Source organism: Chromobacterium sp. W521 (assembly GCF_052805975.1).
Map to the genome: position 1 here is coordinate 1 of NZ_JBRBAF010000002.1, position 111,051 is coordinate 111,051.

Below are 111,051 nucleotides of genomic sequence, written 5' to 3' on the forward strand. Positions count from 1 at the left end.
AACCGCGCAAGCGGTCAGCGCCAGCGCCACCAATGAGGGAATCAGGGCGCGTTTAAGCATCGGCCTTGTCTCCTGCCTCGGCCGCGGGCTGAGGCTGTTTCGGTTTGCTGAACTTCATGATGAGCATGAAGAACATCGGGATGAAGAAGGTGGCGATGAAGGTGGCGGCCAACATGCCGCCCACCACGCCGGTGCCGATCGAGTGGCGGCTGGCGGAGCCGGCGCCGCTGGAGATGGCCAGAGGCATACAACCCAGCACGAAGGCCAGCGAAGTCATCACGATTGGACGGAAACGCAGCTTGGCAGCGGCGATGGCGGCGTCTACCACGCTCAGTCCTTCTTCTTCCATTTGCTGGACGGCGAACTCCACGATCAGGATCGCGTTCTTGGCCGATAGGCCGATCAGCGTCACCAGCGCCACTTGGAAGTAGACGTCGTTGGCGAGACCGCGCAGCCAGTTGGCCATCAGCGCGCCGAACATGGCGAAGGGCACCGCCATCAGCACGCTGATAGGCAGGCTCCAGCGCTCATACTGCGCCGCCAGGATCAGGAACACCATGATCATACCAAAGCCGAACACGACGGCGGACGAGCCGCTGGTGGATTTTTCCTGGAAGGCGGAACCGGTCCACGCCAGGGTGTAGCCGTCCGGCAGGGTTTCCTTGGCCACGGCCTCCAGCACGTTCAGCGCCTCGCCGGAACTGAAACCTGGCGCGGGGCCGCCCACCAGCTTGGCCGCCGGGAAGATGTTGAAGCGTTCCAAGCTTTCCGGGCCGGTGGTGTGCTTGATGGTGACCAGCGCAGTCAGCGGGATCATATTGCCGTCCTGCGAACGCACGTAGATGTTGCGCAGGTCTTCAACCCGGGTGCGGAAATCCGCCTCCGATTGCAGCTGCACGCGGAAGGTGCGGCCGAATTTGTTGAAGTCGTTGACGTACAGTGCGCCGAAGGTGCTCTGCATGGTGTCGAACACGGTGTTGACCGGCACGCCCAGAGACTTGGCCTTGGCCCGGTCCAGCTTGACGTAGATCTGCGGCACGCTGGCGGAGAAGGTGGTTTGCACCCCTTTCAGCTCCGGACGTTTGGCGGCCGCTGCCACCAGTTTCTTGGTGACCTCGCCCAGTTCCACGGAACTGGCGCCGCCGCGGCTTTGCACATAGGCCTCGAAACCGCCGGTGTTGGACATGCCGGAGATCGGCGGCGGGTTGAAGGCCAGCACGATGCCGTCGGTAATGCCCATCATGCCTTTGGCGAAGGTGTCGCCCACCACCGCCTGCGACGACAGGTTGGGCGCTTTGCGCTCACCCCACGGCTTCAGGGTGATGAAGGACACGCCGGCGTTGGTCTTGTTGCCGCCGGTGAGGATGTCGAAGCCGGCGAAGCTCATTACGTCCTTGACCGCCGGGTTCTTGCTGGTCATTGCGTCCAGCTTGGTCATGGTGGCCGAGGTGCGCTGCATCGACGCGCCATCCGGGAGGAAGGCGGCGGCGATGATGTAGCCCTGATCCTCGTCCGGCGCCAGGCTGGACGGGATCATGCGGAACAGGCCAACGCAGATGGCGATCAGGCCGGCGAACAGCAGGATGCCCACCGCGCTGCGCTTGATCAGGAACACCACGCCGCGGGAATAACCTTGGGTCAGGCGGTCGAACCAGTTGTTGAACCAGACGAAGAAGCGGGCCGGATGCTGATGGCCTTCTTTCAACAGCAGCGCGCACAGCGCCGGGGTCAGGGTCAGGGCCACCAGGCCGGAAATCGACACCGACACCGCGATGGTGATGGCGAACTGTTTGTACATCTGGCCTGCGATGCCGCCGAGGAAGGCGACCGGGATGAATACCGAGCACAGCACCAATACGATGGCCACCAGCGCGCCGGATACCTCATCCATCGCCTTGAAGCTGGCTTGCAGCGGCGACAGTTTTTCCTGCGTCATCAGGCGTTCGACGTTTTCCAGCACCACGATGGCGTCGTCCACCACGATGCCGATGGCCAGTACCAGGCCGAACAGCGTCAGGGTATTGATGGTGAAGCCGAAGGCGTACATGCCGGCGAAAGTGCCGATGATGGAGACGGGCACCGCCAGGCAGGGAATCAAGGTTGCGCGCCAGTTCTGCAAGAACAGGAACACCACCAGGAATACCAGCACCATGGCTTCGGCCAGTGTGGAGTACACCTCCTTGATCGACACTTCCACGAACTTGGTGGTGTCGTAGGGGATGGCGTAGTTCAGACCTTTGGGGAAGCTCACAGCCAGCTTCTGCATGGTCTGTTCCACGGCTTGCGCGGTAGCCAACTGGTTGGCGCCCGGCGCCAGGAAGATGCCGATCGGGATGGTGGGCCGGCCGTTGTGCGTGCCGGTGAAGTCATAGGACAAGGCGCCCAATTCCACGCGCGCCACGTCCTTCAGCCGCACGGCGGAGCCATCCGAGTTGGAGCGCAAGATGATGTTCTCGAACTCTTCCGGCTCGGACAGGCGGCCCTGGGTGGTCACGGTGTAGGTGAAGTCTTGCTTGCCCTTGACCGGCTCTGCGCCCACCTTGCCGGCGGCGAACTGTGCGTTCTGCTCGCGGATGGCGGCGGCCACGTCGCTGGGCGTCAGCTTGAGCTGGGCCAGGCGATCGGGTTTCAGCCAGACGCGCATCGAGTAGTCCTGGCCGGCGAAGTTGATCACGTCGCCCACGCCCGGAACCCGCTTCAGCTCGTCCACCACGTTCAACAGCGCATAGTTGCTGATGAACAGGGTGTCGTAGGTCTTGTCCGGAGAGAACAGCGAAATCACCTGCAGGAAGGCCGAGGATTTCTTGGTCACGTTGACGCCCTGCCGGCGCACTTCTTCCGGCAGTTGCGACAGCACCGACTGCACGCGGTTGTTGACGTTGATGGTGGCTTGGTCGGCGTCGGTGCCGATCTTGAAGGTCACGCTCAACGACAGCTTGCCGCTGGAGGAACTGGTGGACTGCACGTAGAGCATGTCGTCCACGCCGTTGATCGCCTGTTCCAGCGGCGAAGCGACGGTGTTGGCGATCACCTCGGCGGAGGCGCCCGGGTAGCTCGCGCTCACCGAGATCATCGGCGGCACGATTTCCGGGTACTGCTCAATGGGCAATGCCTTGAGGGCGGCCAAGCCGGCCAGTGTGATCACGATGGAGATCACGCTGGCGAAGATGGGCCGCCTGATGAAAAAGGCGGAAAACATGGATGGTTACCCCTTTGCCTTATTGTTTGGGCGCGGCGGCGGGCGCGCTGGCGTCGGCCTTGAACGGATGCGGTTTCACGTCCGCGCCCGGGCGCAGTTTGATGATGTTGTCCACCACCACCTTGTCGCCGGCTTTCAGGCCGCTTTCCACCAGCACGTTGAGGCCCACATCCTGGGACACGGTGATGGGGCGCGGCTGCACCTTGTTGTCGGCGCCGACGACCCACACCATCTTGCCCTGCTGCGAGGTCAGCACCGCGCGCTGCGGCACGGCGATGGCGTTGCTGCGCTTGGCGCCTTGCAGGATCACGCGCACGAACTGGCCGGGCAGGATGCCGCCGTCCGGATTGGCGAAAGTGGCGCGCGAGCGGATGGTGCCGGTGCTGGCGTCAACCAAGCTGTCGGTAAAGTTCAAGCGGCCGCTTTTGCCATAGGTGGAGCCGTCGGTCAGCTTCAGCTGCACGTTGAAGTGGCCGTTGGCGGCCAGCTTCAATTGGCCGGAATCCTGCATCTTGCGCAGATTCATCATGTCGTTGTCGGACATGCTGAAGTTGACGTAGATCGGGTCCAGCTGGGACACCTTGGTCAGCAGGCTGCCTTCGGCGGTGGTGGACACCAGGCTGCCTTCGGAGCGGGTTTCCTGGCTGGTCATGCCGGAAATCGGCGCGGTGACGCGGGCGTAGCCAAGATTGATCTTGGCCTGCTGCACCTGGGCCTGGGCGGCTGCGACGGACGCCTTGGCGGCCTCGTAAGCGCTGACCGCGTCATCGCGGTCCTTCTGGCTGACCGCGTTCTCCTTGAACAGCGGGGTGATGCGGTCGTAATCCTGTTTGGTGCGCACCAACTGAGCCTGTTGCACTTGCAGATTGCCCTGGGCTTGGTCCAGCGCCGCCTTCAACGGCTCCGGATCAATCTGGAACAGCAAGTCGCCTTGTTTCACCGGCTTGCCTTCGGTGTAGGCGCGCTTGAGCAGAATGCCGCCCACACGGGCGCGCACTTCCACTTCGCGCGAACCGGCGGCCTGGCCGACGAATTCGAAGGAGACGGGCACATCGCTAGGCGCGATCTCGAGCACGCCCACCGGCATCGGCGGCATGGCGCCGGCATGCTTGTCGTTTTTTTGACCGCAGGCCATCAGGCTGGCGGCCAAGGCAGTGAGCAACAGCCATTGCCCGCCTTTCTGGGCGAAGGTGTTTCCTTGCATCTTCATGGGATGTCCTCAGGAATGTGGAGATATGAGTGTTATAAGTAAAAGGTACTGCAATTTTTCTTTGATAGTGGAAATTGATCGATATTGGATCGCGACATTTTACATACATGCGTGTACGTATGTAAAATGCTTCCAGCGACGCATTGTGTTATGGTGCGGGCTTCCGACAGACTCCTTGATCAGCGATACGTTCAACATGGCACGCAAAACCCGGGAAGAAGCCGAACAAACGCGGCATTTGCTGCTGGATACGGCGGAGCAGCTCTTTAGCGAGAAGGGTGTCTCCAAAACGACACTGGCCGACATCGCCAGCGCGGCAGGATTGACGCGCGGCGCTGTGTATTGGCATTTCCAGAACAAGCTGGACTTGTACCGGGCAATGCTGGACAGGATGAGCGGACAGTTTGATGACATCTGTGAGCACTTGTTGAGAACGGCACACTCGAGTCCGGCACTGGCCTTGTGGAACCATAGCCACCGGCTGCTGACCATGATTGGGGATAACCCACAGGTTCGTCGTATTTTACTCATTCTGTTTATGCGGAGCGAGCATGTCGGCGAGCTGGCCCCCATTCACGACGAGTGTGTTGCGCATATGCAAGAAACCCGCGAGCAGTTGACCCTGGTGGTGCAAATGGCGGTGGATGCCGGCCAGACCTTGCCGTACGTGAATCCGGAAACGGTGGCCGAGGTGTTGCAATCGATGCACCACGGCCTGATCAACCGTTGGCTGGCGGACGGCAGCCAGACCAATTTGGGCGAGAATGCCACGCAACTGTTGCAGTATGTCTATCGCGGCATTTTCTTGCCGGAAGTGATGGAAGAACTCTCCCCTCAAACGTAGCCCAGCGCTATAATTGACCTTTTTTGTCAAACCATTAGCGTCGTTGGCGGCTTACGCCGCGCGGCGTTGTCGGTGTTACCTCTCTCATGCCCCAGGCTATTGAAATTCAGGCGGTGAGCAAGCGCTATGGCCAGCTGCAGGCGCTGGACCAGGTGGGCTTCACCGTCGCCCCCGGCGAATTCTTCGCCCTGCTCGGTCCCAACGGCGCCGGCAAGACCACATTGATTTCCGCGATGGCCGGCTTGTCGCGGCCGGACAGCGGTTCCATCCGCATCATGGGGCACGATGTGGTCGGCGATTTCCGCGCCGCGCGCAAGGCGCTTGGCGTGGTGCCGCAGGAACTGGTGTTCGATCCCTTCTTGTCGGTGCGCGAAACATTGCGTTTTCAGTCCGGCTACTTCGGCTTGGGCCGCAACGACGACTGGATAGACGAACTGCTGTTCAAGCTGGGCCTGGCGGACAAGGCGCACAGCAATATGCGCGCGCTGTCCGGCGGCATGAAGCGCCGGGTGATGGTGGCCCAGGCCTTGGTGCACCGCCCGCCGGTCATTGTGCTGGACGAACCCACCGCCGGCGTGGACGTTGAACTGCGCCAGAGCCTATGGGTGTTTGTGCAGGAACTGAACCGCGCCGGCCACACCATCGTGCTGACCACCCATTACTTGGAAGAAGCCGAGGCTTTGTGCTCGCGCATCGCCATGTTGAAGAAAGGCCGGCTGGTGGCGCTGGAGAGCAAGGACAAGCTGCTGGCGCACAGCGCGCGTCGCGAAGTGGCGCTGCTGTTGTCCGGCGAGTTGCCGACGGCGCTGTTGCCTCTGAAGTTGCGCGACGAAGACCGCCGCGTGGTGTTGCAGCTGGAGCATCTGGGCCAGCTGGAGTCCGTGCTGGCCGCGCTACGCGAAGCGGCGGTGGAAGTGCGCGAACTGAACGTGGTGGAGACGGATCTGGAAAGCGTGTTCGTCAAGATGATGAATGGAGGGCCGCAGCCATGACCGGCTTCATGACCCTCTTCAAAAAAGAACTGGTCCGCTTCTGGAAAGTGGCGTTCCAGACCGTGGCCGCGCCGGTGTTGACCGCGCTGATGTATCAGTTGATCTTCGCCCATGTGCTGTCGCGTCATGTCGAGGCTTACCCTGGCATCAGCTACACCGCCTTTCTGATTCCGGGCCTGGCGATGATGTCGATGGCGCAAAACGCCTTCGCCAACAGCTCCAGCAGCCTGATCCAGTCCAAGATCACCGGCAATATTGTGTTTCTGCTGCTGCCGCCGCTGACCGCGGTGGAGTTTTTCGGCGCCTATCTGCTGGCCTCCGTCGTGCGCGGCCTGGCCGTGGGCGCCGGGGTCTTGCTGATCACCGGTTGGTTCGGCCTGCCGTTGCCGGCACAGCCGTTGTGGGCCTTGGTCTTCGCTGTGCTGGGCTGCGGCGTGCTGGGCGCGCTGGGCATCCTGGCCGGCATCTGGGCGGAAAAATTCGATCAGCTGGCCGCTTTCCAGAACTTTCTGATCATGCCGCTGACTTTCCTATCGGGCGTGTTCTATTCGATCAACAGCCTGCCGCCGTTCTGGTACGCCGCGTCTCATCTGAACCCGGTGTTCTACATGATAGACGGCTTCCGCTACGGCTTCTTCGGCCAGGCCGACGTCAGCCCCTGGCTATCGGCCGGGGTGGTGGGCGGCAGCTTCGCCGTCTTGTCGGGCCTGACGCTGTGGCTGATCAAATCTGGCTATAAACTGCGCCATTAAGGCGTATCCACGGGATTTCTCATGATTACTCCGCAACAAGTCAAAGAATACATCGAGGCCGGTTTGGCCTGTACCCATCTGGAAGTGGAGGGCGATGGCCACCACTTCTACGCCACCATCGTGTCGGCGGCTTTCGAGGGCAAGCGCCTGATCGATCGCCACCGCCTGGTCAAGGAGGTGATCGCCACCCGCCTGGCCAGCAATGAAATTCACGCTCTGTCCATCGTCAAGGCCGCCACGCCGGACGAATGGCAAAAACTGCAAGGCTGATCCGTCATGGATAAACTGAAAATCATCGGCAACGGTCCGCTTAACGGCGAGATCCGCGTTTCCGGCGCCAAGAACGCCGCCCTGCCCATCCTGTGCGCCAGCCTGCTGACCGGCGACACCATGCGTTTCACCAATGTGCCGATGTTGCGCGATATCGCCACCACCCAGAAGCTGTTGCAGGGCATGGGGGTGCGGGTGATGACCGATAATGTGCACGAGATGGAAATCACCGCCGGTCATCTGGACAGCCTGGTGGCGCCGTACGATCTGGTGAAGACCATGCGCGCGTCCATTTTGGTGCTGGGCCCGACGCTGGCGCGCTTCGGCGAGGCCACGGTGTCCCTGCCGGGCGGCTGCGCCATTGGCAGCCGGCCGGTGGACCAGCACATCAAGGGTCTGGTGGCGATGGGCGCCGAGGTCAGCATCGAGCACGGCTACGTCAAGGCCAAGGCCCGCCGCCTGCGCGGCGCCCGCATCATCATGGACATGGTGACCGTGGGCGGTACCGAGAACCTGCTGATGGCGGCGACGCTGGCCGAAGGCACCACGGTGCTGGAAAACGCCGCGCGCGAGCCGGAAGTGACCGATCTGGCCAACTGTCTGGTGGCGATGGGCGCCAAGATCAGCGGCATCGGCACCGACCGGCTGGTGATCGAGGGCGTGGAGCGTTTGCACGGCGCAGATTACGCTGTGATGCCGGACCGGATCGAGGCGGGCACTTTCCTGGTGGCCGGCGCGATGACGCGCGGCCACATTGTGCTGCGCAACGCCGCGCCCAAGAGCATGGAAGCGGTGCTGGACAAGCTGGCGGAAACCGGCGCGGTGGTGGAGTGCGGCGACGACTGGATCTCGCTGGACATGAAGCGCCGTCCGCAGGCGGTGAACTTCCGCACCTTGCCTTACCCGGCTTTCCCCACCGACATGCAGGCGCAGTTGATGACGCTGAATTGCGTGGCCGAGGGCGCAGGCGTGGTGACCGAAACCATTTTCGAGAACCGCTTCATGCACGTGCCGGAGCTGAACCGCATGGGCGCCAACATTGAGGTGGAAGGCAATACCGCCATCATCAAAGGCGTGGAGAAGCTGTCCGGCGCCACGGTGATGGCCACGGATCTGCGCGCGTCGGCCAGCCTGGTGATCGCCGGCCTGGTGGCCGAGGGCGAAACCATTGTTGACCGCATCTACCACCTGGATCGCGGCTACGAGTACATCGAGAAGAAGCTGGGTGCGGTAGGCGCGCTGATCGAACGCATCAGCTAAGCACCTGTTTACGATCTGCTGCGCGTCGTCGAGCGTTGCAGGGTGAGTACGCCTTTGAAATGCTCATGTACCGTATGTACATTCCGCCTTCTCAGCCGTTTTCGCCTTGCTCCGCTCTAGCTCGCGGGATCGTAGACAGGCTCTAAGCGATAAGTTTGCTTTTGCAATGAAAAACGCCACGGCTGGAGCCGTGGCGTTTTGCTTTGCGGAGTGGGCGTTACGCTTTCTTGACGAATTCGGACTTGAGGCTCATCGCGCCGATGCCGTCGATTTTGCAATCGATGTCGTGATCGCCGTCGACCAGGCGGATGTTCTTCACCTTGGTGCCTACTTTCACCACCAGCGAGGAGCCTTTGACTTTCAGGTCCTTGATCACGGTGACGCTGTCACCGTCTTGCAGCACATTGCCGTTGGCGTCCTTGATCACGCGGGTTTCTTCGGCGGGGGCGGCTTGCTCGTTCCATTCGTGCGCGCACTCCGGGCAGACATACATCGCGCCATCCTGATAGGTGTATTCGGAGTTGCATTGCGGACAGGCTGGCAGATTGCTCATGGCGTTTCCTGTTGAGAAGTGAAAAAGAACGCTGCCGGCTCGTTGAGACGGCCGGCAGCGGAGGGTGCGGATTTACTGCGCGGCGGAGGCCGCGGCCTTGGCGTTGGGAGTGGCCGTAGCCGGCGCCGAGCTGTCCTGCTTGCCGGCCGGGGAGTCAACCAGCTCGTCAAGGTTGAAATTGTCGGTGGCCTGGGTCGGGTTGGGCAGGCCCAGCTGCTGTGCGCGCAGCTGCATATAAGCGTCGCGGGTATACGTGTACGGGTCCAGCGCCGCGGTGTTGAGCATGGCTTCCACGCCCAGATAGCGGGCGCGGGTATTCACGCCGTACAGGCCGTAAAAGCCCACCGCTTGCCAAGTGGTGTCGTAAAACATCTTTTCTGGACCGGGGCCGGCCAGCGAGACGGTCAGGCCGGTGCCGTCGCGCACGGTGGACGGGCCGAAGAAGGGCAGCACCAGATAGTTGCTGTCGTGCCATCCCCAGGCGGCGAAGGTGTCGCCCAGCGTGGTCTTGTTGTTCTTCAGGCCGGCCTGGCTGGCGATGTCGATCAGGCCGAACAGGCCGAAGCCGGTGTTCATCGCCACCCGCATCACGTCGTTCAGCGCTTTTTCCGGCTCGGCGCGCAAGGCATTGGACAGCGCGCTGTAGACATCCTTGAGGTTGTCGAAGAAATTGCTGACGCCAGTGCGCACCGGCGACGGCGTGATGGCCTTGTAGCCTTCGGCCACGGGCTTGATCACGTAGCGGTCTGCGGTATCGTTGACCTGGTACATGGCGCGGTTGTACGGCTCGAAGCGGTCGTAAGGCACCGTTGGGTTGCTGGCGCAGCCGGCTAGCAGCAGCGATAGCGCCAGGCCGGTCAGCGCGGGTTTAAGGGACGACATAAATCCTCTCCGCATATCATTCCGCCGCTGGGGCGGACAGCAATTCCGCCAGCGAGTAAAGGTCGAGCAGGGCGCTGAGCCCGCTTGGCCAGTTTTCCAGGGACAGGGCGTGACCGGCGGCATCGGCGGCGCGACGCGCGCCGAGCAGCAGAGCCAAGGCGGCGGAGTCGGCTCCGGCTATGCCGGACAAGTCCAGGCACAACGGCGCTTCTCCGGCGAGTTTGGCCAGCGGCGCGGCCAGCGGGCCGCAGCTATCCATGTTCAGCCGGCCGCTGAGCCGCGCCTGACCGGGGGCGGTGCGCTCCAACATCAGCCGTTGCCCTTATTTGCGGGCGCCGCGGCCACCGGAGCGGCGTTCTTGTTCTGCAGCAGCTTGATCAGACCGTCCACGCCGTTTTTGCGCACTTCTTCATTGAAGGAATTGCGATAGACGGTGACCAGGCTGGCGCCTTCCACGCTCACGTTATAGATCTTCCAGCCTTGCGGGCCCTTGTTCAGTGAGTAGTCCACCGCTACTGGGTTGGCGTTGCCCGGCAGGCTGACCGTGGTTTTCACCGTGGCGTCGCGGTCGCCGTTGCTCATCAACGGATTGGGCTTGACGTCGACCTGGGCGGTTTTGAAACGGGTCATGGTGGCGGAATAGGTGCGCACCAGCAGGGTCTGGAACTGCTGAGTCAGTTGGGCGCGCTGTTCGGCGCTGGCCTGACGCCAGCCCAGGCCCACGGCCAGCGCGGTCATGCGCGGGAAGTCGAACATCGGCACCGCTACCGCTTCCGCCTGCTGGCGGATTTGCTTGGTGTTCTTGCCGTTGTCCTGTTTCAGCACTTCCAGCACCTGGCGGGATGCGTCTTTGATTACATCGGTGGGGGCGTCGCCGGCGGCTTGGGCCACAGCGGACAGGCCGAACAGCAGACAGCAGAATGCGAGCAGTTTTTTCATCGTTTTTCCAATCGATTGCGAGTAAGCCGGCGGCGCGGACGGCTCGCCGGCCGGCAGTTTGTTGCGGGGTGCCCCGTCTTTGTGCCGCGCTATTTGTCAGCGCTCTTGTTGCTATCGGTAAAGCCCGTCATGAACTTACCGATCAATTGTTCCAGCACCATGGCGGAGGAGGTGATGGTGATGGTGCCGCCCGGGGCCAGATTGGTTTCCGAACCGCCCTGCAGCATGCCGATATATTGTTCGCCCAGCAGGCCGGCGGTCAGAATGGACGCGCTGGCGTCGTCGCTGATCTGATAGGCCTTGTCAATATTCAGAGTCACGCGGGCGCGATAAGTTTTCGGGTTGAGCCGGATGTCGGCCACGCGTCCGATCACCACACCGGCTTCCTTGACCGGCGCTTTGACCTTCAGTCCGCCGACATTGTCGAAGTCGGCGTACAGCACATAGGTCTGGTTGGCGCTTTGCGGGACCAGGTTGGCCACTTTCAGCGACAGGAAGGTGACGGCGGCAATGCCCAGCGCCACGAAAATGCCTACCCACAAGTCAATAGTAGAGCGTTTCATTCGGGTTTTTCCTAGAACATGAAGGCGGTCAGGATGAAATCCAGCGCCAGGATGACCAATGCGGAGGTGACGACAGTCCGGGTGGTGGCGGCGGACACGCCGCTGGCCGTCGGAGTGGCGTCGTAGCCTTCGAACACGGCGATCAGGGTGACGGCGACGCCGAAGCACAGGCTCTTGATCAGTCCGTTGACCACGTCGAAATGCAGGTCGACATTGGCCTGCATCTGCGACCAGAACGTGCCGACATCCAGGCCTATCATCACCACGCCCACCAGGTAGCCGCCAAAAATGCCGACCACGTTGAACAGCGCGGCCAGGATGGGCATGGAGATGACGCCGGCCCAGAAGCGGGGCGCCACCACGCGAGCGATGGGATCGACCGCCATCACGCTCATCGCGTCCAGTTGCTCGGTGGTTTTCATCAGGCCGATTTCGGCCGTCATCGCGCTGCCGGCGCGGCTGGCGAACAATAGCGCGGCCAGCACCGGGCCCAGCTCGCGCAGCAGCGCCAGCGCCACCACCGCGCCCAGCGCGTCGGCGGAGCCGAACTTGGCGAGGGTGCTGTAGCCTTGCAGGCCCAGCACCATGCCGACGAAGAGACCGGACACCAGGATGATGATCAAGGACATCACGCCGGCGAAATAGACCTCGCGTATGGTCAGCTGCGGCCGCAGCAGGCTCTGGCCGCTGCCCCGCAGGATGGCCACGAGGAAGCGGCAGGCGAAGCCCAGCCGCCAGACGGCGTTGATGGTGAGGTGGCCGAGCTTGCGCAGGGGCGAGGCGATCAAATCAAGCATGGCGGCCTCCGTTGAGTCCCAGATCTTCGGCGAGAGAGCGCTCCGCCGGGTAGGCGTAATGCACCGGACCGTCGGCCTCGCCCCAGATGAACTGGTGAACCCATGGCGAATCCGAGTTGCGCACTTGGTCCGGCGTGCCTTGGGCGACGATCTCGCCGCCGGCGACGAAGAGCACGTGATCCACGATCTCCAGCGATTTGTGCACGTCGTGGGTGACCATCACCGCGGTGGTGCCCAGCGCGTTGTTGAGTTTTTTGATCAGGTGGGCGATCACGCCCAGCGAGATCGGATCCAGTCCGGTGAAAGGCTCGTCGTACAGCATCAGCTGGGGATCCAGCGCGATGGCGCGGGCCAGCGCCACCCGGCGCGCCATGCCGCCGGACAGCTCGGCCGGCATCAGCTGCTGGGTGCCGCGCAAGCCAACGGCTTCCAGCTTCATGGTCACCAGGTCGCGGATCATGCTGTCCGGCAGCTTGGTGTGCTCGCGAATGGGGAAGGCGACGTTGTCGAACACCGACAGATCGGTGAAGAGCGCGCCGAACTGGAACAGCATGCCCATGCGGCGGCGGTGTTGATAAAGCTCGGCGGAGCTCATCTTGGCGACGCTCTTGCCGTCAACCAGCACTTCGCCGCTTTGCGGACGGTTCTGGCCCGAGATCAGCCGCAGCAGCGTGGTCTTGCCGCTGCCGCTGCCGCCCATGACGGCCACCAGCTTTCCGCGCGGAATAGCAAGGTTGAGGTTTTTCAGAATGGGCCGCTCGCCATAGGCGAAGCTGACGTTTCTGAATTCAATGAAATTGTCAGAAGACACAAAGTTTCCAGATAGCATGCGTGAAGCCGCGGACGGCTTCGGTTGAAACGGCGGACCCGGAGCGGTGCGATGGCGGGCCGTTCAGGCAAAGCGGCTCTTGAAGCCCGTCATTCCCGCGCCGACCTTGCATTGCGCCTTGGAGTGAGAGGTGCTTGGAGAGCGGCCGCTTTTTTGCCGATTCTTTTCGAACTGGAGATTTTATAGACTTGTCGTGGACTAGCCAAATTTCAACAGCATTTAAGATGCAAATATGCTGCATTGCAATGCGGCTGGCGGCGCGATGGAGGGAAAAGGAGCGGGCAGCGGACGAGCCGACTGCCCGCCCGCGCCGGCGGATGGAGGGGGCTTACACGCCGCGCAGCAGCTCGTTGATGCTGGTTTTGCTGCGAGTCTGAGCGTCCACTTTCTTAACGATCACCGCGCAGTAAAGGCTGTGGCTGCCATCCTTGCTGGGCAGGTTGCCGGATACCACCACCGAGCCCGGCGGCACGCGGCCGTAGCTGACCTCACCGGTTTCGCGGTCGTAGATCTTGGTGGACTGGCCGATGTAGACGCCCATGGAGATCACCGAGCCTTCGCCGACGATCACGCCTTCGACGATTTCCGAACGCGCGCCGATGAAGCAGTTGTCCTCGATGATGGTGGGGTTGGCCTGTAGCGGCTCCAGCACGCCGCCGATGCCGACGCCGCCGGACAGGTGCACGTTCTTGCCGATCTGGGCGCAGGAGCCGACGGTGGCCCAGGTGTCTACCATCGCGCCTTCGTCGACGTAGGCGCCGATGTTGACGTAGGAGGGCATCAGTACGGTGTTCTTGGCGATGAAGCTGCCCTTGCGCGCCACCGCGCCCGGCACCACGCGGAAACCGGCTTCCTGGAAGCGGGCCGGCGTCCAGTCGGCGAACTTGGTGTCGACTTTGTCGAAGTAGCGGTTGACGCCATCGTCGGAGAGTTCATTGTCGCGAATGCGGAAGGACAGCAGCACCGCCTTCTTCACCCACTGGTTCACCACCCAGTCGGCCCCCTGTTTTTCCGCCACGCGCAGGCGGCCCGCGTCCAGTTCGGCGATCACCTGGCCGATGGCGGCCTTGAGTTCGGCGGAGACGGTGGCGGGTGTGATCTCGGCGCGCTTCTCAAACGCTTCTTCGATCAGGGTCTGGATCGGATGCATGGTGTTCAGTCCTTTGGCAATGTGGATGGAAGTCGTCATTCAATTCGCTTTCAAGCGGCCGCGCCGGTGGCGGGCCGCGTAGATTCAGGGGGTCTGGCGCTGTTTGCGTTCGGCGAAGGCGACGATGCGCTCGACGCCGGCCACGCACTCTTCCAGCGTGGCCACCAGCGCGACGCGGACATAGCCGGCGCCGGGGTTGACGCCGTGGGCCTCGCGCGCCAGGTAGCTGCCCGGCAGCACGGTGACGTGTTCTTCGGCGAACAGCGCCTTGGCGAAGTCTACATCATTCCCGTCCGGCACCTTGGCCCACAGGTAGAAGCTGGCGTCCGGGCGGCGCACCTCCAGCCCCATCGCCAGCCGCGGGGTGACCGCGTCGAACTTGGCGATGTATTGAGCCCGGTTGGACTCCACGTGATCCTCGTCGTTCCAGGCCGCCACGCTGGCCGCCTGTATCGCCAGGCTCATCGCGCTGCCGTGGTAGGTGCGGTAGAGCAGGAATTTCGCCAGGAGCGCCGCGTCGCCGGCGACGAAGCCGGAGCGCATGCCGGGGACGTTGGAGCGCTTGGACAGGCTGGTGAACATGACCAGCCGTTCAAAGCCGCGGCCCAGCTTGCGCGCCGCTTCCAGCCCTCCCAGCGGCGGGCGGCCGAAGTGGATTTCGGAATAGCACTCGTCGCTGGCGATGACGAAGCCGTAGCGATCCGACAACTGGAACAAGGTTTCCCAATCGGCCAGCGACATCACCGCGCCGGTGGGATTGCCCGGGCTGCACACGACCACCAGCTGGGTACGCCGCCACACTGTTTCCGGCACCTGGCTCCAGTCCGGCTGGAAGCGCTGTTCGGCCAGGCAGTTGACATAGTAGGGTTCGGCCCCGGCCAACAGTGCCGCGCCTTCGTAAATCTGGTAAAAAGGATTCGGGGATATCACTACCGGCGTCGGCTCAACGCTTGCGTCGATCACTGTCTGCACAAAAGCAAACAAGGCTTCACGGCTGCCGTTGACCGGCAGTATCTCGCTTTGCGCATCCAGGTTCAGATCGTAACGTCGCCGCATCCAGGCCGCGCAGGCCTGGCGCAGCGCTTCGCTGCCCAGCGTGGCCGGGTATTGCGACAAGCCGCCCAGATTGTCGATCAGCGCCTGTTCCACCAGCGCCGGCGTCGGGTGCTTGGGCTCGCCTATCGACAAGTTGATGTGCGCCTTGTCCGCGGGCGGCGTTGCGCCTGCGAGCAGCGCGCGCAGGCGTTGAAACGGGTAGGGCTGCAATTGGGCCAGGCGAGGGTTCACGGGTATCTCCAGAAAAGCGGGCGCAAGCAAACGAACAGCGAACATCTTAAGAACAGCAATGACACCTGTAAAACAAAAGTTTCTGGCCACCACCGGCATTCTGACCACTGCGCTGGTGTGGGGGCTGATGTGGTATCCGTTCCGTAGCCTCAATCAAAGCGGCGTCAGCGTGGCGATGACCTCGCTGGTGGTGTACCTGGTGGCGATCTCCTTGGGCGTGATCACCTTTTTCGACGTCTATCGCCGCCAGTTCCGGCTACAGCCGGTGTTGCTGGTGCTGACCGCGGTGTTCGGCTGGTGCAACTACAGCTATACCTGGGCGGTGTCCGAGGGGCAGGTGATGCGGGTCTTGCTCTTGTTCTACCTGTCGCCGCTGTGGACGGTATTCCTGTCGCGGCTGATCCTGAAGGAGCGTTTGACCCGCAGCGGCTGGCTGGTGGTGGCCTTGTCGCTGCTTGGTTGCTTCATCTTCATTTATCGGCCCGGCTTGTTCGCCGGCGAACTGCCGCTCAGCCATCGCTATGAATGGCTGGCTCTGTCCGGCGGCATGGCCTTTGCGCTGGGCAATGTGATCAGCCGAGGCGCCCAGTCCATCCCGGTGCCGGTCAAGTCGGCGTCGATCTGGTTTGGCGTGGCGTCCATCGGCGCGATCAAACTGGCGCTGGCCGGGCAGTTGGGCGGCATTCTGCAGATACCGCCGCAAAGTTGGCTGGTATTGGGCATTCTGGGCGTGACCCTGTTGTGCACCAGCGTGATATCGCAGCACGGGGTGTCCATCCTGCCGGCAACGCAGACGATGACGCTGATGCTGATGGAGCTGTTGTTCGCGGCGGCGTCGGCCTATCTGCTGGCCGGAGAGGCGATGACGCCGCGCGAATGGGCGGGCGGCGCCTTGATCGCCAGCGCCAGCTTGTTGTCTGGACGCATGACTAGAAAGCCGGGGACGGCGCAACTGAAACAGGAGACGGCATGATTACGATCCGACCGATGAACGACGGTGATTTCGAGCGTTTCTGGCCCGTGTTCCACGCGGTGGTGGCGGCTAGGGAGACCTATGCCTTCGATCCTGAGATGACGTGGGAGCAGGCGCGAGAGTTGTGGCTGCGGCTGCCCTTGCACACACTGGTGGCGGAGGAGGACGGTGCGCTGTTGGGCTCGTATTTCCTCAAGCCCAACGCCGCCGGCCCGGGCGGCCATGTCTGCAACTGCGGTTATATGGTGGCCGAGGAGGCGCGCGGCAAAGGCGTGGCGCGGCTGATGTGCGAGCATTCTCAGAAATTGGCGCGGGACAGCGGCTTTCTGGCGATGCAGTTCAATTCGGTCGTGGCCAGCAACGAAGTGGCGGTGGCTCTGTGGCGCAAGCTGGGTTTTGAGCCGGTGGGCCGTTTGCCGCGCGCTTATCGTCACGCGCGGCTGGGGCTGGTGGACTGTCTGGTCATGTACAAGTGGCTGGGAGACGCCGCGCCGGAGATGCCGGAGCCGGCGCCGTTGATTGGCCGCAAGAACATTGAGGCGACCGTGTCGCGGCGCAAGGCCGGCCGCTAGAACCTGTTCAAAGCCTGCTTCGCGTTGGCGGTACGGCGTTGAAACCGTTTTCGCCTTGTCTTGCTCGCGGATCGTAAACAGGTTCTAAACCGCCGTCGGTTCAATAATGCGGCGGAATCTCGTCGCGCAAGCTGAGGCCGGACGCGCTATCGTCCGGCTGAGCTTGGCGGAATTGCTGGTAGAGCAGGCGCATTTGCTGTTGCAGCAGTTCCATGTCTTTTTGCTGACGCGCCACGGTGGCGTTCAGCGCGTCCAATAGTTCGTCCTGGAAGGCGAGCTTCACTTCCATTTCGGCCAGGCGGGCATCGATTTGATCATCCATGCCGGCCATTCTACAACACCATCGCCGCAATCCAGCCGGCTGCCAGCACCGGCAGGTTGTAGTGCAGGAAGGTGGGCAGCACGGTGTCGCGGATATGGTCGTGCTGGCCGTCCACGTTCAGGCCTGAAGTCGGTCCCAGCGTGGAGTCCGAAGCCGGCGAGCCGGCATCGCCCAACGCGCCGGCGGTGCCGATGATGGCCACCGTGGCCAGCGGCGAGAAGCCCAAGTGCATGCACAGCGGAACATAGATGGCGGTGAGAATGGGCACGGTGGAAAAGGAAGAGCCTATGCCCAGGGTCACCACCAGGCCAACCAGCAGCATGGCGAAGGCGGCCACGCCCTGATTGCCGGCGAACAGGCCGGCGCTGGCGGTCACCAGCGCGCTTACCTGGCCGGTGGCCTTCAGCACCTCGGCGAAGCCTTGGGCGGTGATCATGGTGAAACCTATCATCGCCATCATCTTCATGCCTTCGTTGAACAGACCGTCCGCGTCCTTCCATTTCACCACGCCGGTGGCGAGGAATAGCAGAAAGCCCGCCAGCGCGCCCATGATCATCGAATCAGTGTACAGCTGCACCGCGAAGGCCAGCATGATCGCCAGCAAGGCGGTGGCCAGCGACTTGCGGCTGACCTTGGCGCGGGTGCGTTCGACGTTTTCTATCTTGCCCAGGGCGTACTGGCGCGGCTTGCGGTAGCTGACCAGCACTGCCCACAGCAGGCCGGCCACCATGCCCAGCGCCGGAATCGCCATCGCGTGCATCACATTGAGGCCGCGCACGTCCATGCCGGATTTGGCGATGTTGCCGAGCAGGATCTGCTTCAGAAAGATGTCGCCGAAGCCCACGGGAAACACCATGTAGGGCGTGACCAGGCCGAAGGTGATCACGCAGGCGACCAGGCGGCGGTCCAGATGCAGCCGCGCCATCACATAGAGCAGCGGCGGCACTAGCAAGGGAATGAAGGCGATGTGGATGGGCACCAGGTTCTGGCTGGCGACGCTGACCAGTGCCAGCAACAGGATCAGCGCCCATTTCAAGCGGCTCTGGCCGCTATCGCGCTCCAGCCGCTTGACCGCCAGATCCGCCATGGCGTGCGGCAGGCCGGATTTGGCGATGGCCAGCGCGAAGGCGCCCAGCAGGGCGTAGGACAAGGCTACCGAGGCGCCGCCGGTGATGCCGTTATTGAAGGCTTCCAGGGTGCGGGACAGGGACAGGCCGCCGCTGAGGCCGCCGATCAAGGCGCCGAGCAGCAGGCTGATGACGACGTGGGTGCGCAACAGCGCCAGCCCGAGCATGACGATGACGGCCAGAAGAACTGCGTTCATTTGTATATACAGATCAATAGGTTGGGCGGGAGGTGCCGAGGGCGCGGAGCGTAGCGGGTTTCGGTTTTTCTGTCGATAGTCTTGCTTGAAACTAAGGACGGGGCGACAGGGTTGGGCGCCGGCCGCCGCTGTAACGAGAGAGTCTTGCTTTGCGCCGAAATTTCAAAGACTTGCCGGTTTATCGCCCAAGGAAGATGCGTGGCAGGGGCGTTGCGGCATTTATATACTTTTTGGAAATAAAAAACTAATTTTATATATCTTTACTGCGCTATTACGCCAGCTTAGAGTGGGGCATGTCAAGGCGCGTCCCGCGCCGCGCTGAGAGGAGGTGGCCGATGAACGCCCTGTTGATAGGCGCGGACAGCCTGGGGAACATTCCGGCGGTTCTGCAAAGCTATGATATCCGGATCGCTCGCCATATTTGCGGGCGCAACGTCGCGCATCAGCGCAAGGCGCCGTTGCCGGGCAAGCCGGATCTATTGATCCTGCTCACCGATTTTCTGGGGCACAATGTGATGCGCAATTACCGGGACAGCGCTTACGCGCTGGGCATCCCGGTGGTGGCCTGCCGACGTTCCGCCACCGCGGTTGAGCGGCGTTTGCAACATGAGGGCTGGAGGAAGCTGTCATGATTTTCTCAGGCAATGAAAACTGGCTGGCCAGCTTGGCGCGCGCAGAGGACTCTGCGCTGCCTTTGCGCGACGATACGGTGACGGTGGAGTGGGCCGGGCTAACGCCGCCGCCCTTGCCGCCGACGGCGGCGCAACCGTCGCAGCCGGCTTGATCCGGCTGTGAGCCGGTTCTTATTCGCGGTGGTAGGGGTGGTTGTTGAGAATGGAGTAGGCGCGATATATCTGCTCGGCCAGCATCACCCGCACCATCCCGTGCGGCAGCGTCATCGCCGATAGTTGCAGCAGCACGTCGGCGCGCTGCTTCAATTCCGCCGCCAGGCCGTCGGCGCCGCCGATGATGAAGGCCACGTCGTCGCCGCCGGCCATCCATTCCTTCAGGCCTTCGGCCAACCGCACCGATGTCCAGTTCTTGCCGCGCTCGTCCATCACCACCAGCCTTGCGCGCGGAGGAATGGCGGCGAGCAAGCGTTCGTGCTCGGCGGCGATGCCTTTTTCGGCGGTCACGCCGCCGCCCCGTTTCTCCGGTTTGATTTCCTTCAGTTCCAGCGTGATGTCGCGGCCAAAGCGCTTGGCGTAATCGCCGTAAGCCTCGTCGACCCAACGCGGCATCTTGGTGCCGACGGCGAGAATAGTGATTTTCATCGTGAGTGAGCCAGGGGAGTAAACGCAAACGGGGACTTGCGTCCCCGTTTCGATGAGCGGCTTGGAACCTGTTTACGATCTGCCACGCGTCGGCGGTACGGCGTTGAAACCGCCCTCGAAATGTTCATGTACCACTTGACCATTCCGCTTTCTCAGCCGTTTTCACCTTGTCTCGCTCTTGCTCGCGAGATCGTAAACACGTTCTTAGCGCAGCCGGATCAGGTGGCCGACCACGGACGGCCGCCGGCCGGCAGGAAGCTGGGCTTCTGGCCGCCCCACAACGCTTCGATGTCGTAGTAGTCGCGCACGGCGGGCAGCATCACGTGCACGACCACGTCGCCGGCGTCCACCAGCACCCATTCGCCGCTTTCATGGCCTTCGCTGCCGACGATGTCCACGCCGGCTTCCTTCAGCTTGACGTGCACGCTGTTGGCCAGCGCCTTGACCTGGCGGTTGGAGTCGCCGGTGGCCACGATCATGCATTGGAACAGCGAGGTCAGCTTGCTGGTGTCCAGTTCGATGATGTCCTTGCCCTTGACGTCTTCCAGGGCTTCGATCGCCAGCTTGGCAATGTCTTGCACTTCCATAATGTCCTTTTCCTATGCGGGGTTCGCGTTGACCGGGGCCGGCGCGAAGCTGCCGCAAAATGACGGGCGGGGCCGGCGCGCGAAGCGCGGCCGGCAGGCCTGCCGTATTGCTTTATTAAAGTGAATCGCAGCCGGCCGTCTGCTGACGGCCTGGCGGAAAGTGGCCGGACACGGCGGCTACACTGTCTGGTATAGCCGGTGTTGGCGGATATAGGCCAGCACCGCGGGCGGCAGCACATCGTCCACCGCGTCGCCGCGCGCCAGGCGCTGGCGGATGTCGGTGGCCGCGATGTCCACCGGCGGCAAGGCCAAGGGGCGGATTGTACCGGATGCGGTTCGATTTGAAAAATCAGAGACTTGCCGGGCGCGCCACAAGGCTTGCACCGGCGTGGACAGCCCGGCCGGATCGAAGCCGGGGCGCAGGGCCACGGCCAGGTTGGCGAAACGCAACAGTTCGTCCCAGCGCTTCCAGGTGTGCAGCGTGGCAAGCGAGTCGCCGCCGATCAAAAACCATAGTTCGGCGTTCGGACCCAGTTCGGCGCGCAGCTCTTCCAGCGTGTCTATGGTGTAGGCGGCTCCGGGGCGACGCACTTCGCGCTCGTCCACCGTCAGTCTCGGGTGGTTCGCCACCGCCAGCTCTGTCATGGCGAGGCGCTGCGCCGGCGCGGCGCACGGCCCCTGACTGCGATGATAAGGCCGGCCGGCCGGAATCAGCCGGACCTGGTCCAGCGCCAGCTCCGCGGCGAAGGCGTCGGCCATGCGCAGATGGGCGTTGTGGATGGGATCGAAGGTGCCGCCGAACAGGCCCAGGCGCACAGGTTTACTCCTGCGCGTCGTCGTTCTGGTAGCCGTCGACGATGACTTCCAGCCGGCCGGTGGATGGGTGGATCACCATGCCGTGCACCGGTACGTCCTTCGGCATCAAGGGATGGTTGCGGATGGTCTGCACGGTGTGACGCACGCTGTCGGACACGTTGTCGAAGCCTTTCAGCCAACCGTCCAGGTCAATGCCGGCCGCGCGCAGCGTGGCGATGGTGTCTTCCGATACGCCGCGTTCCAGCGCGTGGTCCAGCACGCGCTGCGGGTCGACCGCGCGCATGCCGCAGTCGCGGTGGGCGACCACGCAAATCTCGTCGGCGCGCAGTTCGTACACCGCCATGATCAGGCTGCGCATCACCGATCCCCACGGATGGGTGATCAGCGCGCCGGCGTTCTTGATCAGCTTGGCGTCGCCGTTCTTCAGGCCCATGGCCTTGGGCAGCAGTTCCACCATCCGCGCGTCCATACAGGCCAGGATGGCGAGACCCTTGCCGGGAAACTTGTCGGTCTTGAATTGCTCGTATTCGCGGTTTTCCACGAACTGGCGATTGTGTTCGAGCAGAGCGCTTAATCTATTCATGATGGCAATCTTCTACTGAGAGTCTGTTCATGAGCGTTCTGGAGCACGGACGCAAAAGGATCATGGACAGGCTCTGAAGGTTTGTTTGGTTTGGCGGTTTAGAGAGAATACTCGGTTGCGGGCGCATCCTACCACTGTTGTTCCAGCTGGTCTTGTGTTTTTGCAAACTAGGGATTTCCCTGGTTACGGCAGAGAATTGCGATGAACTCCAGTTAATGGCGGCGAAAGGCGGTAGGCGTGCCGCATCGAGCGGGCTACGCTCACCAACGCGACAGATGGTCCTCGGTCACGCCCAGCAAGTCGCTTACCACATGGACGGCGCCGCTGTCCGGATCCTGGATCTGGCCGTTGAAGCGGCCGATGGGCTGCACATAGCGGCTGGCGGCGATCAGCAGGTTCTTGTCTTCGCGCCGCGCGCCCTCCGGGGCGAAGTTCAGGTCCAGCAAGCCGTTGTCGCTGCGTATGCGCCAGCCTTGCAGCGGGTCGTCCGGTTGGAAGTCGAAGTTTACGGGTCCCAGCCGGATCAGCTTGCCTCGCAACCAGGCGGCGTTCTCGGTGTCGCCCATATAGCCTTGCTGCAGATTGAAACCCAGTTCCAGAGAATGCGCACTGGCCCAGCGCCAGCGGGTTTCCCGCGCCAGCAAGCCGTTGGAGTAGTCCAGCGACGCTACCGCGCCGTCCAGGGAATAGCGCCGGTCTTGGCAGTCGGCGAAGCCGCTGATTCTGAGGCCGCCGCTTTTATGGGTGGAATGGGCCAGCCAGTTGGCCGGCGCAATCACCGCCAGCACCGGCGGCATGTCGGCCAATTGGATATGCGCGGCCACTTTCAACTGAGGGGAGTCCACCGCCAGCTCCAGCCGTTCGCCGTCGCGGCGAAAACTCAGGCGGCAGCGGCCGGCCTGGAAGGCGGCGTCGCCGAAGGCGCGGTCTTCTATTTGCGTGGAGAAACCCGGCAGGCCGTTGGCGCTAGCGGCGGCGATGACCTCGCCGCTCTTGCGGTCGAACAGATAGGCGAAGGCGGTGCCGGTCCAGCCGACGTCGACGATGGCGACGCCGATGAAAAAGGCCGGATGGGCGATGGCCGCGTATTGCCAGCGTTTGTGGTGCAGCCGGCGTGTCAGCCGTTGATAGGGCGTGGTTTTCAGCGCGCGCCAGTCCAGCCGGTCAATGATGCCCTGATATACGCCGAAGGCGGGAATACCGCGTTCGTGCACCAGTTGCCTGGGGGCGGGCGGGAGTCGAGTCGAGGGCATGGCGTTGGATGGCCGGGCCGGCGCCGCGGCTGGAAATAGGTTCATGGCCTTGAGTCTACAACAGTTTTTCCCGGCGCGATGGTGACTGATAGGCCATGTGGCGACGCGTGGGCCGTGTGGCGCGGCGGTAACAGTTCGTTGATTTACATTATATTATAAAACATAATGTTTGCGACGCCGGATGCCGGCGGCGGGAGAACGAATATGGATTTGAACATGCTGCGCGCCAATGCCGGCCGCGCCGCCTTGTTGTTGAAGGGCCTGGCCAACGAGGACAGGCTGCTGTTGCTGTGCCAACTGGTGGACGGGGAAAAGTCGGTGTCGGAACTGGAGCGTTTGACCGGCATCCGACAGCCCTCCTTGTCGCAGCAGTTGGGTGTGTTGCGCAATGAAGGCCTGGTGGCGACCCGGCGCGAAGGCAAATGGGTTTATTACAGCGTGGCCAGCGCTGACGCCTTGGCTTTGCTGAACGCCTTGCACGCGCTGTTTTGCTCCGACCGGCCCGAGGGAGAGGCGCGATGACGGTGGATTGGGCGGCCTTCACGCCGTGGCCTGCTTTATTGGGCGGGGTATTGATCGGAGGGGCGGCAGGCTGGCTGGTCTTGCTGCATGGCCGCATCGCCGGCATCAGCGGCATGGTGGCCGGCCTGTTGGATGGGCGTGCGGACTGGCGCGCGCGGCTGGTTTTTCTCTTGGGCTTGATGGCGGCGCCGGCCTTGTGGCGTCTGGGCGTTGGGGAATGGCCCGCGGTCAGGGTGGAAGCCGGCGGCGTGCGCTTGTTGGTTGCCGGCTTGTTGGTGGGCATCGGCGCGCGCTTAGGCTCCGGCTGCACCAGCGGCCACGGCGTTTGCGGTCTGGCGCGGCAGTCGCCTCGTTCGCTGGCGGCGACGGCGGCTTTCATGCTTGCCGGTTTCGTTACGGCGGCGGTGCTCGGACATTGGGGTGCATGAAGATGACGGCGGAGTGGAAACGCTTATTGTCTATGGCGGGCGCGGGGCTGTTGTTCGGCCTGGGCTTGTTGTTGTCCGGCATGGGTAATCCAGCCAAGGTATTGGCTTTTCTGGATCTGGGCGGCGCCTGGGATCCCAGCTTGGCGCTGGTGATGGCCGGAGCCGTCGCCATGGCCTGGCCGGCGTTCCGTCTGGCCGAGCGCCGCCCGCGCGCCTTGCTGGGCGAGCCGACGCAATTGCCGGCCAAGACGCCGCTGACGCGCCGCTTAATCGGCGGCAGCCTCTTGTTTGGCGTTGGTTGGGGATTGGCCGGCATCTGTCCGGGACCGGCCTTGCTGTTGGGCGGCATGGCGTTGCCGCAGAGCGCTTGGTTTTTGCCGGCGATGGCGGCCGGCCTGTGGCTGGCCGGACGATGGGAGCGGCGCGGATGAGGTTTGGGCTGCCGGATTGGCTGCGCGGCTATCGGCGCGCCTATTTGCCGGGGGACTTGGGCGCGGGCCTGGTGGTGACCTTGTTGCTGGCGCCGCAAGGTCTGGCTTACGCGCTGGTGGCCGGCTTGCCGGCGCAGGCGGGCCTGTACGCCAGCATCGCCCCCTTGCTGATTTACGCATTGGCCGGGCGCAGCCACGCGCAGTCGGTGGGGCCGATGGCGATGACTTCCTTATTGGTGGCGGCTACGCTGACGCGGTTGGCCGAACCGGGCTCGGGCGATTATCTGGCGCTGGCCATCGGTCTGGCGCTGTTGTCCGGGGCGATGTTGGCGGCGCTTGGCCTGCTGCGGCTGGGTTTTATCGCCGATCTATTGTCCGAGCCGGTGCTGGCGGCCTTCACTTCGGCGTCGGCCTTGCTGATTGTGCTGTCGCAATTGGGCCCCTTGCTGGGCGTGCAGGCCGGCGGCGCATCCTTGCCGCAACTGTTGGCCGGGCTGTGGAAGGCGGTGGACGGGCTTAACCCGTTGGCGCTGCTGTTTGGCGCTGCGGCGCTGGCCATGCTGTTGTTGGCGCGTTGGTTGGGTGAGCCGTTGTTGCGCCGCTGCGGCCTGGGCGGGCCGGCGCGGCAGCTTTGGCTGCGTTTGGCGCCGCTGCTGGCGGTGTTGTTGGGCATGGCGCTGGTGGCAGGCCTGGGTCTGCGGTCCGCCTTGCCGGTGGTGGGCGAGATTCCGCCGGGTCTGCCGGCCCCGACTTGGCCGGGTTTGAGTTTGGATCAGTGGTCGCAGTTGGCGCTGCCGGCCTTTTTCATCGCTTTGATCAATTACGTGCAGAGCCTGGCGGTGGCCCAGGCGCTGGCGCAGCGCCGCGGAGATGAAGTGGATCCGGACCGGGAGCTGCTGGCGCTGGGTCTGTGCAATATCGGCGCCGGGCTGTCCGGCGGTTTTCCGGTCACCGGCGGACTCACGCGTTCCATGGTCAACGCGGAGGCCGGCGCCCAGACTCAACTGGCCTCGGTGGTGGCCGCCCTGGGCATCATGCTCTTGGCCAGCTTCGCCGCCGGCGCGCTGGCCATGCTGCCGCTGGCGGTGCTGGCGGCGATGATCATCGCATCGGTCAGCGCCATGATACGTTTCGACAGCCTGAGGCTGGCCTGGCGAATCGACCGCGCCGACGCGGCGGCCTTCGCGCTGACTTTCATTCTGGTGCTGTGGCTGGGAGTGGACTCCGGCATTGTCGCCGGCGTGCTGATGTCGCTGGCCGCCATGTTGTGGCGCAGCAGCCGGCCGCATATCGCCGAGCTGGGCCGGCTGCCGGGCAGCCATCATTTTCGCAACCGGCTGCGCTTTGCCGTCGAGAGCCTGCCCGGCGCGCTGTTTTTGCGCGTGGACGAGAGCCTGTTTTTCGGCAACGCCCGCCAGGTGCGGGGCGAGGTGTTGCGTCGGCTGGCCGCCCAGGCGGGGGCGACACGGCTGGTGTTGATCATGAGCGCGGTCAATCGCGTGGATACCAGCGCCTTGCTGATGCTGGCGCGGCTGGACGCCGAGCTGGCGGCGCGCGGCGTGACGCTGCATCTGGCCGAGATCAAGGGGCCGGTGACGCAGCGCATGGAGAGCGGCGGCCTGCTGGCCGGCTTTGCCGGCCGCGTGCATTTGAGCGCGCAAGCGGCCTGGGAAGCGCTGGCCGCGCCGCGGCGGGGAGGCGGGGAAGCTCATACTCTTTGACAGTTGATGTTGCGTCGCCTCATGCAACTTGGGGCGGATCATGGCTATCATAGCCGGATGACCAAACAGACCTTGCTGGCCGGCGTGCTGGCGCTGAGCTTGTTGCACCCGTCCGTCAGTTATGCCGATTTGCCCGATCTGGGCGAGGTGTCGGACGCCTCGCTAACGCTGGCGGATGAAAGCCGCATTGGCCGGCAGGCCTGGCGCGCGATGTTGGAGGCGGGAGACATCGTCGACGATCAGGAAGTCAACGATTACCTCAACGACATCGGCGGCCGGCTCTCCAGCGGCGTCAAGCTGCCCGGCGTCAGTTTCACCTATTTCTGTGTCAACGACAGCGGCATCAACGCCTTCGCCATGCCCGGCGGCTATATCGGCATCAATATCGGCCTGTTGCTGGCGACCCAGAGCGAAGGCGAACTCGCCTCGGTGCTGGGGCATGAAACCGCCCACGTCGCCCAGCGCCACATTGCGCGGATGAAGGCGGCCAGCAGCGCCACCAGCCCCTTGCTATTGTTGGGCACCATCATCGCCGCGGCGCTGGCGGCCAAGGCCGGCAGCGGCCAGGGCGCGATGGGCGTGGTTTCCGCCGGCATGGGCCTGTCGATTTCCAATCAGCTGGCGTTTTCGCGAGATTTCGAACGCGAAGCCGACCGTGTCGGCATGCAGTATATGAGCCAGGCCGGTTTCGACGTGCGCAGCATGCCGGCCTTTTTCCAGCGGCTGCAGCAGAACGAGCGTTACAGCGACAACGCGGCGCTGGCCTTTCTGCGAACCCACCCGGTGACGCTGGAGCGCATCAGCGAAGCGGAAAACCGCGCCTTGGATTACCCGGTGAAGATGCGCGCGGACAGCATTGACTACCTGCTGGTGCGGGAGAAGCTGCGCGCCGCGACGCTGACGCCGGACGAGGGGCTGCGCCACTACGAGGCGTCGTTGGACCGCGGCCTGTATCTGAACGAGGGCGCGCAGTGGTATGGCTTGGCTCAGGTCAAGCTGCGCCAGCGCGATATCGCCGGCGCGCGTCAGGCGCTGGCCAAGGCGCGGACCAAGCTGCCGGATCACCCGATGCTGAGGGGGCTGGAGGTAGCGATAGAGCGCGAACGCAAGGACTGGCCCGCCGCCCGCAACGCCGTGCGCGCCGCTTTGGCCCGTTTCCCGCAGAGCTTGTCGCTGCAACTGCTGGACATCGACGTCGCCGTCGCCAGCGGGGACAGCCAGGGGGCGCTGAGTCTGATCAAGACTCAGTTGAGCCGTCATCCGGACAACGCGGGCCTGTATCGGCGCCAGGCCAGTTTGTACGCCGACCGCGATCCGTTGCGTTATCACGCGGCGCTGGGCAACGCCTTCTATTATGAACAGCGTTACCAGCCGGCGATGGAGCAATTCCAACTGGCCAGCAAGGCCAAGGGAGGCGACTTTTACCTGCGCTCCTCAATCGAAGCGCGCATCCGCGAACTGGATAGGCTGGTCAGGGACGAGAGGAAGAAGTAAGCGCGCAACTGAAACGAATGTTTCAATTTACGACAGAAAATCGCAAAAAAACAACATGGTGCGGCGCAATAACCGCTGTTTTACGCCCCTAAACAAGCGTTAGTACGCTTGACCTATTCCTTTGTGAAAGCGGGAAGACGTACACTTGCTCAAGACACGGCGCTCATTTTCGTAAATGAACATTTTTATTTGCGATTGCGTTCGTTTATAATCTGAAGCTAATAAATTGGTTCGAATCCGAGCCAATTGCAATAACGCGGGGCCGCGCAGTGCTACATACGGCCCCCGATCCACCTTGCTGTGAGGACCAGAGATGGCTGCAACTTTCCCTGACGATATCGATCCGTTGGAAACCCAGGAATGGACTGAAGCGCTGGAGTCGGTGCTGGACGCCGAAGGCCCGGAGCGCGCGCATTACCTGTTGGAGAAACTGGTCGAGCGCACCCGCCGCCGCGGCGCCCATCTGCCGTTTGACGCCACCACCGCATACCAGAACAGCATTCCGCTCGGCAAAGAAGCCAAGTCGCCGGGCAACCACGAGCTGGAACACCGCATTCGCTCGATCAATCGCTGGAACGCCGCCGCTTTGGTGCTGCGCGCCGGCAAGAAGGACTTGGAGCTGGGCGGCCACATCGCCTCCTTCCAATCCTCCGCCACTCTGTACGATGTGGGTTTCAACCACTTCTGGCGCGCTCAGAACGATGAGCAAGACGGCGATCTGATCTACTTCCAGGGCCATATTTCCCCGGGGGTGTACGCACGCGCCTTCATGGAAGGCCGCCTGTCCGCGGAGCAGCTGGACAGCTTCCGTCAGGAAGTGGACGGCAACGGTCTGTCCTCCTACCCGCACCCGTGGCTGATGAAGGACTTCTGGCAGTTCCCGACCGTCTCGATGGGCCTGGGCCCCTTGATGGCCATCTACCAGGCCCGCTTCCTCAAGTATCTGGAAAGCCGCGGTCTGGCCAAGACTCCGGGGCGCAAAGTGTGGTGTTTCTGCGGCGACGGCGAGATGGACGAGCCGGAATCCCTGGGCGCGATTTCGATGGCGTCCCGCGAAGGCCTGGACAACCTGATCTTCGTGATCAACTGCAACCTGCAGCGTCTGGACGGCCCGGTGCGCGGCAACGGCAAGATCATCCAGGAACTGGAAGGCGATTTCCGCGGTTCCGGCTGGAACGTCCTGAAAGTGATCTGGGGCTCGCGTTGGGATCCGCTGCTGGCGATGGACACCAAGGGCTTGCTGAAGAAGCGCATGGACGAGTGCGTGGACGGCGATTACCAGACCTTCAAATCCAAGGACGGCGCTTACGTTCGCGAACACTTCTTCGGCAAATACCCGGAGCTGCGCGAAATGGTCGCCAATATGTCCGACGACGAGATCTGGGCGCTGAACCGCGGCGGCCATGATCCGCACAAGGTGTACGCCGCTTACCACGAGGCGTCCAACAACGCCAACGGCCGTCCGACCGTGATTCTGGCCAAGACCATCAAGGGTTACGGCATGGGCGCGTCCGGCGAAGCCAAGAACATCGCGCACCAGGCCAAGAAAATGGATCTGGATTCGCTGCGCAAATTCCGCGATCGCTTCGGCATTCCGGTGTCCGACGAAGAGCTGCCGAACGTGCCGTACTATCTGCCGGCCGAAGACAGCCCGGAAATGAAGTACATGCGTGAACGCCGCGCAGCGCTGGGCGGCTACCTGCCGGCGCGCAAGCCGGTGACCACCCCGCTGCAAACGCCGGAACTGTCCGTGTTCGACGCGCAGCTGCAAGCGTCCGGCGATCGCGAGTTCTCCACCACGATGGCCTTCGTCCGCATGCTGGGCACCATCATGAAGGACAAGAACATTGGTCAGCGCGTGGTTCCGATCGTACCGGACGAATCCCGTACCTTCGGCATGGAAGGCATGTTCCGCCAGTACGGCATCTGGTCCACCCAGGGTCAGAACTATGTGCCGCAGGATCATGACCAGCTGATGTTCTACAAGGAATCCAAGGACGGCCAGATTCTGCAGGAAGGCATCAACGAGCCGGGCGCGATGGCCGACTGGATCGCCGCGGCGACCAGCTACGCCAACAGCAGCCAGCCGATGATTCCGTTCTACATCTACTACTCGATGTTCGGCTTCCAGCGCATCGGCGATCTGGCCTGGGCCGCCGGCGACATGCGCGCCCGCGGTTTCCTGCTGGGCGGCACCGCCGGCCGCACCACGTTGAACGGCGAGGGCCTGCAGCACGAAGACGGTCACAGCCACATCCAGGCCGGCTTGATTCCGAACTGCATCAGCTACGACCCGACCTTCGCTTATGAGCTGGCGGTGATTGTGCAGGACGGCCTGCGCCGCATGTACGCCGAGCAGGAAGACGTCTTCTACTACCTGACCCTGATGAACGAAAACTACGTTCATCCGGCCATGCCGGCGGGCGCGGAAGAGGGCATCCTGAAGGGCATGTACCTGCTGCAGGACGGCGGCGACGCCAAGGTCAAAGTGCAGCTGATGGGCTCCGGCACCATCCTGCGCGAAGTGATGGCCGCGGCCGACTTGCTGAAGGCTGATTTCGGCATCGGCGCCGACATCTGGAGCGTGACCTCCTTCAACCAGCTGCGCCGCGACGGCATGGAAGCCGAGCGTCACAACCTGCTGAACCCGACCGCCGAAGCGCGCGCCTCCTACGTGGCGCAGCAACTGTCCGGCCGTCAAGGTCCGGTCGTGGCCGCAACCGACTACATCCGCAACTACGCCGATCAGATCCGCGAATACGTTCCGGGCCGTTACGTGGTGCTGGGCACCGACGGCTTCGGTCGCTCCGACAGCCGCGCCAACCTGCGCTCCTTCTTCGAGGTGGATCGCTACCACGTGGCTCTTGCGGCGCTGTCCGCTCTGGCGCGCGACGGCAAGATCGAAGCGTCCAAGGTGGCCGAGGCGATCGCCAAGTACGGCATCAAGACCGACAAGCTGCCTAGCTGGAAAGTGTAATCGCAAAGCGGAAGCCCCGGTTCAGGCCGGGGCCTTCCGCCTTTGCATGGCAAGCGAATCTGTAGCGGATATCCGGCGGCAGGCCCCGAAAGGGGCTTCCGCCTTACGAATGGAAAGCTCATGAGCAATCTGATCGAATTGAAAGTGCCCGACATCGGCGGTCACAGCAATGTAGACATCATCGAAGTATTCATCGTCCCGGGCCAGACCGTGTCCGTGGACGACAGCCTGATCACGCTGGAAACCGACAAGGCCACCATGGAAGTGCCGGCGGAAACCGCAGGTGTGATCAAGGAAGTCAAAGCCGTCGTCGGCGGCAAAATTTCCGAAGGCGACGTGATCGCCATCCTGGAAGTGGGCGCCGCCGCGTCCGCACCGGCCCCGGCGGCCGCAGCCCCGGCTCCCGCAGCCGCGCCTGCAGCGGCTCCGGCTCCGGCTCCAGCGGCCGCAGCGCCCGCGGCCTCCGGCCGCAGTGAAATCCGCGTGCCGGACATTGGCGGTCACAATGGCGTCGACGTGATTGAAGTCACCGTCAAGGTCGGCGATGACATCGCCGTCGACGACAGCCTGATCACGCTGGAAACCGACAAGGCCACCATGGAAGTGCCGGCCTCCGCCGCTGGCCGCGTGGTGGAAGTCAAAGTGAAAGTGGGCGACAAGGTCAGCGAAGGCGATCTGATCGTGGTGGTGGAAGGCGCTGTCGCAGCGGCCTCCGCCCCGGCAGCCGCCGCGCCGGCTCCGGCAGCAGCCCCGGCCGCACCGGCCCCGGCAGCCGCCGCACCCGCCGTGGCACCGGTCGCCGCGGCCGTGGCCGCCGCCATCGACGAAATCGCCTTCTCCAAGGCCCACGCTGGTCCGTCCGTGCGCCGTCTGGCGCGCGAACTGGGCGTGGATCTGGGCAAGGTCAAGGGCAATGGCCGCAAGGGCCGCATCACGGAAGACGACGTCAAAGCCTTCGTCAAGGGCGTGATGCAGAACCCGGCCTCGCTGGCCCCGGCCGCCGCGACGGCGGGCTCCGGCGCGGGTCTGGATCTGTTGCCGTGGCCGAAAGTCGATTTCGCCAAGTTCGGCCCGATCGAAACCAAGCCGCTGTCCCGCATCCAGAAGATTTCCGGCGCCAATCTGTCGCGCAACTGGGTGATGATCCCGCACGTAACCTTCAACGATGAGTGCGACATCACCGAGCTGGAAGACTTCCGCAAGACCGTGGGCAAGGAGTGGGAAAAGTCCGGCCTGAAGATCAGTCCGCTGGCCTTCATCATCAAGGCGGCCGCCGAAGCGCTGAAGGCCTTCCCGACCTTCAACAGCTCGCTGGACGGCGACAACCTGGTGCTGAAGCAGTATTACCACATCGGCTTCGCCGCCGACACGCCTAACGGCCTGGTAGTGCCGGTGATCAAGGACGCGGACAAGAAGGGCCTGCGCCAGATCGCTCAGGAACTGACCGACCTGTCCAAGCTGGCCCGCGAAGGCAAGCTCAAGCCCACCGACATGCAGGGCGCGACCTTCACCATCTCCAGCCTGGGCGGCATTGGCGGCACCAGCTTCACGCCTATCGTGAACGCGCCGGAAGTGGCCATCCTCGGCGTCTGCAAGTCGCAGATCAAGCCGGTGTGGAACGGTAAGGAATTCGCGCCGCGCCTGATGTGCCCGCTGTCGCTGTCCTTCGATCACCGCGTGATCGACGGCGCCGCCGCCGCGCGCTTCACCGTGCATCTGGGCAAGCTGCTGTCCGACGTGCGCCGCCTGATTCTGTAATCGCCAGCAGAACGGCCGCTCCGGTCTAGCCGGAGCGCGCCGCTCAAGCGAACGATTCTGCTGAATATCGGCGGAGGCTTCCGGGCTTCCGCCTTACGTTGCGGATGGAAAACCATGAGCAATCTGATTGAACTGAAAGTCCCGGACATCGGCGGCCACAACAACGTGGACGTGATCGAAGTCTTCGTCAAGCCGGGCGACGTGATCGCGAAAGAAGCCAGCCTGATCACGCTGGAAACCGACAAGGCCACGATGGAAGTGCCGGCCGAAGCCGCCGGCACCGTCAAGGAAGTGCGCGTCGCCGTGGGTGGCAAAGTCTCCGAAGGCGATGTGATCGTGATCGTAGAAGCCGCCGGCGCAGCCGCCGCGGCTCCGGCTGAAGTGAAGCCGGTGGAAACCACCGGCGTCGCCTCCGCCACCACCCAAGCCGGCTTCGCGCCGCAGGCCGCTCCGGTCGCCGCCAGCCATAGCGGCGGCGCCGACATCGAATGCGACGTGATGGTGTTGGGCGGCGGTCCCGGCGGTTATTCCGCCGCCTTCCGCGCGGCCGACCTGGGCCTGAAAGTGGTCATCGTCGAGCGCTATTCCACCCTGGGCGGCGTCTGCCTGAACGTGGGCTGCATCCCGTCCAAGGCCCTGCTGCACAATGCGGCGGTGATCGACGAGGTCAGCCATCTGGCCGCCAACGGCATCAAGTTCGGCAAGCCGGAAGTGGACATCGACATGCTGCGCGGCTACAAGGAAAAGGTCATCGCCAAGCTGACCGGCGGCCTCGCCGGCATGGCCAAGGCGCGCAAGGTGGAGATCGTGCGCGGTAACGGCCGTTTCATCGACCCGCACCACATCGAAGTGTCCGCCACCACCGGCAAGGGCCGCGAAGAGAGCGGCGAGAAGAAAATCGTCAAATTCAAGAACGCCATCATCGCCGCCGGTTCCCGCGTGGTGAAGCTGCCGTTCATTCCGGACGATCCGCGCGTGGTGGACTCCACCGGCGCGCTGGAGCTGAAGGGCGTGGCCAACCGCATGTTGATCATCGGCGGTGGCATCATCGGCCTGGAAATGGGCACCGTCTACTCCACGCTGGGCGCGCGCCTGGACGTGGTGGAAATGATGGACGGCCTGATGCAGGGCGCGGACCGCGACCTGGTCAAGGTTTGGCAGAAGTGGAACGCCCATCGTTTCGACAACATCATGCTGAACACCAAGACCGTGGCCGTGGAACCCAAGGACGACGGCGTGTGGGTGACTTTCGAAGGCGATCAAGCCCCGAAAGAACCGCAACGCTACGACCTGGTGCTGTACGCCACCGGCCGCGCGCCCAACGGCAAGCTGATCGGCGCGGAAAACGCCGGCATCGCGGTGACCGATCGCGGCTTCATCCCGGTGGACAAACAGCAGCGCACCAATGTGCCGCACATCTTCGCCATCGGCGACATCGTCGGCCAGCCGATGCTGGCGCACAAGGGCGTGCATGAAGGCCATGTGGCGGCGGAAAACTGCGCCGGCCAGAAGTCCTACTTCGACGCGCGCGTGATCCCGGGCGTGGCTTACACCGATCCGGAAGTGGCTTGGGTCGGCGTCACCGAGGACGAAGCCAAGAAGCAAGGCCTGAAGATCGAGAAGGGCGTGTTTCCGTGGGCCGCCTCCGGCCGCGCCATCGCCAATGGCCGCGACGAGGGCTTCACCAAGCTGATCTTCGACGCGGAAAGCCACCAGATCATCGGCGGCGGCATCGTCGGTCCGCATGCCGGCGACATGATAGGCGAAGTGTGCCTGGCCATTGAAATGGGCTGCGACGCCACCGATATCGGCAAGACCATCCACCCGCATCCCACCATGGGCGAGTCCATCGGCATGGCGGCGGAAGTGGCGCACGGCACTTGCACGGATTTGCCGCCGCAGCGCAAGAAGTAAGCGCGGCTCGGAAAGGAAAAGGGCGAACCTCCGGGTTTGCCCTTTTTTTATGCGCCCGACCATATTGAGCCGGCGCTATAAAAACCGCTGAGGGTAAAACTATTGCCGGTGCGGCCAGTCATACCTCATTGCGCCTAAATGGCGCGTGTGGCCGGCTTGCGATGAGCAAAACGAAAGCCTACGCGCCGTTTTCTAAATTTAAATTGAATATAAATTAAGCTTTTGGTTTAAGAAAACACCGGCCTGTCCGCGCGATTTTGAAGCCGCCCAGCCGCTTCTCGCCAGCCGCCGCAAGTTTCGTTACCATGGCCTCGACACTAAACGAATCGGACCATGCCAAGCTCCCGCCTGCTCATTTCATTGATCTTATTGCTGTCGGCGACGCCCGCCTGGGCCAAGCTGGATTACAGCGTGCGCGTCGACGCGCCTTCCGGCCTGGCCGGCTTGCTGCAAGACAATCTGGAATTGGTCACCAGCCGTCTGGAAGAAGAAATGGACGAAACGCTGCTGGCCGAACTGGTGCGGAGCACCCCGGAGGATGCGCGCAAGCTGCTGGAGACCGAGGGTTACTTCGACGCGCGCGTCAATGTGCGCGAAGAAAGCCCCCGGCAGTACGTGATCGAGGTCAAGCCCGGCCAACCCACGCTGATCGACGACGTCACCATCCGCCTGAACGGGCCGATACGCGACGAAGGCGATTTCCAGCAACGCTTCGCCGCGGTGCTCGAGGCCTGGTCTCTGCCGATGGGCGCGCCTTATCGGCAATCCGACTGGGACGGCAGCAAGCGCGCGGTGATGCGTCTGATCACCGCCGACCGCTTCCCCAGAGCGCAGATCAGCAAAAGCGTGGCGGAAATCGATCCGGCCACCCGCCGCGCGCAACTGGTGGTGGACATCGACAGCGGGCCGGTGATCCTGTTCGGCGACATCACCGTCAAAGGCATGAAGCGTTATCCGGAAAAGATCGCCACCGGCTTGGCGGATTTCTCCCCCGGCACCGCATACCGGCTGCAGAAAATTTTTGATTACCAGTCGGCGCTGGAGCAGGCGCCGCATTTCTCCAATGTGGTGGTCAGCGCCGACATGGCCCGTATCGACCCGGAGACCCACCGGGTGCCGGTGGAAGTGGACGTCACCGAAATGCCGCGCCAGAAGCTGGAGCTGGGCTTGATCTACGACTCCGGCGACGGCCCCGGCGTGCGCGTCGGTTACGACCATTACAATATCTTCCGCCGCGGCTACACCGGCTCGCTGGTGACCAACTGGAAGAAAAACCAGCAATCGCTATCGTTGGGTCTGGGCTTTCCGCGCCAGTCCGACGGCTATTCCCACTCCATCACCAGCGCTTTCAAGACCGACGACGTGCAGGGCCTGAAAACCCGCAGCAGCGATGTGGGCGGCTGGCGCACCCGTACTCGCGGCAATATCGAGGCGCGCCTCGGCCTGCAGTACCTGATGGAAAGCGAGGAGGCCGGCGGCGTGTCCAACAAGGATACCCGCGCCTTGCAGCTGGTCTACGGCTGGACCCAGCGCGCGGTGGACGATCTGATGCGGCCGCGCTCCGGCGTCTTGCTGGACTTTCAGCTTTCCGGCACGGTCGGCAGCGCGCTGTCCTCAACCTCCTATGTGCGCGGCTACGCCCGCACCGTTGCTTACTGGTCGCCGTTTCCCAAGTACGGCACCTTCGTCGGCCGGCTGGAATTGGGTCAAGTGTGGGCCAACGACAAGGATGCGGTGCCGTCCTCCATCCTGTTCCGCGCCGGCGGCGCCAACAGCGTGCGCGGCTACGATTACCAGAGCCTGGGCCTGCCGGGCCCCAACGGCTCGGTGCTGGGCGGCCGCGTGGTGGCCACCGGCAGCCTGGAGTATCAAATCCCGATCAAGCCGGACTGGTATCTGGCCCTGTTCACCGACGCCGGCAACGCCAGCCAGAGCTGGAAGGGCTTCCAGGTGGAGCGCGCCAACGGCGTGGGGGTGCGCTGGATGAGCCCGGTGGCCCCGCTGGCCTTTGACTTCGCCAAGGCGGAGCGCGACGGCAAAATCCGCTGGAACCTCAGCCTGGGCCTGGCCTTCTGACCTGAATGCATTCATGAGCGAAACCGACACCTCCCCCACTCCCGACACCGCCCCGCCGCCGCCGGCCAAGCCCAAGCGCCGTCGTTGGCGCTGGCTGCTGTGGCTGCCCTTATTGCTGGTCGCGCTGCTGCTGGCAGCCAGCGCCTGGTTGACCGGCAGCCGCGCCGGTTTCGCCTGGCTGATGCAGTCGCTGGGCGGCCTCAGCGGCAACACCGTCAGCGTCAAGCACGCCGAAGGCACGCTGTGGGACGGCTTCAAATTGAGCGAGGTGCGCGTGCGCAGCGCTGGCAGCGACGTGGACATCGAGTCCGTGCAGCTGGACTGGCGGCCTGGCGCCTTGTGGCAGCGCCAATTGTGGGTGCGGCAATTGGCCGTGGGCCACGTCAAGGTGGCGGTGAAACCGACGCCGGCCACCCCGCCCAGCGGTGCGCCGGAGTCTCTAGCCTTGCCGCTGGAGATCCGTCTGGACCGGTTGAGTGTGGCCAGCGTGACGCTGGAGCCGGCTAAGCTGCGGCTTTACGGCCTGGAAGCCGGCTACGTCTACGATGGCCGGCGCCACGATCTCAAGCTCAAGCGCCTGGGTTCGCCCTGGGGCGAGGCCGCGGCGGCGCTGCAATTGGCCGATGCCAAGCCCTTCGCGCTGCAGGGCAAGCTCAGCGCCGACGGCGAACTGGACAAGATTCCCTATCAGGCGCGGCTGGCGCTGGGCGGCAATCTGCTGCACCTGAGCTTTGACGGCGAGTTATCCGGCAAAGACTTGGTGGCCGACGTCAAGGGCGGCCTGCTGCCCTTCGCCAGCAATCCCTTCAATAGCTTTACCCGGCTGGACGCACGCATGGCCGGCATCAATCCGCAAGCCATCCTGCCGGAATGGCCGCGCGCCAAACTCAGTTTGGCGGTGTTTGCGGAGCCGGACGCCGGCCAGCGCGTCAAAGGCGGGCTGACCCTCCTCAACGAGCAGGCCGGCCCCTTGTCCGATCAGCGCTTGCCGCTATCCTTGCTGGTAAGCGAGTTCCGCGCCGACGACAAGGCGCTGGAGCTGTTCAACACCCACGCCCGGATCGCCGGCGGCGAAATCGGCCTGGCCGGCCAGGTGCGGCCGGACCGGCTCAAGCTGGCGTTGGATATTTCCAAGCTGGGCCTGCGGCAATTGCACGCCGACGCGCCGGACGACAGTCTGGACGGCCGAGTGACGCTGGACGGCCCTCTGAGCGGTCCGAACATCCTGGCCCAGCTCAAGGGCAAAACCCTGCAGGCCAAGGCCAATGTCGGTTTTGCGCCGGCGCCGCACCCGGCGCTGCTGATCCGGCAGGCGGAATTGACCGCCGGCGTGGGCAGCCTGGCTCTATCCGGCCAATTGGGGCTGGATGGCAAGCAGTTGTTCGATTTCAACGGCAAGCTCAATCGCGCAGACCCGTCCAAGCTCAAGCCCGGCTTGCCCAGCGGCGACCTCAACGCCAGTCTGCAGGCCAAGGGCCAACTGGCCAGCCCGCTGAATGTGGCGGCCAAGCTGCAATTCTCCCCCAGCAAGCTGTCCGGCGCGCCGCTAAGCGGCGCCGCCGACCTGCAACTGCAGGGCGAACGTCTGAAATCGCTCAGCGCCGACCTGAGGCTGGCGCAGAACCGGCTGCAGGCCAACGGCGCTTACGGCGTGGCCGGCGACAAGCTAAAACTCTTGATCGACGCGCCCAACCTCGGTCTGATCGGCCCCGGCTTCTCCGGTGTGGTCAAGGGGCAGGGAGAACTGGCTGGCACGCCCAAGGCGCCGTTGATCAGCGCCAACCTGCAAGCCGACCGTCTGAAGCTGCCGGGCAATATCGCCGTGCAGAGCATGCAATTCAGCGGCAACGTCAAAGCCGACCAGAACAGTCCGTTCCAGCTCAAACTGGATGTGGCCGCGCTGCAGGCCGGCGGTTTCCGCGCCGAGCAATTGCGCGCCAGCGCCAACGGCACCCGTGCGCGCCACGCCCTGCAGTTGGACGGACGTTTCCGTCTGGCCGATCACCCCTACGCGCTGCAACTGGCGGCTAGCGGCGGCTTGCGCGGCGAGGCCGGGCCTTGGGCCGGCACCTTGAGCAAGCTGGAGTTGAGTGGTCGTCCCGGCCTCAGCCTGCTGGCGCCGGTGGCGCTGGAGCTGGGCGAGCAGATCAAGGTGGGCAACGCCCGCTTGGCCGCGCTGGGCGGCAGCATTACCCTGGCGGAACTCAACCGCGGGGCCAACGGAGCGCTCAGCACCCGCGGCTCCGCGCGCGGCTTGAGGCTGGCGGAGCTGGGCCCCTTGCTCAGCCTGCCGGTGAAGCAGGATCTGAGCTTCGACTCCGACTGGAATCTGAATTTGGCGGCCAACGCCAAGGGCCAATTCGCGCTGCGCCGCGCCGGCGGCGATGTGCAATTGCCGGGAGACAAGGGCAAGGACGTGGCGCTGGGCTTGAAGACCGCGGTCGCCACCCTGACGTTGGACGGCGGCCGCGCCTTGTTCGATCTGAATTTGGATAGCCGCTACGCCCAGCTGCAAGGCAAGGGTTCCGTACCGTGGAACGGCGGCGCCATCGACGCCAAAACCCCGCTCAACGCCACCGTCAGCGCCAGCGTGCCCTCGCTGGCGACGCTGGCTAGCTTCGCCGGCCCGTCTTTGGAACTGGGCGGTCAGATCGGCGCCAATCTGGCGCTGACCGGCGCACTGAGCCTGCCGATGGCGCAAGGGACGATACGCGGCGACAAATTATTGCTGGCCGACCGCCGCACTGGCATCCGCCTGGGCGACGGCAGCCTGCTGGCGCGGCTGGACGGCCGCAAGCTGGTGTTGGAGCGCTTGCGTTTCGCCGGCGGCGAAGGCGAGGTGGCGGCTAGCGGAGCGCTGGATCTCAGCGGCGACACCCCGGATGCGCGGGTGGCGGTGGAGTTGCGCAAGTTCGGCGTGTTCGACCGTCCCAACCGCCGCCTGGTGGTGTCCGGCCGTACGGAACTGGCGATGGTGGCCGGCAAATTGTCGCTGACCGGCCATATCCGCGCGGATCAGGGCCGCATCGGCCTGCCCAAGTTCGGCGCGCCCAGCCTGAGCGATGACGTGATGGTCAAGGGCCGGCCCGGGCCGGAGCCGTCGGCCTTCGCCAGCATGCCGCTGACAGTGGCGCTGGATCTGGACCTGGGAGATCACTTCCGCTTCTCCGGCCAGGGCTTGAACGTGGACTTGACCGGCTCGGTGCGCGTGAGCGCCAATCCGGGCGAAGCGCCGGGCGCCAAGGGCCAAGTGCGTGTGGTCAAGGGCCGTTACAAGGCTTACGGACAGGACTTGGACATCGAGTACGGCGCGATCACCTTCAACGGCCCTCTGGATAATCCGCTGCTCAATGTGCGCGCCAAGCGCCGCCTGTCGCCGGTGGGAGCCGGCGTGGAAGTCAGCGGTTCGGTGTCGGTGCCCAAGGTGCGTCTGATCGCGGACGAGCCGATGTCGGAAAAGGACAAGCTGGCCTGGCTGGTGTTGGGCCGGGCGGCGAGCGGCGAGCGCGACGACAACGATCTGGCGGCCTCCGCCGGCATGATGTTGGCCGGTTCGCTCAACGACCAGATCGGCCTGTTCGATGACTTGGGCGTGTCCAGCCGCAAGGAAAAAACCTTGGCCAACGGCACGGTGAGCCCGGCGGAGCAGGTGGTGACGGTGGGCCGTCAGCTGACCCGCGAACTGTATTTGGGCTACGAGTACGGCGTAACCAGCGCGAACCAGGCGGTGAAGCTGGCCTATCAACTGAGCAAGGGTTGGTCGATGGTGCTGCGGGCGGGTACCGACGCCTCGGTAGAGTCGCGCTACACCTTGCGCTTTGATTGAGCGAGGCAATCGCCGGTCAACGCCGTACCGACGAATCTTCGCGGCTTTGAACGGGTTCTAAAACCGCAGCGTCAGCATGCGCGCCAGCGCCCGGTCCTCTGGCCGGGCCGAGCCCATGCGTTGGCGCAGCGTCTGCCGCAGACAGTCGATGAAGCCGCGCGCGGCATAACCGTGAGCCTGCCCTTGCAGGCTGATCACGCCGATGACGATCTCTTCCATGTCTTCCCGCAGCGACAAGGCCTGGACCTTGCCGGCGAACTCCGGACACAGCAACAAGGGTTCCGGCCCATAGCTGAGCATGCCGGCCTGAACCAGGCCGGCCAGCAGCGCCATCGACTGCGCGCAGATCAGCCGTTCCGGCGCGATAGCCAGGCCGTGGCGGGTGAACAACTGGTCCAGCACGTGGCGGTAGCTGGCCGGGCTGTAATTGACCACCCAATCCTGCTCCAGCAGCGCGGACAAGGATTGTGCGCGCAGCGCAGGATGCCCGTTGCGGGCGAACACTCGGCCGCCGTGACTGAACAGCGGCTGGCAATGGAATTCCTGCGCCAGCGGCTCGAACAGCGGGCCGATGGCGAAATCCATCTGGCCGTCGCGCAAGCGCGGCAGCGCCACCGCCAGCAAGCCTTCGAATAGTTCCAGCCGGATTTCCGGCAGACGTTGGCGAAAGCGCAACACCACTTCCGGCAATAGCGTGGGCACCAGCCAGGGCGTGACGCCTATGCAGAGCCGGGCGTCGCGTTGGCCGCGTAGCGCTTCCATTTCGCCGTGGGCGCGTTCCAGTTGCATCGCCACCTGGCGGGCATGGATCAGCAGCGCCTGACCCGCCTCGGTTAGCCGCGCGCCGCTGGCGTGACGCTGCAACAGGGGCAGCCGCTGTTCTTGTTCCAGCTCGCGCAGCGTCTTGCTGACCGCGGCCTGGGACAGGTCCAACATGCGCGCGGCGGCGCGAATGCCGCCGCCGTCGGCCAGCGCGATCAGCGCTTGCAGTTGCTGCAGTTTCATCTTTTCTCCAAGTGGACAACCAGAAGTGTTCTCGATCACTTTCTCAAGTCTATTCACCTGTTAACTATTGCCGCTAGTCTGTGATCGCTGTTTCGGCGTCGTGTCCAACGCCGCCAAGACAGTGTGCGACAAGAGGCTCATAGACACCATAAGGAGACAAGGCCATGAACGCTCACATTCTGCCCGGTATCCGCGATATCGCTCCGGCGATGACAGAACTGCGCCACAAGATACATGCCCACCCGGAGTTGGGTTTCGAGGAGGTGGAAACCCGCCGCCACGTGATCCGCTGTCTGCGCGAATGGGGCTACGAGATCCACGAAGGATTGGGCGTCACCGGCGTGGTCGGCACCTTGCGCCGCGGCGAGGGGCCGCGCATAGGCCTGCGCGCAGACATGGACGCGCTGCCGATTCAGGAAAGCACCGGTTTACCCTGGGCCAGCCGCGTGGAGGGAAAAATGCACGCCTGCGGCCATGACGGTCATACCGCGATGCTGCTGGCCGCCGCTTGCGAGCTGGCGCGGCGCGACAGTTTTAGCGGCACCGTGCATCTCTTTTTCCAGCCCGCGGAGGAGGGGCATGGTGGCTCCGGCGCCAAGCGCATGCTGGACGACGGCCTGTTTCGCTTGTTCCCCTGCGATGCCATCTTCGCCATGCACAATATGCCGGGCTTTCCAGTGGGACAATTAGGTTTCCGGTCCGGTCCGTTCATGGCCTCCACCGACACCGCGGTGATTCGCATCCACGCCACCGGCGGCCACGGCGCGATGCCGCACACGGCGGTGGACCCCATCGTGGTGGCGGCTTCGCTGGTGATGGCCTTGCAAAGCGTGGTGGCGCGCAATGTGCCGCCGCTGGACATGGCCGTGGTGACGGTGGGGGCCATCTTGGCTGGGGAGGCGCCGAACGTGATTCCTGAGCGCGCGGAAATGCGTTTGAGCATCCGCGCCTTGCGGCCGGAGGTGCGCGCTTTGCTGCGCCAGCGGATCGAAGCGTTGGCCGAAGCGCAGGCCGCCGGTTTCGGCGCGCGCGCCGAAGTGGATTATCAATACGGCTATCCGGTGTTGATCAACGACGAGGCGGCCACCGCGCTGGCGCGGCAGGTGGCGTTGGACTGGCTGGGCGAGGACGGGGTGGCGGCGGAGATGCCGCCGCTGACCGGCAGCGAGGATTTCGCCTTCTGGCTGGAACGGGTGCCGGGCTGTTATCTGATCATCGGCAACGGCGATGGAGAGGGCGGCTGCATGGTGCATAACCCCGGCTACGACTTCAACGACCAGGCTTTGCCGGTGGGCGCCAGCTACTGGGTCAAGCTGGTGGAGCGTTATCTGGGCGGCGAGGCCGGGGGCGGGCAATGACGGCGGCGCAATGGGCGGCAGCGCGGCCGGCCGCGCCCAGCCGCCGCGCGATCATCGCCATCACCGTGGGCAATGCGTTGGAGTTCTACGATTTCATCGTCTACAGCGCGCTGGCCACCTTGATGGGGCGCTTGTTTTTTCCGTTCAGCGACGAGCCGCTGCTGCAACTCATGCTGTCGTTCGCCGTGTTCGGCACCGGCTTCGTCAGCCGGCCGATAGGCGGCATCGTCATCGGCCTGTACGCGGACCGCAAGGGGCGCAAGCCGGCCTTGCGGCTCAGCCTGTGGTTGATGGCGATAGGCTCGCTGTTGTTCGTGGTGGCGCCCACCTATGCGCAGGCCGGCTTGCTTGGGCCGGCGTTAGTGGTGCTGGGGCGGCTGGTGCAGGGCTTCGCCGTCGGCGGCCAGGTGGGCGCGGCCACCTCCATGTTGATGGAGTACGCCGATGATAAGTCGCGCGGCTATTACTGTAGCTGGCAGTTGTTCAGCCAGGGGCTGGGGGTGTTGGCCGGCACGCTGACGGTGAGCTTGCTTAGCGGGATGTTGTCCGCGGCGGCGATGGATGCCTGGGGTTGGCGTCTGGTTTTCGCCATCGGCGTGCTGGCGATCCCGGTAGGCGAGTACATTCGCCACCAACTGGACGAGACTGCGTCGTCGGCGATCGCGCCCCGGGCGACGGTGGAGCCGGCCGGCCCTTTGTTGCGACGGCATTGGCGGCAGCTGCTGGCCGGGGTGTTGTTGACCATAGGCGGCACGGCGCCTACCTTCATCGTCGGCCATTATCTGGCCAACCACGCGGTGACGGTGCTGGGCATGCCCTTGGCGGTGGCGATCTGGGCCGCGTCGACCGCGGCATTGCTGCAAGTGCTGTTGTCGGTGCCGGCAGGGCGGTGGAGCGACCGCATCGGCCGGCGCAAGTCCATTCTGTGGCCGCGCTTGCTGCTGTTGCTGTTGATCTATCCGGGTTTCATGTTGGTCAACGCGGCCTCGAGCTGGCCGGTGCTGCTCTTGGTGGTGGCGATATTGACCTTGCCGCTGGTGTATACCTCGGTGCCCAGTATTGCCTTGCTGCCGGAACTGTTTCCACGTCGCATCCGCGCCAGCGGCATGTCCATTGTTTATTGCGTGGGGGTGATGATCTTCGGCGGTTTTGCGCAGTTCTTCGCCGCCGGTCTGATCAAGTTGACAGGAGATCCTAATGCGCCGGCCTTGTACGCGGGGCTATGCATGTTGGTATCGCTGATTGGGCTGGCGATGGTGCCGGAAACGGCGAATCGGCCGCTGGATTGAGAGGCGGAGCGTCCGGTCCGGCGCGCGCCGGGCCGGACTCATAACCGGTTCAAAGTCTGCTGCGCTTCGTGAAGCGTTGCACGGTGAGTACAAGCTCAACATGCTCATGTACCCCTCGACCATCCCGCTTTTTCGTTCGTTTTCGCCTTGTCTCGCCCTTGCTCGCGAGGCTTTGAACAGGTTCTCAGACCGATAGCCGCTGCCGCAAGGCGTCCATGCGCTGTTCCATCGCTTCGGCGGACAGCGGCGCGCCCAGCAGATAGCCCTGCATCGCCGAGCAGCCGAGTTTGCCCAGGTAGATTTGCTGCTGCGGGTGTTCGACGCCCTCGGCCAGCGTGTCCATGCCCAGGGCGTTGGCCAGGTGAACGATGGCGGAGACGATGGCCGCGTTTTCTTCATCCTGCGGCAGATCGATGATGAAGGAGCGGTCTATTTTGATGGTGTCCGGCGCGAAGCGCTTCAGATAGGCCAGGCTGGAGTAGCCGGTGCCGAAATCGTCTATCGACAAGCGCACGCCCATTGCTTTGATCACCGCCAATTGGCGCGCGGCGAAGTCCGCGTCCTCCATCAGCGTGCTTTCGGTGACTTCGATTTCAAGGCAGTAGCCGGGCAGGCCGCTGCTTTGCAGCGCATCGCGCACGTCGTCGACGAAGTCCGGCCGCGTCAGTTGCCGCGCCGAGACGTTCACCGCCATGCGCACCGGGCGCAAGCCGCTGTCGTACCATTGCGCCGCCTGGCGGCAAGCTTCGCCCAGCACCCAGCGTCCCAGCGGCACCACCAGGCCGGTGTCCTCTGCGATGGGAATGAAGCGAGAGGGCATGATCAAGCCGTGTTCAGGGTCGCGCCAGCGCACCAGCGCCTCGCAGCCGAGCAGGCGCTCGCCGCTCATATTGAACTGCGGCTGATAAACCAGATAGAGCTCACCATGTTCGATGGCGCGGCGCAGCCGGGTTTCCAGATGCAGCCGTTCGGCCACTTCCACGTTCATTTCCCGGGTGTAGAAGCGGAAGGTGCTGCGGCCGTGCGCCTTGGCGTGATACATGGCGAGATCGGCGTTCATCAGCAGATTCTGCAGGTCGCGGCCGTCGTCCGGCATCAGGCTGATGCCTATGCTGCAACTGACGTTGAGCTGGTGGGCGCCGATGTCGAAGGGGCGTTGCATCGCGGCCAGCACGCGCTCGGCCACTTGAGCGGCCTCGCCGGGCTGATCGATGGACGGCAGGATGAGCACGAACTCGTCGCCGCCGGTGCGGCCAACGGTGTCCAGCGCGCCCACCGCGGCGCTTAGGCGGCCGGCCGCCTGTTTCAACAGCTCGTCGCCCAAGCCGTGGCCCAGGGTGTCGTTGATGTTCTTGAAGTGATCCAGATCGACGAACAGCACCGCCAGCTGGCCCTGACGCAACTCTGCCTGGCGGATCGCCTGCTGCAGCCGGTCGTTGATCAGCACGCGGTTGGGCAGGTCGGTCAGCGCGTCGTACTCGGCCAGGTGCTGGACCCGCGCCTCTTGCTCCTTGCGTTCGGAGATGTCGGTGAACAGCGCCACGTAATGGCTGATTTCGCCCTGTTCGTTTTGCAGCACGCTGATGTTCAGCCATTCCGGGAAGATGTCGCCGTTCTTGCGGCGGTTCCAGATCTCGCCGGACCATTGGCCGCGCTGGGTCAGTTGCTGCCACATGTTTTCGAAGAAGGCCGGTTCGTGGCGTCCGGAGGCGAGCAGGGCCGGAGTCTGACCCAGGGCCTCGCTCTCTTCGTAGCCGGTGATCGCGCAGAAGGCGCGGTTGACCGCCAGGATGCGGTTGTCCGGGTCGGTGACCAGGATGGCCTCGTTGCTGGATTCGAACACCTTGGCGGCCAGCCGCAGTTGGCGGTCGGTCTGGCGGCGAGCGGTGATGTCGCGGCCGGTGGCGCACAGATAGTCTTCGCCTTGGTAGTTGAGCGGGCTGACGGTGACTTCCAGCCATTGCTCTTCGCCGCAGCATTGCAGGCGGGTGTCGAAGGTGTGAGGCAGGGCGTCCGTGGCCGGGCGGAACAGCGCGCGAGTCAGCGTCGCGGCGTCGCAACCGCAATCCAGCCGTTGACGCGCCGCTTGGTTGCAGTAAACGATGTCGCCGGCGGCGTTGCGCAGCGCGATCAGATCGGTGGCGTTGTCCACCATGAAGTGGCTGAGGCGCAGGTCGCGCGAGCGCTGCTCCAGCGAGAGGTGGCTTTGCTGCAGGTCCTGGCGGTAGCGCTGCACCAGCGCGTTGAGCCAGCGCAGGAAGCACCAGCAGAAGGCCGCGGCGACCAACAGGGCGGCCAGGGTCAGCAGCAAGGTGGCGACGATGCGTTCGCGCAGGCTGAGCTCGAGTTCCTGTCGCGCCCGCTGGCTGCTGTCCTCGATGGACTGCACGCGCAGACTGGTGACCAGGGTCCAGTCCCAGCCGGGCAGCTGGCGCGCATAGGACAGATAGCGCTCGCCCTGCGGCGCGTCCAGGCTGCTGATCAGGTATTCCATGAAGCCGCCTTGCTTGCCGCGGCGGATCAGTTCGGCAATGCGGCCGCGGTCGGCGCCGGGCAGAGCGGAGTAGTGCTTGCCGTTCATCGTCGGATTGGACGGGTCCAGCAGGATCACGCCGTGGCGGTCTATGATCATGAAGTCGCCGCTGTCGTGGCCGAAGCGCATCCGCGCCAGCATCTCCAAGCCTTGCTTCTGCATATCGGTTTCGACGTTGTTCAGATACTCGCCGCTGCCTATCAGCCAGTTGTAGGGTCCGAAACGGCGGGCGTAGGCGACTTTCTCGCTCATCTCGCCGCGGCCCGGCTGGTACCAGCGGTAAGAGCTGAAGCCGCGCTGTTGGGGGTTGTCCACGGACTCGATCAGCGCGCGCATGATGTAGCGGCCTTGATCGTCGCGGTTGGCCAGCAGCGAGCCGCCTTCCAACTGCGGCGCGGTGGGCAGCAGCACGCAGCGCCCGTCCAGGCCGTCGATGAAGAAGTAGCCGCGGCCATCGAAATAGCGCAGCGGCCGCAGCGCTTCCGCGATCAGCCGCTGCACTTGATGCGGGGGCCGGCGCAGGCGCTCCTGGCGCCAGACGGCGTCGGCCAGGTTCCACGCCTGGTCCACTTGTTCGCGCAGTCTTTGCTTCAGGGTGTCGTTGGTGCGTTCGCGCAGCGCGGACAAGGTTTGCGCGGCGTGATCGGCATAGGATCGCAGGTAGTCGCGCGCGCGCGCGTAAGCGTCCTGACGTATGGTGTGCTGGCGAGTCTGGAAGTCATTCCAACTGCTCAGCAGGAAGTAGCTGGACAAGGTCAGCGCCAGCATGAACACAATAGCGAGCGTGCCAAACAATTGCAGACGGGACAGCTTGGCCTGATTCAGCTCCATGTTTTTGTCGTTATCGCTCGGTGGACCCGCCAGTATAAGGGATTATCGCGTTTGTCATGGCAAAATGTCGGGCCGGCCGGGGCGGAATCGGGTAGAATGGCGGCCGGAAGTTGGCCAGACAGTCGCCGCGCGAATTCGCAAGAAGGAGCGGGGAGGAAAGTCCGGGCTCCATAGAGCAGGATGCCGGTTAACGGCCGGACGCCGTGAGGCGATGGAAAGTGGCGCAGAGAGCTGAACCGCCGATGGCCGGAAGAAGCGCCCGCAAGGGCGTGGATTCTTTATTTCGCCGCGCAAGCGGCGGGACGGATCAGGCAAGGGTGAAAAGGTGTACTGGCCGGGCGAGAGCCCGGTTGGACAGGTAGGGTGTGGTGCCCTATTCTGCGGTAAGAGCGCACCGCGGACGTGGTAACACGGACGGCAGGCAAAACCCCATCCGGAGCAAGACCAAATAGGGGGAATTGACGTTGCTCGCGTATATCCCCGGGTAGGTCGCTTGAGCCTGTCGGTAACGGCAGGCCTAGAGGAATGACTGTCCAACGACAAGACCCGGCTTATCGGCCAACTTCCACCTCATCCCCGCGATCCCATGGCTTGCCGCTATGGGGTTTGCTCAAAAAATAAGCAAAAAAAATCCACGTCCCTGGGAAAAAGCTTTACAATACCGGCCCTTCAGTCAGTTATCCCAGAGTTTCGCACGCATGCGCATTGGTTCGTACACATTGAAGAACCGGCTGATCGTGGCGCCCATGGCCGGAGTGACGGATAGACCGTTCCGCATGCTGTGCAAGCAGTTGGGCGCCGGCATGGCGGTATCGGAAATGATCACCTCCAACAAGGCGCTGTGGACCACGGCCAAGACCTTGCGCCGCGCGGATCACACCGGCGAGGTGGAGCCGATCTCGGTGCAGATCGCGGGTTCCGATCCGGCGCAAATGGCCGAGGCGGCGCGGCTCAACGTGGAGCGCGGCGCGCAGATCATCGACATCAATATGGGCTGTCCGGCCAAAAAAGTGTGCAATGTGGCCGCTGGTTCGGCGCTGCTGCGCGACGAGGCGCTGGTGGGACGCATCCTGGAGGCGGTGGTCAAGGCGGTGGATGTGCCGGTGACGCTAAAGACGCGGACCGGCTGGAGCCCCGAGCACCGCAACGCCTTGAGAGTGGCCAGGCTGGCGGAGGATTGCGGCATTGCCGCGCTGGCCTTGCACGGCCGCACCCGCGAGGACATGTATCGCGGCGCGGCCGAGTACGACACGATACGCGAGGTGAAGCGGCAGATCCGGATTCCGTTGATCGCCAACGGCGACATCGATACCCCGCAGAAAGCACAGTGGGTGCTGGAACATACCGGCGCCGATGCCATCATGATAGGACGGGCGGCCCAGGGGCGCCCGTGGATTTTCCGCGAAATTCAGCATTTTCTGGAGAGCGGCGAATGCCTGCCGCCGCCGAAGGTGAGCGAGATCCGTCAGCTCTTGCTGGGGCATCTGGATGAGCTATACCAGTTTTACGGCGAATACTCGGGCTGCCGCATCGCCCGCAAGCACATCGCCTGGTACACCAAGGGGCTGCAGGGCGGAAATGCGTTCCGCCAGCAGATGTACCAACTCGAGTCCACGGCGGAACAGCGCTTGGCCGTGGCGGCTTATTTCGACCGTTTGGCGGGGGACTCCGAACGGCTGGTGTATTTGGATGGCGCTGGGGAAGCGTTGGACCACGACTCGGAGACGGTGGTGGATGGCTAATTCCAATCAGACTTGGACAGAATAATAACCATGCAGAACAATGACCATATCTCGCAGTCGGTGCGGCTGGCGATGGAACAGTATTTCAGAGACCTGGATGGCGAGAACCCCTCCGCCATCTACGACATGGTGTTGGCTTGCGTGGAAAAGCCATTGCTCGAGGTGGTGCTGATACACACCCAGGGTAATCAGACCCGGGCGGCGGAGTTGCTGGGATTGAACCGCAACACCCTGCGCAAAAAGATGAAGTCTTATGATTTGATATGAAGACAAACCGGCCATACCGAACAGGGTGGCCGGTTTTTTTTGTGTTTCTTTTTAGTTAACGCGGTAGAGAACCATGAGCAAAATCGAACGCGCGCTGATCAGCGTCTCCGACAAGAGCGGCATTCTGGAATTCGCCCAGGCCCTGGCCTCCCAAGGCGTGCACATCCTGTCCACCGGCGGCACCGCCAAACTGCTGGCCGACGCAGGCGTGCCGGTGACCGAGGTGTCCGACTACACCGGCTTCCCGGAAATGCTGGACGGCCGGGTCAAGACCTTGCATCCGAAAGTGCACGGCGGCATTCTGGGCCGCCGCGATCTGCCGGAACACGTGGCCAAGATGGCCGAGCACGATATCGGCAACATCGATCTGGTTTGCGTCAACCTCTACCCGTTTGAAGCCACCATCGCCAATCCGGACTGCGAGTTGGAAGACGCGATCGAGAACATCGACATCGGCGGGCCGACCATGGTGCGTTCCGCCGCCAAGAACTGGGCGCACGTGGCCATCGTTACCGACGCCGCCGACTATGCGGCATTGGCCGAGGAAATGCGCGCCAACGGCGGCGCGCTGTCCAAGGCCACTCGCTTTGAGTTGGCCAAGAAGGCCTTCACTCACACCGCAGCCTACGACGGCGCCATTTCCAACTATCTGACCAGCCTGGCCGACGGCGCGCTGGCGGGCAAGCCGGAACGCGTGGCCTTCCCCAAACGCCTCAACGCTCAGTTCATCAAAGTTCAGGACATGCGTTACGGAGAGAACCCGCACCAGGCGGCCGCTTTCTACCGTGACCTGGACCCGGCCGCCGGCTCCATCGCCAATTATCGCCAGCTGCAAGGCAAGGAACTGTCCTACAACAATATCGCCGACGCCGACGCCGCCTGGGAGGCGGTGAAGACCTTCGACGATACCGCCTGCGTCATCGTCAAGCATGCCAACCCCTGCGGCGTGGCGGTGGCGGGCGACACGCTGAGCGCTTACCGGCTGGCCTTCGCCACCGATACCACCAGCGCTTTCGGCGGCATCATCGCCTTCAACCGCCCGGTGGACGCCGCCACGGTGGAAGCGGTGACCGGCCAGTTCCTGGAGGTGTTGATCGCGCCGGCCTTCACAGAGGAAGCCAAGGCCGTCATCGCCGCCAAGAAGAATGTGCGCGTGCTGGAAATTCCGCTGGAAGCCGGCTCCAACCGCTTCGAGCTGAAGCGGGTGGGCGGCGGCGTGCTGGTGCAAACGCCGGACATCCGCAATGTGGGCCTGGACGAGTTGCGTGTGGTGACCCAACGTCAACCGACGCCGCAGGAACTGTCCGACCTGCTATTCGCCTGGCGCGTGGCGAAATATGTGAAGTCGAATGCAATTGTTTTCTGTAAAAATGGTCAGACTGCCGGTATCGGCGCTGGTCAGATGAGCCGCGTGGACTCCACCCGCATCGCGGCGCGCAAGGCGGCAGACGCCGGCTTGAGCCTGCAGGGCGCGGTGGCGTCGTCCGACGCCTTCTTCCCGTTCCGCGACGGTATCGACGTCATCGCCGAACAGGGGATCAAGGCCATCATCCAGCCGGGCGGTTCGATGCGCGACGAGGAGGTCTTCGCCGCCGCCGACGAGCACGGCATCGCGATGGTGCTGACGGGAGTGCGCCACTTCCGCCACTGAGTTTTTCCGATTAACCGGAGGAGGCCGGCATGCCGGCTTCTTTGCATGGATTTGTTGTTTTTCTGATGAGAGCAATTGCCTGTTGGCTGGGGGCCGGCTTGTTGGCGTCCTGCAGCCTGGCGGCGCGGGCCGAAGAGCCGGCCGCCGAATCGCAAGGTTTCTGGCAGCGGAGCCGCGCCAATATCGAGGCGGCCTGGCGTTCCGACCAGTACGAGCTGTACGTGCCGGCGGTGACGTGGCACAACCGCGCCTTCTACGATAGAGAGAAGATCAAGCAGTTTAACGAACGGCCGTGGGGTTTGGGCCTGGGGCGTTATCGCTACGACGCCGACGGCGATTGGCACGCGGTGTACGCGATGGCCTTCCTTGATTCGCATAAGGATGTGGAGCCCTTTGTGGGCTACGCCTTCCAGAAAGTGTGGCGTCCGCTGGAAGGCTGGCGCTTGGGCGCGGGCTTTACCGCCGGCGTCACCGCGCGCTCGGACTACAGTTACGCGCCGTTGCCGGCGGTGCTGCCGCTGGTGTCGGTGGAATACCGCCGGCTGGCCTTGCAGGCCACTTATATTCCCGGCGGGCACAACAACGGCAATGTCCTGTTTGCCTGGTTGCGTTGGCAATTGTGATCGAATGAGAAATTCGGCGCGCTGAGGCGCGCCGCAAAAACGAGTGGAGCATCGCACATGAAAGTACTGGTAATCGGCTCCGGCGGGCGCGAGCACGCGCTGGCCTGGCGCATCGCCAAGTCGCGCCGGGTGTCCAAGGTCTTTGTCGCGCCCGGCAACGCCGGCACCGCACTGGACCCCAATCTGACCAACGTCGATCTTGGCAGCGTGGCGGAGTGGGTGGCTTTCGCCAAACAGGAGAAAATCGAGCTGACCGTGGTGGGCCCGGAAGCGCCGCTGGCGGCCGGCGTGGTGGATGCCTTCCGCGCCGAGGGGCTGCGGATATTCGGCCCCACTCAATACTGCGCGCAGTTGGAGAGCTCCAAGGATTTCGCCAAGGCCTTCATGAAGCGCCACGGCATCCCCACTGCCGCTTATGAAACCTTCAGCGACGCCGCCGCCGCCCATGCTTATGTCGATTCCAAGGGCGCGCCCATCGTGATCAAGGCCGACGGCCTGGCCGCAGGCAAGGGGGTGGTGGTGGCGTTGACGCTGGACGAGGCGCATGCCGCCATCGACGACATGCTGGTGGGCAACAAGATGGGCAGCGCCGGGGCGCGGGTGGTGATAGAGGACTTCCTGCAAGGCGAGGAGGCCAGCTTCATCGTGATGGTGGACGGCGACCACGTGCTGCCCATGGCCACCAGCCAGGACCACAAGCGGCTGCTGGACAACGATCAGGGCCCGAATACCGGCGGCATGGGCGCGTACAGCCCGGCGCCGGTGGTGACGCCGGCGGTGCACAACCGGGTGATGCGCGAAATCATCCTGCCCACAGTGCTGGGCATGAAGAAGGACGGCCACAGCTATACCGGTTTTCTCTATGCAGGCCTGATGATAGACGCCCAAGGCAATCCTTATACCATCGAGTTCAATTGCCGCTTCGGCGATCCTGAAACTCAACCCATCATGGCGCGGCTGAAGTCGGACTTCACCGTGCTGCTGGAAGCCGGCGTCAACGGCCGTCTGAACCAGGTAGAAGCGGAATGGGACCGGCGCGTGGCGCTGGGCGTGGTGCTGGCGGCCGAAGGCTATCCGGAAGCGCCGCGCAAGGGCGATCTGATCAGCGGCCTTCCGCCGGAGAGCGAGGACGGCATGGTGTTCCACGCCGGCGTCAGCCTGGATGCGGACAAGCAACTGCGCAGCAACGGCGGCCGCGTGCTGTGCGCGGTGGGCCTGGGCGACAGCGTCAAGATGGCGCAGGGCAAGGCTTACGCGTTGGCTGACCAGATTCAGTTCGCAGGCAAGCAGTTGCGCCGGGACATAGGCGCGCGCGCGATTGGCCGCAAGCACTGAGAGCCTGTTCAAAGTCTCGCTCTAGCTCGCGAGATCGTGAACAGATTCTGAGCCCCGTCGTTTGAAGCAAAAACAGCGCCGTTCGCGGCGCTGTTTGCATTTCCGGGCTTGGGTCCGGCTCAGCCTAATTCGGCCAGGCGCAGGCCAGGCGCCGCGCCGTCCTTAGGCGATAGTTGGGGCTCTTCGTCCAGCGGCCAGGCGATGTTCAGCTCCGGGTCGTTCCAGGCGATGGCGCGCTCCAGGTCCTTGAACCAGTAATCCGTGGTCTTGTACAGGAATTCGGCGTTGTCCGACAGAGTGAGGAATCCGTGGGCGAAGCCCGGCGGCACCCATAGCTGACGCTTGTTGGCGGCGGACAGGCGTACGCCCACCCATTGACCGAAGCTGGCCGAGTCGCGGCGGATGTCGACGGCGACATCGAAGACCTCGCCTTCAACCACCCGGACCAGCTTGCCTTGAGCGTGCGGCGCCAATTGGTAGTGCAGGCCTCGCAGCACGCCTTTGGCCGAACGGCTGTGATTGTCCTGAACGAAGCGGACTGAGCGGCCGACGGCGGCTTCGAAGCACTGCTGATTGAAGCTTTCGAAGAAGAAGCCGCGCTCGTCGCCGAACACGGCGGGCTCGATGATTTTGACGTCGGGAATAGTGGTGTCGATGATGTTCATGCGCTGCTCGTCGGTATCAATAGACTGGCTGATCCAGCATCGCCAGCAGATAACGGCCGTAGCCGGTTTTCTGCAGCGGCTTGGCTAGTTGGCGCACCTGTTCGTCGCCTATCCAGCCGGAGCGGTAAGCCACCTCTTCCGGGCAGGCCACTTTCAGGCCCTGACGGCTTTCAATGGTGGCGATGAATTGGCTGGCTTCCAGCATCGATTCATGGGTGCCGGTGTCCAGCCAGGCGTAGCCGCGGCCCATGGTTTGCACCGATAGCTGTCCCTGTTGCAAATAGACGTTGTTGACGTCGGTGATCTCCAGCTCGCCGCGAGGGGAGGGGTTGATGGACTTGGCGATGTCGACTACCTGCTCGTCGTAGAAGTACAGGCCGGTCACCGCGTAATTGGATTTGGGCTGCGTCGGCTTTTCCTCAATGGACAACGCCTTGCCGTCGGCGTCGAAGGCCACCACGCCGTAGCGCTCCGGGTCGTTGACGCGGTAGGCGAACACGCTGGCGCCGCTGCGTTTGGCGTTGGCTTCTTGCAGCAAGGCGGAAAAGTCGTGACCGTAATAGATGTTGTCGCCCAGCACCAAGGCGGACGGCGCGCCGGCCAGGAAATCCTCGCCGATGATGAAGGCCTGGGCCAGGCCGTCCGGGCTGGGCTGCACCGCGTATTGCAGTCGGATGCCCCATTGGCTGCCGTCGCCCAGCAACTGCTCGAAGCGCGGCGTGTCCTGCGGAGTGGAGATGATCAGGATCTCGTCGATGCCGGCCAGCATCAGCGTGGTCAGCGGATAGTAGATCATCGGTTTGTCGTAGATGGGCAGCAATTGCTTGCTGACCGAAATGGTGGCCGGATAGAGCCGGGTGCCGGAGCCGCCGGCCAGGATGATGCCTTTGCGTGCCAGAGTCATTGGATGTCTTTCTGTTGCGGTTGGGCGGCCAGTTCGGCCAGCACTTGCTCGACGCCGCTTTCCCAGCGCGGCAGCGTGAGGCCGAAGGTCCGCTGCAGCTTGGCGCAGTCGAGCCGGGAGTTGGCGGGGCGGGGCGCCGGCAATGGGTAGTCGGCGGTGGCGATGGGCGTGATGTCGGCGGGCGACAGCCGCAGCGGGAAGCCGAGTTTTTCCGCCTCGGCGACCAGGAAGCGGGCGTAGCCGTGCCAGCTGGTTTCACCCTGCGCCGCCAGATGGTAGCTGCCGTAGGCGAAATCGGCCGGCTTGCGCAGATAGTCGCGCAGCAGCGCCGCGGTCACGTTGGCGATCAGCGCGGTGGAGGTGGGCGCGCCGATCTGATCGGCGACCACCCGCAAGTTGTCGCGCTCCTGGGCCAGCCGCAGAATGGTTTTGAGGAAATTGCCGCCGTGGGCGCCGAACACCCAACTGGTGCGGAGGATCAAATGCCGAGGCGCGGCGGCGCGCACCGCCTCCTCGCCCTCCCATTTGCTTTGGCCGTAGACCGAGCGCGGCCGTGCCGGGTCATCCTCGCGCCAAGGCCGTTCGCCGGCGCCGTCGAACACGTAGTCGGTGGAGTAATGCAGCAGCAGCGCTTGTCGCCTCGCCGCCCATTGCGCCAGCAACGCCGGCGCGGCGGCGTTGACCGAGCGGGCCTGCTCCACTTCGCTTTCTGCGCGGTCCACGGCGGTGTAAGCGGCGGGGTTGACGATGATGTTGGGCTGGTGGCGCTCCAGTGCCTGGAGGATGTTGTCGGTCTGGCTCAGGTCCAGTTCGGTCCGGTTCAACGCGACGATATTGCCCAGCGACGCCAGCGCGGTCCGCAGCTGATGACCAAGCTGGCCGTTGACTCCGGTCAGCAATATGGTGGGTTCGCGCTCAGCCATAGTGCCGGTTCACCCAGTCGCGATAGGCGCCGCTGCTGACGTTGGCCACCCAGTCTTGATGTTGCAGATACCAGGCCACGGTTTTGCGGATGCCGCTATCGAAGGTTTCCTGTGGTTTCCAGCCCAAGTCGCGCTCCAGCTTGCGCGCGTCTATCGCGTAGCGGCGGTCATGGCCGGGCCGGTCGGCGACAAAGGCGATCTGATCGGCATAGCGGCGAGCCGGGTCGGCGTGCGGCGCCAGTTCGTCCAACAGCGCGCAGATGGTCTTCACCACGTCCAGATTGGTTTTTTCGTTCCAGCCGCCGACGTTATAGGTTTCGCCGGGCACGCCGGCTTCCAGTACGCGGCGGATGGCGGAGCAATGGTCTTTGACGTAGAGCCAGTCGCGCACCTGACTGCCGTCGCCATAGATGGGCAGCGGCTTGCCGGCCAGTGCGTTGAGAATGACCAGAGGAATCAACTTTTCCGGGAAATGATAAGGGCCGTAATTATTGCTGCAATTGGTGGTCAGCACCGGCAGGCCGTAGGTGTGGTGCCACGCGCGGATCAGGTGGTCGGACGCGGCCTTGGAAGCTGAGTAGGGGCTGTTGGGCTCATAACGGTGGCGTTCGGAGAATGGCGCGTCGTCGGGCCCCAGCGTGCCGTAGACCTCGTCGGTGGATACGTGCAGCAGGCGGAAGCCCCGTTGCTCCTCGGCGGGCAGCTGATTCCAGTAACCGCGCACGCTTTCCAGCAGATTGAAGGTGCCCACCACATTGGTCTGGATGAAGTCGCCCGGCCCGTGGATGGAGCGGTCGACGTGGCTTTCCGCGGCGAAATTGATCACTGCTCGCGGCTGGTGCTCGGCCAGCAGGGCGCTGACCAGAGCGTGGTCGCCGATGTCTCCGCGCACGAAAACGTGGCGCGTGTCCTGTTCAAGCGTTTTCAGCGTGTCGAGATTGCCGGCGTAGGTCAGCGCGTCGAGGTTGATGATGCGCTCATCGCTCTGCGCCAGCCAGTCCAGCACGAAATTGCCGCCGATGAAGCCGGCGCCGCCGGTTACCAAAATGCTCATAACGTTCGTTCTTTCAATGGCCTGAATCAAGAAATGGGGTCATTGCCGCCTCAGGAAGGTAGGACGGCAAGAGGGTGGCAAAAATATTCAATACGCTGCTTATGGACTTCAATGAATGATATCGACAGCTTGGCTAGGTTCCAACTGCTTAAAAATATCGGTGCAGACCGGGGGAGGGGAAGATGCGGATTTATAGCATTTTTGCAGCCGTCGTCGAAAATTCGACATTGGCTTAATGCGGCTTCTCCTAGATTTGGAAGCGACAGATGAAGGCCGGCCTGCTGCTGGCCGGAGACTGAGTCTGATGTCGAGGAGAATAGATGATGACCGACAATCACATCGCGCCGGCGGCAGCGCTGGAAGCAGGAAGCTGGCGGCGCAGGATGATGCATTTCCTGCGTCATGAGCGCCGCTGTTGGTGCCGGCTGGCGTACTGGTTGAAGCAGTTCGGCGAGGAACAGCCGTCCTGGCGCTGCTACGCCTGGCGGCCGGCGCCGGAGGATATCGACGACCGGGCATCGAAGCGCTAGGTCGCCGCCGCGGACAGCGGTACAATGCGGCTTTACTTTCGCATCGCCGTCCATCATGAAGTTCACGCCAGGCCGGGTGCGGCCCTTGCCCCGTCTGCCCGGCCGCGCCCTGCAACAGCAGGCCCGCGCGGCCTTGAAGCAAGGCGAGGTCATCGCCTATTCCACTGAGTCCTGCTACGGCTTAGGCTGCAATCCGTTGGATGTGCGCGCCATCCGCAAAATTCTGGCGATCAAGGCCAGGCCCAATCACAAAGGGCTGATCGTGATCGCGGCCGACGTGTCCCAGATCCGCCACCTGATCCGTCCTTTGACCGCCGCCCAATACGCGGAACTGGCGCGCTATTGGCCCGGTCCATATACTTTTTTGCTGCCGGCTTCGCGTCGAGTGCCGCCGGCCTTGCGCGGCAAACACGACAAGATCGCCGTGCGCGTCACAGCGCATGGGGAGGCTGCGGCCTTGTGTCGCACCTTGGGTTCCGCGCTGGTGTCCACTTCGGCCAACCGCGCCGGCCAGCAATCGTTGAAGAGCGCGCGCGCCTGTCGCGAGGCGTTCCGCCAACGGGTGTTGACCCTGCCGGGGCGTATCGGCAAGCGGCGCAAACCGTCCACCATCATTGATTTGGAAACAGGCCGCGTATTGCGCTGAGCCTGGCGATTACAAGAGGAGTTGCCGTGCAACAGATTTCCTTCCTGAGCCTGATCCTGGACGCCAGCCTGATGGTGCAACTGGTGATGGCCGGCCTGGCCTTGATGTCGGTGCTGTCCTGGGCCCTGATCTTCAACAAGATCTCGGTGCTGCGCGCGGCGCGGCGCAATAGCGACGAGTTCGAGCGCAATTTCTGGAGCGGCGCGGACCTGAACCGACTGTACGAAGACGCCAGCCGCCGCAGCGACACGGTGGGCATGGAGCGCATCTTTCAGTCCGGCTTCGCCGAGTTTTTGAAGCTTCGCGGCCGCAACGGCACCGAGCTGTCGGACATCATGGCCGGCTCGCGCCGCGCGATGAAGGCGGCGGCGCAGCGCGAGCTGGACGCCCTGGACAGCCATACCTCCTTCCTCGCCACAGTGGGCTCGGTTAGCCCCTATATCGGCCTGTTCGGCACGGTGTGGGGCATAATGCATGCCTTCATCGGCCTGGGCAACGCTGGTCAGGCCACCTTGTCCACCGTGGCGCCGGGCATCGCCGAGGCGCTGGTGGCCACGGCTATCGGCCTGTTCGCGGCCATTCCGGCGGTGGTGGCCTACAACCGCTTCGCCACCGACGTTGATCGGCTGGCCACCCGTTTCGACAGCTATATGGAAGAGTTTTCCAACATCCTGCAGCGCCTGGCCACACGCTAAGTCAGGCCGCGTCCGCGGCAAAATTGGGCTTGCCACGGACATTCCCATACGGCATGGTATTCGGTTCCACTTTCTTGAGCCGCACCATGCCGTTTTCGCGCATTCCCCCGCTGACCCTAGCCGCTTTCTTCGCCCTGTACGTGATCTGGGGCTCCACTTACCTGGGCATACGCATAGGAGTGGAATCCTGGCCGCCGATGATGATGGCCGGCTTGCGCTTTTCCTTGGCCGGTTGGCTGATGCTGGCTTATTTGTGCGTGCGCAAATACCCGATGCCTAACGCGCGCGAACTGGGCGGCGCCGCCTTGCTGGGCGTATTGATGCCGGCAGTGGGCAACGGCCTGGTCACGGTGGCGGAGAAAGATGTGTCCTCCGGCGTGGCCGCATTGGTGATCGCCACCGTTCCCCTGTTCACCTTGCTGTTCGCGCGCATGTTCGGCCAGAAGGCGCGCAAGGTGGAGTGGGCCGGCATCGGCCTGGGGGTGTGCGGCATGGTGCTGTTGAACATGGGGGCCAATCTGAAGGCCAGCCCCAGCGGCGCGGCCTTGCTGTTGCTGGCTTCCGCCGGCTGGGCGCTGGGTTCGGCCTGGAGCCGCCATTTGGCTCAGCCAAAGGGACCAATGGGCAGCGCCTGGATGATGATCTTCGGTGGTGCGGCTTTGCTGCTGGCCAGCCAGATCTACGGCGAGAAACTGCTGGCGACGCCGTCACTGTCCGGCTGGCTGGCTCTGCTCTACCTGGCGGTATTTGGCTCCATCATCGCTTACAGCGCCTATCTGCACCTGCTGAAGACCGTGTCGCCGGCCGCCGCCACCAGCTACGCCTACGTCAACCCGGTGATCGCGGTTCTGCTGGGGGTGGTCTTTCTTGGCGAGCACATTGGCCTGCACGAGATGTTGGCGATGAGCGTGATTGTGGCGGCTGTGGTGTTGATCAGCTGGCGGCGCTAGCAGCGCTTGCATGTCCGCCGCGCTTCGTGAGACGTGGCGTGGCGAGCACCGCTTCGACTGCATGCACCGCCGGCACATTGCGCTTTCTCAGCGGTTTTCGCCTTGTCTCGCTCTTGCTCGCGAGATCGTGAACACGTTCTTAGCCAGCCAGCAGCGACATGCGCCGTAACAGGCGGCGTCCGTTGCGCTGATGCTGGATTACCGCGCCGATATGGGCGCTCAGCAGCAGGGCCAGCAGAACATTGCTGACGAAGTGCAGCTTGGCCAGCGCGCACGTGGCCGCGCCTGGTTCCAGGCTGGGTTGCAGAGTGAGCAGGCCGAACAAATCGACCGGCCGTTCCATCATCAGCCAGCCGCTGGCCAGCGACAGGCTGCTCAGCAGATAGAGCAGCGCGTGGGCGCGGCTCGCCAGCCGGTGTTTGGCCGGCGGGATGCCGGTGGGCGGCGGCATGCGGAAGCTGGCGCGGTAGACAATGCGCAGCAGGAAGACGGGTATTAGCAGGGTGGTCAGCGCGACGTTGAACGGCGGAATCGCCGCGGCGACGGCGGGCGGCAGCGCGCCGGAGGCGAGAGCGAAGCCGCTGATCATCGCCCACAGGATCATGACGGCGCAAATCCAGTGCAGCCAGGCTGCGAGGGGCGGGTAGGTCTGGGTCGAGGTTTCCATCGGAACCGGCTTTCTAGCGAATCCCGGCAGGCGACGCGCGGCAGCTATCCTGCCTGCGTTGCGGGCATGGGATGGCCGCCATCCAAAGAATGGCCTGCGACAGGAGTGGTGGGGGAAGCCGGCCTGCCCAGAGGGGGAAGGCCGGCGGTTCAGCGCGTCACGCTCTTAGAACCTGTTTACGATCTGCTGCGCGTTGGCGGGACTGTTAGACAAGGGCGTTGGAAACGTCTTCGAAATGTTCATGTACCACTTGACCATTCCGCTTTCTCAACGACTTTCGCCTTGTCTCGCCTTAGCTCGCGAGATCGTAAACACGTTCTTAGCCCGCGCGCCGAGCGGTACGGCTTAAGCCGGCGCCCACAAGGCGGGTTGGGTGGACGGGGTCCAGCCCGCGCCGGCCCAGGCGGTGTGCGGCTGCAGGCAGCGGTACTTCTTGCCCTGATAGCTTACGATCTGGCCAGCGGTGTAGGACAGGCCTTCTTTCCAGGTGTCGCCCACCGGCGGCGGGTTGATGCCGCCGTCGCCCTTCTTCAGGTCGATCTGGTAGGTGTAGCCCTTGTAGTTGTCGTTCAGATACACGCGGTTGGCGGTGGCGCTATGTTCCGGGGTGATGCCTACCGTGCGTTGCTTCTGATTCATCACGCCGATGCGAATCGCCTTGGAAGTTGCGTTCACTTTCACGCCCAGCTCATACGGCCAGTTGGTCATTTGCCCGCTGACGGCGTCCAGTTTGACCGGGATGGTTTCGGCGTCGCGGCCGCTGGCGTCGAACACGCGCAAGGTGGCGGTGCTGTTGTTCGGCAGGTTTTCATAAGCGGTCACCTTGCCGATTTCCTTCCACGGATTGGTCACCGGCGGCGGTTCCGGCGGGTTGGTGCCGTCGCCGAAGATCACGTCGGAGCACGAGTAGAAGGCTTCTTCGCTGTCCGCGCGCTTCCAGACATTGAAAATGATGTGCGGGCCGCTCTTGCCGGCCGGCAGCTTGGCCACCATGTGGTAGCGCTTGTTGGCGTCCAGCGGCGGATTGCCGGTCACGGTGTGGAAGGGCTGCGGATCCAGGTCAGACCACTTCAGCGGCTTGGTTTGATCCCAGCCGTTCTTGGTGACGTAGAACTTGAAGTACTTGGTCGAGTGCGGCGCGGTGGCGTGATAAACGAACTCGTAGTTGCCGCTGGCGTCCGGCACCAGCTTGGTTTTCGGCCAGTCGGTGCGGCCCAGGTTGAAGCCCTTGAACTTGTCTTGGCCGCCGGCGCAGAGTTTGCCGTCCGGCACCACTGCGGCGTGGTTGTCGCCCTGAGGATTTTGGTTGATGCCGTTCCAGTCGTACATGGCCTGGGTGCCGCCTACGAGTTTGGCCTGCTGGCAAGCGGCGGATTTCGGCGATTCCGCGCCCTCCTTGAAGCAGTTGTAGGTGCGGTTGATCGGCACTTCCATGGTGCCGTGGGCCCATAGCGGCGCACTGAGGCAAGCCAGGGCGAGGGCGGCGGGAAGGCGCAGTTGTGGTTTCATTCTGACTCCTTTGAGCTACGAGTGGTATGCAAGAGCCCAGCAGTTCGCCGGGCAGTCCAATCATCATATGAATGACATATGATTTAAAATAAGACGACTATTTTTAATCTAAGTTTGGCAAAAGGTACTATTGCCATGCTTACTGTGTGGTCTTGCATCTGCTTGATTCTTGCAAAAAACGCTCATTCCCTGACCTGTCCCGCGGGTCAATGCGCAGTGATCCTGCAATTTTCCCAGCCAAATCATTTGTTTGTCGTTTTGCTGCCATGCAGCAAGCGCACAAGAATGCGAACAAATAAAATGGTATTGACGTGGTATTAATGTGGTATTAACGTTCGCGGTAAGCCGTAAGGCCGGAATCGACACGCGCCAGCGCGGAAGATGCCAGCCGGGGAGACAGGTTATACACTGGGGTTTTCAGACCACTTGCAGACAACCCATGGAAAATCGCTGGCTTGCATTGAAACCGGATGAAACCCTGACCACGCCGCTGTATCTGCAGCTGTCGCGGAAACTGGCCGACGCCATCAACGCCGGTTGGTGGCAGGCGGACGAAGCGCTGCCGTCGGAGCGCACGTTTTCGGAAGAACTGGGCATTTCGCGCGTCACCGCGCGCAAGGCGATGGATGTGCTGCTGGAGCAGGGCCTGATTCGCCGGCGCCAGGGCTCGGGCACCTTCATCACGCCAAGACTGGAGCAGCCCTTGTCGAGGCTGACCGGCTTTACCGAACAATTGCGCCAACGCGGCTTCGTGCCGTCGTCGGTGTGGCTGGAGCGCGGCGTGTTCGCGCCCAGCAATGAAGAAGTGATCAAGCTGGGACTGTCGCCCACCTCGCAGGTGTCGCGGCTGAAGCGTCAGCGCCTGGCCGACGGGGTGGTGATGGCGATAGAGATGACGACGCTGCCGGTGGCTTATCTGCCGGAGCCGCAGCAAGTGGGCACCTCGCTGTACGCCCACCTGGACGCCAGCGGCCACTCGGTGGTGCGCGCGTTGCAGCATATCCGCGCGGTGAACGCCTCCGGCGACATCGCCACGTTGGCCGGCATCCGCCCCGGAGAGGCGATGCTGTTGATTACCCGCATCGGCTTCAACGCTGAGAACATCGCGATTGAATTGACCGATACCTATTGCCGTAACGACTACTACGATTTTGTTGCCGAACTGAGACGATGACCCAACACCGAGTGCTGCAAGGACGCATCCTGACCGAATCCGGCTGGATGGACGGCGAATTGAAACTGGCTGCCGATGGCCGCATCGAGTCTATAGACGCGCGCTTGGCCTCCGGGCGCGCGGTGGAGCGCTATCTGCTGCCGGGCTTCATCGATCTTCACGTCCACGGCGGCGGCGGCGTCGACATCATGGAGGGCGGCCGCGCCGCCGAGCGCGTGGCCAGGCTGCACGCCCGCTTCGGCACCACCTCCTTGCTGGCCACCACCATGACCGCGCCGCCGATCGACATTGAGCAGGTGCTGCGCGCGCTCGGTTCCTCCTGTCGCGAACGCCAGCCCGGCGGCGCCCGCATTCTGGGCGTGCATCTGGAAGGCCCTTACATCAACCCCGGCAAACTGGGCGCTCAGCCAGACGACGCCTGCCGCGCGGTGATGGAGCAGGTGGACTGGTATCGTTCGCTGGCGCCGGTGTCGCTGATCACGCTGGCGCCGGAAATCGCGGGCCACATGGACATCATCCGCCAACTGGCGGAGCAGGGCGTCAAGGTGCAACTGGGCCACACTCTGGGAAGTTACGAAGACGGCGTGCAGGCCCTGGAGCAGGGCGCGTCCGGCTTCACCCATCTGTTCAACGCGATGAGCGGGCTGCACCACCGCGAGCCCGGCATGGTGGGCGCGGCGCTGGCCCACGCCGAATACGCGGAACTGATCCCGGATCTGCTCCACGTCCATCCGGGCGCGATCCGCGCCGCTCTGCGCTCGATTCCGCGCCTGTACTGCGTCACGGATTCCACCGCCGCCGCCGGCATGCCGGACGGCGAATACAAGTTGGGTTCGCACTCGGTGACCAAATGCATGGGCGGCGTGCGTCTGGCCGACGGCACTCTGGCAGGCAGCACGCTGACCATGGACCAGGCGCTGCGCAACCTGGTGTCCATCGGCCTGCCGCTGGCGGACGCTTCGCACAGGCTGTCGCTTTACCCGGCCGACTATCTGGGCCTGGCCGACCGCGGCCGGCTCGCCGCCGGCGCCTGGGCCGACATTGTGGCGATGGATGCGGATTTGAATTTGCAGCAAGTCTACGTAGAGGGAGAACAAATTGGCCTCGTTGATGCTTGAAGAAGCGCTGTACGCCGCCGAGGCGGTGGCCGCGCAACACATGTACGCCGATGAAGCGCTGGCCGCGCTGGGGCGCGCGCTGGCGGTGGAGCGCCCCAGCCTGGCGCTGACCGTTGCACGCGGCAGTTCCGATCACGCCGCCAATTACTTCGCCTATCTGGCGATGCAACGGCTGGGCGTGCCGGTGGTGTCCCTGCCGATGTCGCTGGTGACGCTGCACCGCGCGCCGCTGGCGGTGAAAGGCCAACTGGCGGTGGCTTTGTCCCAGTCCGGCCAGAGCCCGGACCTGATCGACACTATGAAGGCGCTGGGCGCCGCCGGGGCGCGCACCGCGGCCTTGGTCAACAAGCATCAATCGCCGCTGGCCGCCGCCTGCGAATGGGTAGTGCCCTTGTGCGCCGGCGACGAAAAAAGCGTGGCCGCCACCAAGAGTTACATCACCTCCTTGTCCGCGGTGGCGCGCCTGGTGGCCCACTGGCAGGCGGACGACGCCCTGTTGGCCGCGCTGGCCAACCTGCCGCAGCGTTTGACCGAAGCCACGCGCCAGGACTGGACGCCGGCGGTGGACGCTTTGCGCGACGCCGAACGCATCATGGTGGTGGGCCGCGGGTTGGGCTTCGCCGTGGCGTTGGAAGCCGCGCTCAAATTCAAGGAAACCTGCGCGATTCAGGCCGAGGCCTTCTCCGGGGCCGAGATCAAGCACGGTCCGATGGCTTTGATCGACGACGGCTATCCCTTGCTGATCTTCGCGCCGCGCGGGCCGGAGCAACAAGGCTTGATCGATCTGGCCGAGGAAATGCGCGGCCGCGGCGCCAAGGTGTTGCTGGCCGCGCCGGAAAATATCGTCAGCCGGGATCTGACCCTGGCGTTGGCCGACGACGAAGCGTTGGATCCTTTGCTGGCGATTCAGAGCTTCTATCTGATGGCGGCGCGCTTGTCCGAGGCGCGCGGCCTGAATCCGGACGTGCCGCGTCATCTGTCCAAGGTGACTTGCACGCGCTGAGTCCGGCAACGCTTGAAACCGCGCCCTGATCGGCCATCGAATCGGGGCGCGTCGCGAACGGCGCCCAGCGGAACCGGCGCCGGCCGCGGAGACGATACATAAGTAAGAATGGAGACGCCCCCCATGTCCGCTACGCTCGAACTCCTGGCCCCGTTTGACGGGCCGTCCGTGCCGCTGAGCCGTGCGCCCGATCCGGTATTCGCCGGTTTGATGATGGGCGACGGCCTGGCGATCGAGCCGATGTCCGGTACCCTGCTGGCGCCCTGCGACGGCGTGGTGGCGCAATTGGCGCGCATCGGCCACGCCTTGACCTTGCGCGCGGCCAACGGCGCTGAAGTGCTGATCCACATCGGCATCGATACCGTCAAGCTGGAGGGCGAGGGCTTTAAGCCGTTGATCAAGGCCGGCGACTCAGTCAGTCAGGGCCAGCCCCTGATCGAAGTGGACCTGGACGCAGTGGCGCGGCGCGCGCCGTCCTTGCTGACCATGGTGGTGATCGCCAACGGCGAGGCTTACGCATTGGAAAGCCGGGCCGAGGGCTGGCAGCAGGCCGGGCAAAGCGTGTTTCTGACACTGTCCGGCGGCGAGGCCGTAGACGATCTTCCCAGCGCCAGTGGCGCGGAAAGCCGCGGTCAGGCCACGGTGCGCCACGCCGGCGGCCTGCACGCGCGGCCGGCGGCGCTGGTGCAGAACGCGGCGCGTCAATACCGTTCCAGCGTACGGGTGGAATTCAATGGTCAGGCCGCCAATGCCCGCAGCGTAGTGGCGCTGATGGGGCTGGGGGTGGCCGAGGACGACGATGTGGCGGTGTTGGCGCAGGGCGAGGACGCCGCTGCGGCCGCGGCGGCGGTGATCGCCGCGCTGCAAACCCGCACAGAGTCCGGCCATGGCGCGCCCGCGCCCTTGGCCAGCGCCTCGGCGCGTTCGCTGCCGGCCGGCTGGATAGGCGGCGTTTGCGCGGCGCCGGGCCTGGCCATCGGCCAGGTGGTGCGCCTCGACGCCTTCGAGCCGCAAGTGGCGGAGTTCGCGGTCAATGCGGACAGCGAGCGCGATCAGCTGAACCGCGCGCTGACCGAGGTCAGCGCCGGCATCGCCGCCGCCATCGACGACGCGCTGCGGCGCGGCCAAACCTCGCAGAGCGACATTTTCTCCGCCCATCTGGCGCTGGTGGACGATCCGGAATTACGGGGCGCGGCGGAACGAGACATCGCCGCCGGCCACAGCGCCGGCTACGCCTTCCGCCAAGCGGTGCGGGCGCAGTGCCGGGTGTTGTCCAGCCTGGGCAGCCCCTTGCTGGCCGAACGGGTGGCCGATCTTAAAGACATTGAACGTCAGGTGCTGAAAGCCTTGTTGGGCGATGCGCAGAGCGAGCCTGAATTGTATCCGGCCTCCATCCTGGTGGCCGAAGATCTGGCGCCCTCCGAACTGACCCGGCTGCCGCGAGAGCGGGTGGCCGGCATACTGTCCGCCGCCGGCGGCGCCACCGGTCATGTGGCCATTCTGGCGCGCGCGCTAGGCATTCCGGCCCTGGTGGCTTGCGGGCCGCAGGTGTTGCGTCTGGACGCCGGCAGCGAAGTGCTGCTGGATGCGAGCCAAGGCGGCTGTGATCCGGCGCCGGCCGCCGCCTCGCTGGCTGCCGCCAGGCAGGCGATGGCGGAGCGAGAGCGCCGCCGCGCCGATATGCGGGCCGACGCCGACGGCGCCGCGGTGACACTGGATGGCGTGCGCGTTGAAGTCGCCGCCAATATCGCCAACGAAGAGGACGCGCGCGAAGCGGTGCGCTACGGCGCCGACAGCGTGGGTCTGTTGCGCACCGAGTTCCTGTTCATTGATCGTCGGGACGCGCCGGACCGCTACGAGCAGGCCAACGCCTATCAGGCGGTGCTGGACGAATTGCAGGGCCGCGTCGCCATTATCCGCACGCTGGACGTCGGCGGAGACAAGGAAGTGCCCTATCTGACCTTGCCGCCGGAACCTAACCCGGCGCTGGGCCTGCGCGGCATCCGTACCGGCTTCGCCCATCCGGAGATGCTGGATGAACAACTGCGCGCGCTGCTGATGTTGCGCCCGTTATCCCTGCTGCGCATCTTGGTGCCGATGATCGCCGACGTTGGCGAACTGCGGCGTTTGCGTCGGCGCATCGACTCGCTGGCCGAGGAAATGGGGCTGAGCGAACGGCCGCAGCTGGGCGTGATGGTGGAAGTGCCGTCCGCCGCCCTGCTGGCCGACCAACTCGCCGCCGAGGCGGACTTCTTGTCCATCGGCACCAATGATCTGACTCAATACACGCTGGCGATGGACCGTTGCAACGCTTCGCTGGCGGCCAGCCTGGACGCAATGCATCCGGCGCTGCTGCGGCTGATAGAACGCACGGTGGCTGGCGCCAGCCTGCACGGAAAATGGGTGGGCGTGTGCGGCGCCTTGGCGTCGGACCCGCTGGCCACGCCGGTGCTGATCGGCCTCGGCGTGGCCGAACTATCGGTCAGCCCTGGCCTGGTGCCGGAGATCAAGGCCAGGGTGAGGGCGCTGGATCAGCAGGCTTGCCTCAAGCGCGTCGAGCAGCTTTTGAGGCTGGATTCCGCCGCCGAAGTGCGCGCGCAGGCCGCCGAATGGTGGCCGGAGGCCTGACCGGTCCGGCGCGCAAGGCCGTTCAAGGTTTTTGAGGTGATTTTGAAGTAATCGCATGCCGCGGGGACACGCGGCAGCGAGCGGCACAGACACACAAGAAGGTAGCAGCCTGGAGCGCCATGCCCCCATCGGCGTCCATACACTGGGAGACGAGACGTGAGTACCTCTGACAATAAATTCGCTGGCATTCAGCAGCTGGGCCGAGCCCTGATGCTGCCGATCGCCGTTTTGCCCGTGGCCGGCCTGCTGCTGCGCCTGGGCCAGCCGGACCTGCTCAACATCAAGATGATGGCTCAGGCAGGCGACGCCATCTTCGGCAATCTGGCGTTGATCTTCGCCATCGGCGTGGCCGTGGGCTTCGCCAAAGACAACAACGGCACCTCCGGCCTGGCCGGCGCCATTGGCTATCTGGTGATCACCGCGGTACTCAAGGTGATAGACGAGAAGCTCAATATGGGCGTCCTGTCCGGCATTCTGTCCGGCCTGGTGGCCGGCGCGCTGTACAACCGTTACAAGGACATCAAGCTGCCCAGCTACCTGGCCTTCTTTGGCGGCAAGCGTTTTGTGCCCATTGTCACCGGCTTCTCCATGCTGCTGCTGGGCGCGGTGCTGGGCTATGTCTGGATGCCGGTGCAGGTCGGCATCGATAGCGTTGGGCGCTGGCTGATCGGCGCCGGCGAGATCGGCGTCTTCGTCTACGGCGTGCTCAACCGCGTGCTCATCGTCACCGGCCTGCACCACATTCTCAACACCATCGTCTGGTTCCAGGTGGGCGATTTCGCCGCCGCCGCCGGCAAGGTGGTGCACGGGGACCTGACCCGCTTCTTCGCCGGCGACAAGACGGCCGGCATGTTCATGTCCGGCTTCTTCCCGGTGATGATGTTCGGCCTGCCGGCCGCCTGCCTGGCGATGTACCGCACCGCCAAGCCGGAGAACAAGCAAGCCGTCGGCGGTCTGCTGTTCTCGATGGCGCTGACCGCGATGCTGACCGGCGTCACCGAGCCGGTGGAGTTCGCCTTCATGTTCCTGGCGCCGGCGCTGTACGCCATCCACGCGGTGTTGACCGGCCTAGCCATGGCCTTGATGCACGCGCTCAACATCAAGCTGGGTTTCGGCTTCTCCGCCGGTCTGTTCGACTACATGCTGAACTTCGGCTTGTCCACCAACCCCTTGCTGTTGGTCCCGGTGGGCATCGGCTACTTCGCGCTCTACTACGTGTTGTTCGTGTTCTTCATCAAGAAATTCGATCTGAAGACCCCTGGCCGCGAAGACGCGATGGTGACTGTGGCGGCGGTGGCGGCCGGCAGTGAACGCGCGCGCGCCTTTATCGCCGCGCTGGGCGGCGCCGCCAACCTGAAATCGGTGGATGCCTGCACCACCCGTTTGCGCTTGCAAGTGGCCAGCAACGACAAAGTGAGCGAGGCCGCGCTGAAGGCGTTGGGCTCGCGCGGCCTGATCAAGCCGGCGGCCGGCAGCGTGCAAGTCGTGCTGGGGCCGGAGGCGGATCTGATTGCCGACGAAATCCGCGTTGCGTTGGGCGCCGCTGAAACCGCGGCCGCCGTTCAAACGAGCGGGGCGGCGCCGGCGCGGGCCTTGGGCGAAGTGGTGGGCATTGATCGCGAACGCTGGCTGACGGCGCTGGGCGGGGCGGACAATGTGCGCAAGGTGGAAGCCGTGGCCGGCAGCCGCTTGCGGGTGGAAGTGGCCGACGCGGCCCTGGTTGATCAGGCGGCCTTGCAGCTGTTGGGCGCCAGCGGCGTTACCGCCTTTTCCGGCACGCTATTGCATATAGTATTGAATAGCGACGCCGGCGATTACGCCGCCGTATTGCAGGGCTGAGGCGCTGTTCGATGCCGGGCGACGGCCGGTGGAATTTGACGCACGGCAAGTTTGGTCGGAATTTCCGCACTGGCGATGTTGGTAATTCGCCCACTACTTATGTAGCGAGTTGATTACAAGCCGAATCAGGCGGACAGTGGTGGCGCAGGGCACGGGAAGATGACCTTGCGCCATTTCAACTTGGAGGATGCATCATGACGTTGCGAGTTGCTATCAATGGTTACGGCCGCATCGGCCGCATGATTGTGCGTGCATGGCAAGAGCGCTATGCCGATCAGGACATCGAGATTGTCGCCATCAACGATCTGGCCTCGCCGGAGCTGCATGAACACCTGACCCGCTACGACAGCGTGCACGGCCCGTTCGCCGCGTCCGTGGCGTTGGACGGCGACCACCTGGTGGTTAACGGCAAGAAGATCAAGCTGCTGGCCATCCGCAACCCGGCCGAGCTGCCGTGGAAAGAATTGAACGTGGATGTGGTGATGGAATGCACCGGTTTGTTCACCACTCGCGAAAAAGCCGGCGCCCACCTGCAGGCGGGCGCTAAAAAGGTGCTGATCTCCGCCCCAGGCGGCGAAGGCGTGGACGCCACCGTGGTGTACGGCGTCAACCATCAGCAGTTGAGCAGCGCGATGACCATCGTGTCCAACGCCTCCTGCACCACCAACTGTCTGGCTCCGATGGTGCAGCCCTTGATCGACACCATCGGCATCGAGCGCGGCCTGATGACCACGGTGCACGCCTACACCAACGACCAAGTGTTGCTGGACACCGATCACAAGGATTTGCGTCGCGCCCGTTCCGCCGCCGTGTCCATGATCCCGACCAAAACCGGCGCCGCTGCCGCGGTGGGCCTGGTGTTGCCTCAGCTGAAAGGCAAGCTGGACGGTTTCGCCGTGCGCGTGCCGGTGAGCAATGTCTCGTTGGTGGATCTGACCTTCACCGCCGGCCGAGACACCACCAAGGAAGAAGTGAACCAGCTGATCAGCGACGCCGCCAAGGGGCCGCTCAAGGGCGTGCTTGGCGTGAACACGCTGCCGCTGGTGTCCTGCGACTTCCTGCACAACCCGGCGTCCAGCACCTTCGACGCCACGCTGACCCGCGTCATCGGCGGTCGCGAAGTCAAAGTGCTGGCCTGGTACGACAATGAGTGGGGCTTCTCCAACCGCATGATCGATACGGCAGTGGCCTGGCAGGCCGCCAAGTAAGCGCCGACAGGCGTTCCGCTCTTTCAAACGGACAGGCTCGCCTGTCCGTTTTTCATTGTCAGGCCCAAAGCCGCGCCGGATTATTCGTCCTGTTGCAAATCCGGCAGCCGCGGCGGCACTGGAACCTCGATCACGATCGAAGTCTTGGTATCGCCAAACTGCATCAGCCGCGCGATCAGCGCCTGCAGGGTGGGCATATTGTCCACTACCACCTTCATCATCAGTCCGCTGGTGCCGGTCACCGACATGCATTCGATGATCTCCGGCATGGTGCGGATTTCCTCTATCACCGCGAAGTACTCCAGGTGTTTGACCGTCAGCTCTATCATGCAGCAGATGGGCATGCCCACCTTGTTGGGATCGATGGTGGCGCGGTAGCCGGTGATCACGCCGCCGCGCTCCAATTTGTTCACCCGATCCGCCACCGCCGGCGGCGACAGATTCACCCTTCGGGCCAGCTCCGCGAAGCTGATGCGGGCGTTTTCGTGCAGCGCGGCGATGATTTTTCTATCAAATTTATCCATGTTTCGATTATAAGGAAATATGACGAAACAAACATATAAAATAAGGTGAAATGGCTGAAAATCCAATCAACCATCTAATCAAAACGCCTGTTTGCTACGTAAAATGCTGGCCGTATCAGGGTTGGCCGCACTGTCCCGCGGCTCGCCTGTCCAGATCCGTTGCGGATGAGAATTGTCCCAAAACGCTCTCATTTGAAACTGTCCTGGTGATCTCTTTGTCCCTGGTCTCTAGTCAGATCAAATCTGTATTGACGACGACCATTCCGGGCCTGTTCACAGCAACAGGCCCGTTTTTTTTGGTTTCAGCGGCGTCTACGGCTGGCGCGTTAAAATAATCTGCGCCAAAGTGGGAAAGTTTGACGAAATGTCATATTTTTGTAATCACCCGTTTTTATCCTTGCCACACACTCAAACGGGAATGGATCAACCATGCCAGCCAATATCTTGCTTGTTGAAGACGAACCGGCAATCCAGGAGCTGATTGCCTTCAACCTGGCGCAGGCCGGACACCATGTGCTGCGAGCCAGCACCGCCGAAGCGGCGCTGACGCTGGTGCGCAACGCGCTGCCGGATCTGGTGTTGCTGGACTGGATGCTGCCGGGCGTCAGCGGGGTGGACATCGCCAAGCGCTTGCGCGCGGACGAGCGTACCCGCCACGTGCCCATCATCATGTTGACCGCTCGCTCGGACGAGCAGGACAAGATCACCGGCCTGGAAACCGGCGCGGACGACTACATCACCAAGCCGTTCTCGCCGCGAGAATTGCTGGCGCGCATCAAAGCGGTGCTGCGCCGTCGCGCGCCGCAGATGACCGACGACGCGGTGGACGTGCAAGGCCTGCGGCTGGATCCGGTCACCCACCGCGTCACCGGCAACGGCGGCGTCATCGATCTGGGCCCCACCGAATTCCGCCTGCTGCACTTCTTCATGACCCATCCCGAGCGCGTGCATTCGCGCTCCCAGCTATTGGACCAGGTGTGGGGAGACCATGTATTCGTGGAAGAGCGCACCGTGGACGTGCACATCCGTCGGCTGCGCAGCGCGTTGGAGGGCACCGGCCACGATGCGCTGATCCAGACTGTGCGCGGCACTGGTTACCGCTTCTCCACCCAGCAGTGAGGCCTGATGCCTGAATTTCTGAAACGCACGCTGGCCTCGCTGCTGGCGACCGCCGTCATTGGCCTGGGCTTCTGGCTGGGATCGTCGGCGGAAGACGGACTGATCGCGGTGGCCATCTGCCTGGGCGGCTGGCTGGCCTTCAATCTCTACCATGTCGCGTTGTTGTTGCGTTGGCTGCAGCGGCCGACCCCGGAGCGGGTGCCGGACGGTTTCGGCGTCTGGCACACCATCTTCATGACCCTGTACCGCACCACCCGCACCCAGAGCCAGAGCCAGAAAAAGCTCACCCACGCGCTGGAGCGTTTCATCAACGCCGGCGAGGCGATGCCGGACGGGGTAGTGGTGCTGGACGAGCATGACCGCATCGAATGGATCAACCCGATGGCGGTGGAGCATCTGGGTCTGGACCGCAAGCGGGATGTCGGCAATCAGATCCTCAACCTGATTCGCCAGCCTGCCTTTCACGCCTATATGAACGAGGCGCGCTTCAGCCAACCGCTGGTGCTCAATTTCGTGCAGCCGCGCGAACTGGTGATCTCGCTGCAGATGGTCCCTTTCGATTCCACCCGCAAATTGCTGCTGACCCGCGACATCACCCAGCTGGAACGGGTGCAAACCGTGCACAAGGATTTCGTCGCCAACGTCTCGCACGAGCTGCGCACGCCGCTGACCGTGGTGGGCGGCTTTCTGGAGACGCTGGGCGATCTGCCGCAGGTGGACGACGCCACCTTCCGCCAGTTTCTGCCGATGATGCTGGAGCAATCGCGGCGCATGCAAAGCCTGGTTGAAGACCTGTTGACCCTGTCCAAGCTGGAGAACAGCCCCAAGGCGACGGTATCGGAAAAAGTGGACATGCAGGACATGTTGGACACGCTGATGGTGGAAGCCGAAGGCCTGTCCCACGGCCGCCATCAGGTCAAGCTGGACCGGCACAGCGACGCCTGGCTGTGGGGCAGTCCGCAAGAGCTGCATTCGGCCTTTGGCAATCTGGTATCCAATGCGGTGCGCTACACGCCGGAAGGCGGCTGCATCACGCTGAGCTGGAGGGAAGAGGGCGAGCAGCTGCGCTTCTCCGTGGCGGATACCGGCATCGGTATTCCGCGCGAGCATATTCCGCGGTTGACGGAGCGCTTCTACCGGGTGGACCGCGGCCGTTCGCGCGGCAGCGGCGGCACTGGTCTTGGGCTCGCCATCGTCAAGCATGTGCTGGCCCGCCATCACGCCCGGCTGGAGATCAAAAGCGAGCCGGACAAGGGCAGCGTGTTCTCCGCGGTGTTCCCGCGCGACCGCCGCAGCGGCTCGCAAGCGGCCTGAGCGCCGCGCCGCTGGGGCCGCATGCGGCGTATTCTTGCAAGCTTGGGCCGGCGCTCTTGGCGCGCCGCTCCAAGCGGGTTAGGATGTCCTTTTCAGCCCGCCGATTTTAGAACCTGTTCAAAGTCTGCCGCGCTTCGGCGATACGACGTTGAAATCCGCTTCGAAATGCTCATGTACCGTATGTGCATTTCGCTTCCTCGGCTGTTTTCGTCTTGTCTCGCCCCTGTGCGCGAGACTCTGAACAGGCTCTATGGCGCGGCGGCCACCGGCCGGCTCGGCGATGCCGGGCCCGTCCCGACTTTATTCTGGATCGTTCCACCATGAATCGACTGCAATCCATCCGTCCGTTCGGCCAGCGCGTCTGGCTGGACAATTTGTCCCGCGAATTGATCGCCTCCGGCGAACTGGCGCGCCTGCTGGCCGACGACGGCATCGCCGGCGTGACGTCCAATCCGGCGATCTTCTACAAGGCGATCAGCGGCGACGCCAGCTATCAGGCCGATCTGGCCCGCCTGAAGGCGGACGCCGGCCTATCCGCCGAGGCGCGCTACGAAGCGCTGGTGGTGCCGGACATCCAGGCCGCCTGCGACTTGCTGCGCGGCCAATACGACGCCAGCCAGGGCAACGACGGCTATGTCAGCCTGGAAGTGTCGCCGGAGTTGTCCAACGACGAGGCCGGGACTCTCGCCGCGGCGCGGCGCTTGTGGGCGGAAATCGCCCGGCCCAACGCCATGATCAAGATTCCGGCCACCGCCGCCGGCATCCGCGCCTTTCAGGCGCTGACCCGCGAAGGAGTCAACGTCAACATCACCCTGCTGTTCTCGTTGCCGCAAGTGGAAGCGGTGTGGGACGCCTACATCGCCGGCTTGTCCGCCCGTCACGCCGACGGCAAGGACGTGTCCGGCGTCAAGGCGGTGGCCAGCTTCTTCCTGTCCCGCGTCGACAGCCTGCTGGACCCGCAAGTGGCGGAGGCCCACAAGGGCAAAGTGGCCATCGCGCTGTCCAAGGCTGCTTACGCTCGCTATCTCGAGCGCTTCCACGGCGCCGAGTTCGCCGCGTTGAAAGCCGCCGGCGCCCGTCCGCAATACCTGCTGTGGGCGTCCACAGGCACCAAGAACGCCGCCTACTCAGACGTGCTTTACGTGGAGAGCCTGATTGGCGATGAAACCGTCAACACCGTGCCGGACGGCACGCTGGCGGCCTTCCGCGACCACGGCCAGGCGGCGTTGACGTTGCCGGAAGGCATGGACGAGGCGCAGACCCTGTTGCACGCGGTGGGCGCTGCTGGCGTGGATCTGGCCGCCGCCGGCGAGAAGCTGCAGCAGGATGGCTTGAAGCTGTTCGAGGACGCGTTCGAGCAGTTGCTGAAGCTGACCGCCTGAGATCGTAAACAGGCTCTGAGAACCGGATTACGATCTGCTGCGCGTCGGCGATACAGCGTTGAAAGCGGCTTCAAAATGCTCATGTACCGTGTGTACACTCCGCTTTTTCAGCCGTTTTCGCCTTGTCTCGCTCTTGCTCGCGAGATCGTAAACAGGTTCTGAGTGCGCAAAGATAAAAAGGCTGACCGTGCTGGTCAGCCTTTTTTTTGCGTTTGCGGCCGGGCGGCGGCAGCCGTTCAGGCGGCTTGCTGCATCCGGCGCGCCGCCATGCGCTGTCCGGCGGCGCTCATCTCCTCGGCGCTGATGGCGGAGGCGGCGGTGGGAAACAGCCAGCTTTCCTCGGCGGCGGCGTGTTCGCGGTACTGGCGAGCGAACTCCTCCAACTCGTTGCGGCTGATGCTGTGAATCTTGCCGTCGCGCAGCGCCAGAAGATCGTCGCGAATGGCGTTCCAGCAGGAATGCAGATAGCCGTGTTCTGCGCTCAGTTGCTCCAGCCGGGAGGCGGCGGTGGGCACCCGCTCCAGAATCAGCGGGAACAATTCGTCCTCCTCGTCGCTGTGATGAGCGGGGCCGGCCAGATCGAAGTAGCGGACCAAGCCGTCTATCGTGTTGCGCGCGGCCTCGTCGACGCCGTGTTGCTCAATGTAAGAAGGCAGTTGATCCAGTTGGTCGCAGAAGCGGCGAATCTTGTCGTGGCAGGCCTGCAGCATTTCCAGCGGCTGCTCGAAGCTGGGCGCGGCGGCGCTGCTCAAGGTGTCCAGGGTCAGCATCGGCGTTCTCCTGTAGTGGGTGACGGGCTGCATTCTGCGGCATGGCGCGGGCGGCGGCCATGATCCGGCTCAAGGCAACGCGCGCCGGCGGCTCCGCGGGAGCGGTAGAATGCCGAGGTTTGGTTGCCCCGGTTGTTCTTGATACCCCGCTGCCGGGCAGAAAACAAGAGAGATATTGGACTGTTCCGATGACTAGAATGTTGCGCGCGCCAGCGCAGCGCCGCAGGAGGTTGGATGCAAGCCCCGTTTGAAGTGAAACGCCTGGATTTGAGCGACGCGGCGTTGGCCGCTCGCGCCTTGAGCCTGCAGTTGGCCGCCCACCGTTTGGAGGCGGAATGGCTGTCTTATCCGCATCTGCCGGTGATGTGGACCGACCTTGCCGCTGCGCAGGCCTGCGCCGACGCGGTTTGGGGCGCGTTCGAGGGCGAGAGCCTGCGCGGGGTGCTGGTGGCCTCGCGCCGCGAGGATGGCGGGCTGCATATCGAAAGAGTCGTGGTGGATCCGCAACAGTTGCGTGCCGGCTGGGGCTACCGCTTGCTGAACCGGGCGCTGGTGGGCGAGAGAGAGGTCAGCGTCGATACCGCCGAGGTCAATATCGCCGCGTTATCTTTGTATCGCAAGGCCGGCTTCGTCGCCGAGCAGCGCTGGTCCACGCCGGACGGCTTGATGCTGTGGCGTCTGAATTATCAGCCGGCCCCGCCGCCGGCTTTCCAGCTATTGGAGGACGGCTGGCTGGACGGCGCGCGCTGGATACCGTCGCCCAATCACGACGAACGCGGCGAGGACATGGCGCCGGAACTGCTGGTGATCCACAACATCAGCCTCCCTCCGTATCGCTACGGCGGGTTGGGCGTGGAGCAGTTGTTCCAGAATAGGCTGAATCCGGACGAGCACCCGTTCTACGCCGAAATCCAGCATTTGCGCGTGTCTTCCCATTTCTTCATCCGCCGTTCCGGCGAGCTGCAGCAGTTTGTGCCTGTGACGCGGCGCGCTTGGCATGCCGGCGTGTCCAATTGGCGAGGGCGTGAACGCTGCAACGATTTTTCCATTGGAGTGGAGCTGGAAGGCTGCGATTTCGAGCCGTTCAGCGAGGCGCAATACCAGACGCTGCAAGCCTTGGCGCTGGAATTGAGGCGCAGGCTGCCGCTTAGCGCCATCATCGGTCACGAGCACATCGCGCCGGGGCGCAAGACGGATCCCGGACCGTTTTTCGATTGGGCGAGGGCGGAGGCCGACAGCGGTCTGTCGCGTTAGAGTCAAGCCAGCCGCGAAAAAGCCGGACGGGCAAGGCCGGTCCGGCTTGAGAGCGAGGCGAGGAGGCTTCGCGTCTGTTCAAAGTCTGGCGAGCTAGAGCTCGACTTGCGCGCCCAACTCCACCACCCGGTTGGTGGGCACCTGGAAGAAGTCGGTGGCGCGCATCGCGTTCTTGCTCATCCACACAAACAGCTTTTCGCGCAGGCGCGACATGCCCGGACGCTCGGTGGACACGATGGTCTCGCGCGACAGGAAGAAGGAGGTGTCCATCAGCTCGAAAGCCAGACCCTGGGCAGTGCAATCTTCCAGCACCTGCAGTACGTTTGGATCTTCCTTGAAGCCGTAGCGAGCCACCACGCGCCAGAACGAGGCCGACATCTGCACGATTTCCAGCCGTTCCTCCGCCGCTACATAGGGCACGTCCTCGGTGCGCACCGTCATCAACACCACTCGCTCATGCAGCACCTTGTTGTGCTTGAGGTTGTGCAGCAGCGCGTGCGGCACGCCGTGCAGGGTGCTGGTCAGGAACACCGCGGTGCCCTGCACCCGCGTCGGCGGGTAGGCTTCCAGATTTTCGATGAAGCTGTCCAGCGGCAGCGCCTGGTCGCGCAGGCGGGTGAACAGCAGCTCGCGGCCCTGCTTCCAGGTGCTCATCAGCGTGAAGATCACCATGCCCAGCACCAGCGGCAACCAGCCGCCGTCGGCCACTTTGTGGATGTTGGCGCTAAAGAAGCCCAGATCTATGGTGGCGAACATCAGGGTAACGCCCAGCGCCAGCGGCAGGGGCCAGCGCCAGTTGACCCTGGCCACCACGAAGAACAGGCAAGTGGTGATCAGCATGGTGCCGGTGACGGCGATGCCGTAGGCGGCGGCCAGGCTGGACGAGGTCTTGAAGGTCAGCACCACCACCATCACCGCGATCAGCAAAGCCCAGTTGATGAAGGGCATGTAGATCTGGCCGATCTCTTTTTCCGAGGTATGTTGCACCTCCAGCCGCGGGCAGTAGCCCAGCTGGATGGCTTGGCGGGTCAGCGAGTAGGCGCCGGAAATCACCGCTTGCGACGCGATCACCGTGGCCAGCGTCGCCATGACGATCAAGGGCAGCAGCGCCCAATCCGGCGCCAGCAGGAAGAAGGGGTTTTTGATGGCGGCCGGGTTTTGCATTAGCAGCGCGCCCTGGCCGAAATAATTCAGCGCCAGGCCAGGCAGCACCAGGCTGAACCAGGCGCGGCGGATCGGCGAGCTGCCGAAATGGCCCATGTCGGCGTATAGCGCCTCGGCGCCGGTCAGCGCCAGCACCACCGAGCCCAGGGTCAGGAAGGAGCCCCAGCCGTTGTGGCCGATGAAGTGCAGCGCGTGATAGGGATTGAGCGCCTGCAGCACCTGCGGAGCTTGCACGATCTGATGCAGGCCCAGCAGGCCCAGAACGGAAAACCAGATCAGCATGATGGGGCCGAACAGCAGGCCGACGCTGGCGGTGCCGAAGCGCTGAAGCAGGAAGAGGCCGGTCAGCACGCCGATGGCCATCGGCAGCACATAGCTTTCCATCGCCGGCGAAATCAGCTCCATGCCTTCCGCCGCGGACAAGACCGACACCGCCGGGGTGATGATGGCGTCGCCGTAGAACAGCGCCGCGCCGAACAAGCCCAGCAGAACGATCTTCCAACGCGCGGCGTGGGTGGTGTAATGGCGGGCCAGCGCCATCAGCGCCATGATGCCGCCTTCGCCGCGGTTGTCGGCGCGAAGCACGAAAGCCACGTATTTGATGGAAACCACGAAAATCAGCGACCAGAAGATCAGCGACAAAATGCCGAAGATGTTTTCAGGCGTGGTGGGGATGCCCTGGCCGGTGAAGCATTCGCGCAGGGTATACAGCGGGCTGGTGCCGATGTCGCCGTATACCACGCCCAAGGCGGCCAGGGTCAGGCCTGCCATGGCCTGTTTGTTGTGATCCTGCATATGCATCCAATGGAATTGTTCGTCACCGTATATTGCTGCACAGCAATATCGATGGTTCTTGAGCGCGCAGATTACTCCAGAGGTCAGGGTAAGCCAAGCAAAGGCCGCGCAAGAGCCGAGATGTGTTCTCGTAAAACGACAGAATCCGGGCTGTCCGCTTGCGCGGCGGCCGCATCTGGAGTAGCCGACGGGTGGCGGGGCACGCATCTTTATAGCGCAAAACGGCGATGCCGGCGCAAGGCTTGGCCGCGAGGCGCGGCAAACGCTACAATCAAGCCCTCATTACACCGTATTACCAAGGACGCATCATGCGCGCATCGCAGTTTTTCATTTCCACCCTGAAGGAAGCCCCCGCCGACGCGGACATCGCCAGCCAGAAGCTGATGATGCGCGCCGGCTTCATCCGCAAAGTGGCCGCCGGCATTTACTCCTGGATGCCGATGGGCCTGCGCAGCGTGCGCAAGGTGGAAAACATCGTGCGCGAAGAGATGAACCGCGCGGGCGCGATTGAAGTCAGCCTGCCGGTGGTGCAGCCGGCCGGCTTGTGGCAGGAAACCGGCCGCTGGGACAAAATGGGCGAGGAGCTGCTGCGCTTCAAGGACCGTCACGAGCGCGACTTCGCCTTGCAGCCCACCGCGGAGGAGTTGATCACCGACATCGCCCGCAACGAGCTGCGCAGCTACCGCGCGCTGCCCAAGAATTTCTTCCAGATCCAAACCAAGTTCCGCGACGAGCGCCGCCCGCGCTTCGGCGTGATGCGCGGCCGCGAGTTCACCATGAAGGACGCTTACTCCTTCGATCGCAGCGCGGAAGCCGCCGGCGTCAGCTACGACAATATGTATGCCGCTTACTGCCGCATCTTCGACCGCTTGGGCCTGAGCTACCGCGCCGTTGCCGCCGACACCGGCGCGATCGGCGGCGACCGTTCGCATGAATTCCAGGTGATCGCCGACACCGGCGAGGACGCCATCGTCTATTGTCCGGACTCCGACTACGCCGCCAACATCGAACTGGCCGAAGCCGTGGCGCCGGCCGGCGAGCGCGCGGCCGCCGGCGCGGCCATGACCAAGGTGCATACGCCCAAGGTCAAGACCATCGCCGACTTGGTGGACTTCCTGAAGGTCGACATCAAGCAAACCGTCAAAGCGGTTGTGGTGGACGGCGACGACGATCAGCCTGTGCTGCTGCTGGTGCGCGGCGATCATGAGCTGAACGAGGTCAAGGCCGAGAAAATCGCCGGCATCAAGGCGCCGCTGACCTTCGCCGCCCCCGGCGCGATCAAGGCCGCCTTCGGCGCCAATCCGGGTTCGCTGGGTCCGGTGGGCTTCAAGGGCCGCGTCATAGCCGACCGCACCGTCGCCAAGATGGCCGACATGATTACCGGCGCCAACGAGGACGACCAGCACTATATCGGCGTCAACTTCGGCCGCGATTGCGCGGAGCCGGAAGTGATGGATATCCGCAATGTGGTGGCCGGCGACGCCTCGCCGGACGGCAAGGGCGAGCTGGCGATCCAGCGCGGCATCGAAGTGGGCCATGTCTTCTATTTGGGCACCAAGTATTCGGAAGCGATGAACGCCACCTTCCTGGACGAGGACGGCAAACCCAAGCCGTTCGAAATGGGCTGCTACGGCATCGGCGTCACCCGCATCCTGGGCGCGGCCATCGAGCAGAACTTCGACGACAAGGGCATGATCTGGCCGGACGCCATCGCGCCGTTCACCGTGGTGATCTGCCCGGTGGGCTATGACCGCTCCGCCGAGGTGAAGGCCGCCGCCGACGCTTTGTACCAAGGCCTGCTGGCCAAGGGCGTGGACGTGATTCTGGACGACCGCGGCGAACGTCCGGGCGCGATGTTCGCCGATTGGGAGCTGATCGGCGCGCCGCATCGCGTCACCATTGGCGACCGCGGCCTGAAGGAAGGCAAGGTCGAGTACCAGCACCGTCGCGACACGGAGGCCAGCGCCCTGGCCGCGGATGCTATGCTGGAACAAGTGCTAGCCAAACTGGGGCTGTGACCGTCTTATGATCCGATCCGGCATCGTCGTATTGTTGGCCGCGCTGGCAGCGATGCCGGCGTGGGCCGGCGCGCAGAAGGAAGAGGCATTGGCCGCCAACGTCGCTTCCACCATGCGCCGTTCGGTGTCCGACGCCAACGCGCCGCGGCTGGTGTTCGACGACCAGCGCGAAGCCGACGCCTGGCTGGGTGAAATGTCCAGCCGGCTGGCCAAGCGGATTCCGGATAAATGGACGCGGGAGCGCCTGCTCACTGCCATCCATTACGAGGCCACCCGGGCCGGCCTGGACCCGCAACTGGTGCTGGGCCTGATCCAGGTGGAAAGCGGCTTCAACAAGTACGCGATCTCCGGCGCCGGCGCGCGCGGGCTGATGCAGGTGATGCCGTTCTGGGTGCGCAGCATAGGAAACGCGCAGCACAACCTGTTCGATCTCACCACCAATCTGCGCTATGGCTGCACCATTCTGCGTTACTACCTGGATATCGAGCGCGGCAATCTGTTTCGCGCGCTGGGCCGTTACAACGGCAGTCTGGGCCGGGCTGAATATCCCAACCTGGTGATGGGGGCCTGGAAAGGCCGCTGGCATTGGGTGGCGCCGCTGCCGGTGAAAACGGCGGCAGCGGGCGCGGCACCGCCACTGGTGCGCTGAAGCGCGGTTGTAAAAAAACCGGCTCTGGAATCCAGGCCGGTTTTTTTTTGTCCGCTCAGCGCGGCAAGCTACAGGAGGGCGCGTGCATCTCAATCCTCCTGGGTCTGCAGCATTTTCTTCAGCAAGCGCGCCAGCGTGGCGCGTTCTTCCGCATCCAGCATCTCGATCAGTTCGGCCTCGGCCGACAGATGATTGCCGACGGCGTCCTCGATCACCTCGAAGCCCTTGGGCGTTAGCGTCACGATCACGCCGCGGCGGTCGGCCGGATCCGGCGAACGGGTCACCAAGCCGGCTTCTTCCAGCCGGTTGATGCGGTTGGTCAGCGCGCCGGAGGAGATCAGCACCATGCCCTGCAGTTGGTTGGGGGACAGCTGGAACGGTTCGCCGCCGCGGCGCAGCGCGGCGAGCACGTCGAACTCGCCGACATTCAGATTGTGGCGCGCCAAATCGTGCAGCACGCGGCGGGTGACGAAGTACTCCATCCGCACAATGCGGCCGACCACTTCGGTGGAGGACGGGTCCAAGTCCGGGCGAACCTCGCGCCACAGGGCGACGATACGGTCAATCTGGTCTGGTGCTTGTTGCATCACTGACGGTTCCTGATGTGTGGGTGACAACTGGATGACTACCGGGCGCAGAGATTAGCACGGCTTGAAGTTAGTTTATCTTCATGTGAAAGAATAGTCCTCAGTCATCACTCGCACCAGCGGGAATCGCGCTTACTGACGCATGCTGACCGCCAGCCGGTTGAAGGCGTTCATCAGGGCGATGGCGAAGCTCAGATCCGCCACTTGCTCCGGACTGAAGTGTTCCTGCAAGGGCAGGTAATGCTGGTCCGGAGCCTGAGTGGCGGCGATGTCGGTCAACGATTCCGCCCATTCCAGCGCCGCGCGCTCGCGGGCGCTGTACAGCTCGCTGACGCGCCAGCCGGCCAGGGAGTCGATGCGCTCATCGCTTTCCCCCCTGGCGCGCAGGGCCGACGCATGCATTTTCAGGCAAAAGGCGCAGCCGTTGATCTGGGAGACGCGCAGATAAACCAGCTCAATCAAAGGTAGGCCCAGGCTGCTGTGTTGCAGACTGGACTTGACGCTGGCCAGCCCCTGGTAGGCGGCGGGAGACAGTTGGGTGTAGGGCAGGCGCAGAGACATGGCAATTCCTTTCAAGAGAGAGATCATCGCAGCGGATAGCTGCAAGGCCAGTCTAGGCAAGAATCATTTATGTAAATAGACTTAAAATATCGAACTCAAATTCCAAAAATGAAATCATGCTGGATGATCTGCAGTTATTCGTGAGCATTGTCGATGCCGGCAGCTTGAATGCCGCCGCTCGGCGGCTGGGCGTGCCCACCGCCACCCTATCGCGTCGCTTGCAGGCGCTGGAGCGTGAGCTGGGCTGTCGTCTATTGCACCGCAGCGCGCGGAGGATGGAGCTGACGGCGGAAGGCGGGCAGTACTACGAACAATGCCGGCCCTTACTGCAATGCCTGAGCCAGGCCGCCGCGTCGCTGGCGGACTCGCTGCATCAGGTTAAGGGTGTGCTGCGGGTGCTGTCGCCGCTGAGCCTGGGCAACGATGTCCTGGTGCCGGTATGGCGGCGGATGCTGAAGGATTACCCGGACTTGCGCCTGGAACTGCATCTGAACAACGCTATCGACGATTTGCTCAGCGGCATGGCGGATATGGCTTTGAGGGTGGGGGAGCAGCCGGACTCCAGTTTGAACCAGCGGAGACTAGGTTGGGTGCGCACCCTGCTGGTGGCCGCGCCCGCCTATCTGGCGACGCAAGGCGAACCGCGGACGCCGGAGGATCTGGCGCGTCACGCTTTGCTGGTGGCTGAGCCGTTTGAGCGCTGGCATTTGCGGCGGCGGGACGACGGCGCGGCCTGGGAGTTGCCGCCGCCGCGGCTGCGGGTCAACGATATGCTGCTGCCGCGTCGCTTGGCGGAGGCTGGAATGGGCATTGCCGTCTGCCCTCATAGCCTATGTCATCGCCAGTTGGCGGAAGGCGGTTTGCGGCAGGTTTTGGCCGGCTGGGAAATGCCGGCTAAACCGGTTTACGCGGTGTGGCCGCAACGGCGCTATCCTCCGGTGCGGGTGCGCGTCTTGCTGGATGTTTTGGCGGAGTTTGCCGAGACAGAGCCCTTGCTGTCCCGGCCCGCCGGGATTTAGGGATCAGCTCGGCGTGGGTTCGCCGCGCCGCTTCTTGCCCGGGTGGGGCGGCTTGGGCAGCACGACCTGGCGGGTGCCCGCCAGCCTGTCGTGCAGGAATAGCTTGTCGCGGTCGTAGAACTTCGCCAGGAAGGGAATCAGGCACCAGCTCAGCGCTAGCCACAGAGCCTGCGGCTGGTGGCCGTAGGCCTTGGCCCAGCCGAGATAGGATACCGCCGGCATGCCGACGAACAAGACCAGGCCGATCACGTAGCGCGCCGCCGCCTGTTTCCAGACGATGCCGCCGCCATGAGCGTTGACCAGTTTGATGCGCCAGGTTTTCATTGCCACGGTTTGACCGCCGCGCACCCAGCAGTAGCCGAAATAAGCAAACAGGGCAAGGACCAGGACCGTTTTGAGCAGAGTCTTGAACAGCGTGCCTTGGCCTATCAGCATCTGCAGCGGCGTCAGCACCGCGGTAACGGTGAGCAAGAGCGCGGCGACCAGGAGCAATTCATAGAACAAGCTGGCCAGGCTGCGTTTCAGTGTGGGCGGGGTCAGGGCGGTGGCGTCAGCGGGAGGCATCTTGGGCTTCATGTTGTTGCCGCAGGCGCTGGATGGCCTGCCGGCGTTGTTCGGGCGGCATCTGTTGCAACGCCTTCCAGTTGGCGCGGATCTCGTCCCGCTGCTGCTGGCTCAGTTCGGACCAGGCTTTCAGCTTTTGCTGCACGCGTTGGCGTTGCGCCTCCGGCAACTGTTGGAATTGCGGCACGATGGCCAGCAGGTTTTGTTTTTTATATGGAGCGTAGCGGTCCCACTCCGTGGCCAGCGGCGCCAGAACCTGCTGCTGTTCCGCGCTCAATTGCGCCCAGCGGGGGTTGGCAGGCGGGCTGGCCTTGGTCGCCGGCGCCAGCAGTCCGCTTAGGCACAGGGCGAGCAAGAGGCGGCGGCCGCTATTCATGCAAGCCTCGGCTGAAGTGGGGCTCCAGCAGGGCTTCGAACGGCAGATCCTGCGCCAGCACCGCGGCGTCCACCGCTTCTTCTTCCAGCTGCAAATCTTCCGCCAGCATCATGCCGGCGCCGGTCAACAGCGCGAAGCCCAAAGCCAAGCCGCCGCGGCGGAGCGCCAGCACGTGACGCTGCCCCCATAGGCCCAGCCGCTCGCGTTGCGTAACGGCTCCTGGAGAACTGGCCTCGAAGCGGACCAGCGCGCGCTCGCGCGCCTGGCGCAGCCTGCGTTCCAGCGCGGGGTCGAGATCGGCGCTGGCGTGGTCCAGCACGCGCGATACATGGCCGGGCAGGGGATTGGAAGGTTTCATAGCGTCACTCCCTTTTGCGCGAGGATGGCGGCCAGCGTGTGATTGGCGCGCGAGCAATGGGTTTTCACGCTGCCTTCCGAGCAGCCCATCACGCGCGCGGTGGCGGCAACATCCAGACCTTCCCAATAACGCAGCAGAAACGCCTCGCGTTGACGGGCCGGCAACAGTTGCAGCGAGGACTCGATCAGCACGGCGGTTTCCTTGCGCGCGCACCATTGTTCGGGATTGCTGTGCGCCTCGTCCGCGGCGACGTCCAGCGTTTCAAGCGGATCGAGGCTATCGTCTTCCTCCCGGGTGGGGATCAACGAGGACAGCAGCGTGCTGACGAAACGGCGAGCCTTGCTGCGGCGGTAGAAGTCGCGGATGGTGTTTTGCAGGATGCGCTGGAAGATCAGCGGCAGTTCCGCCGCCGGGGCGTGCGGATAGCGATCCGCCAGTTTCATCATCGAGTCCTGCACGATATCCAATGCGCTGTCTTCATTCTGGACCGCATACCACGCCTGCTTGAAAGCGCGTTTCTCCGCCGACTCCAGAAAGTCGGCCATTTCCTCGCGGCTAGCCATCGGATGAGAGTTTGAGTAGATGCCAACAGAAGATGGTAGCAGAGCGCCGCCGATTCGGCCAAGCCTGATTTTTTTCCTGAATTTACCGAGGCTTAGGGGCATATTGCACCTGCACAAAAGCACTTGACCGGTTTCAAAGCAATACGATAAGGTCGTCCGATACGGGATGAAACTAACGCAAAGACAAAGAGGCGATATGCAGATATCGGGCGCGGAAGCGGTTGTCCGCTGCCTGCAGGAAGAAGGTGTCGAGTTTGTTTTCGGCTACCCCGGCGGCGCGGTGCTGGAAATTTACGATGCCATTTTCCGGCAGGACAAATTCAAACATGTGCTGGTGAGGCATGAGCAGGCGGCGGTGCATGCCGCCGACGCCTACTCCCGTTCCAGCGACAAGGTGGGCGTGGCCCTGGTCACTTCCGGCCCCGGCGCGACCAATGCCGTGACCGGCATTGCCACCGCCTATATGGACTCCATCCCCATGGTGGTGCTGTCCGGCCAGGTGCCGTCCCCGGCCATCGGCCTGGACGCATTTCAGGAAGTGGACATGGTGGGCATTACCCGCCCGTGCGTGAAGCACAACTTCCTGGTCAAGGATGTGAACGAGATCGCCGCCACCATCAAGAAGGCGTTCTACATCGCCAAGAGCGGCCGTCCCGGCCCGGTGGTGGTGGACATCCCCAAGGACATCACTCAGCACCGCACGGATTTCCAATACCCGGAAAGCGTGCATATCCGCTCCTATGTGCCGGCTACTCGCGGCCACCCGGGGCAGATCAAGAAAGCGGTGAACCTGCTGTTGGAAGCCAAACGCCCCTTTGTTTACGTGGGCGGCGGCGCGGTGCAGGGCAATGCCGCCGGCGAAGTCACCGAACTGGTCAAATCGCTGGGTCTGCCGTGTACCAACACCCTGATGGGCCTGGGCGCCTATCCGGGGTCAGATCCGCAGTTCCTCGGCATGCTGGGCATGCACGGCACCTATGAAGCCAATATGGCGATGCAGTACTGCGACGTGTTGGTGGCCATAGGCGCGCGTTTTGACGACCGCGTGATCAGCGTGCCGTCGCATTTCCTCAGCCAGCCCAAGAAGATCATCCACATCGACGTGGATCCGTCCTCCATCTCCAAGCGGGTGAAGGCGGACATCCCCATCGTCGGCGACGTCAAGCATGTGCTGAAAGACATGCTGGACCTCCTTAAGCAATCCGGCCAGAAGCCGGACGCTCAAGCCCTGGCCGGCTGGTGGAAGCAGATCGGAGAATGGCGCAGCCACAACAGTTTGCTGTACACACCGTCCAGCGAGCTGATCAAGCCGCAGTTCGTGGTGGAGAAGCTGTACGAAATCACCGGCGGCAAGGCTATCGTCACTTCCGATGTGGGCCAGCACCAGATGTGGGCGGCGCAGTACTACAAGTTCGACAATCCCAAACAGTGGCTGAACTCCGGCGGCCTCGGCACCATGGGCTTCGGCCTGCCGGCCGCGATGGGCGCGCAACTGGCCAATCCGGACGCCACCGTCGCCTGCATCACCGGCGAAGGCTCGATCCAGATGAATATTCAGGAACTGTCCACCTGCAAGCAATACCATACCCCGGTGAAGGTAGTGGCCTTGAATAACCGCTACCTGGGCATGGTGCGCCAGTGGCAGCAGTTCTTCTACGGCACGCGCTATTCCGAATCCTATATGGACGCGCTGCCGGACTTCGTCAAAATCGCCGAGGCTTACGGTCATATCGGCTTCAAGGTGGAAGACCCCGCCGACGTGGAGCCGGTATTGAAGGAGGCGTTCAGCCAGAAGCTGAAGGAGCGCCTGGTATTCCTGGATTTCCGTACCGACCAGTCCGAGAACGTGTTCCCGATGGTGCAGAACGGCAAGGGTCTGGACCAGATGGACCTGCCCGCGCACATGAGCGAGGTGCAGAGCGTGCCTTTCGAGAACAACCGTGACTACGGCAATATGTGTTGAGGCCAGCCGGTATGCGACATATCCTATCCATTCTTCTGGAAAACGAAGCGGGCGCATTGTCCCGCGTGGTGGGCCTGTTTTCGGCCCGTGCCTACAACATTGATTCGCTGACAGTGTCCACGACCGAGGACCCGACGCTGTCGCGCATGACTATCGTCACTCACGGTTCCGACGAAGTCATCGAGCAGATCACCAAGCAGCTCAACAAGCTGATCGAGGTGGTCAAGGTGATAGACCTCAATGAATCCGAACACATCGAGCGCGAGCTGATGCTGATCAAGGTCCGCGCCACTGGCAAGGACCGCGAGGAGATGAAGCGCATGGCCGACATCTTCCGCGGACGCATCATCGACGTGACGGAAAAGACTTACACCATCGAGCTGACCGGTACGAGCGAAAAGCTCGGCGCCTTCATCGAGGCGGTGGACCGCACAGTGATCCTGGAAACGGTCCGTACCGGCGCATCCGGCATTGGTCGGGGTGAGCGGGTTCTGAAAATCTGAAGCAGGCGGGCGCCGGCCGGAGGCCGGACCGCCCAAACAAACGATATCAAGGATTGCAAATGAAAGTTTTCTACGACAAAGACGCTGACCTCTCCATCATCAAGGGCAAGAAAGTTGCCATCATCGGCTACGGTTCCCAGGGCCACGCCCATGCGCAGAACCTGAAAGACTCCGGCGTGGACGTCGTGGTGGGCCTGCGCAAGGACGGCGCTTCCTGGAAGAAGGCGGAAGCGGCCGGCCACAAGGTCAAGGAAGTGGCCGAGGCGGTGAAGAAAGCCGACGTGGTGATGATTCTGCTGCCGGACGAGTCGCAGCCGGACGTCTACAGCAAGGACATCGCGCCCAACCTGAAGAAGGGCGCGGCGCTGGCCTTCGCTCACGGTTTCAATATCCATTACAACCAGATCGTGCCGCCGGCTGACGTCGACGTGATCATGGTGGCGCCGAAAGGCCCGGGTCACACCGTGCGCTCCGAATACCTGAAGGGCGGCGGCGTGCCGACCCTGATCGCGGTTTATCAGGACAAATCCGGCAAGGCCCGCGATGTGGCGTTGTCCTATGCGGCGGCCAACGGCGGCACCAAGGGCGGCGTGATCGAGACCAATTTCCGCGAGGAAACCGAGACCGACCTGTTTGGCGAGCAGGCCGTGCTGTGTGGTGGCGCGGTGGAACTGGTCAAGGCCGGTTTCGAAACGCTGGTGGAAGCCGGCTACGCGCCGGAAATGGCCTACTTCGAGTGCTTGCACGAGCTGAAGCTGATTGTCGACCTGATGTACGAGGGCGGCATCGCCAATATGAACTACTCGATCTCCAATAATGCGGAGTACGGCGAGTATGTGACCGGCCCGGAAGTGGTGACTTCCGCCACCAAGGACGCGATGAAGAAGGCGCTGTACCGCATCCAGTCCGGCGAATACGCCAAGATGTTCATCCTGGAAGGGAAGACCAACTATCCGAGCATGACCGCGCGTCGCCGTTTGACCGCCGATCACCCGATCGAGAAAGTCGGCGCCGAACTGCGCGCGATGATGCCGTGGATCGCCAAGAACAAGCTGGTGGACCAGTCCAAGAACTGATCTGGCAGTTTTAGCGGTATGAGACAAAGCCGGGCGTTGCCCGGCTTTTTTACGACGTGTTCAGCTGCGCGCAGTTGACGATATGGAGGACAGCGGCTTCTTGATCTGCCTGGCCGCGATCAAGGCGCAAGTGAGCAACATGACGGCACCTAGGCTGCCGATGCTGTACAGAACGCCTGCCCGGTCAGCGATGGCGGTGGATAGCAGCGCCAAGGAAATCGCCAGCGCCAAGGCGATCATTTCGTAAAAACCGGAAACCGATCCCAGTATGCCCTTCTCCGTGAGCAGCATCAGTTGGTAGTTTCGCTGTACCCGGATCGACGCATGGCAGAACGCAAAACTGAAAATACACGCGTAAAGGACGGCGTGGTGCCTGGTTATCGCGAATACAGCCAGCGAGATGGCGAATGCTCCGGTTAGTCTTATCGCATGGGCTGCTAGATTAAATCTTTCCTGCCTGGGCTTGAGGGCGCTTCCGATGATGGCGCCTAAACCGTAAGGAATGACGAGAGCAGAATAGTAGACAGGATTATGGCTGAGGCTGGTGAAAATTTTGGGGTACAGCGAATTCAAGGCTAAGACCATGGCGTAGGGTAGCAGCGTCAGCAGCATCAGTACTCGGTTTTCGTTGTGGAGAACATGTTTTTGGATAATGTGACGCAAGCTGATCTTTTGTTGCTGAGTGCTTTGATGATTGGTCTCTGGTCCATCCAGCCTGAATGAGCAGGCGATGCTCACCAGCAAACAGGCGATGCAAAACAGGCAGGCCCAATAGACGCTGTCGTTTCGAATCACAAGCATGGCGATGCAGCCGGACAGGAAGGTAATGCCTTGCCGGACCAACTCTAGGTAGCGTGTGGCATCCAGATATTTCTCCTCATGCAAGCGCACATGCAAAATGGCGCCGCGGGTCGACTGATCCAGAATGCGTATCAGTGTCATGGTCGAAGCCGTGACGATTAGCGCATATAGGAAAAGCTGATTGCCGATTCTGAAATACGAAAGCAGTGCGGCGGAGGCTGCCGTGGCAATTCCAATGGCGTAGGCGATGCGCAGGTAATGCGTATTCCTGCACGAGTCGGCCAATCTGCCAAGATGAGAGGCCAGTGCCAGTGACAACACCTGGCCGACGATTGAGCAAACGGCTACCAGCTTGGCTTGGTGAAAGCTTTCTTGAATGGAGAGAAAGATGGCTGAGAGAATCACCGCTATGCCGGTGCCGGAACATAAAGCTATGGCAAGTGTACCGACTACGACTCTATCCCACATGGCATGACTCCTTGCCAACCCTGGCGATGAAACTCTCGTTCGGCTTAAACCCCGAAATAATCCACCTTCTGTCTGGGCACATAATTGCCAAGATGGGTGTAGTAATCGAGGATTTCGAGCTTTTGCAAGTCAAAAGCATGCTTGATGTCGTGAATGCGGTTGAAGACGAAATGAACATCGTCTTTGTTATCAAACACGATGAATTTTTATGCGTTTCAATCAGATCCGCATGGCCCATGCTGTAATCTATCGCCATATGGGTGATCAGGCCATCCAGAGCATCCCGGGCAACATTGAAATGTTGTTCCAATGCTGTGCGATCAACTGCACCGTATGACCGAAGCTGGCCAGCTTGCGTGCCAGCCAATGCACGCCGTAGCAGGCCTTCATTACGATACGGCAGACCGGGTGGCGGGCGAGAAAGTCAATCAGGGAGTGGCGGCCAAACTGGCGCTTGAGCAAGGTATGGCCGTGGACATCGTGTCTCACTAGGTGGAAGCTGTGTTTGCCGATATCGATGCCGATGAGGGTATGACCTCCTACGCAGAAAAGTAAACAGCCCTGCTAACTTACGCCGGCAGGGCTGCTGATTCGGGCAGACCATCACATTAACGGCGCTTTCGCGCCGTTGCTTATTTGGTTCAGTCCGCCATTGCCTCACCCATGCGCACCGCGCCAGCGGCTTGCCAGGCGGGGTTGAAGCTCAGCGGGCCTTGAGGGAACAGCAAGACCACGGTGGAACCCAGCAGGAAGCGACCCATCTCCTCCCCCTTGGCCAGGCGGATGTCTTGATCGCTGTAATCCCAGTGGCGGATTTGCCCCGGCCGCGGAGGGTTGATCACGCCGTGCCAGACGGTGGCCATGCTGCCGACGATGGTGGCGCCCACCAGCACCAGAGCGAAGGGCTGGCCGTTTTGTCCCTCGAACAGGCAGACCACGCGCTCATTGCGAGCGAACAAGCGGTCCACGCCGCGGGCGGTGGCCGGGCTGACCGAATACAGCTCGCCCGGCACATAGCTCATCCGCAACAGGCGTCCGGCGCAAGGCATATGGATGCGATGGTAATCGCGCGGGCTCAGGTAGATGGTGGCGAAATGGCCGTCGTCGAAACGGCGCGCCCACTCGGCGTCGCCGGCCAGCAGCGCTTGGGCCGAGTAGCTGCGGCCCTTGGCCTGGAAGATCTGTCCCTGTTCTACGCGGCCGAACTGGCTGATAGCGCCGTCCACCGGGCAGACCAGCCGTTCGCTCGCCAGCGGGCGGGCGTCGGCGCGCAAGGCGCGAGTGAAGAAGGCGTTGAAACTGGCGTAGGCCGCGGGGTCGCTGGCGGCGGCTTCGCTCATGTCCACTTTATAGCGGGCAATGAAGCGACGGATGATCCATTGCGTCAGGCTGCCGCCTTCCCAGTTGGCGATGCAGCCCGCGAGCCGGGTCATGGCCAGCTTGGGCATCAGATGTTGCAACAGCACGAACAGGCGTTCGGACACTGGTTTGTCCTCGATCAATCAGACTAAACCCAAGATTATAACCGATCTATCGGTGTCTGATCGCCTGTGCATCGCTTAAACAATAATCAGCTTTCAAATGAAAATGGACATAATGTCCGATTTTCGGCGCTTGGACATGGCTTGTGACGTTTTAATCACAGATTTCAACATGCAGATTTGACTTTATGTCTTGGTTGCCGGTAGGCTGAATCAAAATTTGCTGCGGGAGCACATGATGCAATTGGACATTGAACGCTTGATTGCGGATTTCGGCGGGCCGGGACAGCTGGCCGAAGATCTGAATCGCTTGTTCGCCGATGAGCCGGTGACTCGGGCGGCGATATACAAATGGAGAGAACGCGGCAGCCTGCCATTGGCCCAGCTCAATAAGCTGGCGGTGATGGCGGCCAGCCAGGGTAAACGCTTCGATTTCAACGATTATCTGATCGGCGTCGGGACAGGCGCGGAAATTGCAATGCAGGGACCAGGGAGAAACAGCCAGATGGGCAATCGTCTGTATATATTCGACACCACCTTGCGCGACGGCGAGCAATCGCCGGGCGCATCGATGACCAAGGAAGAAAAGATCCGGATTGCCCGCCAGCTGGAACGTCTGGGCGTGGATATCATCGAGGCGGGTTTCGCCGCCGCCAGCCCGGGCGACGCCGACGCCATCCACGCCATCGCGGAAGTGATCAAGGATTCCACCGTCTGTAGCCTGGCCCGCGCCAACGAGCGCGACGTCCGCGCCGCGGGCGAAGCGATCAAGCCGGCGGCGCGCGGCCGCATCCACACCTTCATCGCCACCAGCCCCATCCATATGGAGAAGAAGCTGCGCATGAGTCCGGACGAAGTGGTGGCGGCGGCGGTGGCGGCGGTGAAGATCGCCCGCGAATACACCGACGACGTGGAATTTTCCGCCGAAGACGCGCTGCGCTCGGACATCAATTTCCTGGCGCGCATCTTCGGCGAAGTGATCAAGGCCGGCGCCACCACGTTGAACGTGCCGGACACCGTCGGCTATGCGGTGCCCTTCATCACCGAAGCCTTCTTCCGCGAACTGATCGCTAAAACGCCGGGCGGCGACACGGTGATCTGGTCCGCCCATTGCCATAACGATCTGGGCATGGCGGTGGCCAATAGCCTGGCCGCGGTGCTGGGCGGCGCGCGTCAGGTTGAGTGCACCATCAACGGCCTGGGCGAGCGCGCCGGCAATGCCAGCCTGGAAGAGGTGGTGATGGCGGTGCGCACACGCAAGGATATCTTCGCGCTGGAAACCGGCATCGACGCCACCCAGATCGTGCCGGCATCCAAGCTGGTGTCCACGGTGACCGGCTACCCTGTACAGCCCAACAAGGCCATTGTCGGCGCCAACGCCTTCGCCCACGAGTCCGGCATCCATCAGGACGGCGTGCTCAAACATCGCGAAACTTACGAGATCATGTCCGCCGAATCGGTGGGCTGGAGCACCAACCGCCTGACTCTGGGCAAGTTGTCCGGCCGCAACGCCTTCAAGACCAAGTTGATCGAACTGGGCATTGTGCTGGACAGCGAGGAAGCGCTGAACGCCGCCTTCGCGCGTTTTAAAGAGCTGGCGGACCGCAAGCGCGAGATTTTCGACGAAGACCTGCACGCGCTGGTGTCGGATGAATTCAGCACCGGCCGCGAAGAGGATTACAAGCTGGTGTCCTTGAAAATCGCCACCGAAACCGGCGAAGCGCCGGTGGCCTCCATCGTGTTTCTGGCCCACGGCGAAGAGCGTCGCGCCCAGTCCAGCGGTTCCGGCCCGGTGGATGCCGCCTTCAAGGCGATTGAAAGCGTGGCCGCCAGCGGCGCGGAGTTGGAGCTGTACTCGGTGAACGCCATCACCAAGGGCACTGAATCCCAGGGCGAGGTGACGGTACGCCTGGCGCGCGACGGCCGCATCGTCAGCGGCCAGGGCGCGGACACCGACATTATCGTGTCTTCGGCCAAGGCCTACCTGTCCGCATTGAACAAATTGATGAACCAGGAGCAAAAGCTGAACGCGCAAGCGCTGGTATGAGGTTTTCCGGCCGAGGCGGTCAGCGCGACGCGTCGTCGACAAGGTTTTCCATCCCGTCCTTGTCGGCGCGCAGTCAGCGCTAGACCGCCCGGCCCAGGGAGTTCACTTTATCGAGTGTGAAGTCCATAAGGCCCACAAGGCCGCCCCATTTGGCCCCGGCTCACAAGGCCGCGCGGCGGACTGCCGACCCATGAGGTCGGCGTCGTTGCGCGGCAGAGCCGGGGTTTTTTGCGTTTTACGAGTGGACGGGCCGGCGCTAGACTGCCAACTCTCTACTATCCACTACGGAAAGCGTCCATGTCCGCAGCCTACTTCATCACCGGCACCGACACCGAAATCGGCAAGACCCACGTCGCCGTGCAATTGATCCGTCAATGGCAGGCCGAAGGCAAGCGCGTGCTGGCGATGAAGCCGGTGGCCTCCGGCTGCGAACTGCTGGCCGACGGCAGCTGGTGGAACGATGATGTGGCGAGGCTGACCACGGCCACCGGGCAGTCTGATCTGGATCTGATGAATCCTTATCGATTCTTGCCGCCGGTGTCGCCGCATATCGCCGCGAGCGAGGCCGGCGTCGAGATCCGGCTGGACGTGATCGTCGACCATTACCAGCAATTGGCCGCCTGCGCCGACGTGGTGGTGGTGGAGGCGGCGGGCGGCTGGCTGGCCCCGCTGTCGGACCGACTGTTCATGGCCGATATGGCCAAAGCCCTTCAATTGCCGGTGATTCTGGTGGTGGGGATGCGGCTGGGCTGCATCAACCACGCCCTGCTGACCGCGCGCGCGGTACTGGACGCCGGCCTGCCGCTAGCCGGCTGGGTGGCCAATCGAGTGGTGCCGCAACAACAGGCTTACGAGCAGAACCTGGAAACCCTACAAAGGCACATGCCGGCGCCGTTATTGCTGGAAGTGCCCTATCTGGCGGGCGAATCCAACTGAGCCGCCGCGCTCGGAGCGGGGCGGATCGGGGGTTGCATACGTAATATTTTATTGCGTTGCCGCAAGACATTTTCTTGTTTTCCTTGACCTTTTTTTCTAGCATGCCATTAACCGGTCATGAAAATAGACCGGACCAGTCAGCACCACTTCATGTCAGTTGAGGATTTCTAGGGGGGCTCCATGTCCTGTATGCGCATCCTTTGCTGTTGGCTGCCGATATCCTGCGCGTCAGCGGCCGAGTTGAATCTGCAAGCCCCCGTCACTCCCATTGCCCGCCAGCAATATGATCTGCACACCATGCTGCTGGTGATTACCTGCGTTATTTTCGCTCTGGTGTTCCTGGTGATGATGTACGCCATCGTTCGCCATCGCAAAGCCGCCGGCCACCAGGCCAAGCACTTCCATGAAAACACCACGGTGGAAATCATCTGGACGGTGATCCCGCTGCTGATCCTGATTGGCATGGCCTGGCCGGCGACCAAGGCGGTGCTATCGCAGAAGAGCACGCGCGGCGAGGACATGACGGTCAAGGTCACCGGCTACCAATGGAAGTGGCGTTACGACTATCTGGACGATAATTTTGGCTTCATGAGCCATTTGTCCACGCCGCGCGAGGCCATCGCCAACACGGCGGCCAAACCCGTCAACTACCTGCTGGAAGTGGACGAGCCGCTGGTGGTGCCTACCGGAAAGAAAGTGCGGCTGCTATTGACCGCCAACGACGTGATCCACTCCTGGTGGGTGCCGCAATTGGGCGTCAAGCAGGATGCGATCCCCGGTTTTCTGCGCGATAGCTGGTTCCGCATAGACAAACCCGGCACGTATCGCGGCCAATGTTCCGAGTTGTGCGGCAAGGACCACGGCTACATGCCCATCGTGGTGGAGGCCAAGACGCCGGATGACTACGCCAAGTGGCTTGAAGCCAAGAAAAAGCAGATGGCGGCGGCGGCGGACGATCCCAACAAAGTGTGGACGCTGGCCGATCTGAAAGCCCGCGGCGAAAAAGTCTATGCCCAAAACTGCGTCGCCTGTCACCAGGCCAACGGCAAGGGTTTGCCTGGCGCTTTCCCGGCGCTGGACGGTTCCAGGATAGCCACCGCCGACAAGCCGGCGCACATCCACATCGTCTTGTTCGGCAGCCAGAAAAACCCGGCGATGCAAGCCTGGGGCAAGCAGCTGTCCGATACCGACATAGCCGCGGTGATCACCTATGAGCGCAACGCCTGGGGCAATCACACCGGCGAATTGGTGCAGCCCAAAGAGATCAAGGCGGCCCGCGGCGCCACCGGCTGAGCCCGGGACCGGCGGCGAACCCATGCAAGGAGAGCGATATGGCAATTGTCGATGACGCCGGCCATGCCGGGCACGCGCCGGGGCATCATGAGCGCCCGAGTGGGATCATGCGCTGGCTGGCCGCCACCAACCACAAGGACATCGGCTCGATGTATCTGTGGTTCTCCTTCATCATGTTTCTGTCCGGCGGAGTGATGGCGCTGTGCATCCGCGCAGAGCTGTTTCAGCCCGGCCTGCAGTTTTTCCAGCCTGAGCTGTTCAATCAGTTCACAACCTTGCACGGCCTGATCATGGTGTTCGGCGCCATCATGCCGGCCTTCACCGGCCTGGCCAACTGGATGCTGCCGCTGATGATTGGGGCGCCGGACATGGCCTTCGCCCGGATGAACAACTGGAGCTTCTGGCTGCTGCCGCCGGCGGCGCTGCTGCTTTTGCTCTCGTTTATTGTGCCCGGCGGGGCGGCGGCGGCCGGCTGGACGCTGTACGCGCCCTTGTCCACCCAGATGGGCATGGGCATGGATATGACCATTTTCGCCATCCACATCATGGGCGTCAGCTCCATCATGGGCTCGATCAACATCATCGTGACCATTCTCAACCTGCGCGCGCCGGGCATGACCATGATGAGGATGCCCATGTTCGCCTGGGCTTCGCTGATCACCGCCTACCTGATCATCGCGGTAATGCCGGTGCTGGCGGGCGTGGTCACCATGGTGTTGACCGATCGCCACTTCGGCACTCATTTCTTCAACGCCGCCGGCGGCGGCGATCCCATTCTCTATCAGCACGTGTTCTGGTTCTTCGGCCACCCCGAGGTCTACATCATGGCGTTGCCGGCTTTCGGCATCGTCAGCCAGGTGATCCCCACTTTCGCCCGCAAGCCCTTGTTCGGCTACGCCTCCATGGTCTACGCCACCTCCAGCATCGGCGTCCTGTCCTTCATGGTATGGGCGCACCATATGTTCGCCACCGGCATGCCGGCCACCGCCCAACTGTTCTTCATGTACGCGACCATGCTGATCGCGGTGCCCACCGGGGTCAAAGTCTTCAACTGGGTGGCCACCATGTGGGAGGGAAGCATGAGCTTCGAAACGCCCATGCTGTTCGCCATCGGCTTCATTCTGCTGTTCACCATCGGCGGTTTGTCCGGCGTCACCCTCAGCGTGGCGGCGGTGGACATCCAACTGCACGCCAGCTACTACGTGGTCGCTCATTTCCATTACGTGCTGGTGGCCGGGGCGTTGTTCAGCCTGTTCTCCGCCATCTATTACTGGTTCCCCAAGATGACGGGCAAGATGTACCACGAGGGCCTGGGCAAGCTGCACTTCTGGTGGTCCTTGCTGTGGTTCAACGTCACCTTCTTTCCCATGCATTTCCTCGGCCTCGCCGGCATGCCGCGGCGGATTCCCGACTACGCGCTGCAATTCACCGAATTCAACCAGCTGGCCAGCATCGGCGCTTTCATGTTCGGCTTCGGCCAATTGATCTTCCTGTTCAACATTTTGCGCTCGTTGCGCCACGGCAAGCCCGCGCCGCAGCATCCGTGGGAAGGCGCCAACACGCTGGAGTGGGCGATTCCGACTCCGGCTCCCTACCACAGCTTCGCCGAGGCGCCGCAGCTGGAAGTGATCGAGAACGGCGTGGTGGTGTCCAGCACCGGCGGCAAGCATCACTGAGAACGATGCCATGGAAGCCGCCGCCAAGCAGGGACGCAGCAATCGCCAACTGATGAAGAAGCTGGCGGTGGTGGCCTTGCTGATGTTCATTTTCGCCTGGGGGTTGATCCCGCTGTACAAGGTCGTGTGCGAAGTCACGGGTCTTAACGATGTGGTCAAGGCGGACAGCCTGGACGATGCGGCGAGCGGCGGCGCGTCGGCCCACGAGGTGGAGATGACTTTCGACGCCACGGTCCAGGCCGGCCTGCCGTGGCAGGTGCGGCCGCTGCAAACCCGGCTCAAGGTGAAGCCCGGCCAGTTTGTGCAGGTGGAGTACGAAATCACCAACGCCAGCGGCCAGCGGGTGGTGGGGCAGGCGATTCCGCGTTATCTGCCCGCCGCCGCCGGCGAGTACGTCAAGAAGCTGGAGTGCTTCTGTTTCCGTCAGCAGGCTTTCGCGCCGGGCGAAACCAGACGCTTTCCAGTGGTGTTCGTTGTCGACAAGCGTTTGCCGGCCTCAATAGACAGCATCACGCTGGCCTATACCGTGTTTGACGTGCCGGGCAATACGGGAGCGGGCTCATGAGAGCGTGGCAAGGAGTGCAGGCGGTGTTGTCCGCCTTTTTCGGCGTGCGCCGCAAAGCGGACGCGCGCGAGGACAGCAAGCTGTCGCCGTTGCAGTTGATACTGACCGCGCTGTTTCTGGCGGCCACGTTTATTGGAGTGTTGCTATTGGTGGTGCGGCTGGCCACGTCCTAATCAGGTTGCAGGGAGCATGCAATGACGACAGCGAACGAACGGGAACAGACGCATTACTTCGTGCCGCAGCCATCGCGCTGGCCGGCGGTGGGCGCGGTGGCGCTGTTCTGCTTGGGACTGGGCGCGGCCTTTGCCGTCAACGGCCAGCCCTTGGGCAAGCTGTCGCTGGGCGTGGGCGCGCTGATCCTGATTTATATGTTGTTCGGCTGGTTTGGCGACGTGATTCGAGAAAGCCGGCACGGCGATTACCAGGGCAAGGAGGATATGTCCTTCCGCTGGGGCATGGGTTGGTTCATCTTCTCCGAGGTGATGTTCTTCGGCGCCTTCTTCGGCGCCTTGTACTGGGTGCGGGTGGTGTCGGTGCCCACCTTGGGCGAGATGGACTACAAGATCTTGTACCCGGATTTCGAAGCGTCCTGGCCCTTGCTCACGGGGCCGGGCATCACCAAGCCCTATCAAGCGATGAGCGCTTGGGGGCTGCCGGCGCTGAATACCTTGATCCTGCTCAGCTCCGGCGCGATGGTGACCTGGGCGCATTGGGCGCTGCTGCAAGGCCGGCGCGCGCAATTGAAGCTGGGCCTGCTGCTGACCGTGTTGCTGGGAACCCTGTTCCTGTGTTTGCAGATGTATGAATACGGCCACGCGATGAGCGAGTTGAACCTGAGCCTGGCCTCCGGCGCTTACGGCATGACTTTCTTCATGCTGACCGGTTTTCACGGCATACACGTTCTGTTGGGCACTATTATTCTGGCGGTGGTGTGGCTGAGGGTGATGCGCGGACATTTCGATGGCCAGCACCACTTTGCCTTTGAAGCAGCGGCCTGGTACTGGCACTTCGTCGACGTGGTGTGGTTGTTGCTGTTCGTCTTCGTCTACTGGCTGTGAGCGGCGCGGCCAGACCAAAGGTCAGGGGCGGGGTGGGGACGTGGGCGGGTGGCTCGGCTAAGCTTGATGTGGGCGCCACCAGCCGAACAGCGCGCCCAGTAGCAGCAGCAGAAACAGGCCGATGGACAGGCCGATGCGTAAAGTGAGGGAGCGAACCAGACGTTGAGAGCCTTGATCGGATTTCAGCAGGCCGGTCAGGCCCCAGAACAGGGCAAGCACGATGCAGGCGAGCAAGAACAGGATGACAAGTTTCATTGCGGAATCCCCCGGTCGACGTCGATCTTCAGCTTTGAAGTCTAGCGGCAAACGGCTGGTTTGGCTGTGTTTATTGGCCATGGCGGTGTTGCCTTTCTTCCTGGCCGCCTGGCAATGGCAGCGCGCGCAGGAAAAGACCGAACTGTTGCGCTCGTTGACCAGCGCCATCGGAGTGCCGCCGGTCAGCCTGATTTACCGGGAAGCCAGCCCTCAGCCGGAGTTCAGCCGGGTGGCCTTGCCGGGCGCTCATCCCGCCGGGCCGGTTTTGCAACTGGAAAACAGCTATCTGGGCGAGGTCAAGGGCCGACGCATGCTACAGCCGTGGCGGCTGGAGGACGGCGCGATGGCCTTGGTGGACTTGGGCTGGCTGGCCGACGGCGTGCCGCTGCCCGATATCGATTCGCAAGCCTTGACCTTGCGCGGTCACTGGATGCCCTTGCCGCGCCACTTTGTGTTGCCAGGCGCGGTGGCCGGCGTTGAGGGCCGCGTCGACGCCATCGACATGGCCGCGTTGCGTCAGCGTTATCCCGGCCATTGGCATCAAGGCGTGGTGGTGCTGGAGCATTCGCCGGATCCGTTGCGGCATTGGCCGGTCCTGCCGGAATTCATGCCGGAGCGCCATTACGCCTATGCGGCGCAATGGCTGCTGTTGGGCCTGCTCTTGCTGCTGTCCTTGCATACGTTGAGGAGACGTTCCCATGAGCCGCGTCGATGAGCTGTCCCAGCAGGCGTCGCCCGCAGAGCCGTCCCGCCGCCGCGGCCGGTTCAAGCTGCTGTTAATGGCGGCCATCTGCCTGGCGCCGGTGCTCGCCTCATGGGCCGCTTACCGGCTGATGCCGCCGCAGGGCGGCAAGAGCTACGGTCAACTGCTGCCGACGCGCCCGTTCGCCTTGATCGGCGCACAGGGGTGGCCGCGAGGCAAGTGGGTGCTGGCGGCCAGGATAGAGCCCGGCTGCCAGACGCGCTGCCAGCAGCGCTTTTTCGCGATGCGCCAGATTCAGCGGGCTCAGGGCGAGGCCGCCGGCCGTCTGACCCGGCTGGGCTGGCAAGAGGAGGCCGCGCATGAGGAGGTGGACGCCACTCACATCGTGCAGTCCGCGCAGGCCGGCGTTGACGACGGCGGCTACTACCTCGTGGACCCGCTGGGCAACCAGGTGCTGTTTTATCCCGACGCCGCTGACCCCAAGAAAGTGATCCAGGAAATAGGCCGCGTGCTGAAAACCAATAACGGCATCGGTTGAGTCCATTTGGCCGCTAGCCGCCACGGCCCGCGGCTTTCGCAGTTTGTTGGCCGCTCGACAAGGGGAGCGCAGCATGAGGCGACTGATCTGGCTGGCATTCATCCTGGCATGCGTGGTCGTGCCTTTCGGCGCCTATGTGCGCCTGTCCGACGCCGGGCTCGGCTGTCCGGATTGGCCGGGTTGTTACGGCCAGATATCCCCGCACCACGCGGCGGAGAGCATCCAGCGGCAACATGCCCAGAGCCCGGACGGGCCGGTCAGTCTGGGCAAAGCCTGGAAGGAAATGAGCCATCGCTATCTGGCCGGCGCGCTTGGGGCCTTGATTGTCGCCGTTGCCTGGCAAGCCTGGCGTGCGCGGCGGCATCGCCGCGCGGCCGGCGCATTGCTGACGGTGGTGGCGGCCCAGGGCCTGTTGGGCATGTGGACGGTGACCCTGCTGCTCAAGCCGGCCATCGTCACCCTTCATCTGCTTGGCGGCATGTCGGTGCTGCTGCTGTTGGCCTGGCTGGCCTTGTCCCCGCGGCTGCGGCCGGTGGAGGCGCCGGCGGCGCTTAACTGGCTGGCGCGCGGCTTGGTCCTGGCGGTGGTCCTGCAAGTGGCGCTAGGCGGCTGGGTGTCCACCAACTACGCCGCTCTGGCCTGTCAGGGCTTCCCCGCCTGCAATGGCGAATGGTGGCCGCAGATGCGCTTTGAGCACGCTTTTCATCTGTTCCGGGCATTGGGCGAGGCGCCGGACGGCAGCCCGTTGGCGGTGGGCAACTTGGTGGCGGTGCATTGGCTGCACCGGCTTGGGGCCGCGTTGGTGGCCGTCTTGTGCCTGGCGACGGCGCGCGCCGGTTGGAGGCTGCCGGCGCTGCGGGGCCATCTGGCTTGTTTGCTGGCGCTGCTGGGCTGCCAGCTAGCCCTGGGCGTCGCCAATGTGCTGCTGGCGCTGCCCTTGCCGGCGGCGGTGTCGCACAATGCCGGCGCTGCTAGTTTGCTGCTGGCGTCCAGCTTGTTGGCGCTGCGCTTGCGCCCGGCGCGAGCTGTTCAGCCGCAGGCCGCGGCCGGATCATTGCCGGGTCTTTCGAAAAATCATCGCGAGTGGGTTTGAGCGCCGCATCCTGAAGGGGGAAAACATGAACGCAGCGGAACTTCAGCAGGCGCGCCAGCACGCGGTCGCCTTGATGCAATTGGCCAAACCCCGGGTAGTGGGGCTGATCGTGTTCTGCGCGGTGATCGGCATGTTCCTGGCGGGGCCGGGCTGGCCGGATCCGGCGCGTTTGCTGCCGGCCACCGCCGGCATCGCCCTGGTGGCCGGCGCGGCGGCGATGATCAACTGTCTGGTGGAGCGCACGGTGGACGCCAATATGCGTCGCACCGCCTGGCGCGCCACCGCGCGCGGCGAGGCCGGCGCGGGCGAGACCCTGGTCATCGCTCTGACCGCCGGCGGCATCGGCATGGCCTTGCTTGCCGGCCTGGTCAACGCCTTGACCGCCTGGCTGACGCTGGCCACTTTCGTTGGCTACGCCATCGTCTACACCTTGCTGCTCAAGCCCAATACGCCGCAGAACATCGTGATCGGCGGCGCCAGCGGCGCGATGCCGCCGGTGCTGGGCTGGGCGGCGATGACCGGGGAGGTGCACGCGTTCGCCTTAGTGTTGTTCCTGATCATCTACGCTTGGACGCCGCCGCATTTCTGGGCGTTGGCCTTGTATCGCCGCGACGATTACGCCCGCGCCGGGCTGCCGATGCTGCCGGTGACTCACGGCCAGCGTTTCACCACGCTGTCCATCTTGCTGTACGCCTTGCTGTTGTCGGCCATCACCCTGCTGCCGGTGGCGATGGGCGCGGCCGGTTGGCTCTATCTGCTGGCGGCGCTGGCGTTGGACGCGCGTTTGCTCTTCCTTGCCGTGCGCTTGCATCGCCAGTATGCTGACGCTCTGGCCCGCCGCGCCTTTGCCTGGTCGATCTGGTATCTGACCTGGCTGTTCGCGGCCCTGCTGATAGACCACTACTGGCTGATACCCGTTTCCTGATGCGCAAATTGATAAAACTCGCCGGCTGGCTGTTGCTGCCGTTGTGGCTGGCCGCGTGCTCGCCGAATGAACCCAAGCTGGATTTGAAAGGCACCGATGTCGCCGGAGCATCGATAGGCGGCGATTTCACGTTGACCGACCATCAAGGCCAGCGCCGCAGCCTGTCTCAATACCAAGGCAAAGTGGTGGCGCTGTTCTTCGGCTACACCCATTGCCCGGATGTCTGCCCGACCACCATGCTGGAATACGCGGCCGCGGTAAAGCAACTGGGCGATAAGGCCGGACAGGTGCAGGTGCTGTTCGTCAGCATCGATCCCGAACGCGACACGCCGCAGGTGCTGGCCGGTTACGTGCCGCACTTCAACCGCGGCTTCGTTGGCCTGACCGGCACGGCAGGCGAGGTTGAGCAGATAAAGAATCAGTACAAGATTGTCGCCCAGCGGGTGAACCAGCCGGGCGGCGGCTATAGCGTGGACCACAGCGCCGGCTCCTATCTGTTGGATAAACAGGGCCGTTTGCGTGTGTTTGAGGCCTACGGCACGCCGTCGGCGAGCTTGGCTCATGATATTGAACAGTTGTTACGCTAAACTTGGCGTATCGGAAACTGACGCAGACATGAAAGTCGGATCAAAGTGAGCAACGACCATAACGCTGGCGCAACATCCGGCTCGCAGCCATCGTTGGATCTCGCCAAATACACGCTGTCCACGTCGGTGGAGATCGCCCATCACCTGGCCGGCATCGCCAAGAACGGCCACATGGTGACGGTGTTTTCCAACAAGGGTAAAACCTTCATCCTGACCCGCTTCCTGGAAGTGGATCACAAGGCGGGCACGCTGGTGTTCGACTGGGGCGCGGACCCGGAGACCAATGAGCATTTACTGGCCAGCGAGCGCAATGTCTTTGTCTGCTCGCCGGAGGGCGTCAAGACCCAATTCGTCACCGGTCAGGTGCGGCGCGTCGAGTGGGAGGGCCAGCCGGCCTTCCAGGCGGATCTGCCCGAGCAGGTGATCAAGCTGCAGCGCCGCGAGTTCTTCCGCATCCAGACCCCGGTGGCCAGCCCAGTGATGTGCCATGTGGCCGATTATCCGCACAAGCCCGTCGACCTGGCCTTGTTCGACGTCAGCCTGGGCGGCGTCAGCATGTGGCTGCCGCAGCCGGGAACGCCCGGCTTCGACATCGGCCAGCAATACCAGCGCTGCACGCTGGATTTGAAACCGCTGGGCGCGCTGCATATCGGGTTGGAAGTCCGCCACCGGCTGGCCGCTAAATTGCGCAACGGCAACGAAGCCGTGCGCATAGGCTGCTCCTATCTGGGGCTGACGCCGGCGATGGAGACGTTGATCCAGCGCTATGTCGGCCTGCTGGAGCGCGAACGCCGCGCTCTGGTGGGCTGAGCCCGCGTCGCTCCGCCTTAACTTCGATTTCGTTATCCTTGCCGCAATACATCATGAAGCTGACTATTGCCCTGTCCAAAGGGCGCATCTTTGAAGAAACTCTGCCTTTGCTGGCCGCCGCCGGCATTTTGCCGGCGGAGGACCCTGAAGCCTCGCGCAAACTGATTATCGGCACCAACCATCCAGGGGTGCGGCTGGTGATCGTGCGCGCGTCCGACGTCCCGACCTACGTCCAGTACGGCGCGGCCGATCTGGGCATCGCCGGCCGCGACGTGCTGATCGAGCACGGCGGCGCCGGCTTGTACCAGCCGCTGGATCTCAATATCGCCAAGTGCAATATGATGGTGGCGGTGCAAAACGGCTTCGATTACGAGGCCGCGGTGCGTCGCGGCGCGAGGCTGAAGATCGCCACCAAGTATCCGCAGATCGCGCGCGAGCACTTCGCCCGCAAAGGCGTGCACGTGGACATCATCAAGCTCTACGGCTCGATGGAGCTGGCGCCGCTGGTCGGCTTGGCCGACGCCATCGTCGACCTGGTCTCCACCGGCGGGACGTTGCGCGCCAATAATCTGATCGCGGTCGAGCACATCGTCGACATCAGTTCGCGGCTGGTGGTCAACCAGGCCGCGCTCAAACTCAAACACGACGTGATCCAGCCGGTGCTGGACGCATTCGCCGGCGCCGTGCCGGCCTGAGGTCCGCTCCATGCTGAAACTGTCTTCTTCCCAAGCCGATTTCACCGACCGCCTGCAGGCGCTGCTGGCCTTTGAAACCGCGCAAGATCCGGCTGTCGACGCCGCCGTCGCCGCCATCTGCGACGATGTCAAAGCGCGGGGCGACGCCGCGGTGATCGAATACACCAACCGCTTCGATCGCATGCGCGCCGTCTCCATGGCCGATCTGACGCTGTCGCGAGAGCAACTGGAGGCCGCCTTCCAGCGGCTGAGCGATCCAGTGCGCCATGCGCTCAGCACCGCCGCGGAGCGGGTGCGCCGCTATCATGAGAAGCAGCTGGCGCATTCCTGGAGCTACCAAGACGAGGACGGCACCCTGTTGGGGCAGCAAGTGACGCCGCTGGACCGCGTCGGCATCTACGTGCCGGGCGGCAAGGCCGCCTATCCCAGCTCGGTGCTGATGAACGCGCTGCCGGCCAAAGTAGCTGGCGTGGGCGAAATCATCATGGTGGTGCCGACGCCGGACGGCGAGCGCAACGATCTGGTGTTGGCGGCAGCCTATATCGCCGGCGTCGACAAGGTGTTCACCTGTGGCGGCGCGCAGGCGGTGGCTGCGCTGGCCTACGGCACCGAAACCGTGCCTCAGGTCGACAAGATCACCGGCCCGGGCAATGCTTACGTCGCCGCGGCCAAGCGCCGGGTATTCGGCGTGGTGGGCATCGACATGGTGGCCGGCCCGTCCGAGATTCTGGTGATCTGCGATGGCGACACTCCGCCGGACTGGGTGGCGATGGACTTGTTCAGTCAGGCCGAGCACGATGAAATCGCCCAGGCCATCCTGCTGTGCCCGTCGGCGGAATACATTGCCCAAGTCGAGGCCAGCGTCGCCAGGTTGCTGCCGCAGATGTCGCGCCGCGCAATCATCGAGGCCAGCTTGGGCAACCGCGGCGCGCTGATTCAGGTCAGCGACTTGGCGCAAGCCTGCGAGATCGCCAACTACATCGCGCCCGAGCATCTGGAACTGTCGGTGGCCAACCCGGACGAATTGTTGCCGCGGATTCGCCACGCCGGCGCCATCTTCATGGGCCGCTTCACCTCGGAAAGCCTGGGCGATTATTGCGCCGGCCCCAATCACGTGCTGCCCACCAGCCGCACCGCGCGTTTCGCCAGCCCGCTGGGCGTGTACGATTTCCAGAAGCGCAGCAGCCTGATCCGAGTGTCCCAGGCCGGCGCGCGGGCGCTGGGCCAGGTTGCAAGCCTGCTGGCTCACGGCGAAGGCCTGAGCGCGCACGCGCGCGCCGCGGAACTGCGCTTGGACGCATAGCGTCAAGAGCAAAATGCCGCGTCATCGCTTAATCTGGATAAGTAACCGGAGAAGGCGATGGCTGGGCTGCTACGCATCATGGCCGGACTCTGTCTGGCCTTTTTCTTGTCCGCGGCGGCTTGGGCGCAGCCGCGAGTGCTGCTGGTGGAGAGCTATCATAGCGACTACCCCTGGGATCGGGATTACCGCCGCGCGCTGCAGGAGCGTCTGGGCAAGCGCGCGCAATTGAGCTACTACGCGATGGACACCAAGCGCCTGCCGCCGGCCCAGCATCAGGCGCGCGCCGACGAGGCGCTGGCCATGGCGGCTAAAATAAAGCCGGATCTTGTCATCGTCGGCGACGATGCCGCGTTACAGAGAGTGGGCAGCAAGCTGGCTCAGCAAGGCGTGCCGGTGATCTATCTAGGCATCAACAACAATCCGCGCAATTACTTCCCGGGCGCGGCGACGAACGTCAGCGGCGTGCTGGAGCGGCCCTTGATCCTGCGCAGCGTCTTCGAACTGGGTAAAACCGTCAAAGGCTTGCGCAACGCCCTGGTGTTGTTCGACGACGACCTGACCTCGCGGATCATCCGCGACGAGACCTTCGTCGGCCGAGACACCATGTTGTTGGCCAATATCCATGTCGACCTGTTCTTGACCGGCTCCTACGCCGAGTGGCAGCGGCGAGTGCTGAGCGCAGCCGACCGTTACCAGGCGATCTGGGTGGGCCTCTACTTCACCCTGCGCGATGCCGGGGGCAGGGTAGTGCCCGGCGATGAAGCGCTGCGTTGGACCGCCGCTCACGCCAAGCTGCCGTTGTTTGCGTTTTGGGACTTCGCCGTGGGCAAGGACAAAGCCGCGGGCGGCTTGGTGCTGTCCGGCTACGAGCAAGGCCGAGAGGCGGCCAAATTGGCCGAACAGGTGCTGTTCCAAGGTCAGTCGGTGGCCAGTCTGTTCCCGGTGACGCCTTCGGAAGGCCGTTATGTTTTCAGCCGCGAAGGGATGGCGCGCGACCACGTCCAGCTGCCGGCGCGGCTGCGGGAACGGGCTGACTGGGTTGAGTAGCTGAAAGCGAATGAACACGCTACTATAGCTTTTCGCCGTTTCCGATAACACGGCTCCGTCCACGGGGCTCTTGTTGGCCGCGAGGCCGATTGCGATGTCATGAAAAAGTCCGTCCGACAATTGGTGCGCGATGAGATCGCCGCCATCAGCGCCTACCCGGTAGCCTCCGCCGACGGCTACATCAAGCTGGACGCCATGGAGAATCCGTGGCCCTTGCCGGCCGAGCTTCGCCAAGAACTGGCGCGGGTCTTGGCCGACGTCGCGGTCAACCGTTATCCGGATCCATCCGGCGGCACCTTGAAAGCCCAACTGAAGCAGGCGTTTGCTATCCCCGAGCCGGCCGATGTGTTGCTGGGCAACGGCTCAGACGAGCTGATCACTTTGGTGGCTCAGGCATTGGCCCGCCCCGGCGCCAAGTTGCTGGCGCTAGAGCCGTCGTTCGTGATGTACAAGATGAACGCGTTGTTCTCCGGCCTCGATTACGTCGGCGTGCCGCTGCGCTCCGATTTCAGCCTGGATCTGCCGGCGACGCTGGCGGCCATCGCCGAGCATCAGCCGGCGGTGGTGTTCGTGTCTTACCCCAATAATCCGACCGGTCCCCGCTTCGCCCGCGCCGAGGTGGAGGCGATCTGCGAGGCCGCGCCCGGCCTGGTGGTGGTGGACGAAGCCTACCAGGCTTTCGCCAGCGACAGCTTCATGAACCTAGCCGGCCTGCGCGACAATCTGATCGTGATGCGCACGCTGTCCAAGCTGGGCCTGGCCGGCATCCGGCTGGGCTACGCCGCCGGCCCCGCCGCCTGGATCCGCGAGTTGGACAAGGTGCGCCCTCCGTACAACATCAATGTGCTGACCCAGGCCGCCGCGCGCTTCTCGCTGCGCCATATCGAGGTGTTCAACCGTCAGGCCGCGGAGCTGTGCGAGGAACGCGGCCGGCTGGCGGCGGGGCTGGCGCACTACGCCGCCGTGGAAGCTTTCCCGTCCGAAGCCAATTTCATCACCATCCGGGTGCCGGACGCGCCGGCCTTGTACCAGCATTTCAAGGCCAGCGGCATCCTGATCAAGCAACTGCACGGCAGCCATCCGCTGCTGGAGCGATGCCTGCGGCTGACCGTGGGCACGCCGCAGGAAAACGACGCCATGCTGGCAGCCCTGGACGCTTACTTCGCCTAAGTCATGAGAACCGCAACCGTTACCCGCAATACCCTGGAAACCCAGATCACCGTCAGCCTGAACCTGGACGGCGCCGGGGTCGGCCGCTTTGAAACCGGCGTGCCCTTTCTCGACCACATGATGGACCAGATCGTCCGCCACGGCTTGATCGATCTGGACGTGGTTGCCCACGGCGATCTGCACATTGACGCCCACCATACGGTGGAAGACATCGGCATCACTCTGGGACAGGCTTTCGCCAAGGCGATAGGCGACAAGAAGGGCATCCGCCGCTATGGTCACGCCTACGTGCCCTTGGACGAGGCGCTGAGCCGGGTGGTGATTGATCTGTCCGGCCGGCCGGGCCTGGTGTACAACGTCGAATACACCCGCGCCAGCATCGGCCAGTTCGACGTCGATCTGTTTTCCGAGTTCTTTCATGGCTTCGTCAATCACAGCATGGTCACGCTGCACATAGACAATCTGCGCGGCGTCAACAGCCATCACCAGGCCGAGACCATCTTCAAGGCGTTTGGTCGCGCTCTGCGCATGGCCTGTGAGGTGGACGAGCGCATGGCGGGGCAGACGCCGTCCACCAAGGGCACGCTGAGCGTATGAGCCGGGTCGACTCCGGCATCGCCGGCCTCAACCACCTGTGTTTGTCGGTGCCCGACCTAGCGGCGGCGCTGACGTTCTATGACCAGGTGATGCCGGCGATGGGCTGGCGGGGGCGCAGTAGCGCGGATGCGCGCGCCTATGTCGCCGGCAACTACGAAATCTACCTGCAACAGAGCAAAACCATGGATGCGGGCTTTGTCCGCCATGGCGTCGGCTTGCAGCATCTGGCCTTCAATGCGCCCAGCCGACAGGCGGTGGACGCGTTGCATGCGCTTTTGCTGCGAATCGGCGCGCGGGTCACCGATGCGCCGGCCGAGTACGAGCATTACAGCGACGGTTACTACGCCGTCTTTTTTCAGGATCCAGGCGGCATTGCGCTGGAGTTCTGCCACACCCCGAACATGAGCTTGTAGCAAGATGAAAGTCGCAGTAGTGGATTACGGCATGGGCAACCTGCATTCGGTGCTCAAGTCGGCGCAGGCGGTCAATGACATCGGCGCGGACATCTTTCTTACCAGCGAGCCGGAGGCAGTGCTCAGGGCGGACAAGGTGATCTTTCCCGGGCAGGGCGCGATGCCGGATTGCATGCGGGAACTGAATCAACACGGTTTGGCCGATGCGATAAGGGAAAGCACCAAGAGCAAGCCGTTTTTTGGCATCTGCGTCGGCGCCCAGCTATTGTTCGAGGAAAGCGAGGAGGGGCCGACCCAAGGCCTGGGCCTGTTTCCCGGCAAGGTGGCGCGCTTTGCCCCCGGGCTGCGCGACGCCGAGGGCGAGCGTTTGAAAGTGCCGCACATGGGGTGGAACCAGGTGTTCCAGAAAACAGTCCACCCCTTGTTCGCCGGCATCGCCGACGGCGAGCGTTTCTATTTTGTGCATAGTTACCACTTTGCGCCGGCCGATGCGGGCCTGACGCTGGCGGAAAGTGAATATCCCGAGCGGTTTTCCTGTATTGTCGGTCGTGGGAACATCTTCGCAAGCCAGTTCCACACCGAAAAGAGCCACCGGGCCGGTCTTCAGATGATGAAGAACTTCCTGGCCTGGGATGGCAGTGTTTAACTCACGTTTGATTTAGCACCATGCTGCTCATACCCGCGATAGACCTGAAAGACGGTCAATGCGTACGCCTGAAACAGGGCGTGATGGACGATGCCACCGTTTTCTCCGACGACCCCGTGCAAGTCGCCGCCCATTGGCGCGATCAGGGCGCTCGCCGCCTGCATCTGGTCGACCTCAACGGCGCCTTCGCCGGCAAGCCCAAGAATCTGGCGGTGATCCGCGACATCCTGGGCGAGGTCGGCGATGAATTGCCGGTGCAGTTGGGCGGAGGCATCCGCGACCTGGACACCATAGAGAAGTATCTGGACATGGGCTTGTCCTACGTGATCATAGGGACAGCCGCGGTCAAGACCCCCGGCTTCCTGCATGATGCCTGCGACGCCTTCCCAGGCCAGGTCATCGTCGGCCTGGACGCCAAGGACGGCATGGTGGCGGTAGACGGCTGGGCCAAGATCACCAACCACAAGGTGGTCGATCTAGCCAAGCGCTTCCAGGATTACGGCGTCAATTCGGTGATCTACACCGACATCGGCCGCGACGGCATGATGAACGGCGTCAACATCGACGCCACCGTCAAGCTGGCGCAGGCGTTGACCATCCCGGTAATCGCTTCCGGCGGTCTGAGCAATCTCGACGACATCCGCGCGCTGTGCGCGGTGGAGGACGAGGGCATCGAAGGCGCGATCACCGGTCGCGCCATCTACGAAGGCGGCATTGATTTCGCCGCCGCGCAGACGCTGGCCGACGAATTGTCGGACTGAGAGGCTGCTCAAAGTCGCGCGAGCAAGAGCGAGACCAGGCGTTTTCAACGCCGTGCCGCTGAAGCGCAGCAGACTATGAGCAGGTTCTGAGAGCCTGTA

General features: G+C 63.4%; 105 protein-coding genes, 1 other RNA gene and 2 pseudogenes. 69 read left to right on the forward strand and 39 right to left on the reverse strand.

All coding sequences use genetic code 11. From position 1 onward, the window contains the following. Nucleotides 1-52: 52 nt before the first annotated feature. Nucleotides 53-3,199, reverse strand: a complete 3,147-nt coding sequence (locus tag ACUXV1_RS02405; RefSeq protein ID WP_114155273.1) for an efflux RND transporter permease subunit — start codon at nt 3,197-3,199, stop codon at nt 53-55. Nucleotides 3,200-3,218: 19 nt separating this feature from the next. Further along, nucleotides 3,219-4,409: an efflux RND transporter periplasmic adaptor subunit gene (locus ACUXV1_RS02410; RefSeq protein ID WP_446014734.1), complete on the reverse strand. Its 1,191-nt coding sequence runs from the start codon at nt 4,407-4,409 to the stop codon at nt 3,219-3,221. A gap of 196 nt (nt 4,410-4,605) precedes the next feature. Here ACUXV1_RS02410 and ACUXV1_RS02415 point away from each other — a divergent pair, with 196 nt between their 5' ends. The 5 genes from ACUXV1_RS02415 (at nt 4,606) to murA (ending at nt 8,527) form a co-directional block, all read left to right on the forward strand. Further along, nucleotides 4,606-5,253, forward strand: coding sequence for a TetR family transcriptional regulator (locus ACUXV1_RS02415; RefSeq protein WP_043636878.1), 648 nt, complete (start codon nt 4,606-4,608; stop codon nt 5,251-5,253). An 86-nt stretch (nt 5,254-5,339) separates the two neighbouring features. After that, nucleotides 5,340-6,245: an ABC transporter ATP-binding protein gene (locus ACUXV1_RS02420; protein WP_043636715.1), complete on the forward strand. Its 906-nt coding sequence runs from the start codon at nt 5,340-5,342 to the stop codon at nt 6,243-6,245. Continuing rightward, the gene (locus ACUXV1_RS02425; protein WP_019103820.1) at nt 6,242-6,997 is read left to right on the forward strand and encodes an ABC transporter permease; all 756 of its coding nucleotides are present in this window, start codon (nt 6,242-6,244) and stop codon (nt 6,995-6,997) included. Before ACUXV1_RS02420 ends, ACUXV1_RS02425 begins: the two co-directional genes overlap by 4 nt. A gap of 21 nt (nt 6,998-7,018) precedes the next feature. Beyond that, the gene (locus ACUXV1_RS02430) at nt 7,019-7,267 is read left to right on the forward strand and encodes a BolA family protein (RefSeq protein ID WP_019103821.1); all 249 of its coding nucleotides are present in this window, start codon (nt 7,019-7,021) and stop codon (nt 7,265-7,267) included. 6 nt (nt 7,268-7,273) lie between these two features. Further along, nucleotides 7,274-8,527: a UDP-N-acetylglucosamine 1-carboxyvinyltransferase gene (murA, locus tag ACUXV1_RS02435; protein ID WP_043636718.1), complete on the forward strand. Its 1,254-nt coding sequence runs from the start codon at nt 7,274-7,276 to the stop codon at nt 8,525-8,527. Nucleotides 8,528-8,744: 217 nt separating this feature from the next. On the opposite strand, the gene ACUXV1_RS02440 is transcribed toward murA, so the two are convergent. The 9 genes from ACUXV1_RS02440 to dapC all read right to left on the reverse strand — a co-directional run bounded on the left by ACUXV1_RS02440 (nt 8,745) and on the right by dapC (nt 15,527). After that, complete coding sequence (locus ACUXV1_RS02440; protein WP_043589429.1) at nt 8,745-9,080, reverse strand: zinc ribbon domain-containing protein YjdM; 336 nt, start codon at nt 9,078-9,080, stop codon at nt 8,745-8,747. A gap of 72 nt (nt 9,081-9,152) precedes the next feature. Next, nucleotides 9,153-9,962 carry an MlaA family lipoprotein gene (locus ACUXV1_RS02445; RefSeq protein ID WP_446014732.1) on the reverse strand — a complete coding sequence of 270 codons (810 nt, stop codon included), beginning with the start codon at nt 9,960-9,962 and terminating at the stop codon, nt 9,153-9,155. Nucleotides 9,963-9,978: 16 nt separating this feature from the next. After that, nucleotides 9,979-10,272: an STAS domain-containing protein gene (locus ACUXV1_RS02450; RefSeq protein WP_446014731.1), complete on the reverse strand. Its 294-nt coding sequence runs from the start codon at nt 10,270-10,272 to the stop codon at nt 9,979-9,981. Beyond that, nucleotides 10,272-10,901: an MlaC/ttg2D family ABC transporter substrate-binding protein gene (locus ACUXV1_RS02455; RefSeq protein WP_019103826.1), complete on the reverse strand. Its 630-nt coding sequence runs from the start codon at nt 10,899-10,901 to the stop codon at nt 10,272-10,274. The genes ACUXV1_RS02450 and ACUXV1_RS02455 overlap by 1 nt, the downstream gene beginning before the upstream one ends. Nucleotides 10,902-10,990: 89 nt before the next feature. Then, nucleotides 10,991-11,464 carry an outer membrane lipid asymmetry maintenance protein MlaD gene (gene mlaD / locus ACUXV1_RS02460; RefSeq protein WP_019103827.1) on the reverse strand — a complete coding sequence of 158 codons (474 nt, stop codon included), beginning with the start codon at nt 11,462-11,464 and terminating at the stop codon, nt 10,991-10,993. Between the two features lie 11 nt (nt 11,465-11,475). Continuing rightward, nucleotides 11,476-12,261, reverse strand: coding sequence for a lipid asymmetry maintenance ABC transporter permease subunit MlaE (gene mlaE, locus ACUXV1_RS02465; RefSeq protein WP_043636729.1), 786 nt, complete (start codon nt 12,259-12,261; stop codon nt 11,476-11,478). Beyond that, complete coding sequence (locus ACUXV1_RS02470; protein ID WP_043636732.1) at nt 12,254-13,072, reverse strand: ABC transporter ATP-binding protein; 819 nt, start codon at nt 13,070-13,072, stop codon at nt 12,254-12,256. The genes mlaE and ACUXV1_RS02470 overlap by 8 nt, the downstream gene beginning before the upstream one ends. Nucleotides 13,073-13,418: 346 nt before the next feature. After that, on the reverse strand, nt 13,419-14,240 hold the full coding sequence (dapD, locus tag ACUXV1_RS02475) for a 2,3,4,5-tetrahydropyridine-2,6-dicarboxylate N-succinyltransferase (RefSeq protein WP_446014738.1): 822 nt from the start codon (nt 14,238-14,240) through the stop codon (nt 13,419-13,421). A gap of 84 nt (nt 14,241-14,324) precedes the next feature. Next, nucleotides 14,325-15,527: a succinyldiaminopimelate transaminase gene (gene dapC, locus ACUXV1_RS02480; RefSeq protein ID WP_446014730.1), complete on the reverse strand. Its 1,203-nt coding sequence runs from the start codon at nt 15,525-15,527 to the stop codon at nt 14,325-14,327. Between the two features lie 58 nt (nt 15,528-15,585). Here dapC and ACUXV1_RS02485 point away from each other — a divergent pair, with 58 nt between their 5' ends. Then, a complete protein-coding gene (locus ACUXV1_RS02485) occupies nt 15,586-16,500 on the forward strand; it encodes a DMT family transporter (protein ID WP_043636735.1) in 915 nt (304 codons plus the stop codon). Further along, nucleotides 16,497-17,072, forward strand: coding sequence for a GNAT family N-acetyltransferase (locus ACUXV1_RS02490; protein WP_043636738.1), 576 nt, complete (start codon nt 16,497-16,499; stop codon nt 17,070-17,072). Before ACUXV1_RS02485 ends, ACUXV1_RS02490 begins: the two co-directional genes overlap by 4 nt. A 100-nt stretch (nt 17,073-17,172) precedes the next feature. On the opposite strand, the gene ACUXV1_RS02495 is transcribed toward ACUXV1_RS02490, so the two are convergent. After that, nucleotides 17,173-17,394 (reverse strand): SlyX family protein, encoded by a 222-nt coding sequence (locus tag ACUXV1_RS02495; protein WP_043636884.1) that lies wholly within the window; start codon nt 17,392-17,394, stop codon nt 17,173-17,175. A gap of 10 nt (nt 17,395-17,404) precedes the next feature. After that, nucleotides 17,405-18,718 carry a Na+/H+ antiporter family protein gene (locus tag ACUXV1_RS02500; RefSeq protein WP_043636740.1) on the reverse strand — a complete coding sequence of 438 codons (1,314 nt, stop codon included), beginning with the start codon at nt 18,716-18,718 and terminating at the stop codon, nt 17,405-17,407. 335 nt (nt 18,719-19,053) lie between these two features. On the opposite strand from ACUXV1_RS02500, the gene ACUXV1_RS02505 reads away from it, so the two are divergent. Then, nucleotides 19,054-19,350, forward strand: a complete 297-nt coding sequence (locus tag ACUXV1_RS02505) for a DUF2325 domain-containing protein (RefSeq protein WP_043636742.1) — start codon at nt 19,054-19,056, stop codon at nt 19,348-19,350. Further along, the gene (locus ACUXV1_RS02510; RefSeq protein ID WP_019101315.1) at nt 19,347-19,502 is read left to right on the forward strand and encodes a hypothetical protein; all 156 of its coding nucleotides are present in this window, start codon (nt 19,347-19,349) and stop codon (nt 19,500-19,502) included. Before ACUXV1_RS02505 ends, ACUXV1_RS02510 begins: the two co-directional genes overlap by 4 nt. Before the next feature lie 19 nt (nt 19,503-19,521). Here ACUXV1_RS02510 and rlmH read toward each other — a convergent pair whose 3' ends face one another. From rlmH to ACUXV1_RS02535, 5 genes are all read right to left on the reverse strand, one after another. Further along, a complete protein-coding gene (gene rlmH, locus ACUXV1_RS02515) occupies nt 19,522-19,992 on the reverse strand; it encodes a 23S rRNA (pseudouridine(1915)-N(3))-methyltransferase RlmH (RefSeq protein WP_019101316.1) in 471 nt (156 codons plus the stop codon). A 218-nt stretch (nt 19,993-20,210) separates the two neighbouring features. Next, nucleotides 20,211-20,579 carry a ribosome silencing factor gene (gene rsfS / locus ACUXV1_RS02520; protein ID WP_019101317.1) on the reverse strand — a complete coding sequence of 123 codons (369 nt, stop codon included), beginning with the start codon at nt 20,577-20,579 and terminating at the stop codon, nt 20,211-20,213. A 177-nt stretch (nt 20,580-20,756) separates the two neighbouring features. Continuing rightward, entirely contained in the window at nt 20,757-21,395 is a 639-nt protein-coding gene (gene nadD / locus ACUXV1_RS02525; RefSeq protein WP_446014729.1) for a nicotinate-nucleotide adenylyltransferase, read from the reverse strand. Between the two features lie 4 nt (nt 21,396-21,399). Next, nucleotides 21,400-21,978, reverse strand: a complete 579-nt coding sequence (locus ACUXV1_RS02530) for a beta-class carbonic anhydrase (protein WP_043636746.1) — start codon at nt 21,976-21,978, stop codon at nt 21,400-21,402. A 260-nt stretch (nt 21,979-22,238) separates the two neighbouring features. Beyond that, entirely contained in the window at nt 22,239-23,276 is a 1,038-nt protein-coding gene (locus ACUXV1_RS02535) for a DUF2804 domain-containing protein (protein ID WP_446014728.1), read from the reverse strand. Between the two features lie 159 nt (nt 23,277-23,435). Between ACUXV1_RS02535 and ACUXV1_RS02540 the strand changes: the two genes are divergently transcribed. From ACUXV1_RS02540 to ACUXV1_RS02585, 10 genes are all read left to right on the forward strand, one after another. After that, on the forward strand, nt 23,436-23,753 hold the full coding sequence (locus ACUXV1_RS02540; RefSeq protein ID WP_043636749.1) for an ArsR/SmtB family transcription factor: 318 nt from the start codon (nt 23,436-23,438) through the stop codon (nt 23,751-23,753). Further along, entirely contained in the window at nt 23,750-24,181 is a 432-nt protein-coding gene (locus tag ACUXV1_RS02545) for a YeeE/YedE family protein (protein WP_446014727.1), read from the forward strand. The genes ACUXV1_RS02540 and ACUXV1_RS02545 overlap by 4 nt, the downstream gene beginning before the upstream one ends. After that, nucleotides 24,178-24,612 carry a DUF6691 family protein gene (locus ACUXV1_RS02550; RefSeq protein WP_232060448.1) on the forward strand — a complete coding sequence of 145 codons (435 nt, stop codon included), beginning with the start codon at nt 24,178-24,180 and terminating at the stop codon, nt 24,610-24,612. The genes ACUXV1_RS02545 and ACUXV1_RS02550 overlap by 4 nt, the downstream gene beginning before the upstream one ends. Beyond that, nucleotides 24,609-26,333, forward strand: coding sequence for a SulP family inorganic anion transporter (locus tag ACUXV1_RS02555; protein WP_446014726.1), 1,725 nt, complete (start codon nt 24,609-24,611; stop codon nt 26,331-26,333). Before ACUXV1_RS02550 ends, ACUXV1_RS02555 begins: the two co-directional genes overlap by 4 nt. Nucleotides 26,334-26,390: 57 nt before the next feature. Next, nucleotides 26,391-27,827 (forward strand): M48 family metalloprotease, encoded by a 1,437-nt coding sequence (locus tag ACUXV1_RS02560; protein ID WP_446014724.1) that lies wholly within the window; start codon nt 26,391-26,393, stop codon nt 27,825-27,827. 313 nt (nt 27,828-28,140) lie between these two features. Continuing rightward, nucleotides 28,141-30,804, forward strand: coding sequence for a pyruvate dehydrogenase (acetyl-transferring), homodimeric type (gene aceE, locus ACUXV1_RS02565; protein WP_043589451.1), 2,664 nt, complete (start codon nt 28,141-28,143; stop codon nt 30,802-30,804). 120 nt (nt 30,805-30,924) lie between these two features. Further along, a complete protein-coding gene (gene aceF, locus ACUXV1_RS02570; RefSeq protein WP_446014723.1) occupies nt 30,925-32,562 on the forward strand; it encodes a dihydrolipoyllysine-residue acetyltransferase in 1,638 nt (545 codons plus the stop codon). 114 nt (nt 32,563-32,676) lie between these two features. Next, nucleotides 32,677-34,476, forward strand: coding sequence for a dihydrolipoyl dehydrogenase (gene lpdA / locus ACUXV1_RS02575; protein ID WP_081554409.1), 1,800 nt, complete (start codon nt 32,677-32,679; stop codon nt 34,474-34,476). 333 nt (nt 34,477-34,809) lie between these two features. After that, nucleotides 34,810-36,552, forward strand: coding sequence for an autotransporter assembly complex protein TamA (locus ACUXV1_RS02580; RefSeq protein WP_043589456.1), 1,743 nt, complete (start codon nt 34,810-34,812; stop codon nt 36,550-36,552). Between the two features lie 13 nt (nt 36,553-36,565). Next, a complete protein-coding gene (locus tag ACUXV1_RS02585; protein ID WP_446014722.1) occupies nt 36,566-40,378 on the forward strand; it encodes a translocation/assembly module TamB domain-containing protein in 3,813 nt (1,270 codons plus the stop codon). Between the two features lie 57 nt (nt 40,379-40,435). Here ACUXV1_RS02585 and ACUXV1_RS02590 read toward each other — a convergent pair whose 3' ends face one another. Beyond that, the gene (locus tag ACUXV1_RS02590) at nt 40,436-41,383 is read right to left on the reverse strand and encodes a LysR family transcriptional regulator (RefSeq protein WP_043636772.1); all 948 of its coding nucleotides are present in this window, start codon (nt 41,381-41,383) and stop codon (nt 40,436-40,438) included. Between the two features lie 164 nt (nt 41,384-41,547). Here ACUXV1_RS02590 and ACUXV1_RS02595 point away from each other — a divergent pair, with 164 nt between their 5' ends. Beyond that, entirely contained in the window at nt 41,548-42,741 is a 1,194-nt protein-coding gene (locus tag ACUXV1_RS02595; protein ID WP_043636775.1) for a M20 aminoacylase family protein, read from the forward strand. Continuing rightward, the gene (locus ACUXV1_RS02600) at nt 42,738-44,030 is read left to right on the forward strand and encodes an MFS transporter (protein WP_043636778.1); all 1,293 of its coding nucleotides are present in this window, start codon (nt 42,738-42,740) and stop codon (nt 44,028-44,030) included. Before ACUXV1_RS02595 ends, ACUXV1_RS02600 begins: the two co-directional genes overlap by 4 nt. A 184-nt stretch (nt 44,031-44,214) precedes the next feature. On the opposite strand, the gene ACUXV1_RS02605 is transcribed toward ACUXV1_RS02600, so the two are convergent. Continuing rightward, complete coding sequence (locus ACUXV1_RS02605; RefSeq protein ID WP_446014721.1) at nt 44,215-47,394, reverse strand: bifunctional diguanylate cyclase/phosphodiesterase; 3,180 nt, start codon at nt 47,392-47,394, stop codon at nt 44,215-44,217. A 106-nt stretch (nt 47,395-47,500) separates the two neighbouring features. On the opposite strand from ACUXV1_RS02605, the gene rnpB reads away from it, so the two are divergent. The 6 genes from rnpB to purD all read left to right on the forward strand — a co-directional run bounded on the left by rnpB (nt 47,501) and on the right by purD (nt 53,012). Further along, nucleotides 47,501-47,964, forward strand: an RNA gene (rnpB, locus tag ACUXV1_RS02610) — RNase P RNA component class A. 128 nt (nt 47,965-48,092) lie between these two features. Continuing rightward, nucleotides 48,093-49,136, forward strand: a complete 1,044-nt coding sequence (gene dusB / locus ACUXV1_RS02615) for a tRNA dihydrouridine synthase DusB (protein WP_043589466.1) — start codon at nt 48,093-48,095, stop codon at nt 49,134-49,136. Between the two features lie 30 nt (nt 49,137-49,166). Then, nucleotides 49,167-49,403: a DNA-binding transcriptional regulator Fis gene (fis, locus tag ACUXV1_RS02620; RefSeq protein WP_019100932.1), complete on the forward strand. Its 237-nt coding sequence runs from the start codon at nt 49,167-49,169 to the stop codon at nt 49,401-49,403. 73 nt (nt 49,404-49,476) lie between these two features. Further along, entirely contained in the window at nt 49,477-51,054 is a 1,578-nt protein-coding gene (purH, locus tag ACUXV1_RS02625) for a bifunctional phosphoribosylaminoimidazolecarboxamide formyltransferase/IMP cyclohydrolase (RefSeq protein ID WP_446014719.1), read from the forward strand. A gap of 65 nt (nt 51,055-51,119) precedes the next feature. After that, entirely contained in the window at nt 51,120-51,677 is a 558-nt protein-coding gene (pagP, locus tag ACUXV1_RS02630) for a lipid IV(A) palmitoyltransferase PagP (RefSeq protein ID WP_081554590.1), read from the forward strand. Between the two features lie 57 nt (nt 51,678-51,734). After that, entirely contained in the window at nt 51,735-53,012 is a 1,278-nt protein-coding gene (purD, locus tag ACUXV1_RS02635; RefSeq protein WP_194427408.1) for a phosphoribosylamine--glycine ligase, read from the forward strand. Nucleotides 53,013-53,131: 119 nt separating this feature from the next. Here the strand turns inward: purD and rfbC are convergent, their stop codons facing one another. From rfbC to rfbB, 4 genes are read right to left on the reverse strand one after another with little or no spacing between them, the layout of a single operon-like run. Beyond that, entirely contained in the window at nt 53,132-53,677 is a 546-nt protein-coding gene (gene rfbC / locus ACUXV1_RS02640; RefSeq protein WP_446014718.1) for a dTDP-4-dehydrorhamnose 3,5-epimerase, read from the reverse strand. A 16-nt stretch (nt 53,678-53,693) separates the two neighbouring features. Beyond that, nucleotides 53,694-54,581 carry a glucose-1-phosphate thymidylyltransferase RfbA gene (rfbA, locus tag ACUXV1_RS02645; protein ID WP_446014716.1) on the reverse strand — a complete coding sequence of 296 codons (888 nt, stop codon included), beginning with the start codon at nt 54,579-54,581 and terminating at the stop codon, nt 53,694-53,696. After that, nucleotides 54,578-55,504 (reverse strand): dTDP-4-dehydrorhamnose reductase, encoded by a 927-nt coding sequence (rfbD, locus tag ACUXV1_RS02650; protein WP_446014715.1) that lies wholly within the window; start codon nt 55,502-55,504, stop codon nt 54,578-54,580. Before rfbD ends, rfbA begins: the two co-directional genes overlap by 4 nt. Next, entirely contained in the window at nt 55,497-56,576 is a 1,080-nt protein-coding gene (gene rfbB / locus ACUXV1_RS02655; protein WP_370551754.1) for a dTDP-glucose 4,6-dehydratase, read from the reverse strand. The genes rfbD and rfbB overlap by 8 nt, the downstream gene beginning before the upstream one ends. A 302-nt stretch (nt 56,577-56,878) precedes the next feature. On the opposite strand from rfbB, the gene ACUXV1_RS02660 reads away from it, so the two are divergent. From ACUXV1_RS02660 to yedA, 4 genes are all read left to right on the forward strand, one after another. Then, nucleotides 56,879-57,088 (forward strand): hypothetical protein, encoded by a 210-nt coding sequence (locus tag ACUXV1_RS02660; RefSeq protein ID WP_043636795.1) that lies wholly within the window; start codon nt 56,879-56,881, stop codon nt 57,086-57,088. Nucleotides 57,089-57,143: 55 nt separating this feature from the next. Continuing rightward, nucleotides 57,144-57,734, forward strand: a complete 591-nt coding sequence (locus ACUXV1_RS02665) for an L-threonylcarbamoyladenylate synthase (RefSeq protein WP_081554421.1) — start codon at nt 57,144-57,146, stop codon at nt 57,732-57,734. Nucleotides 57,735-57,760: 26 nt separating this feature from the next. Next, complete coding sequence (tolQ, locus tag ACUXV1_RS02670) at nt 57,761-58,429, forward strand: protein TolQ (protein WP_043636798.1); 669 nt, start codon at nt 57,761-57,763, stop codon at nt 58,427-58,429. 86 nt (nt 58,430-58,515) lie between these two features. Beyond that, the gene (yedA, locus tag ACUXV1_RS02675; RefSeq protein ID WP_114152148.1) at nt 58,516-59,379 is read left to right on the forward strand and encodes a drug/metabolite exporter YedA; all 864 of its coding nucleotides are present in this window, start codon (nt 58,516-58,518) and stop codon (nt 59,377-59,379) included. A 139-nt stretch (nt 59,380-59,518) separates the two neighbouring features. Here yedA and ACUXV1_RS02680 read toward each other — a convergent pair whose 3' ends face one another. Both ACUXV1_RS02680 and ACUXV1_RS02685 read right to left on the reverse strand, forming a co-directional pair. Continuing rightward, the gene (locus ACUXV1_RS02680; protein WP_446014714.1) at nt 59,519-60,046 is read right to left on the reverse strand and encodes a cytochrome b/b6 domain-containing protein; all 528 of its coding nucleotides are present in this window, start codon (nt 60,044-60,046) and stop codon (nt 59,519-59,521) included. Between the two features lie 345 nt (nt 60,047-60,391). Beyond that, nucleotides 60,392-61,555, reverse strand: coding sequence for a lytic polysaccharide monooxygenase (locus ACUXV1_RS02685; RefSeq protein WP_043636802.1), 1,164 nt, complete (start codon nt 61,553-61,555; stop codon nt 60,392-60,394). Nucleotides 61,556-61,994: 439 nt separating this feature from the next. On the opposite strand from ACUXV1_RS02685, the gene ACUXV1_RS02690 reads away from it, so the two are divergent. The 6 genes from ACUXV1_RS02690 to gap all read left to right on the forward strand — a co-directional run bounded on the left by ACUXV1_RS02690 (nt 61,995) and on the right by gap (nt 70,525). Beyond that, on the forward strand, nt 61,995-62,729 hold the full coding sequence (locus ACUXV1_RS02690; protein WP_019101073.1) for a GntR family transcriptional regulator: 735 nt from the start codon (nt 61,995-61,997) through the stop codon (nt 62,727-62,729). Next, nucleotides 62,726-63,847: an N-acetylglucosamine-6-phosphate deacetylase gene (gene nagA, locus ACUXV1_RS02695; protein ID WP_107732092.1), complete on the forward strand. Its 1,122-nt coding sequence runs from the start codon at nt 62,726-62,728 to the stop codon at nt 63,845-63,847. Before ACUXV1_RS02690 ends, nagA begins: the two co-directional genes overlap by 4 nt. Then, nucleotides 63,828-64,850, forward strand: coding sequence for an SIS domain-containing protein (locus ACUXV1_RS02700; protein WP_043589504.1), 1,023 nt, complete (start codon nt 63,828-63,830; stop codon nt 64,848-64,850). Before nagA ends, ACUXV1_RS02700 begins: the two co-directional genes overlap by 20 nt. 123 nt (nt 64,851-64,973) lie before the next feature. Then, nucleotides 64,974-67,478, forward strand: a complete 2,505-nt coding sequence (gene ptsP, locus ACUXV1_RS02705) for a phosphoenolpyruvate--protein phosphotransferase (protein WP_446014712.1) — start codon at nt 64,974-64,976, stop codon at nt 67,476-67,478. A 156-nt stretch (nt 67,479-67,634) separates the two neighbouring features. Next, nucleotides 67,635-69,317, forward strand: a complete 1,683-nt coding sequence (gene nagE, locus ACUXV1_RS02710; protein ID WP_446014711.1) for an N-acetylglucosamine-specific PTS transporter subunit IIBC — start codon at nt 67,635-67,637, stop codon at nt 69,315-69,317. A 194-nt stretch (nt 69,318-69,511) separates the two neighbouring features. Continuing rightward, the gene (gene gap, locus ACUXV1_RS02715) at nt 69,512-70,525 is read left to right on the forward strand and encodes a type I glyceraldehyde-3-phosphate dehydrogenase (protein ID WP_019100281.1); all 1,014 of its coding nucleotides are present in this window, start codon (nt 69,512-69,514) and stop codon (nt 70,523-70,525) included. Between the two features lie 80 nt (nt 70,526-70,605). Here gap and ACUXV1_RS02720 read toward each other — a convergent pair whose 3' ends face one another. Continuing rightward, nucleotides 70,606-71,049 (reverse strand): Lrp/AsnC family transcriptional regulator, encoded by a 444-nt coding sequence (locus tag ACUXV1_RS02720; protein WP_043636809.1) that lies wholly within the window; start codon nt 71,047-71,049, stop codon nt 70,606-70,608. A gap of 429 nt (nt 71,050-71,478) precedes the next feature. Here ACUXV1_RS02720 and phoB point away from each other — a divergent pair, with 429 nt between their 5' ends. From phoB to tal, 3 genes are all read left to right on the forward strand, one after another. Beyond that, nucleotides 71,479-72,168 (forward strand): phosphate regulon transcriptional regulator PhoB, encoded by a 690-nt coding sequence (gene phoB, locus ACUXV1_RS02725; protein ID WP_446014710.1) that lies wholly within the window; start codon nt 71,479-71,481, stop codon nt 72,166-72,168. Between the two features lie 6 nt (nt 72,169-72,174). Continuing rightward, entirely contained in the window at nt 72,175-73,482 is a 1,308-nt protein-coding gene (gene phoR / locus ACUXV1_RS02730) for a phosphate regulon sensor histidine kinase PhoR (protein ID WP_019101331.1), read from the forward strand. Between the two features lie 320 nt (nt 73,483-73,802). Next, complete coding sequence (gene tal / locus ACUXV1_RS02735; protein ID WP_043636812.1) at nt 73,803-74,864, forward strand: transaldolase; 1,062 nt, start codon at nt 73,803-73,805, stop codon at nt 74,862-74,864. A gap of 236 nt (nt 74,865-75,100) precedes the next feature. Here tal and ACUXV1_RS02740 read toward each other — a convergent pair whose 3' ends face one another. Beyond that, nucleotides 75,101-75,634 carry a hemerythrin domain-containing protein gene (locus ACUXV1_RS02740; protein ID WP_043636814.1) on the reverse strand — a complete coding sequence of 178 codons (534 nt, stop codon included), beginning with the start codon at nt 75,632-75,634 and terminating at the stop codon, nt 75,101-75,103. 363 nt (nt 75,635-75,997) lie between these two features. On the opposite strand from ACUXV1_RS02740, the pseudogene ACUXV1_RS02745 reads away from it, so the two are divergent. Beyond that, nucleotides 75,998-76,285: pseudogene (locus tag ACUXV1_RS02745) on the forward strand (GNAT family N-acetyltransferase); the annotation flags it as partial. 15 nt (nt 76,286-76,300) lie between these two features. Beyond that, complete coding sequence (gene ampD / locus ACUXV1_RS02750) at nt 76,301-76,888, forward strand: 1,6-anhydro-N-acetylmuramyl-L-alanine amidase AmpD (RefSeq protein ID WP_249604928.1); 588 nt, start codon at nt 76,301-76,303, stop codon at nt 76,886-76,888. A gap of 93 nt (nt 76,889-76,981) precedes the next feature. Here ampD and kup read toward each other — a convergent pair whose 3' ends face one another. After that, on the reverse strand, nt 76,982-78,847 hold the full coding sequence (gene kup, locus ACUXV1_RS02755; RefSeq protein ID WP_043589962.1) for a low affinity potassium transporter Kup: 1,866 nt from the start codon (nt 78,845-78,847) through the stop codon (nt 76,982-76,984). 308 nt (nt 78,848-79,155) lie between these two features. Here kup and ACUXV1_RS02760 point away from each other — a divergent pair, with 308 nt between their 5' ends. Beyond that, nucleotides 79,156-80,865 carry a proline--tRNA ligase gene (locus ACUXV1_RS02760; protein WP_081544987.1) on the forward strand — a complete coding sequence of 570 codons (1,710 nt, stop codon included), beginning with the start codon at nt 79,156-79,158 and terminating at the stop codon, nt 80,863-80,865. 7 nt (nt 80,866-80,872) lie between these two features. Next, nucleotides 80,873-81,514, forward strand: a complete 642-nt coding sequence (locus ACUXV1_RS02765) for a lytic transglycosylase domain-containing protein (RefSeq protein ID WP_043589513.1) — start codon at nt 80,873-80,875, stop codon at nt 81,512-81,514. 89 nt (nt 81,515-81,603) lie between these two features. Here ACUXV1_RS02765 and ACUXV1_RS02770 read toward each other — a convergent pair whose 3' ends face one another. Beyond that, nucleotides 81,604-82,101 (reverse strand): MarR family winged helix-turn-helix transcriptional regulator, encoded by a 498-nt coding sequence (locus tag ACUXV1_RS02770; protein WP_043589515.1) that lies wholly within the window; start codon nt 82,099-82,101, stop codon nt 81,604-81,606. 132 nt (nt 82,102-82,233) lie between these two features. Beyond that, on the reverse strand, nt 82,234-82,662 hold the full coding sequence (locus tag ACUXV1_RS02775) for a carboxymuconolactone decarboxylase family protein (RefSeq protein ID WP_081554426.1): 429 nt from the start codon (nt 82,660-82,662) through the stop codon (nt 82,234-82,236). 116 nt (nt 82,663-82,778) lie between these two features. Between ACUXV1_RS02775 and ACUXV1_RS02780 the strand changes: the two genes are divergently transcribed. Next, nucleotides 82,779-83,681, forward strand: coding sequence for a LysR family transcriptional regulator (locus ACUXV1_RS02780; protein WP_446014709.1), 903 nt, complete (start codon nt 82,779-82,781; stop codon nt 83,679-83,681). A gap of 3 nt (nt 83,682-83,684) precedes the next feature. Here the strand turns inward: ACUXV1_RS02780 and ACUXV1_RS02785 are convergent, their stop codons facing one another. The 4 genes from ACUXV1_RS02785 to ACUXV1_RS02800 are packed head-to-tail and all read right to left on the reverse strand — an operon-like array spanning nt 83,685 to nt 85,542. After that, entirely contained in the window at nt 83,685-84,245 is a 561-nt protein-coding gene (locus ACUXV1_RS02785; RefSeq protein ID WP_081544922.1) for an RDD family protein, read from the reverse strand. Continuing rightward, nucleotides 84,232-84,621: a DUF3106 domain-containing protein gene (locus ACUXV1_RS02790; RefSeq protein WP_043589520.1), complete on the reverse strand. Its 390-nt coding sequence runs from the start codon at nt 84,619-84,621 to the stop codon at nt 84,232-84,234. Before ACUXV1_RS02790 ends, ACUXV1_RS02785 begins: the two co-directional genes overlap by 14 nt. Next, nucleotides 84,614-84,979 (reverse strand): DUF3619 family protein, encoded by a 366-nt coding sequence (locus ACUXV1_RS02795; protein WP_043589523.1) that lies wholly within the window; start codon nt 84,977-84,979, stop codon nt 84,614-84,616. Before ACUXV1_RS02795 ends, ACUXV1_RS02790 begins: the two co-directional genes overlap by 8 nt. Further along, a complete protein-coding gene (locus tag ACUXV1_RS02800) occupies nt 84,976-85,542 on the reverse strand; it encodes an RNA polymerase sigma factor (RefSeq protein ID WP_019102164.1) in 567 nt (188 codons plus the stop codon). The genes ACUXV1_RS02795 and ACUXV1_RS02800 overlap by 4 nt, the downstream gene beginning before the upstream one ends. Before the next feature lie 196 nt (nt 85,543-85,738). Between ACUXV1_RS02800 and ilvB the strand changes: the two genes are divergently transcribed. Genes ilvB through ilvC form a run of 3 tightly spaced genes read left to right on the forward strand, consistent with a single transcriptional unit; the run spans nt 85,739 to nt 89,084 of the window. After that, on the forward strand, nt 85,739-87,505 hold the full coding sequence (gene ilvB, locus ACUXV1_RS02805; protein WP_043636832.1) for a biosynthetic-type acetolactate synthase large subunit: 1,767 nt from the start codon (nt 85,739-85,741) through the stop codon (nt 87,503-87,505). An 11-nt stretch (nt 87,506-87,516) separates the two neighbouring features. Beyond that, nucleotides 87,517-88,008: an acetolactate synthase small subunit gene (gene ilvN / locus ACUXV1_RS02810; RefSeq protein ID WP_019101853.1), complete on the forward strand. Its 492-nt coding sequence runs from the start codon at nt 87,517-87,519 to the stop codon at nt 88,006-88,008. A gap of 59 nt (nt 88,009-88,067) precedes the next feature. Further along, nucleotides 88,068-89,084 (forward strand): ketol-acid reductoisomerase, encoded by a 1,017-nt coding sequence (gene ilvC / locus ACUXV1_RS02815; RefSeq protein ID WP_043589528.1) that lies wholly within the window; start codon nt 88,068-88,070, stop codon nt 89,082-89,084. A 60-nt stretch (nt 89,085-89,144) separates the two neighbouring features. Here ilvC and ACUXV1_RS02820 read toward each other — a convergent pair whose 3' ends face one another. From ACUXV1_RS02820 to asd, 3 genes and pseudogenes are all read right to left on the reverse strand, one after another. Further along, nucleotides 89,145-90,353: a hypothetical protein gene (locus ACUXV1_RS02820; protein ID WP_446014708.1), complete on the reverse strand. Its 1,209-nt coding sequence runs from the start codon at nt 90,351-90,353 to the stop codon at nt 89,145-89,147. A gap of 306 nt (nt 90,354-90,659) precedes the next feature. Then, nucleotides 90,660-90,878, reverse strand: a pseudogene (locus ACUXV1_RS02825) (IS110 family transposase); the annotation flags it as partial. A gap of 116 nt (nt 90,879-90,994) precedes the next feature. Further along, nucleotides 90,995-91,837 (reverse strand): archaetidylserine decarboxylase, encoded by an 843-nt coding sequence (gene asd / locus ACUXV1_RS02830; RefSeq protein WP_446014707.1) that lies wholly within the window; start codon nt 91,835-91,837, stop codon nt 90,995-90,997. A gap of 235 nt (nt 91,838-92,072) precedes the next feature. Here asd and ACUXV1_RS02835 point away from each other — a divergent pair, with 235 nt between their 5' ends. From ACUXV1_RS02835 to ACUXV1_RS02865, 7 genes are all read left to right on the forward strand, one after another. Then, nucleotides 92,073-93,881, forward strand: a complete 1,809-nt coding sequence (locus ACUXV1_RS02835; protein WP_039755701.1) for a 2-isopropylmalate synthase — start codon at nt 92,073-92,075, stop codon at nt 93,879-93,881. Nucleotides 93,882-94,178: 297 nt separating this feature from the next. Then, the gene (gene bioD, locus ACUXV1_RS02840) at nt 94,179-94,817 is read left to right on the forward strand and encodes a dethiobiotin synthase (protein WP_043589532.1); all 639 of its coding nucleotides are present in this window, start codon (nt 94,179-94,181) and stop codon (nt 94,815-94,817) included. Nucleotides 94,818-95,057: 240 nt separating this feature from the next. Next, nucleotides 95,058-96,110, forward strand: coding sequence for a cytochrome c oxidase subunit II (coxB, locus tag ACUXV1_RS02845; protein ID WP_231138272.1), 1,053 nt, complete (start codon nt 95,058-95,060; stop codon nt 96,108-96,110). Nucleotides 96,111-96,148: 38 nt separating this feature from the next. Continuing rightward, nucleotides 96,149-97,786, forward strand: a complete 1,638-nt coding sequence (ctaD, locus tag ACUXV1_RS02850) for a cytochrome c oxidase subunit I (protein ID WP_043636843.1) — start codon at nt 96,149-96,151, stop codon at nt 97,784-97,786. A 10-nt stretch (nt 97,787-97,796) separates the two neighbouring features. Continuing rightward, nucleotides 97,797-98,351 carry a cytochrome c oxidase assembly protein gene (locus ACUXV1_RS02855; RefSeq protein WP_081554435.1) on the forward strand — a complete coding sequence of 185 codons (555 nt, stop codon included), beginning with the start codon at nt 97,797-97,799 and terminating at the stop codon, nt 98,349-98,351. Then, nucleotides 98,348-98,524 (forward strand): DUF2970 domain-containing protein, encoded by a 177-nt coding sequence (locus tag ACUXV1_RS02860; RefSeq protein WP_081554436.1) that lies wholly within the window; start codon nt 98,348-98,350, stop codon nt 98,522-98,524. The genes ACUXV1_RS02855 and ACUXV1_RS02860 overlap by 4 nt, the downstream gene beginning before the upstream one ends. Nucleotides 98,525-98,545: 21 nt before the next feature. Continuing rightward, on the forward strand, nt 98,546-99,409 hold the full coding sequence (locus ACUXV1_RS02865) for a cytochrome c oxidase subunit 3 (RefSeq protein WP_446014706.1): 864 nt from the start codon (nt 98,546-98,548) through the stop codon (nt 99,407-99,409). Nucleotides 99,410-99,466: 57 nt separating this feature from the next. On the opposite strand, the gene ACUXV1_RS02870 is transcribed toward ACUXV1_RS02865, so the two are convergent. After that, the gene (locus ACUXV1_RS02870; RefSeq protein WP_019102806.1) at nt 99,467-99,664 is read right to left on the reverse strand and encodes a DUF2909 family protein; all 198 of its coding nucleotides are present in this window, start codon (nt 99,662-99,664) and stop codon (nt 99,467-99,469) included. A gap of 34 nt (nt 99,665-99,698) precedes the next feature. Between ACUXV1_RS02870 and ACUXV1_RS02875 the strand changes: the two genes are divergently transcribed. The 14 genes from ACUXV1_RS02875 (at nt 99,699) to hisA (ending at nt 110,952) form a co-directional block, all read left to right on the forward strand. Further along, nucleotides 99,699-100,379 carry an SURF1 family protein gene (locus tag ACUXV1_RS02875; protein ID WP_052370490.1) on the forward strand — a complete coding sequence of 227 codons (681 nt, stop codon included), beginning with the start codon at nt 99,699-99,701 and terminating at the stop codon, nt 100,377-100,379. After that, nucleotides 100,363-100,905, forward strand: a complete 543-nt coding sequence (locus tag ACUXV1_RS02880) for a hypothetical protein (RefSeq protein WP_043636852.1) — start codon at nt 100,363-100,365, stop codon at nt 100,903-100,905. Before ACUXV1_RS02875 ends, ACUXV1_RS02880 begins: the two co-directional genes overlap by 17 nt. 73 nt (nt 100,906-100,978) lie before the next feature. Further along, entirely contained in the window at nt 100,979-101,998 is a 1,020-nt protein-coding gene (locus ACUXV1_RS02885) for a COX15/CtaA family protein (RefSeq protein WP_446014704.1), read from the forward strand. Between the two features lie 25 nt (nt 101,999-102,023). After that, nucleotides 102,024-102,923: a heme o synthase gene (locus ACUXV1_RS02890; protein ID WP_043636858.1), complete on the forward strand. Its 900-nt coding sequence runs from the start codon at nt 102,024-102,026 to the stop codon at nt 102,921-102,923. Beyond that, the gene (locus ACUXV1_RS02895; RefSeq protein WP_052370491.1) at nt 102,923-103,510 is read left to right on the forward strand and encodes an SCO family protein; all 588 of its coding nucleotides are present in this window, start codon (nt 102,923-102,925) and stop codon (nt 103,508-103,510) included. Before ACUXV1_RS02890 ends, ACUXV1_RS02895 begins: the two co-directional genes overlap by 1 nt. Nucleotides 103,511-103,603: 93 nt before the next feature. Then, on the forward strand, nt 103,604-104,320 hold the full coding sequence (locus tag ACUXV1_RS02900) for a flagellar brake protein (RefSeq protein ID WP_231138274.1): 717 nt from the start codon (nt 103,604-103,606) through the stop codon (nt 104,318-104,320). 53 nt (nt 104,321-104,373) lie between these two features. Then, entirely contained in the window at nt 104,374-105,015 is a 642-nt protein-coding gene (gene hisG, locus ACUXV1_RS02905; protein WP_043589540.1) for an ATP phosphoribosyltransferase, read from the forward strand. 10 nt (nt 105,016-105,025) lie between these two features. After that, on the forward strand, nt 105,026-106,318 hold the full coding sequence (gene hisD / locus ACUXV1_RS02910; protein ID WP_081554438.1) for a histidinol dehydrogenase: 1,293 nt from the start codon (nt 105,026-105,028) through the stop codon (nt 106,316-106,318). A 57-nt stretch (nt 106,319-106,375) separates the two neighbouring features. Beyond that, nucleotides 106,376-107,365, forward strand: coding sequence for an ABC transporter substrate-binding protein (locus ACUXV1_RS02915; protein WP_446014702.1), 990 nt, complete (start codon nt 106,376-106,378; stop codon nt 107,363-107,365). A 99-nt stretch (nt 107,366-107,464) separates the two neighbouring features. Beyond that, on the forward strand, nt 107,465-108,535 hold the full coding sequence (gene hisC / locus ACUXV1_RS02920) for a histidinol-phosphate transaminase (RefSeq protein WP_446014700.1): 1,071 nt from the start codon (nt 107,465-107,467) through the stop codon (nt 108,533-108,535). 3 nt (nt 108,536-108,538) lie between these two features. After that, nucleotides 108,539-109,132 carry an imidazoleglycerol-phosphate dehydratase HisB gene (gene hisB / locus ACUXV1_RS02925; RefSeq protein WP_081554440.1) on the forward strand — a complete coding sequence of 198 codons (594 nt, stop codon included), beginning with the start codon at nt 108,539-108,541 and terminating at the stop codon, nt 109,130-109,132. Then, on the forward strand, nt 109,129-109,545 hold the full coding sequence (locus tag ACUXV1_RS02930; RefSeq protein WP_043636870.1) for a VOC family protein: 417 nt from the start codon (nt 109,129-109,131) through the stop codon (nt 109,543-109,545). The genes hisB and ACUXV1_RS02930 overlap by 4 nt, the downstream gene beginning before the upstream one ends. A 4-nt stretch (nt 109,546-109,549) precedes the next feature. Continuing rightward, nucleotides 109,550-110,191 carry an imidazole glycerol phosphate synthase subunit HisH gene (gene hisH, locus ACUXV1_RS02935; RefSeq protein ID WP_194427425.1) on the forward strand — a complete coding sequence of 214 codons (642 nt, stop codon included), beginning with the start codon at nt 109,550-109,552 and terminating at the stop codon, nt 110,189-110,191. Nucleotides 110,192-110,211: 20 nt separating this feature from the next. Continuing rightward, complete coding sequence (gene hisA, locus ACUXV1_RS02940) at nt 110,212-110,952, forward strand: 1-(5-phosphoribosyl)-5-[(5-phosphoribosylamino)methylideneamino]imidazole-4-carboxamide isomerase (RefSeq protein ID WP_019103911.1); 741 nt, start codon at nt 110,212-110,214, stop codon at nt 110,950-110,952. The last annotated feature ends 99 nt before the right edge of the window (nt 110,953-111,051 follow it).

What these genes read in the sequence shown, in the direction of transcription:
- ACUXV1_RS02660 (WP_043636795.1), top strand. Translation starts at nt 56,879, where the DNA reads ATGATGACCGACAATCACATCGCGCCGGCGGCAGCGCTGGAAGCAGGA.
- ACUXV1_RS02505 (WP_043636742.1), top strand. Translation starts at nt 19,054, where the DNA reads ATGAACGCCCTGTTGATAGGCGCGGACAGCCTGGGGAACATTCCGGCG.
- ilvB (WP_043636832.1), top strand. Translation starts at nt 85,739, where the DNA reads ATGCAGATATCGGGCGCGGAAGCGGTTGTCCGCTGCCTGCAGGAAGAA.
- ACUXV1_RS02590 (WP_043636772.1), bottom strand. Translation starts at nt 41,383, where the DNA reads ATGAAACTGCAGCAACTGCAAGCGCTGATCGCGCTGGCCGACGGCGGC.
- purH (WP_446014719.1), top strand. Translation starts at nt 49,477, where the DNA reads ATGAGCAAAATCGAACGCGCGCTGATCAGCGTCTCCGACAAGAGCGGC.
- ACUXV1_RS02420 (WP_043636715.1), top strand. Translation starts at nt 5,340, where the DNA reads ATGCCCCAGGCTATTGAAATTCAGGCGGTGAGCAAGCGCTATGGCCAG.
- ACUXV1_RS02775 (WP_081554426.1), bottom strand. Translation starts at nt 82,662, where the DNA reads ATGTCTCTGCGCCTGCCCTACACCCAACTGTCTCCCGCCGCCTACCAG.
- dusB (WP_043589466.1), top strand. Translation starts at nt 48,093, where the DNA reads ATGCGCATTGGTTCGTACACATTGAAGAACCGGCTGATCGTGGCGCCC.
- nagA (WP_107732092.1), top strand. Translation starts at nt 62,726, where the DNA reads ATGACCCAACACCGAGTGCTGCAAGGACGCATCCTGACCGAATCCGGC.
- ACUXV1_RS02545 (WP_446014727.1), top strand. Translation starts at nt 23,750, where the DNA reads ATGACGGTGGATTGGGCGGCCTTCACGCCGTGGCCTGCTTTATTGGGC.
- hisH (WP_194427425.1), top strand. Translation starts at nt 109,550, where the DNA reads ATGAAAGTCGCAGTAGTGGATTACGGCATGGGCAACCTGCATTCGGTG.
- ACUXV1_RS02580 (WP_043589456.1), top strand. Translation starts at nt 34,810, where the DNA reads ATGCCAAGCTCCCGCCTGCTCATTTCATTGATCTTATTGCTGTCGGCG.
- ACUXV1_RS02885 (WP_446014704.1), top strand. Translation starts at nt 100,979, where the DNA reads ATGAGGCGACTGATCTGGCTGGCATTCATCCTGGCATGCGTGGTCGTG.
- ampD (WP_249604928.1), top strand. Translation starts at nt 76,301, where the DNA reads ATGCTGTGGCGTCTGAATTATCAGCCGGCCCCGCCGCCGGCTTTCCAG.
- ACUXV1_RS02530 (WP_043636746.1), bottom strand. Translation starts at nt 21,978, where the DNA reads ATGAATAGATTAAGCGCTCTGCTCGAACACAATCGCCAGTTCGTGGAA.
- ctaD (WP_043636843.1), top strand. Translation starts at nt 96,149, where the DNA reads ATGGCAATTGTCGATGACGCCGGCCATGCCGGGCACGCGCCGGGGCAT.
- aceE (WP_043589451.1), top strand. Translation starts at nt 28,141, where the DNA reads ATGGCTGCAACTTTCCCTGACGATATCGATCCGTTGGAAACCCAGGAA.
- ACUXV1_RS02760 (WP_081544987.1), top strand. Translation starts at nt 79,156, where the DNA reads ATGCGCGCATCGCAGTTTTTCATTTCCACCCTGAAGGAAGCCCCCGCC.
- ACUXV1_RS02870 (WP_019102806.1), bottom strand. Translation starts at nt 99,664, where the DNA reads ATGAAACTTGTCATCCTGTTCTTGCTCGCCTGCATCGTGCTTGCCCTG.
- ACUXV1_RS02495 (WP_043636884.1), bottom strand. Translation starts at nt 17,394, where the DNA reads ATGGATGATCAAATCGATGCCCGCCTGGCCGAAATGGAAGTGAAGCTC.
- ACUXV1_RS02690 (WP_019101073.1), top strand. Translation starts at nt 61,995, where the DNA reads ATGGAAAATCGCTGGCTTGCATTGAAACCGGATGAAACCCTGACCACG.
- ACUXV1_RS02765 (WP_043589513.1), top strand. Translation starts at nt 80,873, where the DNA reads ATGATCCGATCCGGCATCGTCGTATTGTTGGCCGCGCTGGCAGCGATG.
- ACUXV1_RS02685 (WP_043636802.1), bottom strand. Translation starts at nt 61,555, where the DNA reads ATGAAACCACAACTGCGCCTTCCCGCCGCCCTCGCCCTGGCTTGCCTC.
- phoR (WP_019101331.1), top strand. Translation starts at nt 72,175, where the DNA reads ATGCCTGAATTTCTGAAACGCACGCTGGCCTCGCTGCTGGCGACCGCC.
- gap (WP_019100281.1), top strand. Translation starts at nt 69,512, where the DNA reads ATGACGTTGCGAGTTGCTATCAATGGTTACGGCCGCATCGGCCGCATG.
- ACUXV1_RS02430 (WP_019103821.1), top strand. Translation starts at nt 7,019, where the DNA reads ATGATTACTCCGCAACAAGTCAAAGAATACATCGAGGCCGGTTTGGCC.
- ACUXV1_RS02595 (WP_043636775.1), top strand. Translation starts at nt 41,548, where the DNA reads ATGAACGCTCACATTCTGCCCGGTATCCGCGATATCGCTCCGGCGATG.
- ACUXV1_RS02800 (WP_019102164.1), bottom strand. Translation starts at nt 85,542, where the DNA reads ATGGCTAGCCGCGAGGAAATGGCCGACTTTCTGGAGTCGGCGGAGAAA.
- ACUXV1_RS02510 (WP_019101315.1), top strand. Translation starts at nt 19,347, where the DNA reads ATGATTTTCTCAGGCAATGAAAACTGGCTGGCCAGCTTGGCGCGCGCA.
- ACUXV1_RS02790 (WP_043589520.1), bottom strand. Translation starts at nt 84,621, where the DNA reads ATGAATAGCGGCCGCCGCCTCTTGCTCGCCCTGTGCCTAAGCGGACTG.
- dapD (WP_446014738.1), bottom strand. Translation starts at nt 14,240, where the DNA reads ATGCATCCGATCCAGACCCTGATCGAAGAAGCGTTTGAGAAGCGCGCC.
- rfbA (WP_446014716.1), bottom strand. Translation starts at nt 54,581, where the DNA reads ATGACTCTGGCACGCAAAGGCATCATCCTGGCCGGCGGCTCCGGCACC.
- purD (WP_194427408.1), top strand. Translation starts at nt 51,735, where the DNA reads ATGAAAGTACTGGTAATCGGCTCCGGCGGGCGCGAGCACGCGCTGGCC.
- ACUXV1_RS02795 (WP_043589523.1), bottom strand. Translation starts at nt 84,979, where the DNA reads ATGAAACCTTCCAATCCCCTGCCCGGCCATGTATCGCGCGTGCTGGAC.
- hisC (WP_446014700.1), top strand. Translation starts at nt 107,465, where the DNA reads ATGAAAAAGTCCGTCCGACAATTGGTGCGCGATGAGATCGCCGCCATC.
- ACUXV1_RS02445 (WP_446014732.1), bottom strand. Translation starts at nt 9,962, where the DNA reads ATGTCGTCCCTTAAACCCGCGCTGACCGGCCTGGCGCTATCGCTGCTG.
- ACUXV1_RS02720 (WP_043636809.1), bottom strand. Translation starts at nt 71,049, where the DNA reads ATGGATAAATTTGATAGAAAAATCATCGCCGCGCTGCACGAAAACGCC.
- yedA (WP_114152148.1), top strand. Translation starts at nt 58,516, where the DNA reads ATGCCGTTTTCGCGCATTCCCCCGCTGACCCTAGCCGCTTTCTTCGCC.
- hisA (WP_019103911.1), top strand. Translation starts at nt 110,212, where the DNA reads ATGCTGCTCATACCCGCGATAGACCTGAAAGACGGTCAATGCGTACGC.
- hisG (WP_043589540.1), top strand. Translation starts at nt 104,374, where the DNA reads ATGAAGCTGACTATTGCCCTGTCCAAAGGGCGCATCTTTGAAGAAACT.
- ACUXV1_RS02780 (WP_446014709.1), top strand. Translation starts at nt 82,779, where the DNA reads ATGCTGGATGATCTGCAGTTATTCGTGAGCATTGTCGATGCCGGCAGC.
- ACUXV1_RS02535 (WP_446014728.1), bottom strand. Translation starts at nt 23,276, where the DNA reads ATGAACCTATTTCCAGCCGCGGCGCCGGCCCGGCCATCCAACGCCATG.
- mlaD (WP_019103827.1), bottom strand. Translation starts at nt 11,464, where the DNA reads ATGAAACGCTCTACTATTGACTTGTGGGTAGGCATTTTCGTGGCGCTG.
- ilvN (WP_019101853.1), top strand. Translation starts at nt 87,517, where the DNA reads ATGCGACATATCCTATCCATTCTTCTGGAAAACGAAGCGGGCGCATTG.
- ACUXV1_RS02550 (WP_232060448.1), top strand. Translation starts at nt 24,178, where the DNA reads ATGAAGATGACGGCGGAGTGGAAACGCTTATTGTCTATGGCGGGCGCG.
- murA (WP_043636718.1), top strand. Translation starts at nt 7,274, where the DNA reads ATGGATAAACTGAAAATCATCGGCAACGGTCCGCTTAACGGCGAGATC.
- ACUXV1_RS02740 (WP_043636814.1), bottom strand. Translation starts at nt 75,634, where the DNA reads ATGCTGACCCTGGACACCTTGAGCAGCGCCGCCGCGCCCAGCTTCGAG.
- ACUXV1_RS02860 (WP_081554436.1), top strand. Translation starts at nt 98,348, where the DNA reads ATGAGAGCGTGGCAAGGAGTGCAGGCGGTGTTGTCCGCCTTTTTCGGC.
- ACUXV1_RS02560 (WP_446014724.1), top strand. Translation starts at nt 26,391, where the DNA reads ATGACCAAACAGACCTTGCTGGCCGGCGTGCTGGCGCTGAGCTTGTTG.
- ACUXV1_RS02665 (WP_081554421.1), top strand. Translation starts at nt 57,144, where the DNA reads ATGAAGTTCACGCCAGGCCGGGTGCGGCCCTTGCCCCGTCTGCCCGGC.
- ACUXV1_RS02915 (WP_446014702.1), top strand. Translation starts at nt 106,376, where the DNA reads ATGGCTGGGCTGCTACGCATCATGGCCGGACTCTGTCTGGCCTTTTTC.
- rfbC (WP_446014718.1), bottom strand. Translation starts at nt 53,677, where the DNA reads ATGAACATCATCGACACCACTATTCCCGACGTCAAAATCATCGAGCCC.
- ACUXV1_RS02600 (WP_043636778.1), top strand. Translation starts at nt 42,738, where the DNA reads ATGACGGCGGCGCAATGGGCGGCAGCGCGGCCGGCCGCGCCCAGCCGC.
- ACUXV1_RS02890 (WP_043636858.1), top strand. Translation starts at nt 102,024, where the DNA reads ATGAACGCAGCGGAACTTCAGCAGGCGCGCCAGCACGCGGTCGCCTTG.
- rsfS (WP_019101317.1), bottom strand. Translation starts at nt 20,579, where the DNA reads ATGGAAGTGCAAGACATTGCCAAGCTGGCGATCGAAGCCCTGGAAGAC.
- ACUXV1_RS02555 (WP_446014726.1), top strand. Translation starts at nt 24,609, where the DNA reads ATGAGGTTTGGGCTGCCGGATTGGCTGCGCGGCTATCGGCGCGCCTAT.
- ACUXV1_RS02895 (WP_052370491.1), top strand. Translation starts at nt 102,923, where the DNA reads ATGCGCAAATTGATAAAACTCGCCGGCTGGCTGTTGCTGCCGTTGTGG.
- hisB (WP_081554440.1), top strand. Translation starts at nt 108,539, where the DNA reads ATGAGAACCGCAACCGTTACCCGCAATACCCTGGAAACCCAGATCACC.
- rfbD (WP_446014715.1), bottom strand. Translation starts at nt 55,504, where the DNA reads ATGGCTGAGCGCGAACCCACCATATTGCTGACCGGAGTCAACGGCCAG.
- ptsP (WP_446014712.1), top strand. Translation starts at nt 64,974, where the DNA reads ATGTCCGCTACGCTCGAACTCCTGGCCCCGTTTGACGGGCCGTCCGTG.
- ACUXV1_RS02410 (WP_446014734.1), bottom strand. Translation starts at nt 4,409, where the DNA reads ATGAAGATGCAAGGAAACACCTTCGCCCAGAAAGGCGGGCAATGGCTG.
- tal (WP_043636812.1), top strand. Translation starts at nt 73,803, where the DNA reads ATGAATCGACTGCAATCCATCCGTCCGTTCGGCCAGCGCGTCTGGCTG.
- fis (WP_019100932.1), top strand. Translation starts at nt 49,167, where the DNA reads ATGCAGAACAATGACCATATCTCGCAGTCGGTGCGGCTGGCGATGGAA.
- ACUXV1_RS02490 (WP_043636738.1), top strand. Translation starts at nt 16,497, where the DNA reads ATGATTACGATCCGACCGATGAACGACGGTGATTTCGAGCGTTTCTGG.
- aceF (WP_446014723.1), top strand. Translation starts at nt 30,925, where the DNA reads ATGAGCAATCTGATCGAATTGAAAGTGCCCGACATCGGCGGTCACAGC.
- kup (WP_043589962.1), bottom strand. Translation starts at nt 78,847, where the DNA reads ATGCAGGATCACAACAAACAGGCCATGGCAGGCCTGACCCTGGCCGCC.
- rlmH (WP_019101316.1), bottom strand. Translation starts at nt 19,992, where the DNA reads ATGAAAATCACTATTCTCGCCGTCGGCACCAAGATGCCGCGTTGGGTC.
- ACUXV1_RS02440 (WP_043589429.1), bottom strand. Translation starts at nt 9,080, where the DNA reads ATGAGCAATCTGCCAGCCTGTCCGCAATGCAACTCCGAATACACCTAT.
- hisD (WP_081554438.1), top strand. Translation starts at nt 105,026, where the DNA reads ATGCTGAAACTGTCTTCTTCCCAAGCCGATTTCACCGACCGCCTGCAG.
- ACUXV1_RS02855 (WP_081554435.1), top strand. Translation starts at nt 97,797, where the DNA reads ATGGAAGCCGCCGCCAAGCAGGGACGCAGCAATCGCCAACTGATGAAG.
- ACUXV1_RS02835 (WP_039755701.1), top strand. Translation starts at nt 92,073, where the DNA reads ATGCAATTGGACATTGAACGCTTGATTGCGGATTTCGGCGGGCCGGGA.
- ACUXV1_RS02485 (WP_043636735.1), top strand. Translation starts at nt 15,586, where the DNA reads ATGACACCTGTAAAACAAAAGTTTCTGGCCACCACCGGCATTCTGACC.
- ACUXV1_RS02785 (WP_081544922.1), bottom strand. Translation starts at nt 84,245, where the DNA reads ATGCCTCCCGCTGACGCCACCGCCCTGACCCCGCCCACACTGAAACGC.
- ACUXV1_RS02450 (WP_446014731.1), bottom strand. Translation starts at nt 10,272, where the DNA reads ATGTTGGAGCGCACCGCCCCCGGTCAGGCGCGGCTCAGCGGCCGGCTG.
- ACUXV1_RS02770 (WP_043589515.1), bottom strand. Translation starts at nt 82,101, where the DNA reads ATGCAACAAGCACCAGACCAGATTGACCGTATCGTCGCCCTGTGGCGC.
- ACUXV1_RS02455 (WP_019103826.1), bottom strand. Translation starts at nt 10,901, where the DNA reads ATGAAAAAACTGCTCGCATTCTGCTGTCTGCTGTTCGGCCTGTCCGCT.
- mlaE (WP_043636729.1), bottom strand. Translation starts at nt 12,261, where the DNA reads ATGCTTGATTTGATCGCCTCGCCCCTGCGCAAGCTCGGCCACCTCACC.
- ACUXV1_RS02415 (WP_043636878.1), top strand. Translation starts at nt 4,606, where the DNA reads ATGGCACGCAAAACCCGGGAAGAAGCCGAACAAACGCGGCATTTGCTG.
- ACUXV1_RS02605 (WP_446014721.1), bottom strand. Translation starts at nt 47,394, where the DNA reads ATGGAGCTGAATCAGGCCAAGCTGTCCCGTCTGCAATTGTTTGGCACG.
- ACUXV1_RS02405 (WP_114155273.1), bottom strand. Translation starts at nt 3,199, where the DNA reads ATGTTTTCCGCCTTTTTCATCAGGCGGCCCATCTTCGCCAGCGTGATC.
- ACUXV1_RS02680 (WP_446014714.1), bottom strand. Translation starts at nt 60,046, where the DNA reads ATGGAAACCTCGACCCAGACCTACCCGCCCCTCGCAGCCTGGCTGCAC.
- lpdA (WP_081554409.1), top strand. Translation starts at nt 32,677, where the DNA reads ATGAGCAATCTGATTGAACTGAAAGTCCCGGACATCGGCGGCCACAAC.
- ACUXV1_RS02500 (WP_043636740.1), bottom strand. Translation starts at nt 18,718, where the DNA reads ATGAACGCAGTTCTTCTGGCCGTCATCGTCATGCTCGGGCTGGCGCTG.
- phoB (WP_446014710.1), top strand. Translation starts at nt 71,479, where the DNA reads ATGCCAGCCAATATCTTGCTTGTTGAAGACGAACCGGCAATCCAGGAG.
- pagP (WP_081554590.1), top strand. Translation starts at nt 51,120, where the DNA reads ATGAGAGCAATTGCCTGTTGGCTGGGGGCCGGCTTGTTGGCGTCCTGC.
- ACUXV1_RS02865 (WP_446014706.1), top strand. Translation starts at nt 98,546, where the DNA reads ATGACGACAGCGAACGAACGGGAACAGACGCATTACTTCGTGCCGCAG.
- ACUXV1_RS02585 (WP_446014722.1), top strand. Translation starts at nt 36,566, where the DNA reads ATGAGCGAAACCGACACCTCCCCCACTCCCGACACCGCCCCGCCGCCG.
- ACUXV1_RS02820 (WP_446014708.1), bottom strand. Translation starts at nt 90,353, where the DNA reads ATGTGGGATAGAGTCGTAGTCGGTACACTTGCCATAGCTTTATGTTCC.
- ilvC (WP_043589528.1), top strand. Translation starts at nt 88,068, where the DNA reads ATGAAAGTTTTCTACGACAAAGACGCTGACCTCTCCATCATCAAGGGC.
- ACUXV1_RS02880 (WP_043636852.1), top strand. Translation starts at nt 100,363, where the DNA reads ATGAGCCGCGTCGATGAGCTGTCCCAGCAGGCGTCGCCCGCAGAGCCG.
- bioD (WP_043589532.1), top strand. Translation starts at nt 94,179, where the DNA reads ATGTCCGCAGCCTACTTCATCACCGGCACCGACACCGAAATCGGCAAG.
- ACUXV1_RS02930 (WP_043636870.1), top strand. Translation starts at nt 109,129, where the DNA reads ATGAGCCGGGTCGACTCCGGCATCGCCGGCCTCAACCACCTGTGTTTG.
- ACUXV1_RS02425 (WP_019103820.1), top strand. Translation starts at nt 6,242, where the DNA reads ATGACCGGCTTCATGACCCTCTTCAAAAAAGAACTGGTCCGCTTCTGG.
- ACUXV1_RS02540 (WP_043636749.1), top strand. Translation starts at nt 23,436, where the DNA reads ATGGATTTGAACATGCTGCGCGCCAATGCCGGCCGCGCCGCCTTGTTG.